Origin of the sequence: Streptomyces umbrinus, assembly GCF_030817415.1 — a bacterium.
Lineage (GTDB): Bacteria > Actinomycetota > Actinomycetes > Streptomycetales > Streptomycetaceae > Streptomyces > Streptomyces umbrinus_A.
The window spans coordinates 8756790-8872132 of the sequence record NZ_JAUSZI010000002.1 but is presented as its reverse complement, the minus strand read 5'-3'; the positions used below and the strand labels follow the sequence as shown (position 1 = coordinate 8872132).

Sequence of the window (115343 nt, the reverse complement as noted above, 5' to 3'; positions counted from 1 at the left end):
CCCGGTTCCGTACGGTGAAGACGTGGGCGTCGTCCGCGGAGGAACCCCCGGTGGTACCTCCGTCGGCGGCGGCCCAGCCGTCGTTCGCGGGCAGGGTGTCGCGGCTGATGTCACGGGTCTCGGCGTTCGCCGGCCCGCCAAGGGCGGCCAACAGCCCGCAGGCGAGGGCGACTTGGAGGACACGGCGCCCTCTTGTCGTGCGCGGCAGGAAGGTGCGTACAGATCTCATCCCTTCACCGCCCCGGCGCTGAAGCCCGTGATCAGCCACTTCTGGATGAAGGCGAAGACGATCACGACGGGCACGGCCGCGATGATGCCGCCGGCCGCGAGCGCGCCGAGGTCGACGCTGTCGGCGCTCATCAGGCTGTTGAGGCCGACGGGGATCGTCTGCTTGTCCTGGTTGCTGAGGAACATCAGGGCGAACAGGAAGTGGTTCCAGGAGTGCACGAAGGCGAAGGAGCCCACCGCGATCAGCCCGGGACGCAGCAGCGGCAGGACGACGACCCGGAAGCCCGTGAAGCGGTTGCAGCCGTCGACCCAGGCGGCCTCTTCCAGCGAGTACGGCACGTTCCGGATGAAGCCGCTGATCAGGATCATCGACAGCGGCAACTGGAAGACGGTCTCGGCGATGATGACGCTGCCCAGCGAGTTGATCATCTGGAGCTCGGCGAAGATCTGGAACAGCGGCACCAGGAGCAGCGCGCCCGGCACGAACTGGGAGCAGAGCAGCGCCAGCATGAAGGCGCGCTTGATCTTGAAGTCGAAGCGGGCGAGGGCGTAGCCGCCGGCCAGTGCGACGAGCGTGGTCATGAAGAGCGTGGCGACGCCGACGTAGACGCTGTTCTCGAAGTACGTGCCGAAGCTGCGCTCGTTCCACACCTTCTCGAAGTGCTCGAAGGTCATGGGCCAGGGCACGAGCGAGGTCGAGCCGGGCTTGCGCAGGGCGAAGAGCAGGATCCAGTAGAAGGGGATGAGCGTGAAGAGCAGGTAGATGCCGAGCGGGACGTAGATCTGCCAGCGCGGGGCCTCGTCCCAGGCGCGCCTGCGCTTCCCCGGGCGCTGCGGCGGCTCGTCGGCCACCGGTGCGGGCGCGGCCGGGGCGACGGTGTCGATGTCCTTGGTGATCACTTGTCCCCGCCTCCGAACTTGCTCAGCCGCAGATAGACCATCGAGAAGAAGAGAAGGATCACGAACGCGACGGTGGTCAGGGCCGAGGCGTAGCCGAAGTTGTGTGCGTCGACGCTGGTGTTGGCGATGTAGAGCGGGAGTGTCGTCGTCTCCCCCGCGGGTCCGCCGCCGGTGAGGGTGTAGAGCAGGTCGACGTTGTTGAACTCCCAGACCGCGCGCAGCAGCGTGGAGAGGATGATGGCGTCCTTGAGGTGCGGCAGCGTGATGTGCACGAACTGCCGGAAGCGGCTGGCTCCGTCGACCTCGGCGGCCTCGTACAGGTCCTTCGAGACGGACTGGAGGTCGGCGAGGATGAGGATCGCGAAGAAGGGAACGCCTCGCCAGAGGTCGGCGACCACCGCCGCCGGGAAGACCGTCGAGGTGTCGGAGAGCCAGCTCGTGCCGTAGTCCCCGATGCCCATGTCGGCGAGGTAACGGGTGATGCCTGTCTGGGAGTTGTAGAGGAGCACCCAGATCGCGGAGGTGAGCACACCGGACACGGCCCAGGGCGAGAAGACCAGGGCGCGGCCCAGCGAGCGGCCCACGAAGGTCTGGTTGACGATCAGCGCGAGCGCGAGACCGAACAGCAGCTGCAGCCCGACCTCGACGACGACCCACTTGGCGCTGAAGACCAGCGTGTCCCAGAACTGCGGGTCCTCGGTGAAGGCGTGCACGAAGTTGTCGAAGCCCGCGAAGCCGTTGCGCCACGGCTTGGTGGGGTTGTAGTTCTGCAGGCTGTAGTAGAAGACGCTGAGCACCGGGTAGGCGATGAAGCCCAGCATCAGCAGTCCCGCCGGGGCGATCAGCAGATACGGGAGCCTGCGGGGCGTCGCTGAGCCACGGCGCCGCCGGGGTGGCGCGGGCTTTTTCGCCACGGCTGCGGCTTGGGCCATGACTGTTCTCCGTTCTCGGGGGTGTGCGGGTGGTGCTGTGCGCTCGTTCTGTTCGTTACTTCGCTTCTGTGGAAGCGCTTGCTATCCGGGCAGTGCTCGGTGAAGCGCTTCGCATGCGCTGTTCGACATCTCGGACAGAAGAGAGCGCCGGTGGGCCGGTCCCTCAGCCCGCGTACGGGTCCTGCACCTTGCCCGGCCGTGCGAGGAACTCGAAGTCGCAGCCGGTGTCGGCCTGGGTGATCTGTTCGTTGTAGAGCGCGCCGTAGCCGCGCTCGTAGCGCTCGGGCGGCGCGGTCCACTCCGCCCGGCGCCGCGCCAACTCCTCGTCGTCCACGTTGAGTTGGAGCGCGCGCGACTCGACGTCGAGCGTGATGGTGTCGCCGGTGCGGACCAGGGCGAGCGGCCCGCCGATGTACGACTCGGGCGCCACGTGCAGCACACAGGCGCCGTAACTCGTGCCGCTCATCCGGGCGTCGGAGATCCGCAGCATGTCCCGTACACCCTGCTTAAGCAGGTGGTCGGGGATCGGCAGCATCCCGTACTCGGGCATGCCCGGGCCGCCCTTGGGTCCGGAGTTGCGCAGCACCAGCACGGTGTCGGCCGTGATGCCCAACTCCGGGTCGTTGATGGTGCGTTGCATGGTCCGGTAGTCGTCGAATACGACCGCGGGACCGGTGTGCTTGAGCAGATGGGGCTCAGCGGCGATGTGCTTGATGACGGCGCCGTCGGGGCAGAGATTGCCGCGCAGGACGGCGACGCCTCCCTCGGCGGCGACGGGGTTCTGACGGGTGCGGATGACGTCGTCGTTGTGCACCTGCGCGGAGGCGAGCTGCTCGCGCAGGCTGTCGTACGAGACGGTCGGCCGGTCGAGATGCAGCAGGTCGGTGATCCGCGACAGGAACCCGGGCAGTCCGCCGGCGAAGTGGAAGTCCTCCATCAGGTACGTCCGGCCGCCGGGCCGTACGTTCGCCAGGACCGGCACCGTACGGGCGATCCGGTCGAAGTCGTCGAGGGTGAGCCGGACTCCGGCGCGCCCGGCCATCGCGATGAGGTGGATCACGGCGTTGGTGGAGCCGCCGAGTCCGAGGACCGTCGTCACCGCGTCCTCGAAGGCGTCCGCCGTGAGGATGTCGGACAACTTCCGGTCCTGGCGGACGAGTTCGACGATCCGCAGACCCGAGGCGGCGGCCATCCGGTCGTGCCCCGAGTCGACGGCGGGGATGCTGGAGGCACCCGGGACCGTGACCCCGAGGGCCTCGGCTGCCGCGGTCAGCGTCGACGCCGTGCCCATGGTCATGCAGTGACCGGGCGAGCGCGCGAGGCCGCTCTCCAGCTCGGTCATCTCGCAGTCGCCGATGAGCCCGGCGCGCTTGTCGTCCCAGTACTTCCACATGTCGGTGCCGGAACCGAGGACCTCGTTGCGCCAGTGGCCCGGCAGCATGGGCCCGGCGGGCACGAAGACGGCCGGCAGGTCGACGGACGCGGCGCCCATGAGCAGCGCGGGTGTCGACTTGTCGCAGCCGCCCATGAGGACGGCCCCGTCCACCGGGTACGACCGCAGCAGTTCCTCGGTCTCCATCGCGAGCATGTTGCGGTAGAGCATCGGGGTCGGCTTCTGGAAGGTCTCGCTCAGCGTCGACACCGGGAATTCGAGCGGGAAGCCGCCGGCCTGCCACACGCCCCGCTTGACCGCCTGGGCGCGGTCGCGGAGGTGGACGTGGCAGGGGTTGATGTCGGACCAGGTGTTGAGGATCGCGATGACCGGCTTGCCGAGGTGCTCCTCGGGGAGGTAGCCGAGCTGGCGGGTGCGGGCGCGGTGGCTGAAGGAGCGCAGACCCTCGGTGCCGTACCACTGATGGCTGCGCAACTGCCTCGGGGCGTCCGGGACTTGGCCCTCGTCCGGGGTGCCGCCGGCGCCCGGTGTCGTCGGTTTGGCGTCGGTCATATGGACCACCCCGCGGCGATGGCGGCGACCTCGGCCCGTTCGGACTCGGGGAGCTGCTTGCTCGGCGGGCGGACCTCGCGGCGGCACAGGCCGAGCGAGGCCAGGGCCTCCTTCACGACCGTCACGTTGTTGGCGGAGTTGTTGGCCGCGCGCAGCTCCTCGAAGCGGCGGATCTGCTCCCAGACCTTCATGGCACCCGCGTAGTCACCGGATCGAAGCGCTTCGATCATGTTCAGCGAAACGGCCGGGGCGACGTTCACGAGTCCGGACGTGAAGCCCGTCGCGCCCGCCGAGAAGTACGAGGGCGCGTACGGTTCCGCGAGCCCGGCCACCCACACGAAGCGTTCGAGTCCGGCGTCCCGCGCGAACGCGGCGAAGCGGGCCGCGTCCGGCACGGCGTACTTCACGCCGATGACGTTCGGGCAGGTGTCGGCGAGTTCGGCGAGCCGGGCGCCGGCGAGCACCGGGTTGCGGATGTACGGGACGACGCCCAGCTCGGGGACCGCTTCTGCGATCGCCCGGTGGTAGTCGACCCAGCCACCCTCCGAGACGTACGGGTGGACGGGCTGATGGACCATCACCATCTGTGCCCCGAGCTCACGGGCGTGCCGGGCGGAGGCGACGGCGGTCGGCACATCGTGCCCGACACCGACCAGGATCGTCGCCCGGCCCCCCGCCTCCTCGATGGTCAACTCCGTTACCGTGCGCCGCTCTTCGGGGCTCAGGGCATAGAACTCACCGGTGTTGCCGTTGGGCGTGAGGATGCGTACGCCGCCGTCGAGCACCCGGCGCAGCAGGACGCGGTGGACCTCCTGGTCGATGGAACCGTCCTCGGCGAACGGGGTCACGGGGATCGCCACCACGTCGGCGAGAGCGGCCCGCCCGGCCTCGAACGCGGTCGTGGTCGCGGTCATTCCTGCTCACCCTTTCCCTGGGCCTCGGGGAAGGCCCGTTGCACGAACGAGGCGATGTGCGAGTGCAGGGCGCGCGCCGCGCCGTCCGAGTCGCCGTCGAGGGCGAGCCGCAGGATCTCCCGGTGCTCGGTTGCCTCCCGCTCCCAGGACGGGTTGGCGGCCCACGCGACCGCGGAGACCAGGGCGGCCTGGTCACGGACCTCGTCGAGCATCCGGCCGAGCAGCGGGTTGCCGCAGCGGACGTAGAGGGAGCGGTGGAACTCGCGGTTGGCGAGGGAGCGTTGGGCGGTGTCGGTGGCGGCGTCGGCGCGTTCGAGCGCCTCGCGCGCCGTGTCGAGGGAGGAGCCGCGCTGGACGGAACGCCGCAGCGCCTCCGGCTCCAGGAGCAGCCGCACGTCGTACACCTCGCGCGCCATGTCCGCGTCCACCATGCGCACCGTGACGCCCTTGTACTGGTTCATCACGACGAGCCCGGTGCCGGCCAGGGTCTTGAGCGCCTCGCGCACCGGGGTCTTGGACACCCCGAACTGTGCGGCGAGCTCGGTCTCGACCAGAGCCTGTCCCGGGGTCAACTGCCCGGTGAGGATGCGGTGTTTGATCCCTTCCAGCACGAACTGCGTGCGGGAGGGGATCGGCGTGGGCACAGAGGTCATGCGCGCCTCTCGGGGTAACGGAGTCCCCAGGACATCGGGGGCTCGCGTATCTGATCTCACGTATCGCGTCTCATATATGACGTACGAAGTACGACGCGATGAAAGTAGGAGCGCGCCTGTGTTTCGTCAACGCTTCTGACAAAAGAAGTTCGAGGCTTCTGACAAAAGGGGTCCGAGTCGACGCCGGGGCCCGATGCCGCGCCGACGTCCTCGGAAGACAGGCGAACCCGTTCGCCCTCGTGACGCCGACGGAGCTGGAGCTTCGCGTACAGCGGGTTCATTCCCGACGTACACGAAGCTCCAGCCCCGTCACGAGCACCGCCACATCCATGTGCCACTGCAATCCGGCGAAGACACCCCGCCGGTGATGCCCTGTCAGCCGGTGGGCGCCCACCCCGGGTCCCGGCCGCTCAATCCGATCACCCGGTCCAGCAGGGGCGCCCCGTCCGGCACGGGCACGACCGGTCCGAAGATGGTCCCCCGCGACGGATCGTCCACCGAGGGCGCGAGCATCGCGTACGCCGCGTTCAGGGCCGCCGCGTCGGGGGCGTACGGCTGACCGGTCGCCCGGGCCAGGTCCCAGCCGTGCACGACGAGTTCATCGGCGGCGACGACACCCGCGACCTCGCCGGGCAGGTCCACACCGCCCGCGCGGGTCTCGCCCGCCCACGCGGCCGGATCGCGCCACGCCTCGGCCAACTCGCCGAGCACCTTGGGCAGTTCGGCGCGCCAGCCCGGCGTCACGTCCGGCAGCCGGGAGGTGGGAGCGGTGTCCGTCGTGGCCCCGAGGTCCTTGCGCCCGGCGTCCCGGAAGGCCGCTGACAGCCCGGCCAGATGCCCGAGCAGATGGCGCACCGCGTACTCCGGACACGGCGTCACGGCGTCGAGCTGCTCCTCGCCCACCTCCTCCGCGAGGCGAGCCACGACCAGGGCCTGCGGCCCCAGGTCAAGGGTGCTCGGAGTCGTACCGTCGTCGCCCATGCCGGGCTCCTCTCGTCAGGGGGTCTTCAGGGGGTAGACCGTCGGCCGTACGAAAACTCATCGCTCCCACTCCCAAGATCGTGCTCAGGAGTCTGGTCAGGCGTTCGAGCCGTCGAGATGCTCGGTGCACACCGGGATACCGGATGTCACCGGGATATCCGGTGCCGGGGACCGTGAAGGGGAGCCACGCCATGAAGGCGATCGTTCAGGATGCCTACGGATCAGCGGACCTCCTGCAACTGCGCGACATCGGCCGTCCCGTGCCCGGCGACGACGAGGTGCTCGTCGAGGTGCGCGCGGCCGGCGTCGGCCCCGAGGTGTGGCACCTCATGACGGGCCGGCCCTATGTGGCGCGTGTCGCCCTGGGGCTCCGTAAGCCCAAGAACCCGGTACGCGGCTGGGACGGCGCCGGACGGGTCGAGGCCGTCGGGGCGAAGGTGACCGAGTTCAAGCCGGGCGACGAGGTCTTCGGCAACTGCGAGGGCTCGTTCGCCCAGTACGCGCGCGCCAAGGCCGCGAAGATCGCCCTCAAACCGGCCAACCTCACCTTCGAGCAGGCCGTGGCCCTCCCCGTGTCCGGCATGACCGCCCTCCAGGCCCTCAGCGGCAAGGGCCGTCCGCAGCCGGGCCAGAAGGTCCTCGTCATCGGCGCCTCCGGCGGCGTCGGCTGCTACGCCGTCCAGCTCGCCGCGATGTACGGCGCCGAGGTCACCGGCGTCTGCGGCCCCACGGGCGCGGACTTCGTACGCTCCCAGGGCGCCTCGCACGTCATCGACTACACCCGCGAGGACATCACCGACGGTCCGCACCGCTACGACGTCATCGTCGACAACGCGGGACTTCGCCCCCTGCCCGTCCTCCGCCGCGCCCTCACTCCGCGCGGCACCCTCGTCATCGTCGGCGGGGAGGGCGGGACCAGCTTTTTCGGCGGCATGAGCCGCGGCCTGCGGGCCGTCACGCTCTCGCCCTTCATCGGCCAGAACCTCCGCAACCTCATCTCCATCGCGCGCCGCGAGGACCTGCTGACCCTCAAGGAACTCGCCGAGCAGGACAGGATCAGCCCGGCCATCGACCGCACCTACCCACTCGCCGAGGCCGCCGACGCCATCCGCCACCTGGAGAAGGGGCACCCCCGGGGCAAGATCGTCCTCACCGTCTGAGCCAGGGGGAGCCAGGGGGGAGCCCTGCTGAAGCACGGCGGGCTCCCGGCGAGGCCTCATCCCGACGGCCCCGCTGCCACTCCGGCGGCGTCCCCGCTAAGGCACCTGCCCGATGCCCGGCCCGGAGCCTTAGCCCCACGATGACCAGGCATGACGACATGGACACAGACATGGGCGGTGACCCGTGTCCTGCGAGACCGCAACGCGGGTCTGTACCTCGGCGGAGTCGTGGTCTCCGGGTTCGGCTCGTCGGCGATGTGGCTGGTGTCCGGGATCTGGGTGAAGGACCTGACCGGCTCGGACGGCCTGGCAGCCCTCTGCGTCTTCGCCCTCTGGGCGCCCACGCTGATCGGCCCGGCCCTGGGCACCCTCGCGGACCGCACCCGCCGCCGGCCCCTGCTGGTGTGGACGAACCTGGGCCTGGCCGCACTCCTGCTGCCCCTGTTCGCCGTCGACTCCCCCGGCACCCTGTGGATCCTCTTCACCGTGCTCCTCGTCTACGGAGCGGCCGGCGTCGTCCACGACGCGGCGGAGTCGGCCCTGGTGGCCACGGCCGTCGACAAACAGCTCCTCGGCGACTTCAACGGCCTGCGCATGACGGCCAACGAGGGCATGAAACTCCTCGCCCCGCTCGCGGGAGCCGGCCTGTACGCGGCGTACGGGGGCGCCCGCGTCGCACTCCTGGACGCGGTCACCTTCGCCCTGGCCGCGGGCCTCTACACGCTCCTGCGCGTCCACGAGCCGAAGCCGCTCACGGCCCCCGCCACGACCGGCTGGCGCGCCCAAACGGCCGAAGGCGCCCGCTACTTGTGGGGCCACCCGGCCCTGCGCCCGCTCGTCCTCGCGGGCGGCACGACCATGCTCTTCTCCGGCCTCAACGGCGCGACGATCTACGCGGTGGCGGAGGGCCTCGGCCACTCCCCCGCGTACGTGGGTGTCCTGTACGTCGCCCAGGGCGTCGGCTCGGTGGCGGTCGGGCTGGCCGCGGGCCCGCTCCTGCGCCGCCTGGGCGAACGCCGGTTCGCCGGATACGGCATCGCGCTCACCGCCGTTGCCGTGACGGCCCGCGCGCTCCCCTACGACGCGGTGGTCCTCGCCTCGGCCGCGGCGGTCGGCGTCGGACTCCCCTGCGTACTGATCGCGGCACTCACCGCAGTCCAGCGCGAGACGCCGGACGCCCTGCTGGGCCGTACGACGGCGACCGCCAACACCCTGCTGTTCGCCCCGACGGCGGTGGGCCTGGCGCTGGGCGCGGGTTTGGTCGAACTCGTGGATCACCGGGTGCTGTTGGCGGGGTTCGGGATCACGCGACTCGTGACGGTCGCGCCCATGCTGCGGGACCGCGCCCCGATAGGGGCGCGGGGAACTGCGCGCCCAGCCCCCACCGGACCCGCAGATTGACTACCGCGCCCCCAGCCGCGCAAGCGCCTCCGTGACGAGCGACAGGTCCGCGTCGGACGCCAACCCCGCGTGATACAGCCGCACTTCGGTGGCTCCCAGCTCGACGGCTCGTGTCACATCCTCGACGAGCGTCGCGGGACGGCCGCCCATCCCGCTGACCACGGTGAAGTTGGCCGCCAGCACGGCGCCGTCAACTCCCTGCTCGGCGAAGGGAATCAGCGGCTCGGGCCCGGCGGCGCACGGCACGACCACTCCGTCGGCGACCGACAGGATGTGCCCGGGGTCCACACCGACGTTCGCACCGACGCGGTAGGAGACCGGGTCCGCGTGCAGCAGGATCTGGAACCCCTCGGGCGCGGCCGCGCGTACGGCGAGGACGGCCTCCGCCTGGAGGGACCGGGCGACCGAGTCACGCCACGCGCGCGTGGCCGTCGCGAGCTCGGCGCCGAGCAGTTTCTCGACGTCCTCCCAGCCCTCGACGGGAGCCTCGCCCCGCCACACGGGCTCCAGGGCGCGCCGGACCGAGGCCGCCAACTCGCCGGGGTCGAGCCCCAGTTGCGTATAGCCTTCCGCGCAGGAGGGGCAGAAGCACAGCGACATCAGGTACGTGCCGGCGTCCCCGAGCGCCACGCCCGCCGTCTTGTCGTGGGCGTGCAGATGCGGGAGCCCGTACCAGCCGAGGGACTCCAGCTCCGTACCCGAGGCGCCGGGACGGATCGCCGCCTCGACGGCCAGATCGACGAGGTACGCGCGCGTGTCGGGCTGCGCGACGCAGGGAGCCCACGAATAGCGGTCCCCATGGGCGTTGACCACCGAGGTGTCCGGAAACTCCACGCCCATACGGGAGTTGTGCGCGAGCACCACCCAGGTGTGCACGTCGAGCCCCGCCCCCGCGAGAGCCGACGCGGCCTCCCCGTACGCGTCCCCGGGCGCCCAGTCCCCGGCGGCGTACGGCCGGAGCCTGCGGCCCTGCCACCGAGTGGCGTCCGTCGGGTAGAGCACGGAGGCGTGCAGCGCGGTGACGATGCGGTGCCGGGGGTGGCGGGGGGTCAGGGCGCGCGTGGAGTGGTACGCGGAGGCGAGGGTCGCCTGGCGCACGCCGAGCCCGGCGATGCGTGCCGCCGCGTCGGGGTCGCCGTTGACGTCCCACGGATAGACGAAGGTCGACGCCTTCACTTGTCCTCCTCCAGAAGCGCGTAGCCCCGCTCGATCAGCTGGGCGAGCTGCTTGACGTGGTCCTCGGACGGCTCGTGCAGCGGCGGCCGCACCTCGCCCACGTCGAGCCCCCGCAGCCGTACGCCCGCCTTGACCAGCGAGACAGCGTACCCGCGGCCCTGTGCGCGCAGTTCGACGAGAGGCCGGTAGAAGCCGTCGAGGAGCCGGTTCACGATGGCGTCGTCGCCGGAGCCCAGGGCCCGGTGGAAGGCGAGGGCGATCTCGGGTGCGAAGCAGAAGATGGCGGAGGAGTACAGCGTGATGCCGATGCCGCGGTAGGCGAGGCCGGTGAGCTCGGCGGTCGGCAGCCCGTTGAAGTAGAGGAAGTCGCCCGGGTACTCGGACCGCACGGCGCTCACGATGCGCTGCATCAGGTCGAGGTCGCCGAGCCCGTCCTTGAAGCCGATGATCCCCTCGGCGCGGGCCAGCGAGACGACGGTCTCGGGCGTGAACACGGCGTTGTCCCGCTGGTACACGATGACGTCGAGCGAGGTTGCGGCGGCCAGTTCCGTGTAGTGCCGCAGCAGCCCCTCCTGCCCGGCGACGACGAGATAGGGCGGCATGGCGAGCAGCCCGTCCGCGCCCGCCTCCTCGGCGAGCCGCGCGTACCGCACGGCGAGCGCGGTGCCGTACCCGGCGCCCGCGACGACGGGGACGCGGCCCGCCGTCTCCTCGACGGCCGCCCGTACGCACTCCTGGAACTCCTCGGGCGTGAGCGCGTGGAACTCCCCGGTCCCGCAGCAGGCGAAGACGGCGGCGGCCCCGGCCTCGACGCCCCGCCGGACGTGCTCGCGGTAGACGTCCAGGTCGACGGCTCCGTCGCGGTCGTACGCGGTGACGGGGAAGAACAGCGGCCCGCTCGGGATACTGAGTCGAGCGGCAAGGGGGGCTGACGTCACGGGCTCTCCCTAGAGCATGAGCATGCACGCACACGCCGGCTCGTGCACGTTTCTGATCCATGTCCATATCCCTGAACGCTTCCACGCTAAGGCGCCCTCTTGGGGGCGGTCAAGCGGGCCAACATGCATTGCGGGGGCAACAAGGGAGCAGAAAGAGCACGGAAGGGGAGCGGATCTCACCACTCCGCGCGACACTTGACGCGGCCCGTCGACGATCCCTAGCGTGTCCACGGATGTGAATGCCGTACACGATGACGGCTGCCGATTCAAGGAGACCCGAGGATGCCCGCTCCCCGCACCGTTCTGCTCACCGGCGCCGCCGGCGGTCTCGGCACCCTGATGCGAGGACTGCTGCCCGCCTACGGCTACGAGCTGCGACTCCTCGATCTGCTCCCGATCGACGGCGAGCCAGGCGCGGTCACCGCGGACCTCGGCGACAAGGAGGCCCTGCGCGAGGCCGTGCGGGGCGTGGACGCGATCATCCACCTCGCGGGCATATCCCTGGAGTCCACCTTCGAGAAGATCCTGAAGGCGAACATCGAGGGCACGTACAACCTGTACGAGGCGGCGCGCGAGGAGGGCGTCCGGCGCATCGTCTTCGCCTCCTCCAACCACGCGGTCGGCTACACCCCGCACCCCGGGGGCGAGGCGCCCCACGCCCCGAAGACGCTCATCCCCATCGACACCCCGCGCCGCCCGGACACCTTCTACGGACTGTCGAAGTCGTTCGGCGAGGACCTGGCTCAGTTCTACTGGGACAAGCACGGCCTGGAGACCGTCTCCGTGCGGATCGGCTCCTGCTTCATGGAGCCGACCAGCGTGCGCATGCTGTCGGTCTGGATGAGCCCCGGCGACGGCGCCCGCCTCTTCCACGCGGCCCTGACCGCCGAGGACGTCGAGCACACCGTCGTCTACGGCTCCTCCGCGAACACCCGCCTGTGGTGGGACCTGACCACCGCCCGGGGGCTCGGCTACGAGCCGCAGGACGACTCCGAGCAGTACGCCGAGAAGCTGATCGCCGAGCAGGGCGAGCTGGACCCGGGCAACCCGGACCACACCCGTCTGGGCGGCCACTTCGTGACCAACCCGCCGGTCTGGCCGTACTGACCCTCGCGTCCGGGCCGGGGATCCCGTTCGGCCGCACAGGCCACCGCCGACACATCCGGCCACCGCGCAAGGACCGCCTCACGGGGCGAGCGGGCACCGAACGGGCCCGCCCGTCCCGCCCTTCGGGCATGCCCGCTGCCCGAATTCCGCTGCACCGCAGGTCCGGCACGGGCAGCCGTCGCTCGTTACGGTCACATACGGGCGCCATCGGGCCCGCAACAGACCTGGTCAGTGGCGCGCACCCGCTGTAGAACTTCCCCCATGGGCCCCACCGGGCCCGAACGGGCAGTGAGCACGGAGAGCGGGTGTCGGGCATGAGCGCGGAAGAACGTCAGCGGGAGATCGTGAAGAGCGCCCGCCGCACCGGCGCCGTCGACGTGAACGAGCTCGCCGCCGAGCTGGGCGTCGCCAAGGAGACCGTACGACGGGATCTGCGCGCCCTGGAGGACCACGGACTGGTCCGCCGCACGCACGGCGGCGCCTATCCGGTGGAGAGCGCCGGCTTCGAGACGACGCTCGCCTTCCGCGCGACCAGCCATGTGCCCGAGAAGCGCCGGATCGCGGCCGCCGCGGCCGAGCTGCTCGGGGACGCCGAGACGGTCTTCGTCGACGAGGGGTTCACCCCGCAGCTCATCGCCGAATCGCTGCCCCGGGACCGGCCGCTGACCGTGGTCACCGCGTCCCTGGCCACCGCGGGAGCGCTCGCCGAGGCCGACAACACGACGGTGCTGCTGCTCGGCGGCCGGGTCAGGCCCGGCACCCTCGCGACCGTCGATCACTGGACGACGAAGATGCTCGCCGGGTTCGTCATCGACCTGGCGTTCATCGGAGCCAACGGCATCTCGCGCGAACACGGCCTCACCACCCCCGACCCGGCCGTCAGCGAGGTCAAGTCACAGGCCATCCGGGCCGCCCGGCGCACGGTGTTCGCGGGGGTGCACACCAAGTTCGGCGCTGTCAGCTTCTGCCGGTTCGCGGAGATCAGCGCGCTGGAGGCGATCGTCACCAGCACCCTCCTCCCCACGTCCGAGGCCCACCGCTACTCGATGCAGGGCCCTCAGGTCATCCGGGTCTGAAACAGAGACCGCACCCCAGTCCCCAACGAGTTCGAAAAACCAACTGACCCACTACAGAGGCACCACACTCCCCGCGTCATCCCATATGTACCGAAAAATCCAGGAGCGATCCATGCGAACCCAGAGCCGACGGAGGCCGCGCGCGACGCTCGTCGCGGCCGCCGCAGGGACGCTGCTCGCCCCGCTGCTCTCCGGTTGCTGGGCCGGAGCGGGCGGAGCGGGCTCCGGTGGCAACTCCATCAACGTCCTCATGGTCAACAACCCGCAGATGGTGGAGCTGCAGAAGCTCACCGCCGCCCACTTCACCAAGGAGACCGGCATCAAGGTGAACTTCACCGTGCTGCCGGAGAACGACGTCCGCGACAAGATCAGCCAGGACTTCGCCAACCAGGCAGGCCAGTACGACGTCGCCACCCTGTCCAACTACGAGATACCGATCTACGCCAAGAACGACTGGCTGCACGAGATGGACTCGTACGTCGCGAAGGACCTGGTGTACGACGAGCAGGACGTCCTCAAGCCCATGCGCCAGTCCCTCACCGCGGACGACGGCAAGCTCTACGGGCAGCCCTTCTACGGCGAGTCGTCCTTCCTGATGTACCGCAAGGACGTGTTCGAGGCGAAGGGCCTCACCATGCCCGAGCGCCCGACGTGGACCCAGGTGGCCGACCTCGCGGCCAAGGCCGACGGCGCCGAGTCGGGCATGAAGGGCATCTGTCTGCGCGGCCTGCCCGGCTGGGGCGAGGTCATGGCCCCGCTCACCACGGTCGTGAACACCTTCGGCGGCACCTGGTTCGACAAGAGCTGGAAGGCGCGGCTCGACTCCCCCGAGTGGGAACGGGCGGTGAAGTTCTACGTGGACCTCGTCCGCGACCACGGCGAGGCAGGCGCACCCCAGGCCGGATTCGCCGAGTGCCTCAACAACATGACCCAGGGCAAGGTCGCCATGTGGTACGACGCCACATCCGCGGCCGGTTCCCTGGAGTCCGCCAAGTCCCCGGTCAAGGGCAAGATCGGCTACGTGCCGGCGCCCGTCGAGAAGACCGAGTCCTCCGGCTGGCTCTACACCTGGGCGTGGGGCATCCAGGACGCGTCCCGGAACCCCGACAAGGCCTGGAAGTTCGTCTCCTGGGCGTCCAGCAAGGAGTACGAGCAGCTGGTCGGCGACGAGATCGGCTGGTCCAACGTCCCGGCAGGCAAGCGTGCCTCCACGTACACCAACGCCGACTACCGCAAGGAGGCCGGTGCCTTCCAGGAGATGACCAAGGAGGCCATCGAGGGCGCCCGGCCCACCGACCCCGGCGTACAGCCGCGGCCCGCGCCCGGCATCCAGTTCGTCGGCATCCCCGAGTTCACCGATCTCGGCACCAAGGTCTCGCAGGAGATCAGCGCGGCCATCGCCGGACGCCAGTCCGTCGAGTCGGCCCTGAACAAGTCCCAGAAGCTGGCCGAGGAGATCGCCGAGGAGTACGAGGGACGATGACCGCCACAACAACGGCTCCCATAGCCGCACCATCCGTACGCACCGAGAAGCGTCCCTCGGGCCGCATGCGCGCCTGGGCGACCCGGGCCCCGCTCCTCCCCGCCCTGATCTTCATGATCGCCGTGACCCAGCTCCCCTTCGTGGCCACGCTGGTGATCTCCTTCTTCGACTGGAACTCCCTCTACCCGGACGCCCGGAGCTTCACCGGCTTCGGCAACTACACCGAGGTCCTCACCGACGCGGCCCTGCGCAAGTCGGTCTGGACGACCATCCTGCTGACGGTCACCGTCGTCCTGGCCAGCCTGATCCTGGGCCTGGGCCTCGCCCTCCTCCTGGACCGGAAGTTCCGGGGCCGCGGTGTGGTCCGTACGCTCCTGATCGCGCCCTTCCTGGTGGTCCCCGTAGCGGCGGCCCTGCTCTGGAAGCATGTGCTCTACAACCCTGAATACGGCCTGCTCAATGGTTTGTTGCACTATGTGGGCGGACCACAGCCGGACTGGATCTCCAACACCCCGCTGCTCGCCGTCGAGATGTCCCTCGTCTGGCAGTGGACGCCGTTCATGATGCTGATCCTGCTGGCGGGCCTGCAGAGCCGCGACCACCAGCAGATCGAGGCCGCGAAGGTGGACGGCGCGAGCGACTGGCAGGTGTTCCGTTACCTGACCCTCCCCCACCTGCGCCGCTATCTCGAACTGGGCGCCCTGCTGGGCTCGATCTACATCGTCCAGAACTTCGACGCGGTCTTCACCATCACGTCCGGCGGCCTGGGCACCGCGAACCTGCCCTACACCGTCTACCAGAGCTTCTACCAGGCCCACGAGAACGGCCTCGCCTCCGCGGCCGGCGTCCTCGTCGTCATCGGCTCGATCATCATCGCGACCTTCGCGCTGCGCGTGGTCTCGTCCCTGTTCCGCGAGGAGGTGGGCCGCGCATGAGCGCCACCGCGATCCGTGTACGTCCCCGTAGTGCCGAGTCCGGCCACCCCGGCCCCCGCCGTCCCAGGGGAAGGGGCCTCGGCCTGGTCGCCTGGCTGGCCGGGATCGTCTTCTTCCTGCCCATCGCCTGGATGGCCCTGACGTCCTTCCACTCCGAGGAGGACGCGGCGACCAACCCGCCGTCCTTCGGGGCCGCGCTCACCCTCGACGGCTACCGCGAGTTCTTCGGCGCGGGCGGCGGCGCGAGCCCCTGGCCGTCACTGATCAACTCGACGGTGGCATCGCTTGTATCAACGCTCCTCGTCCTCCTCCTGGCCCTCCCCGCTGCCTACGCACTCTCCATCCGCCCGGTGAAGAAGTGGACGGACGTCCTGTTCTTCTTCCTCTCCACGAAGATGCTCCCGGTGGTGGCGGGCCTCCTGCCCATCTACCTCTTCGCCAAGAACACCGGAATGCTGGACAACATCTGGCTCCTGGTCATCCTCTACACCTCGATGAACCTGCCGATCGCGGTGTGGATGATGCAGTCGTTCCTCTCCGAGGTCCCGGTGGCGATCATCGAGGCGGCACAGATAGACGGCGCGAAACTGCCCACGATCCTCGCCCGGGTCGTGGCCCCCATCGCCCTGCCGGGCATCGCGGCCACAGCCCTGATCTGCTTCATCTTCAGCTGGAACGAGCTGCTGTTCGCCCGGGTCCTCACGGGCGTGGTGGCGGAGACCGCCCCTGTCTTCCTCACCGGCTTCATCACCAGCCAGGGCCTGTTCCTGGCGAAGGTGTGCGCCGCGTCGCTCGTCATCTCCCTGCCGGTGCTCGCCGCGGGGTTCGCCGCCCAGGACAAACTGGTCCAGGGCCTGTCGTTGGGAGCCGTGAAATGAAGGCCGCAGTCATCGAGTCCGTGGGCCGTGCCGTCGTGGCCGAGGTCCCGGACCCGACGCCGGGCGCCCGCGAGGTCGTCGTCGAGGTCGCCGCCTGCGGCCTGTGCGGCACCGACCTGCACATCCTCCAGGGCGAGTTCGCCCCCAAGCTCCCGATCGTGCCCGGCCACGAGTTCGCGGGCGAGGTGGTCGGGGTGGGCACCCAGGTCACCGAACTCTCACTCGGCGACCAGGTGGCCGTGGACCCCTCCCTCTACTGCTACGAGTGCCGGTTCTGCCGTACGGGCCACAACAACCTCTGCGAGCGCTGGGCGGCCATCGGAGTCACCACGGCAGGCGGCGCGGCCCAGTACGCCGTCGCCCCCGTGGCGAACTGCGTCAAGCTCCCCGAGCACATCCGCACCCAGGACGCGGCCCTGGTCGAGCCCCTCTCCTGCGCGGTCCGCGGCTACGACGTGCTGAACTCCCGACTGGGCGCCCACGTCCTCATCTACGGCTCCGGAACCATGGGCCTGATGATGCTGGAACTCGCGAAGCGGACGGGTGCGGCGAGCGTCGACGTGGTCGACATCAACCCGCAGCGGCTCGAGACGGCCGCGCGGCTCGGCGTCTCGGCGACGGCCACCGGGGCCGACGAACTGGACCGGCCCCAGGGGTGGGACCTGGTCGTGGACGCCACCGGCAACGCGGCGGCGATCCAGGACGGTCTTGAGCGGGTGGCGAAGGCCGGCACGTTCCTTCAGTTCGGCGTGGCGGACTACTCGACCCGGGTCACGATCGACCCGTACCGCATCTACAACCAGGAGATCACCATCACCGGCTCCATGGCCGTCCTCCACAGCTTCGAGCGCGCGGCGGAGCTCTTCGCCACGGGTGTCCTCGACCCGGACATCTTCATCAGCGACCGCCTGCCGCTTGACCAGTACCCGCAGGCCCTGGACCAGTTCGCCTCGGGCGTGGGCCGAAAGATCGTGGTGGTCCCGTAAAGGGATTTCGCCCCCGCCGCCCCTACCCATTCCCGTCCCCTGGGGCTCCGCCCCAGACCCCGTGGGGTGTGTTTTTGGGTGCGGGCCCGGCTGTGGCTGGTCGCGCAGTTCCCCGCGCCCCTTAGGTTTTTAGGGGCGCGGGGAACTGCGCAGTCTTTGGGGGTTCGGGGACGGAGCCCCTGAGTAAGGGACGATGGGGGTCCCCCCGCTCGAGCGAAGCCGAGAGTGGGGGAGGGTAGGGGCGGCGGGGGCGAAAAACCCCTGGGTCGGCCCCACCCCGCCGACCTACCATCCCCCCATGCCCCGCCCAAACGGCTTCGCCTACGCCCACCACCCGGACGACACCGTGACGATCACACACGGCACCCGCCCCGCCACAACCCTCCGCGGCCCCAGGGCCACCCAATTCCTCGCGGAGGTGGAATCCGGTGACCCCCAACTGGTCATGGCCCGCTGGACGGGCAACTACAAGCGCGGCAACGAACGAACGGCCCGCAACCACCCCAGAAACCGCCACTGACGGCCACCGACCACTCCTGACCAGCACAAAGCCGCAGTGACCCAATTGGCGGTCAGGTAAGGGAACGGTAAAGCGGGCCCGGTCGTTCACGGGGCATGACAGCTATGACCCCCGGCTCGAACATCCCTCTCCCCGTCACCCGCGTGACGGTGGACGTCGCCGCCCCGGTGCGGCTCGACGTATCGGGCCTGCTGCTCACCGCCGACGGCAAGGTGCGCTCCGACGACGACTTCATCTTCTACAACCAGCCGACCGGCCAGGGCGTGACGTACCGCTCCGGCGGCGGCACCAGCCCCGACTCGATCACGGTCGACACGACGGCCGTGCCCCCGGGCATCGAGAAGATCGTCGTCACCGCGAGCCCGGACGCCGCGGGCCAGACCTTCCAGGGCGTCGAGCCCACGGCGACGATCCGCAACGCCGACGACAACTCCGTACTGGCCTCCTTCACCCCGCCGCAGCTCGGCACGGAGACGGCCCTGGTGATCGTCGAGGTCTACCTGCGCAACGGCGCATGGAAGGCCCGAGCGGTCGGCCAGGGGTACTCGAACGGCCTGGCGGGCATCGCCACGGACTTCGGTGTGACGGTGGAGGAGCCGGCCCCGGCCCAGGCCGCGCCCCCGGTGGCCCCGCCGACCCCCACGGTCCAGACCCCGGTGACACCCCCGGCCCCGCCCGTCACCACCCCGACGGCACCGCCCGCGCCCCAGGCGGCACCCGCCGTCCCGGCCCCGGGCGCCGGGAAGATCAACCTCGACAAGGGCCGCGTAAGCCTCCAGAAGAACCAGACGGTGTCCCTGGTCAAGGGCGGCCGCCCGTTCCTCTCCCAGGTGAAGATGGGCCTCGGCTGGGAGCCGGCGTACCGGGGCAAGGACATCGACCTCGACGCCTCCGTGATCGCCTACGGCCCGCAGCGCAACCACATCGACAGCTGCTACTTCGGCAAGCTCTCGATCGTGAACGGCGCGATCAAGCACTCCGGCGACAACCTCACGGGCGAGGGCGGCGGTGACGACGAGGTGATCGTCGTGGACCTGGGCCGCCTCCCCCAGGAGGTCACGGGCCTCGTCTTCACGGTGAACTCCTTCTCCGGCCAGAAGTTCACCGAGGTCGCCAAGGCCTACTGCCGCCTCCTCGACGCCTCCACGGGCGAGGAGCTGGTCCGCTTCGACCTCACGACCGCGGAGCCGCAGACCGGCGTGATGATGGCCAAGCTCATCAAGCAGTTCTCCGGCGAGTGGGAGATGACGGCCCTCGGCAACTTCGTCAAGTCCCGCACGGTCCGCGGCATGGTGAAGCCGTCGGCCCAGGCGCTGTAGCCCACCGACGCACCTCACCACGAACGTGCGGGGCGCCCCCACTGGGGGCGCCCCGCACGTTCGTGGCCGGGCCACACCTCCCGTGGCCAGGTCACATCTTCGTGGCCCCCGCGGCAAGGTCCCTGAGAAAGTGCCGTGCCCCGATCAGAAACACCACGATCAGCGGAACGACGCTCATCAACGCACCGGCCATCACCAGGGAGTAGTCGGTGTTGTAGAGGACGTTGAGGTTCGCCAGGGCGACCTGAAGGGTGACCCTGTCGGGGTCGATCATGACGACCAGCGGCCAGATGTAGTCGTTCCAGATGCTGATGAAGGTGAAGATGCCGAGGAACGCCAGCGCGGGCCGGAACAACGGCATCGCGACCTGCCAGTAGAGCCGGAAGAAACCGGCGCCGTCGATCCGCCCGGCGTCCAGCAGTTCGTCGGGCAGCGAGTTCTGCGCGTACTGGCGCATCCAGAAGATACCGAAGGCGTTGGCCGCACCGGGAATGATCAGCGCTGTCAGGGAGCCGGCCCAGCCGAACTCCGCCATGGTGACGAACTGCGGCACCAGCGAGAGCTGCGCGGGAATCATGTACGTGGCCAGCAACGCACCGAACAGGAACCTCTTGCCCGGGAACTCGTACTTGGCGAAGGCGAACGCGGCCAGCGAGTCGAAGAACAGCACCAGCGCGGTCCCGACCACGGCGACGACGACGGTGTTGAACAGCGAGCCGAAGAAGTCGACGGTGTCGAGCACCCGCCCCATGTTGTCCAGGAGATGCGGCCCCGGTACCAGCTTGGGCGGATAGCTGTAGATGTCCTCGGTAGTGCCGGAGGCCATCACCACCAGCCAGTAGAAGGGGAACAGCGAGATCAGCACACCGAGCAGCAGCACGCCCCGGACACAGACCCGGGTGAGCCGACTGCCGGAGCCGATGGCGAGCCCCGCACTACCGGTGGTCCGCTCCCTCTCGTCAACGGCCATTACGGGCGGCCCCCTTGCGTCGCAGCAGTGACCGGATCCCGGCGCGGCCCTCGCGGTCGGAGCCGGAGACCAGCCGCCAGTTGATGAGGGTGAAGACCGCGATGATGGCGAAGAGGAGCCAGCCCATCGCGGCGCCGTAGCCGAACTGGTGGTCCTTGAAGGCCTTCTGCCACAGATAGAGCACGATGGTCATACCTTCCTGGCCCGGTCCGCCGATGGTTCCGACATCGGTCGACTGGAACAGCACCTGGGACTCGGTGAAGATCTGCAGGCCGTTGATGGTGGACGTGACGGCGGCGAAGAGAACCACCGGCCGCAGTTGCGGCAGCACGACCCGGAAAAGGGTCTGCCAGCTGTTGGCGCCGTCCACGCGGGCGGCCTCGAAGTGCTCGGTGGGAATGGCCTGGAGGCCCGCCAGGAAGATCAGGGCGTTGTAGCCGACCCACCGCCAGATGATCATGACGGAGAGGGACACCTTGATGCCCCACTCGGAGGACAGCCAGCCGACGCCGTCCATCCCGACCACCTTCAGCGCCGAGTTGGCGAGGCCCGTCTGGGCGAAGACCGAACCGAAGACGACGGTCATGGCGACCATCGAGGTGACGTTGGGGATGAAGTACGCCACCCGGTACGCGCCGGTGAACCGGACCTGCGAGTGCAGCAGGAACGCGAGCACCAGGGCCAGGAACAGCATCGGCACCGTGGACAGGAACCAGATCTCGAAGGTGTTGAGCACCGAGTGCCAGAACACCGAGTCCTCTAGCAGCCAGCCGTACTGCTTGAGGCCGACGAATCGCATGTCACCGATGCCGTCCCAGTCCTGGAAGGACAGGTACAGCGAAAAAACCACCGGGAAGGCGCCGAAGACGGCGAACAGCACACAGAACGGCGAGATGGCAAGGAGGGGCGGCCCATGACGCCGCCGCCCACCCGGGGCAGTGGCGCGAGAACGGCGGCCTTCCGCCCGCCCTCCGCCATCATCCGCGGGGGCGCCGGCCTCCGCCGGGTCTGCGACTGTGGCCATATCAGCTCACCCCCAGCCGGGACAGCGTGGTCTCGGCGGTGTTCACCGCGTCGCGCCAACACCCCCGAACTCCCCGCAGCCGCCAACGCACGCGGGGCGGGGCCGTGCCGGTATGTCAACGTTCGCGACGTACAGCTCCCGCTGGAAACGCCCACCATGAAACCTAGGGCAGTACGCCCAGCAGTCGCGAACGTGACATACCGGCACGGCCCCGCCCCCACACCCCAGGCGCGAGCGGGCAAACCTCAGAACAACGCGCTGTAGGCATTCAACGCAGGCTGCCCGCCAAGATGGGCGTACAGCACAGTCGAGCCCTGCCCGATCTCCCCCCGAGCCACCAGATCAACCATCCCGGCCATCGACTTCCCCTCGTACACGGGATCGGTGACCATCCCCTCCATCCGAGCAGCAAGCCGCATCGCGTCCAACGTGGCCTCGTCAGGAATCCCATAGGTACCCGCGTGATACCGCTCGTCCAACTCAACGTCATCCTCGGTCAACTCAGCCTCGACCCCAATGAGTTGCCCGGTGCGATGAGCGATCCGCGCAACCTGCTCCCGAGTCCGAGCAGGATCCGCCGACGCATCCACGCCAAGCACCCGCCGCGCCCGCCCGCCCGCCTCCTCCAGCGCACGGAACCCGGCAACCATCCCCGCCTGAGTGGACCCGGTCACCGAGCAAACCACCACGGTGTCGAAGAAAACCCCCAACTCCCTTTCCTGCTCGACAACTTCATAAGCCCACCCGGCAAACCCGAGCCCACCAAGAGGATGATCGGAGGCCCCGGCAGGAATGGCATACGGCTTCCCACCTCCCTCCTCAACCTCCCGCAGAGCCAACTCCCAGCTTTCCTTGAACCCGATCCCGAACCCGGCCCGCACAAGCCGCACATCGGCCCCCGCCAGCCGGCTGATCAAAATATTGCCGACCTTGTCGTACACGGAGTCGGGCCACTCCACCCAACTCTCCTGAACAAGCACACACTTGAGACCAGCCCGCGCGGCACAGGCCGCAACCTGCCGAGTGTGATTGGACTGCACGCCCCCGATCGAGACAAGCGTGTCGCACCCCTGCGCAAGCGCGTCAGCAACCAGATACTCCAGCTTGCGAGTCTTGTTCCCCCCATAAGCAACCCCGGAGTTGCAATCCTCCCGCTTGGCCCACAACGAGGCCCCACCAAGATGCTCGGTCAGCCGCTCCAGCGGATGAACGGGCGACGGCCCGAACAACAGCGGATAACGCTCGTACGAAGCCAGAGACATGAGTCCTCCACGGATCAGGTATCGAGATCGGCCAGGTCTTCGAGGCCACGCCAGATCTCCGCCGTGACACGGACGGCCTCGTCCACATCGCCGACGGCACAGGCGTCGATCAGCTCGTCGTGCAGGCCGGCCGAACGGCAGTTGCCGCCCTCGCCGAACCGGCGCCGCTCCAGGCGCCGGATGAGCGGGGTGTAGCGGGCGACGGTGGCGGCGGCGGCACGATTCCCGCTCACCCGGACCAGCACGTCGTGCAGCTCGTCGTCGGCACGCAGCGCGGCGGACACGTCACCGTCGCGCACGGCCGCGGCAAAACACGTGTTGGCCTCGCGCATGGCACCAATGTGGTCGGCGCGAAGCCGTGGCAGCGCCGCCCGAGTGACCAGCTCGTGCATGGCGCCGACGACGGCCGCGGCGTCCCGCACATCGGCGGCCACCACAGGAGTCACCCGCGTGTAGCTCTGCGGCTTGGACTCCAGCAGGCCTTCGTCGACGAGCCGTGAGAAGGCATCCCGTACGGGCGCCCGCGAAAGCCCGAGCCGCTCGGCCAGCTCGGCGTCCCGCACGACGGCGCCCGGCGCGATGTCGCCGGCCACGATGGCGTCCCGTATCGCCTCGTACGCACGGTCCCTGAGCAGGGTCCGTGGCACGGGCCGTATCGCTTCCACAAACTGAAATGTTAGATGTCAGCCCGACCCCCACACAAGAGTGCGACCCGCACCGAAGTACGGGCCGCACTCACACAGAACAGGGCTCCATCAACAGGCCCAAGGCCACTCCGCGTCCCGAGCCCCCTCAAGCAGCGGAACCATCCGAAAAGCAGCGTCCGACAGCCCCCCGAAGACATGCCGGTTCCCCGCCCCGGACGGCCCGTGCCCAGCCCGGTACCCCGCAAGGTTCCAGGTGTAGACCGGCACATGCGCCGGAACCTGCTCGGTCGGGTCGCCGTAGTGGCTGTACGTGGCCTGCTCGTCCGTGACGATCAGCACACGATCATGCCGCTTGTAGTGCTTGCGCACCGCCTCGGTCGTATCAGTCCCGCCGAGGTCGCCAAAACGCTCCAGCACCTTCAGCACCGACTCGCCACCACGGAACTTCACCCGCTTGCTGCTCGTCCCGAACTCGACGAGATCCGCGTCCGCCGCCCGCAGCGCGAGCGCCGTACCGAAGATCGCCGCCGCGTCGGCCCGGTTGAGCTCCGAGCGGTCGGAAAGCCGCGAGTAGAACATCGACCCGGACCGGTCGACGAGCACGAGCGTCCTGCCACCGAGCGCCGGCACATTGGCCAGCGAGTGACCGAGCGCCTGCTCCAGCGGGTACGCCCAGCGCAGCGAAGGCGCGTGCTGGTAGGCGGCGAGGTACCGGAACGGAAACTGCCGCGAACGCACGACCTCCACGGGGTCACTAATACGGGCGGCCACCTGGGCGGCAACCTCGTCCGAAACCCCGGCCTCGTCGAAGTTACGCAGGTTCCGCACCAGCGCCATCGCACCCATGGACGGGATAACGGCCTCCCAGGCCGCCTTGTCCATCGGGCCCTGCAGCCACCCGGCCAGCGCCTCCCAGGTGATGCCCGCGTCGGCGAGACGCTGCGCGCCGTGCGCACCGGTCACCACCTTGCGCCGCTTGGCGGGCCGCAGTGCCATCAGGTCACGGTGGGCCGCCAGAACGGGCAGCGACCTGGGCACGACCGCGGTGTCCGGGTTGTGCCGCCGGTCCAGCGCGTACTGGAACAGCTCGCCCTGCCACGGCTTGTCCGGGTCGGGTGCCGCGTGCACGAGGTTGAGGATGTCGCCGAAGCGGTAGCCCTTGGACGCCGTGTCGTACTTCAGCAGCGACTTGCCGCTGTAGAGCCGGCGTACGGCGTCGGCGATGCCGCGCTTCACGGGCTTGGGGATGTTGCGGCCGTACAGCGCGGTCCAGTACGCGAGCAGCTCGCCGGGCTCGTCCGGGCGCCGCAGCACGGAGGCGACGACCTGCCGGTTGGCAGGTCCGTCCGTGGCGCCCGCGTCGAGGCGCGCCTTGACGTACTCGGCGGCGCCGACGATGGAGGCGGTCCGCATGTTGCCCTCGCCGCGCAGCCAGGCCAGCATGCTCGCCGTCCACGACGGGTCGCTGACGGCCAGCTCACGGACGAGCGCGGCGAACCGGTCGTCCCGGGCGTCGCCGGTCTCGTAGAAGGTGTTCTGCGAGACGAGGTTGGCGATGGCCAGCAGGAAGAGCTCGGAACGCGCGTCGCGCTCACGGCCGCGGCCGCCCTCGTAGGTGCGCAGTACGCGTCCGGTCGAGGTGACCCGCGAAGTGCCCTGGGCCTTTGCCGCCTTGGTGTTGAATCGCGCCATGATGAATTCCCCCGAATTCAGTGGTGTTCCGGAGGGAAGCACAGCAAATGGAGCGTGCCCGAGGTAAGAGCGGCGGCGGTCTTATCACTTGGCGCGTCTTCCATTCCGCCACATCGCCCGAAGCGATGACGGGATTCGAACCCGCACGGTTTCCCACCAAGTCCCCGAAGTATCCGCTGCCTTCGCACCGGGCACACACCATTTGCTGCGCCTCCCGAGATCAAGTCGGCGGCGGCCTGGATTCTTTGGAAGAGAAGTAGCCGCTGCCATCGCACCGGGAGGTGCATGAAGTTGTCGTGTCCAGAGTTCAAGGCCGGCGGAACCGACGTAGGTGCTCTAACCCCTGAGCTACACCGGCGCGTTGTGCCGGTGACGGGACTCGAACCCGCGGCCGCCCCATTATGAGTGGAAGTAGGTCCTGCCTTCGCACCTGGACGTTCATCACTGTAGGACGGGCACCGCGCGTCGGGCGAACGATTATTCCCGGAGGGGCGTACCCGGACAGATCACCTTCATGCGAGGCCCCTGAGGCGGAGAACACTCAGCCGCCGCAGGCGCCATAGGAACTCCCTATACCACCTGCTGACTTTACGTCTTTGCCCCTCGTTCTTTTCCGAACGTACGGTGAACCGAATCGACGAGGTACTCACCACGACGTATCCGCACAACTGAGAGAGCAGGCGGCATGACCACGATCGAAAACGGATCAGGAACGCAGGAACTCAAGGGAAAGCGAGCCCTGGTCACAGGTGGTTCTCGCGGAATAGGAGCGGCCGTCGTGCGCCAACTCCTGGACGCGGGTGCCGAGGTGCTCACGACCGCCAGGTCGGCGACGGGCACGGTGCCGGAGGGGGCAGCCTTCGTGGCGGCCGACGTACGGACACGGGCCGGCGCGGAGGCGCTCGCCACGGCCGCGCGGGAGGTGCTCGGCGGGGTGGACGTCCTGGTCCACAACGCGGGTGGGGCGCAACCGTACGCGAGCACTTCCGCCATCCCCGACGAGGAGTGGCAGGACCAACTGGACCTGAACTACCTGGCCTCGGTACGGCTGGACTCGCTGCTGGTACCGGGGATGCGGGAACGGCGTTCGGGAGTGATCGTGCACGTCTCCTCGGCCGCGGTCCCCGCCACGCCACCCCCGTTCCTGCACTACACGGCGGCGAAGGCGGCGCTGGAGAACTACAGCCGGGGCCTGGCCCTGGAGCTGGCCCCGTCCGGAATCCGGGTCAACACCGTGACTCCCGGCAGGACCGCCACCCCCGGCGGCGAACTGACGCGGGAGCAGTGGGCGCGCCTGGACCCGACGCAGGGCGAGAGCGGCACCACCGTGCCGCTGGGGCGCGACGGTCAGCCCGACGACATCGCCAACGCGGTGCTGTTCCTCGCGTCCGACCGGGCGAGCTGGGTGACCGGGAGCAATCTCGTGGTGGACGGCGGCGAATTCCCCAGGGGCTGACTCCGTCGGCAGACTGCGGCGCGCCCGCTCCCTTCTCGGCCGTCAGGGCACCGGTGAGAAGGAAGGCGAGAAGGAAGCAGAAGCAGCCTCGGACCAGGTCGACTCGGACCAGGTCTCCTTGCGCAGGAGTTCGAGCAGGGCCGTCTCCGCCGGGCCCGCCCCGTGCCGGAGCACGGCGATGACGGGCTGGGACACGACCGGCAACACCGGGCGCGCAAGGTGCTCGTAACCGTGGGGCACCGCGGAGGCCGGGACGAGTGTCACCCCCAGCCCGTGGGCGGCCCAGCGAACGGCCGTCGCCGTCTGGGACACGCGGGCGACCGGGGTCGGGGTCAGACCGTTGTCCCGCAGCACGTTCAGCAGCACGCCGTCGAGCGCGCTGTCGCGGTCGAACCGCACCCACGGCTCCCCCTCCAGCTCGCGCAGCTCGACCCGGTCCGCGGCGAGCAGCCGGTGCCCGGCGCCCAGCACCACGACGAAGTTCTCGTCGCCGAGGTGGTGGGCGTCGGAGGGGCTCCGCTCGCACGCCGCCATCAGGGCGAGGTTCACCGCGCCCCGGCGGCACAGCCGCTCCAGCTCGGCGGAGCTCGGCTCCTCGAAGACGGTGACCTCAAGCCGCGGGAAGCGGCGACGCAGCGTGCCCAGCGCACCCGGCAGCTGCCGGGTGCCGAAGCCCATCTGCGCCGCTACGACCAGCTCGCCCACCAGCTCGTCGGCACCGGCCCGTGCCGTCGCCCTGGCCCGCCGCGACGCGCTGACCGCGACCTCCGCCTCCCGCAGGAACGCGCGGCCGACCACGGTGGGCACCAGTCCGGTCGGCGTGCGGGCGAACAGCTGCACGCCGAGTTCCCGCTCCAGGCCGCGGATCTGCTGGGACACCGACGGCTGAGCGACGTGCAGCAGCTCCGCCGCCGCCGTCACCGAGCCCTCCTCGGCAACGGCCAGGGCGTACTCGTACTGGCGAAGGCTCATCGACTCCGGTCCCCTCCCACGCTTCCCACGTTGTAATAGGTGTTACAACACGGGAGGCGACGGCTTTACTCCACAGCCAAGGGGACTCTGCGTACGAACCGAAGCTCAGCCGCGCTTCTGACGCCGCCAGGGACCGGTGATCGCCAGCATGATGCCCGGCTCCTGGATGTTGGCGTACAGCGTCTTTCCGTCGGGCGAGAAGGTGACGCCGGTGAACTCGCTGAACTCGGGCTCCTCCTCGGTGCCGATGTTGAGGTCGTTGCGGGCGATGGGGTACGTACGGCCGCTGTCGGTCGCGCCGAAGAGGTGCGAGACGCCCTCGCCGTCCTCGGCGATGACGAGTCCGCCGTACGGGGAGACGGTGATGTTGTCGGGGCCGTCGAAGGCGCCGTCCCTGGACGGGTCGGGGTTCACGCCGAGGAGCACCTTGAGGGTCAGCGTGCGGCGCTTGGGGTCGTAGAACCAGACCTGGCCGTCGTGCTGGACGGGGCTCTCCTCACGGGCGTACGAGGAGACGATGTACGCGCCGCCGTCGCCCCACCACATGCCTTCGAGCTTGCGGGCGCGGGTGACCTCGCCGGGGCCGAACTGCTTGCGCACGTCGACGGTCTTCGCGTCGCGGTCGGGGACGTCGACCCAGTCGACGCCGTACACCGTGCCGATCTTCGTGGCGCGGGAGAGGTCGTCGACCGGTCGGCCGCCGGAGTCGTAGCACTTGGGTGCCTGGAGCACGCCCGCGTCGTCGGCGAGCGTACGGAACCGGCCGGGGCCGTAGTGGAAGCCCTTCGGCGGGGTCCAGCGGTAGAAGAGGCCGTTGGGGCCGGACGCGTCCTCGGTGAGGTAGGCGTGGCCGCGCTTGGGGTCGATGACGACGGCCTCGTGGTCGTACCGGCCGAAGAACTTCAGGGGCTTGGGGCTCCGGTTGGCACGGCGGTCGCAGGGGTCGACCTCGAAGACGTAGCCGTGGTCCTTGGTCATGCCGTTGACGCCGGCGCGGTCGGAGTTCTCCTCGCAGGTGAGCCAGGTGCCCCAGGGGGTGCTGCCGCCCGCGCAGTTGGTGGAGGTGCCCGCGATGCCGACCCACTCGGCGACCGCGCCGCCGGGACGCACCTCGACGACCGTGCAGCCGCCGGACGCGGCCGGGTCGTAGACGAGTCCCTCGGTGAGCGGCACCGGGTACTTCCAGTTGGCGCGGGGGCCCTTCAGCTCGTGGTTGTTGACGAGGAGGGTCGTGCCGCGCGGGCCGTCGAAGGTGGCCGTGCCGTCGTGGTTGGAGGGGGTGAACTCGCCCGACTCCAGTTTGGTCCTCCCGCTGTACGTGATGACGCGGTACCGGAACCCGGCGGGCAGCGCGAGGACGCCCTTGGGGTCGGGCAGCAGCGGGCCGTAGCCGACGGCTCCGCCGTGCCGGTCGGCGTGGTCGGCATCGTCGTCGGCATCGCCCGTGGTCTCGGTGTCCGTGGACGCGAGGGCGCCGGGCGCGGTGGCGAGTGTGCCGACGCTGCCGATCAGGGCGACACCGGCGCCGGTGATCGCGGATCGTCTGGCGAAGTCCCTGCGGGTGAGCGACATGCTGTCTCCTGTGACGGTGGAGTGTGACCGTGGCGAGGCGGTGACGCGTGGAGGGTGGCGGACCCGACTGTCGGCCACACCGTCCCGCCCGTGACTGAACGCCGGTTGAACGCGGGCCGACTTCCCAGGGCTCGCTTGCGTGAATCCGGGCGGATCCGGCCTCTTCCGCCCGTCCGGAGCAATGCCGCCCCGTACGGCCCATCAGTCCTCGCATGCGAACTGTTGGTCGGAATAATCTCCATACCGAGGACCCGTACGACCACCCATGGGAGGCGAGCCGAAGTGGACGCGCGTCAGGCGAGCCACCGCCATGAGGAACGGCTGATGGCGCTGGCCAATGTGACCGGTGTCGGGAGTGGGCGCGACGAGGAGTCCGGCGAGGACGTCATCGTCGTCTTCGTCACCCGAAAGATCCCCCGCGACCGGCTCCGCCCCGAGGACGTGGTCCCCGACGAGCTGGACGGCATCCCGGTCCGGGTACTCGCCATGGGCGAGGAAGAGCCCTGACGACCAGGACTTCTTTCGCCCCCGCCGCCCCTACCCATTCCCGTCACTACTCGGGGGCCGGCCCCCGAACCCCCGCTCCTCAAACGCCGGAGAGGCTAGAGATTTCGCGGCCCGGGCCGACACTTTCAGCCCGTCCGGCGTTTGAGGACGAGCGCGTCAGCGCGATGCGGGGGTCTGGGGGCGGCAGCCCCCAGGGACGGGACGGGTAGGGGCGGCGGGGGCGAAGAAAACCCCCCTACCCCCCTTGCTGCGACCGAGCCTTGAACGCAGCCTTCCGCGCCTCCTTGGCCACCTTCTTGTCCGGGTGCAGCCGCCCCATCGCCTCCAGCACATCCGGCGTGGCAGGGTGATCCACCCGCCAGGCCGCCGCGAAGAACCCCCCGTGCTGCGCCGCAAGCCCCTCGACGAGCGCCTGCAGCTCCACGGAGTTCCCCTCCGCGGCAAGCTGCGCGGCAATCGTGTCGACGGTCAGCCAGAACACCATCCCCTCGGACGGCGGAGGCACGTCCGAGGCCCCCCGCTCGGTGAGCCAGACCCGCGCGAGCCCGCCCAGCTCGGCATCGTCGAGCACCTCACGGAGCGCGGGCGAAGCCTCCGTACCGACCAGCGAAAGGGCCTGCTGGCAGCGCAGCCGCCGCAGCGGCGCCCCCGCGTCGGAACCCTTCGCCGCCGCGAGCAACTCCCGCGCCGCCGCAAGGGGTTCACGCCGGTCGAGCCACTGCTCGGTCTCGGCCTGCGCGGCCGCCGGCGGAAACGCGGAGGTGCTGTCGAGCAGCACGTCCGCCCCCTTGTCCGCGAGGTCGCCCACCGCGGGCGCCGCGAACCCGGCTTCGAGGAGCCGAGCCCGGATCCCGTACACCCCGAGGGGGGTGAGCCGCACCATCCCGTACCGCGAGACGTCCGTGTCGTCGACCGGCGCCGCGGGCTCCTCGTCGGCGTCGGCCATGAGGGCCTCGTCGACGGGCTGGAAGTCGACGAGCCCGATCGGCTCAAGCAGCCGGAACTGGTCGTCGAGCCGCATCATCGCGTCCGAGACCTGCTCCAGGACGTCGTTGGTGGGCTCCCCCATGTCGTCGGGCACGATCATCGACGCGGCGAGCGCGGGCAGGGGCACCGGGCCGTCGCCGGGCCCGTCCTCGCTGGAGGTCAGCAGGTAGAGGTTGCCGAGGACCCCGTCGAGGAACTCCGCCTCGGCCTCCGGATCCCAGTCCAGCTCGGAGAAGTCGATCTCGCCGCCCTCGCCCATGGCCTCCACGAGGTCGTCGAGGTCGGGCACGCTGGCGTCGGCGAGCACGGTCTCAAGGGCGCCGAGCCACAGTCCCAGCACGTCCTGCGGTGCCCCGGAGAGGACGAGCCCCAGGTCGGCGCCCGCGGTGACCGTGCCCTCCTCCTCGTCCACGACCTCGACGAGCCCGGTGTCCACGGCGACCCGCCAGGCCTCGCTCGCGTAGGCGGCGGCGTCCCCGCCGTCGAGACCGAGCTCCGCGGCGGCGGCCGGCAGCTGCTCCTCGACGAGTTCGCCGCCGGCCCCGACCCGGGTGTCCGGACCGGCCCAGCGGGCGAGTCGCACGGCACGCGAGAGAAGCGGCGTGGCGAGGGCGTCCCGCGCGAGCTCCGCTTCGGAGTGCAGACGCACCGGCGGCAGGGGGGAACTGTCTGACATCGGCTGGTTCTCCTAGGACGAACGTTCGGGCGTACATCTCGGACGTACACGAGGCCCGCGGGCCGCCCGGGAAAACGCCTGCCGGCCGCCCCGGACACGCGACCTCAGCCTAGACGGATTTGGACCCATGCCGCCCGGTTCATGAACCTGTCAGAAGTGTTAACTCGGGAAACCTTGACAAGTGCCGTGGCCAGACACGAGATTGACGCGCGTAGAAACTCGCGAGTAGCAGTGCATCGCGGCTTCTACGCGCGTCACGGACCGCCCCACCGGTTACGGCTCCCCCACGCCTCACCCCGCTTCACCCCTGCCTTCGTTCCGCAGCTCCACCGCTCCACCCAGGTACGCGTTCCACAGCTCCACCCACATACGTGTTTGAACAGCTCCACCCACGTCCGTTCACCGCGCCACCCTCGTCCCGGCGCCCACGCACGTCCCCGGAGGGATCCCGTTGCCGAGCAAGTCTTCCGCACGCATAGCCGCGCTCACCGTCGCCGCCGTCTGTTCCACGGTCTCCGCGGTGGTCGTCACCTCGCCCGCCCACGCGGACGCCGTGGCCGTCCACGACATCCAGGGCTCCACCCGTACGTCCCCGCTCGCGGGCCAGCAGGTCACGGACGTGGCCGGCATCGTCACGGGCACGAGAACCTACGGTTCGTCCCGCGGTTTCTGGATCCAGGGTCCGTCCGCGGACGACGACCCGGCCACCAGTGAGGGCATCTTCGTCTTCACCAGCTCCACGCCGAAGGTCGCCGTCGGCGACTCGGTCACCGTCTCGGGCACGGTCACGGAGTTCGTCCCGGGCGGCGCCGCGTCCGGCAACCAGTCGGTCACGGAGATCACCCGGCCGACGGTGACGGTGGTGTCGAGCGGCAACGCGCTGCCCAAGGCCACCGTCATCAACAGCCGTTCCGTACCAGCCGCGTACACGTCCGAGGGCGACGCGGCGGCGAGCGGTTCGGTCAACGGCCTGACGCTGCGGCCGAAGAAGTACGCCCTCGACTTCTACGAGTCGCTGGAGGGCATGAACGTCGCGATCGGCTCGTCGCGCGTGGTCACCGCGACCGACCCGTTCTCCGAGCTCTGGGTGACGGTCAAGCCGCACGAGAACCCGAACCGCCGCGGCGGTACCGTCTATGGCGCGTACTCCTCGCAGAACACCGGCCGGCTGCAGATCCAGTCGCTGATCCCGACCGCCACCGAGCCGTTCCCGACTGCCAACGTCGGTGACACGCTCAAGGGCACCACCGAGGGCCCGCTCGACTACAACCAGTTCGGCGGCTACACGCTGACCGCCCGCACCCTGGGCACGGTCGAGGCCGGCGGCCTGGAGCGCGAGACGACGCGCAAGCAGTCGCGTTCCGAGCTGGCGGTGGCGACGTACAACGTCGAGAACCTCGACCCGACGGACGCCACCTTCGCCGCCCACGCGGCCGCGATCGTGAACCACCTCCAGTCGCCCGACATCCTGTCCCTGGAGGAGATCCAGGACAACAACGGCGCGAAGAACGACGGCACCGTCGCCGCCGACCAGACGATGCAGAAGCTGATCGACGCGATCGTCGCCGCGGGCGGCCCGGCGTACGAGTGGCGCTCCATCGACCCGGTGAACCTCGCGGACGGCGGCGAGCCGGGCGGCAACATCCGCCAGGCGTTCCTCTACAACCCGGAGCGCGTGTCGTTCGTGGACCGCGCGGGCGGCGACGCCACGACGGCCGTCGGCGTCACGAAGGTGCACGGCAAGGCGCAGCTCACGGTCTCGCCGGGCCGTATCGACCCGGCGAACGCCGCATGGACGAACAGCCGCAAGCCGCTCGCGGGCGAGTTCACCTTCCGCGGCAAGTCGGTCTTCGTGATCGCGAACCACTTCGCGTCGAAGGGCGGCGACCAGTCGCTGCACTCGCAGTTCCAGCCACCGGCGCGCAGCTCGGAGACGCAGCGCCACCTCCAGGCGACCGCGGTGAACGCCTTCGTCAAGGACATCCTCGCGAAGCAGAAGAACGCGGACGTCGTGACGCTCGGCGACATCAACGACTTCGAGTTCTCGCAGACGACGACGCTCCTGGAGGACGACGGCGCCCTGTGGTCGGCCGTCAAGTCCCTTCCGAAGAGCGAGCGTTACAGCTATGACTACCAGGGCAACAGCCAGGTCCTCGACCAGATCCTGATCAGCCCGTCGATCCGCAAGGACTGCGACTTCACGTACGACAGCGTGCACATCAACTCGGAGTTCTCCGACCAGATCAGCGACCACGACCCGCAGGTGCTGCGGTTCCGCCCGTAGTCGCCGCGGGAGCACGCCGGTGAGCCCGGCCCCACGTCAGGGGGCCGGGCTCACCGGCGTCTCTGTAGAACGTCAGGCCCCGAAGGCCCGGTTCAGCCAGCCCTGCCAGGCCGCCTCGTTCCCCTTGGCGTCGGCGCCCGGGGCGAAGTCGTGGACGCTCATGCCGACGGGCGCGCCCCAGTGGTTGCGTCCGAAGAAGCGGATGAGGGCGTCGTCGGTGCGCAGCCCGATGAAGTACGGGTTGCGGTAGTCGACGACGGCGTCCAGGACCTGGCCGTCGGGGCCCTGAGCCCGTACGCGCGCTCCCTCGGCGGTGTCGTCCGCGAGGCCGAGTGCCCGGCCGACGGCGGCGAAGGCGTCGGCCGCCTTGGACGCGTCGGGCCCGTCGAACGTGGCGAAGGCGGCCGGCCTGGCCGCGAACCTCGTCAGGTACTCGCGCAGGGTGTGGAGGTAGAAGTCGGTGTGCCTGCTCGCCCCGTCGTACTGGTTGTCCCAGTCGTCGACGAAGATCCCGCTGTGCACGTACCGCACCCAGGCGCGCCGTCCGCCGTCGCGCGGTTCGACGGTGTAGTCGAGCTGATTGAGGGTCTGCGCGGAGTTCTCGTCGACGCCCTCAAGCCGGTTGGTGTACTTGTGCGGCGGGTCCCAGGCGGTGACCGTGGATCCCCAGGGGCCCCGGCCGCCCTCACGCGGCTCGGGGGGCTCCATCGGCCACAGCCAGCCGCCGGTACCGCTGGTGACGGCGTCCCACACCTGGTCGGGTGTGGCGTCGACCTCGAACTCGCGGGCGATCTCGAATTCCTTGGACATGGTGTGCTCCTGTGTGTCGACCAGGCGTGTCAGTCGGTGAGTTCGGGCACCGCTGAGGGCGCCTCGGAAGCCTTGGGACCGTCGGACGTACCGGATGCATCGGCTGCGCCGGCCGCTCCGGACGTCTCGGGCTTGACCGTGGGGTGGACGGCCACGACGATCCGGTGGTCGCGGCCCCCCTCGGCGTCCGGAGAGTCGTACTTGCGGATCAGGGCGCCGACACCGGCCGTCAACTCCTGGATGAACGCGGCCCGGTCGGCGGCCGAGGCGAAACGCACCTCACCGTCCAGCGCGTACGTGGCGAGCCGCTTGCGGGCCTTCGTGGCGCCCGTGATGAGCGTGCCGACGTCCCGCACGAGCCGGGCGCCGAGCGCGAGCAGCCACCGAGCCGAGAGCTGGTCCCGGAACCCATCCGGGTCGGGCTGCACGGCGGCGAGGGCGAGCGGCGAGATGACGTACGACGCCGCCGTCGCCCTCATCAGTCGCTCGGTGACGTTCCCCTTGCGGCGCTCCCCCGCGAGCTCGACCAGGCCGTGCCGCTCCAGCGCCTTCAGGTGGTAGTTCACCTTCTGCCTGGGCAGTCCGACCTTGCCGGCCAGCATGGCGGCCGACGCGGGTCCGGCCGCCAGCTCGGCCAGGAGCCGGCCCCTTATGGGGTCCAGCGAGGCGGCGGCTGCCGCCGGGTCCTCGATCACGGTCACGTCCAACATGACTCCACCGTCTCACCGAAAACTTTTTTTGTCCAGACGGTTCTTCTTGTCGGATGGCGCCCAGGGGATTTCCGTGGCAGCCCGCCCCGTCGTCCACCGCGAGCCGGTGATCACTCGGGGACGAGCCCGAGGGCGTGGGTGTAGCGGTGGACCGTGGACTGCTTCAGCCCGGGGTATGTCTGCACGCGCTCCCACTCGGGCGTACGGGATCCGACACCGCCGCCCGGTGCGGCCAGCGCGTCGATGTGGGCCTGTGCGGTCTCCCACTCGGCGTAGTTGAGGACCTTCGTGCCGTCGGTGCTGAGGTGGAAGTGGGCGGAGATCCCGCCGGGACTGAGGTTCGGCTCGCTCTCCAGGGCTTCGAACACGGCGTCCACCCAGGCGCGTTGCCGGTCGGGGTCCGGTCCCTCGAACTCGATCTCGACGATCACGACGCACCCCGGCACCCGGGTCTCCCCCTCCTGAGCGCCGCTGCGGTAGCGCCGGTAGCGGCCGAGCCCCACGCGCTCGATCCCGGGCACGGCCACGTCCACCTCGTCCACGCGCTCCTGCCGGTGGACCTTCACGAACGCCTCGTAGTCCTGCTCGCTCCGCCACTGCGAGTGGTGCAGCAGGGTCGTGCCGTCCTCCCCCGTGTAGACGTGGTACCCGAGCAGCCCCTCGGCCGGCCACGCCCTGCGCTCCCAGGCGGCGGCGATCGCCTCGACCGTCTCCTTCTGCCGCTCGGGCGTCCCCACCCGCCAGGTGCTGAAGAAGGGCGCTCCCACCTCGGGGCGGGTCATCGCGGGGTGCGCATCGGTACGACGGGTCATCACGAACTCCAGTGATCGCTGATCGGTGTCCACGGCCCCACCCTCGGACCTCAACCGAACTTCAGGTCAAGCACCGGCGTCACGGACGGGGTCCACCCCCGCCGGGCTGCAACTGATGCACGACGAGCGGCGGTGCCGAATGGATCGGCCCCGCCGCTCGCCGTACGGCTCCGGTCACTGACCGGAGCCGGAGGTGTCTATCGGTGTGCGTATCAGTGGTGTCCGTTGTGGCGCCGGCGCAGCAGGCCCGCCGCGACCACCGCTCCGGCCCCGGCGATCAGTACGGGCCCGGGGTGCCGCTTTCCGGCCTGGACGGCGTTGGTCACGGCCGTGCGCACCGGCCGGGGCACGTTGTCCTGGACGGCGTGTCCGACCCGCGTGGCCTTGCTCTGCACCACGTGCCCGGCCTGGACGGCCTTGTCCTGCACCACGTGTCCGGCCTCAACGGCCTTGCCCTGTACGACGTGCCCGGCCTCGGTGGCCTTGTCCTGCACGACATGGCCGGCCTGTGCCGCCTTGTCCTGCACGACGTGGCCGGCCTCGGACGCCTTGCCCTTCAGCTCGGCGCCCCTGGCCCGCGCGCGGCCCTTCACGTCGGCCTTTGCCGCCAACTCCTCGACGGTGTCCCCGAGTTGCCCCCGGGTCTCCTGGATCTGCCGTCGCAGCTCGTCCGGGCCCTTCGCGCCGCCGGCGGCCTTGTCCGCCGCCTTGCCGGCAGCCTTGCCGCGCTCCACGGGATCGTTGCTGTCCTTCATCGATGCGCCCTTTCCTTGATCTCGTCGACGTCGGCCCGGACGCTGTCGAGCGCCTCCTCGGGCATCGGCGGGGCGGCGCGCCCGAGCTGGGCCCGGCCGGTCCTCGCCAGCACGCCCGCGACCAGGAAGAGCACGGCCGTGACGATGAGCGCCGCCGCCCATACGGGCAGCACGAGGGAGAGCGCGGCCGCACCGGTCGCGGCCAGGGCCATCAGCCCCACGTAGGCGACGGCTCCGGCCGCGCCCAGCAGCCCGCCGCCGCGCCCCACGCGCCGGCCCTTCTGCGCCAACTCCTCCTTCGCGAGCCGCACTTCCTGTCGTACGAGCTCGGAGAGCTGTTCGGTGGCCTGTCCGACGAGTTCACCGACCGAGTGCTGCTCGCCCGGCCGCCGGTCCGTGGTTCCGGTCACGGCGTCCCCTCCTTTCGTCCGGGACGCCCGAGTACCCTGCCGGGCCGCCGTCACCCCTGTCCGGCCCCGCGATCGCCGAGTCGAGCCAGCTGGCTCTGGAACCAGTCGAGCCTGGCCTGCAGCAGCGCCGCCTCGGCGACGAGCTCGGAGACCCCGAGCCCCTCGGGCAGACCGTCACCGGCGCCCGGTACGGCACCGCCACCGGCCCGTACCCGCAGCCCTTCCCCGCCCAGCCGGGCGAAGGTCGCGAGCGACACCGCCGTACGGCCGCGCACGCATCCGGCGCAGGAGGCCGCGAAGCCCCGCCAGCCGGGCCTCCCCCATCCCGCGTCGGCCAGCGCCACGGCGACCGCGCCGCACGCGCAGGGGCCGACCGTGGCGGTACGCACCCGCTGCCGCGCGTACCGGAAACCGAGCTCGAAGCGGATGTAGGCGCCGAGGACCGTCACTTCGAGGAGTACGGCGCTGCGGTGCTCGGCGGTGCACAGCATGGCCTCGGCCGCCGTGCGCTCGTGCACGCAGTGGAAGCCGCAGTCGCAGCGGCGGTGCGGTGCCCGGTGCCGCAGGCCGTAGACACAGTGCGCCTCGTCCAGCACTCCGTACGGCAGCGCGCCGCCCAGCGACACACCGGTGAACCCGGCCCGGGTGCCGTCCTGGGACAGCATCGGGTGGGCGATCTTGAATCCGGTCGGCGGCTCCGCCGGACGTTCCTCGGGGAGCCGCACCCTCATCGCGCGACCGGAACCTCTTCGACCGCGGACTCCAACTCCTCGATCTCCTCGGGGAGTCGGAGTTCTTCCTCTTCCAGGCGCGGCTGCTCCTCCGCGACTCCGGTGGCCAGTGCTTTGCCCAGCTTCATGACGCCTCCCGTGACAGACGACCTTCTACCGTCCCCGCCATGGTGACCGAAACGGGGGCGAGTTCCTAGAGCGCCCCTGCCACGCCGAACGCCGCAACCAATAAGAAATGCTTACCCATATCCCGTAGAAGAATTAAGTGGAGCTTCAGGATCGGTGTGCCGAGACTACCTCCATGACCTCACGACGCACCCCGCCCTTCGGCCGTGCCCTCTGCGCGATGATCACTCCCTTCACCGACGAGGGGCTGCTGGACCTGGACGGTGCGCAGCGGCTGGCCGACCGGCTGGTCTCCGAGGGCTGCGACGGGCTGGTGCTGTCCGGGACCACCGGGGAGTCGCCGACCACGACGGACGCCGAGAAGTCGGCGCTGGTGCGGGCGGTGGCGGACGCGGTCGGGGACCGTGCCGCGATCGTCGCGGGCATCGGGACCGCCGACACCCGCCACACCGCCGAACTCGCCCTGGAGGCCGAAAAGGCGGGCGCGGACGGCCTGTTGGTGGTCACGCCGTACTACAGCAGGCCCCCGCAGGACGCCGTCGAGGCACACTTCCGCACGATCGCGGACGCCTCCGGACTGCCGCTCGCGCTGTACGACATCCCGGGCCGCACGGGGACGCGCATCGAGCCGGAGACGATGCTGAGGCTGGCCGGGCATCCGCGGATCGTGGCGGTGAAGGACTGCGCGTACGACCTGCTCGGCACCCAGAAGGTGCTGGCCGCCACGGAGTTGGCGTACTACACGGGCTGCGACGAGTACGTGCTCGCGATGTACGCGATCGGCGGTGCCGGATACATCAGCACAGTGGCGAATGTGACCCCGCGTCACTTCCGTTCGATCCTGGACGCGTTCGACGACGGCGACCCGGACGAGGCGGTCCGGCTGCAGCAACTCACCATCCCGCTCACGGAGTTGATGATGGCCTCCGGCCTGCCCGGCTCGGTGACGGCGAAGGCTCTGCTGGGCGCCCTCGGCCTGCCCTCCGGCCCGGTCCGGGCACCGCTGCGGCCCGCCGGCCGGGATGCGGTCGACGGGCTGCTGACGGCGTACGAGCGGCTGGTGGCCGCCTCGGCCGGCGTGTGATCGGAACGTGCTCAGCGTTCGGCGAAGATCGGCGTCCAGCGCCCGGCCGCACCGTCGTTCCCCTTGCGGAAACCGCTCAGCGGGACCGTCTTGTCGCTGCCGATCGTGACGAGCACGAGCCGGTTGTGGAACTCGTTCGTGCCGGGTGCGATGTCGAAGGCGATGAGCCGCTTGTTGTCGACCCAGGCGAGCAGTTGCTGTCCGGGGATCTTGTGGAGCCGCTTGCCGGTGTAGGGGTCGTTGATCTCGGAGGCGGTGGTCTTGATGCCCCCCGCGAAGTCGCCGGCGGCGAGCTTGCCGTCCGGGGACAGCCTTGCGTCGACGTACCAGTGCAGGTACTTCTCGTTCGCGGGCGTGGCGACCTCCTTGCCCTCGAAGTCGTAGTACTGCACGTTGGGTTCCGTGGTGAGCCCCGAGTACACGAGCTTGGCGTCATTGCTGAAGGCAAAGTCCTGACGGGCGTTGAGGGACCCGGGCATGTCCTCGTCGACGTGCACCGTGACCTTGCTCCAGGACCCCTTGCCGGAGTCGACGTCGAGGACGTAGAAGCCGGTCCGGTACGACTCGCCCCACGGCGGCATCCAGTCGTTCTTCTTGCCGTCCCCGTCACTGTCGTTGGGCGCCAGCTTCTGCTGGTCGGGATTCTCGCTGTACGTCGTCGCGACGAGCTTGCTGCCGTCGGCCGAGAAACTGACGCCCGCGACGGCGCGGTCGACGGTGATCCAGCGCTCGACCTCACCGGTGAGCAGGTCGAGCAGCCCGATCCGCTTGGTGGGCAGCCCCTTCTCCAGGACGGCGGCGGTGCGCATGCCGGGAGCGACGTCGAGGATGGACCACTTGGTGGTCTTCACGTACTTGCCGGTCGCCTGGTCGAGGAGGTGGTAGGTGCGCCGGGTGACGCCCCGGTCCGCGGTCTCCTTGACGGTGCTGGTCGTGTAGTAGGCGGCCAGCGCGGTGTTGCCCGCCGCGATCAGATCGCGCGGCGGCGTCTGGTCCGGGTGGGCGATGATGTCGCTCTCGTTCATCTGGCTGGCGAGCCGGGGCTCGTCCTTGCCACCGTCCAGCATCGGTACCGCCACCCCGACGGCGACGGCGACCGCCGTGGCCACCGCGGCGCCGGCGATCGTACGGGTCCGGCGGCGTCGCCGGACGGCGAGGACGCGGCCCGCGAAGTCGGGCGGCGTGGTCATGGTGTCCGCGGCCTGCTCGTGCAGGGCGTCGCGCACCAGTTGATCCATGTTCACGGACGTACCTCCACCGGTGAGAAGTCGCGGGACGGGCTCTGTTCCGCGTCGGCGGGTCCGAGAGCGGCCAGTTCCGGCGCGAGAGCCCGCAGCCTGGCGAGCGAGCGGTGGGTGGTGGACCGCACGGTCCCCACCGAGCAGCCGAGGATCCGGGCCACGTCGGCCTCCGGCAGGTCCTCGAAGTAACGCAGTACCAGTACGGTCCGCTGCCGGGCGGTCAGCCGCGCCAGCGCTCCGCGCATCACGATCCGCAGGTCGGCCGCGGAGGAGGCGTCCACCGCAGCAGCCGCGGCCGTCCCGCCCGTCCCCTCGGGCGGTTCGGCGACGGTCAGTTCCCGCCGCCGCCACTTCAGCCGCCATCGGCTCACCTGCTGGCGGTACAGGATCTGCCGTACGTACGCCTCCGGCTCGTCGATCCGCTGCCACCGGCCGGCCGCCTTGATCAACGCGCTCTGCAACAGGTCCTCGGCCGCGTGCCTGTCCCCGCCGCTGAGCAGCACGGCGGTCTTCAGCAGCGCCGACGACCGGTTCTCCACGAACTCCCGGAACCGCTCGTGCCCTTGGGCATCCATCGTCACCTTCTCTTCCCCAGCGGGCTTTCCCCGCTCCCACCCGTATCGACGCTCCGGGCGGGCCCCCGCTATGCCTGGCGGCGCGAGAAATTCTTACGGTCCGGTGGTGATGTGCGGGTGGGTGGGGGCAGGAATTCTTGCGGGCCGTTGCGATGTGCGGGTGCGTGGGGGCTGGTCGCGCAGTTCCCCGCGCCCCTGAAAGGCGAAAGACGGGGCTGCGCCCCCGCCTTTCGCCTTTCAGGGGGCGGTAGCCCTTGCCTCTAAGGGGCGCGGGGAACTGCGCGACCAGCCCCCACCGGGCCCGCACCCGACATCCGAACCCCCGAACAACCTGGCGCCCTCCCACAACAAGTGGGAGGGCGCCAGGTTCACAGAACCACCGCGTGACTCAGTTGTGGCTGTGGAGGACCTCATTGAGGCCACCCCACACCGCGTTGTTCGGCCGCGCCTCCACCGTCCCGGTGACAGAGTTCCGCCGGAACAGAATGTTGGACGCACCGGACAGCTCACGCGCCTTGACGATCTGCCCGTCGGGCATGGTGACCCGCGTCCCGGCGGTGACGTACAGACCGGCCTCGACGACACACTCGTCACCGAGGGCGATCCCGACGCCCGCCTCCGCCCCGATCAGGCACCGCTCGCCGATCGTGATGCGGACGTTGCCGCCGCCGGACAGCGTACCCATGGTGGACGCGCCGCCGCCGATGTCCGAGCCGTCGCCGACCACGACGCCGGCGGAGACGCGGCCCTCGATCATGGACGTGCCGAGCGTGCCGGCGTTGAAGTTCACGAAGCCCTCGTGCATGACCGTGGTGCCCTCGGCGAGGTGCGCGCCCAGGCGGACCCGGTCGGCGTCGGCGATGCGGACGCCCTTCGGCGCCACGTAGTCCGTCATGCGCGGGAACTTGTCGATGGACGTCACGGCCAGGTGGAGGCCCTCGGCGCGGGCGTTCAGCCGGACCTTCTCCACGTCGTCCACGGCGACCGGGCCGAGCGAGGTCCAGGCGACGTTGGCGAGGTGGGCGAACAGGCCGTCGAGGCTCTGCCCGTGCGGTTTCACGAGGCGGTGCGAGAGCAGGTGCAGGCGCAGGTACGCGTCGTGCGCGTCGACCGGCTTCTCGTCGAGCGATGCGATGACCGTGCGGACCGCGACCACTTCGACGCCACGCCGGGCGTCCGGGCCGATCGCTTTCACGGCGCCCTCGCCGAGCAGCTCCACCGCGCGCTCGGCGGACAGCCGCTCGGAGCCGGAGGGGCCGGGTTCGGCGGCCAGTTCGGGGGCCGGGAACCAGGTGTCGAGGACAGTTCCGTCGGCGGCGAGCGTGGCAAGCCCGGCGGCGACGGCGCCGGTGGTGCGAGTAGCAGTCGTGTCGGTCATGAGGGAAACCTAACCGGCCGGGGCCCACGGGTGCCAACCAGTGCGCCCGGCGTCTCAGGTGCCGGGCGCACCGGGGCCTGTCCGGCGGGGTCGTGCCGGAGGGACCAGGGCGGTCCAGGTCAGGGCCGCTGGTCCTTCCTGTCGACCACTGCCACGGCCAGTCGCACCCCGCTGATGACGGCGTCCCCCTTCTTCCACTGGCCGCCGGCGCTCCGGGCCACCCACCGATGACCGCTGTAGAGGTAGGTGCCGGGGTCCAGGAGGAGTTCGTCCCGGTTCGCCGTCGGATCCTCGTTCCTGAGGTAGACCGCGACGGCGTCACGTCCCGCCGCGTCCTGGACCTGCGCGGCCCGTACGCCGGGAATCGTGGCCAGGGCCCGGTAGACCTTGGCGAGGTCCTCGGCGTCGTACGCGTACGCCCGGCCGAGGACCGCGGTGAGGGCCCGGTACTCGTGTTCGGTGCGGGTCTCGGTCTTGTCGGTGGCGTAGAAGAACGCGCGTGCCTTCGCCCGTACCTTCTTCGGGTCGTCGGGCAGGGCCTTGAGGAACGCGTACTCCTCCCTCGGCGAGTGGTCGTCGCCCGCCTTCCCGTCCTCCATGGACGGGTCGGCGTACTTCATCCAGGTCTCGCTCGTCCCCGGCCGCGAGTCGTCCGTGAGGTTCACCTCGCCGCTCTTGACGTAGATCCACTGGCCGTCACGGGCGGTGACCGAGGGACCGGCCGCGACCACGTCGGCGGCGTCGTTCAACAGGTCCTTCGCGCTGCCCAGTTCCAGGAAGTACGTCGACCGGGCCCCCGGCAGTGTCTCGTGCCCCTCGCCGCCCAGGACCTGGGTGCCGAGCACCGCCGCCAGTGTGATCGCGGCCGCGGCCGCCACCGCGGCGAGCCGCCAGTCGGTGCGCAGGCCCCGGCTCCGGCGGCCGCGCGCCGCCTCCGCAAGCAGCGCCTCACGCCCCGGGACGAGCCGTCCGCGCGGGGGCAGGGGTGTCTCGGCCCGCAGTTCGCGAACCGCCGTCATCTCGTCCACGTCAGACCACCTCCGGGGTGTCGGGCAGGAACGCGGGGTCCGCGCCCAGCGCCGTACGCACCTTGCGCCGGGCCCTGTTGAGCCGTGAGCGGACCGTCCCGACCGGGATGTCCAGTGCCTCGGCGACCTCCTGGTAGGTGAGGTCGGCCCAGGCGATGAGCAGCAGTACGTGCCGGTCCCCCGCCGGCAGTGCGGCGAGGGCTCCGGCGAGCGGTGCCTGTGCGGCGACCCGGCTGTCGGTCTCCTCGACCCAGGAGGCGGCGACGGGGTCGTGCCCGGTGCGGGCCAGCGCCTTGAGCGCCCGCACCTCGGCGCGGCGCTGTCTGCCGATGAGGTTGCCCGCGATGCCGTACAGCCAGGGGCGGGCGTTGGTGCGCGTCAGGTCGTAGCGGCCGCGGATGCGGAACGCAGTGAGGAATGTGTCCGCCGTGATGTCGTCGGCGGCGCCGTCCCCGAGGCGCCGTGTCACATACCGGTGGATGTCGGGCGCGTGCCGGTCGTAGAGCCGGGCGAACAGCTCCGGTTCCTCCAGCGACTGGGCGACGACCTCCGCGTCGTCGTGCACCCCGGGCTCAGGTGCCGGTGGTCCGGTCACAAGTCCTCCCCCTGCTTCGTCGTGCCGAGCCTTTCACTCCTGTTCCCCGCAGGGCCGCGAAAGGTTCACGCTCGGCAGACAGGAAGCTTCAGGGGATCACCCGCGCCAGCACCTCGCACGTGTACGCCTCGTCGTACTCCGCCCCCGTCACGAGCACCTGCAGACAGATCCCGTCCATCACCGCGACGAGGGCCCGCGCGGTGACCGGGTCCGTGCGGCAGCCGATCCGCTCGGCGAGGTCCTGGCACCACTCGGCGGCGACGGGCCGCAGCACGGGCCGGCGCAGGGCGGCGAGATAGAGCTCGTACTCCAGCTCCACGCTCGCGCGGTCGCCCCCCAGCCACTCGCCCAGGAGACCGGCCAGTTCACCGGCCAGATCGACCCCGGTGTCCTCCAGCGTGCCCCGCGAGGCGACGATCTTCGCGAAGCCCTCGTTCGTCTGGCGCAGCGCGGCGACCATGAGCTCGTCGAGGGTCTTGAAGTGGTACGTCGTCGAGCCGAGCGGCACATCGGCCTCGGCCGCGACCGATCGGTGACTGAGCCCGCCGATGCCCTTGGCGGCCACGACACGGATCGCCGCGTCGATGATCCGCTGCCTCCGCTCGGGGTCGTAGCGCCTGACCATCAGCGGGCTCCCGTCGGACGGCGCGAGCAGACTCGCGTCGGACAGCGCCGCATCAGTGCGCCCCGCCCAGGTTCAGCACCACGACCCCGCCGATGATCAGCACGATCCCGGCGAACTTGGCGGTGTTCATACCCTCGCCCAGGAACATCATCCCGATGCCCGCGACGGCCGCCGTGCCGATCCCCGCCCAGATCGCGTAGGCCGTGCCGACCGCGACGGTCTTCAGCGTCTGCGCGAGCAGCGCGAACGCGACGACGTAGCCGATCGCGGTCACCAGCGAGGGCCACAGCTTGCTGAAGCCCTCGCTGTACTTCATGGCGGTGGTGGCGGCGACCTCTGCGGCGATGGCCCCGGCTAGCAGCGCGTATCCCATGTGTACGAGTGTACACATCGATGCGTACGCCTGTACACAAGCCTGCGAACCTCAGTCGAGAAGCGTCTTCTTCGGCCGCAGCACACAGAATTCGTTGCCCTCGGGATCGGCGAGGACGACCCAGGTGACGTCCTCGCCCTGACCGACGTCCACGCGCCGGGCCCCGAGCGCGAGGAGCCGGTCGACCTCGGCGTCCCGGTCGTCGGGCGTGAGGTCGATGTGCAGCCGGTTCTTGGTCTTCTTGCGCTCGCCGACCGGTACGAAGCAGATGCCGGGCAGGGCGCCGGGGTCGGCCCCGATGACGATCTCGCCCTCGGCCTCGAACAGCACCCGCCAGTCGAGGACCTGACACCAGAAGCGGGCCAGTGACGGCAGATCGTGGGCGTCGACGACGACTTGATACCAGGAGACAGCCATACGCCGCAGTCTCCCTCCGAGCCCCGGAGGTCGCCACCGGGCCACTGTGCGAATGTGCGCGGCGGACCCTGTTCGTTTGCTCATTTTCCTTATGGCACACGGGAGTTACCGATGGTTACTGTTCGGCACCCCGCACCCGCCGTCGTCCCGATGGAGAGACCATGAGCACAGGAGTCCCCCGCCCCCGCGGCCGGTGGCTGCGCGCCCTGACCGCCGGAGCGCTCGGCGCGGCCGCGCTCACCGTGACGTCCTCGGCGGACGGAGCACCGGCCGGCGCCGAGGCCGCCCGCACCGAGACCCCGGTGGCCTCGGCCTCGCCGGTCGCCGGCATCACCGAGACGGTGGTCTCCGTACGGATCCCGCTGCCCGCCTCGGTCGGCAGCCATCCGGCGCGCTGCGACCGGCTGTCGTACCTGCGCTACCGCTCCTCCGAGGGACCGTCGAAGTCCGCCGACGCCGACCGGATCCTGGTCGCCCAGCCCGGCATCCTGGAGGGCGCGGGCGCCTTCGACAGCGTGGCCCGCAACACGGTGAGGGCGGCCGCCGAGAAGGGCGAGCACATCGAGTTCTGGGCCCTGGACCGGCGCTCCAACTGCCTTGAGGACAACGCCGGGATCTCGACGGGCAGCACCGCCAAGGCTGTTGGCTACTACTACGAGGGCGAGAAGGTCGAAGGGCGCTCCTTCGAGGGGTTCCTGACGAGCGATCAGACGGGGTGGCTCGCCGAGGTCGGTCTGGAGCGCACGGTCCGTGACCAGTACGACCTGCTGTCCGCCGAACTGCCCGACCAGAAGCTCCGCAAGGAGAAGGTGATGTGCGGCGGGCACTCGCTCGGCGGCGTCCTCACCGGCGTCTTCGCCACCTGGGACTTCGACGGCAACCCCGCGACGACGGCGGACGCGGGCTTCAACCAGTGCGCGGGCTACTTCGCCCTGGACACGACGATCGCCACCAACCTCGACGACCTGAACGGCAGTTCGGGCACTCTCAACGGCGGCCTGCTGCCCAAGGGCACGGTCCCGGAGACGGGCCTCGGCTACACCGTCGTACAGGCCGGTCTGCGCAGCGGTGTCCTGCCCCGCTTCCTCGCGCTCCCCGCGGTGATCAACCCCGAGATCATGAACGTTCTCGCGATCAGCGGCCTCGCCGCGCGCACCGCCCCCGACGCCAGGTCCACACTCCAGGACGACCTCCCGTCGAACGTCAACATCGAGACGACGTCCCGCACGATGTTCTCCAAGGACGCGGCCGTCTTCCTGTCGGGCAAACCCACGATCCGCGACTTCCGGCTCACCAACTCGGCGGTCCTCGGCGCCTTCATGGACGACAACTCGGCCCCGCTGTCCTTCATCCAGACCAGCGTGGGCCTCTTCGACGGCGGCCGCCTCGTGGACAAGAACTTCCCGGTCTCGAACGACGTCCAGGGCTCACCGGCCCTGTTCGGTACGGAGCTGAAGGCGATCCCGGACCAGCCGGCCGGCCCGCTCTACACCTGGCGGAACTTCGACCGGATCGGCGCGCCTGACGACCCGGTCCACCGCTCGGCCGACGGCACGCCGTTCACGACGGCCGCCAAGGAGGTCTCGGACATCGGGGAGCTGGCCCGCAGCCTCTCCGAGCAGCCGCTGGACTTCACCGAGGACTACTTCCCGACGAAGCTGGTCACCGACCTCTCCCTGGTCGACGACGCGCGGATCGCCCGGAACATGGCGCACCCCGGCGGTCTGACCGCGAACCCCACGATCACCTTCGTCGCGGGCGACGGGATCCTCGCGGACCACATCCCCGCGGACAAGAACCCCGTGGTCCTGCCCGGCTACCAGCACCTGGACGTGCTCACGGCGGCCCCGGTCCAGAACGGCGGAACCCGCGAACGGATCGCCACCCTCCTGTCGGCCTTCGCGACGCGCTAGCACCGCCCTTCGCGGCAGACGTCGGGCACCGCCCCTCGCGGCAGACGTCGGGGCACCGGTCCTCACGGCACACGTCGGGCACCGGTGCTCACGACACGATTGGGCATCGGTCCAGGTGACGTCTCGGGCGCCTTCTTTCATAGCTGTTGGGCCCTGAGAGGAACTTCCGCCTCCGCCGAGAGAGCCGACGACTCGGCGCCCGAACTCCCCGTCCCGGGCGCCGGGATCGCCCCCCTCCGGGCCTCTGATCTCGAATCCTTAAGTCTTGAACTATCTTTCCCCGGCCCCCGGACCCGACGATCACCGCCAACTCTCCGCCGAACCCCCGGCGTTCCTGGCAGAAACCGCTCTCAGAAACGCTACGCCGGGGCCACAAGTTCTACTAATGTTCCCCTCGTCGCGCACGCGGATCCCCCGGCCACAGCCGTCACGCGTGTCCGCGGTCCACGCCTCCTCTTGTGCCACGACCCACCTGACCGATCCGCGTCCGCCTTGGGCGACGCTGGGGGAACCTCGCATGTCTGAAAGAAATCCCGGGTCCGCTCCCGACCCGTCCGCCCGCCCCGCGAAGGTGTGGGAGACCGGCGAAACCCTGGACGAGTCACGCGTACCCGGAACCCGCAGGCTCTGGCTTGCGGGAGCACTCCTCGTGGCGGTTCTCGCCTCCACCGTCACAGCCGTCGTCGTGCTCGACGACGACCTGGACACCTCGGCGAAGGGGAAGACCAAGAACACCACCTCCTCGGCGGACGAGCCGCTCATACCCAGCCCGCCCCCCGCCACGGCGCCCAGCGGGAAGAGCGGCCTCGCCGCCCCCGATTCCTCCAAGGCCGTCGCGGACGGTTCCGCCTCGCCCGAGGCCCAGCAGCAGGGCGGCACGAACCCGGACTCGGACCCGCGGCCGTCCAAGTCCGCCTCCGCCAAGCCCCCCGCGTCCAAGCCCGCCTCCTCGGGGAAGTCCGTCCAGGCGGTCAACTACCCCGACCGCTACTGGCACCTCGACCGCGACTCGGTGCGACTCGACCGGGTGAGCTCCCAGAGCTCGTCGCGGACCAGGGACGAGGCCACCTTCAAGGTCGTCCCCGGGATCGCCGACTCCAGCTGTGTGTCCTTCTCCCTGGGCAACAACCGCTATCTGCGCCACTACCAGTTCCGGCTCCGCGCCGACCGCCACAACGGCTCCGAACTCTTCAAGCAGGACGCCACGTTCTGCCCCCGCCCGACGGGCTTCAACGACGCGGTCATGCTGGAGTCGTACAACTACCGCGGCCGCTTCCTGCGCCACCGCGACTTCCAGGTCCGCCTCGAACCGTTCGACAACAACCACCTCTACCGGGCGGACTCTGCGTTCAGGCTCGTGAAGGGCCTCGGCTGAGCGACTCCCCGGCAGCCGGGGCCGGCCGGCCCCGGCTCTGCCCCGGACGACAGACGAACGCGGCCCCCGGCATCATGCCGGGGGCCGCACACGTACAACTCGGAATCAGACGTTGAAGCCCAGCGCGCGAAGCTGGTCGCGGCCGTCGTCCGTGATCTTGTCGGGGCCCCACGGCGGCATCCACACCCAGTTGATGCGGAGCTCGTTCACGAGGCCGTCCGTGGCGGACTTGGCCTGGTCCTCGATGACGTCGGTGAGCGGACAGGCCGCCGACGTCAGGGTCATGTCGATCGTCGCGATGTTCGCGTCGTCGATGTGAATGCCGTAGATCAGCCCGAGGTTGACGACGTCGATGCCCAGTTCGGGGTCGACGACGTCGTACAGGGCCTCGCGGACTTCTTCCTCGGAGGCCGGTTTCATCTCGATGGTCTCGCTCATGCGGTCTTCCTTTCGGCGTCGGCCTCGCCCAGGGCCTGGGCCGTCGCGTCCTTCCAGGCCATCCAGCTCAGCAACGCGCACTTCACGCGGGCCGGGTACTTGGAGACCCCGGCGAACGCGACCGCGTCCTCGAGGATCTCCTCCATCGCGTCGTCCGGCTCGATACGGCCCTTGGACTGCATCAGCTCCAGGAAGGTCTCCTGGATCTTCTGAGCCGCGGCCAGGTCCTTGCCGACGAGCAGCTCGTTCAGCACGGAGGCCGAGGCCTGGCTGATGGAGCAGCCCTGGCCCTCGTACGAGACGTCGCTGATCTTCGTGCCGTCGTACTTCACGCGCAGCGTGATCTCGTCGCCGCACGTCGGGTTGACGTGGTGCACCTCGGCGTCGCCATCTCGAAGACCGCGCCCGTGCGGGTGCTTGTAGTGGTCCAGGATGACTTCCTGGTACATCGAATCAAGCCTCACGACTCAGCCAGCTCCTCAGCCGAAGAAGTTCCGTACGTGCTCCAGGCCGTCGACCAGAGCGTCGATCTCGGTCGGCGTGGAGTACAGATAGAACGACGCTCGTGTGGTCGCAGGAATTCCGTACCGCAGGCAGACGGGCCGTGCGCAGTGGTGACCCACGCGCACCGCGATGCCCTGCTCGTCGAGAACCTGGCCCACGTCGTGCGGGTGAATGTCACCCAGCGTGAACGAGATCGCCGCGCCGCGGTCCTCGGCCGTCGTCGGGCCGATGATCCGCAGGTCCGGCACCTCGCCGAGCCTCTTCACCGCGTACTCGGTGAGCGCGTGCTCATGGGCGAGGATCTTGTCCATGCCGATGGCGCTCAGGTAGTCGATCGCCGCGCCCAGCCCGACCGCCTGCGCGATCGGCGGGGTGCCCGCCTCGAACTTGTGCGGGGCGGGAGCGTACGTCGACGAGTGCATCGACACCGTCTCGATCATCTCACCGCCGCCGAGGAACGGAGGCAGGTCCTCCAGAAGCTCCTGACGGCCCCAGAGGACGCCGATGCCGGTCGGGCCGCACATCTTGTGGCCGGTGAAGGCCACGAAGTCGGCCTGCAGGGCCTGTACGTCCATCGGCATGTGCGGGGCGGCCTGCGAGGCGTCGATGCAGACCAGCGCGCCGACCTCCTGCGCACGGCGCACTATCGCCTCGACCGGGTTGACCGTGCCCAGGATGTTCGACACCAGCACGAAGGAGACGATCTTCGTCTTCTCGGTGATGATCTCGTCGATGTTGGACAGGTCGAGCCGGCCGTCGTCGGTCAGGCCGAACCACTTCAGCTTCGCGCCCGTGCGCTGCGCCAGCAGCTGCCACGGCACGATGTTGGAGTGGTGCTCCATCTCCGTGATGACGATCTCGGTCTCGTGGTCCACGCGGTAGGGCTCGTCGGCCCAGCCGAGCATGTTGGCCACGAGGTTGAGCGACTCGGAGGCGTTCTTCGTGAAGATCACCTCGTCGCGGCTCGGCGCGTTGATGAACGCGGCGACCTTGTCGCGCGAGCCCTCGTACAGCGCCGTGGCCTCCTCCGCGAGCACATGCACACCGCGGTGGACGTTGGCGTTGTAGCGCTCGTAGTACTCGTTCAGGGCGTCCAGTACCTGGCGCGGCTTCTGCGAGGTCGCCGCGTTGTCCAGGTACACGAGCTTCTGACCGTCGTGGACCGTGCGGTCCAGGATGGGGAAGTCCTTGCGGATCGCCTCGGTGTCGAGGAGGCCCGGCAGCTGCGTCACGCTGATACGCCACCCTTCACGTACTTGTCGTAGCCCTCGGCCTCGAGCTGGTCGGCGAGCTCCGCGCCGCCGGACTCGGCGATGCGGCCGTTCGCGAACACGTGCACGAAGTCGGGCTTGATGTAGCGCAGGATGCGCGTGTAGTGCGTGATCAGCAGGGTGCCGACCTCGCCGGACTCGCGGACCCGGTTCACGCCCTCGGAGACGACACGCAGGGCGTCGACGTCCAGGCCGGAGTCGGTCTCGTCGAGGATCGCGATCCTCGGCTTGAGGAGCTCCAGCTGAAGGATCTCGTGGCGCTTCTTCTCGCCGCCGGAGAAGCCCTCGTTCACGTTGCGCTCGGCGAAGGCCGGGTCCATGTTGAGGCGCTCCATGGCCCCCTTGACCTCCTTCACCCAGGTGCGCAGCTTGGGGGCCTCGCCGCGGATCGCGGTGGCGGAGGTACGGAGGAAGTTGGAGACCGAGACGCCGGGGACCTCGACCGGGTACTGCATCGCGAGGAACAGGCCGGCGCGGGCGCGCTCGTCGACGGACATCTCCAGGACGTCCTCGCCGTCGAGGGTGACGGTGCCGCTGGTGATCGTGTACTTGGGGTGACCCGCGAGCGAGTAGGCGAGCGTCGACTTGCCGGAGCCGTTCGGGCCCATGATGGCGTGCGTCTCGCCCTGCTTCACGGTGAGGTCGACGCCCTTGAGGATCTCCTTCGTGGCGTTGTCGGCCTCGACGGTGACGTGCAGGTCGTGGATTTCAAGCGTTGCCATGGGTTCCTCAGGACTCCTGGGTGAGGGAGACGAGCACGTCGTCCCCTTCGATCTTTACGGGGTATACGGGGACGGGGCGCGTCGCGGGCAGGCCGGACGGTTTGCCGGTGCGGAGGTCGAACGCGGAGCCGTGCAGCCAGCACTCGATCTGACAGTCCTCCACCTCGCCCTCGGAGAGCGAGACGTTCGCGTGCGAGCAGATGTCGTTGATCGCGAACACCTCCCCCTCGGTCTTCACGACCGAGACCGGCGTGCCGTCGAGCTCCACCCTCTTGGGGGTGTCGTCCTCCAGCTCGCCCAGCCCACAGGCGCGTACGAACGTCGACGAGGCAGTCATCAGAGCGACGCCTCCAGCTCCTCGTCGATCCTGGCGAGAAGGCGCTCCTGGATGTCGGCGACGCGGATCTGCTGGACCAGCTCGGCGAAGAAGCCGCGGACCACCAGACGGCGGGCCTCGTCGGCCGGGATGCCGCGGGCCATCAGGTAGAAGAGCTGCTCGTCGTCGAAGCGGCCGGTCGCCGAGGCGTGTCCGGCGCCGACGATCTCGCCGGTCTCGATCTCCAGGTTCGGCACGGAGTCGACACGGGCGCCGTCGGTCAGAACCAGGTTCCGGTTCATCTCGTAGGTGTCCGTGCCCTCGGCCGTGGCCTCGATGAGGACGTCGCCGATCCACACCGCGTGGGCACCGTCGCCCTGGAGCGCTCCCTTGTAGGCGACGTTCGACTTGCAGTGCGGGGCGTTGTGGTCGACCAGGAGGCGGTGCTCCTGGTGCTGGCCGGCGTCCGTGAAGTACAGGCCGAAGAGCTCGGCCTCGCCGCCGGTGCCGGCGTAGGCGACCCGCGGGTGGAGGCGTACGAGGTCGCCGCCGAAGGTGACCACGAAGGACTTGAAGGTGGCGTCCCGGCCGATCAGCGCGTTGTGCTGGCCGACGTGGACGGCCTTGTCGTCCCAGTCCTGGACGGAGACGACGGTCAGCTTGGCGCCGTCACCGAGGACGTAGTCGACGTTGGCGGCGAGCACGGCGTCACCGGTGTGGTCGATGACGACGACGGCCTCGGCGAAGGCTTCGAGCTCCACGACCTGGTGGCCGTAGGCGACGCCGCCCTCGCCGTGCACGGCGATGCGGATCGGCTCGGTGAGGACCGTCTCCTTGGGGACGGTGATCACGCCGGCCTGCTCGAAGGCCGAGTACGCCTGGGCGGCGACGCGGTCCACCGGGGTGCCCGCCCTGCCGAGCCGGGCGTCGTCACGGCCGACGGTCTCGACCGTGACGCCCTCGGGCGCGTCGATGGCGACCTTCACGCCGACGCCGGTCGCGACCGCGGTGCCGTCGTGCAGCCCGCGCAGGCGCTCCAGCGGGGTGAACCGCCACTCCTCCTCGCGGCCGTGGGGGACCGGGAAGTCCGCCACGTCGAAGGACGGGGGCGCGCTCATGCGCGTGGCGACGGTCGACTCGGCGGCCACCGCGATCGATCCGGCGGTGGTGGAGGACCCCACCGTGGAGTTCTGAGCCTCAGCCATGGCTGTCGTAGTGCTCGCTTTCTATTACGATCCTCGGCTCGCCCGGAAGACGCGCCGCCTGCTGCCTGAACGCGGGTGCGTCAGCCGACCGCGCCTTCCATCTGCAGCTCGATCAGCCGGTTGAGCTCAAGGGCGTACTCCATGGGGAGCTCCTTCGCGATGGGCTCGACGAAGCCGCGCACGATCATCGCCATCGCCTCGAACTCGGTCATGCCCCGGCTCATCAGGTAGAAGAGCTGGTCGTCGCTGACCTTGGAGACGGTGGCCTCGTGGCCCATGGACACGTCGTCCTCGCGGACGTCCACGTACGGGTACGTGTCGGAGCGGGAGATGGTGTCGACGAGCAGCGCGTCACAGAGCACGTTCGACTTGGAGCCGTGGGCGCCCTCGCCGATCTCGACGAGACCGCGGTAGGACGTACGGCCGCCACCGCGCGCCACGGACTTCGAGACGATGTTGGAGGAGGTGTTCGGCGCCATGTGGACCATCTTGGAGCCGGCGTCCTGGTGCTGGCCCTCGCCCGCGAAGGCGATGGACAGGGTCTCGCCCTTGGCGTGCTCGCCCATCAGGTAGACGGCCGGGTACTTCATGGTGACCTTGGAGCCGATGTTGCCGTCGACCCACTCCATGGTCGCGCCCTCGTAGGCCACGGCGCGCTTGGTGACCAGGTTGTAGACGTTGTTCGACCAGTTCTGGATGGTCGTGTAGCGGCAGCGGCCGCCCTTCTTCACGATGATCTCGACGACCGCGGAGTGCAGCGAGTCCGACTTGTAGATCGGGGCCGTGCAGCCCTCGACGTAGTGCACGTAGGCACCCTCGTCGACGATGATCAGGGTCCGCTCGAACTGGCCCATGTTCTCCGTGTTGATACGGAAGTAGGCCTGGAGCGGGATCTCGACGTGCACGCCCTTCGGCACGTAGATGAAGGAGCCGCCGGACCACACCGCGGAGTTCAGCGACGCGAACTTGTTGTCGCCGACCGGGATGACGGTGCCGAAGTACTCCTTGAAGAGCTCCGGGTGCTCCTTCAGCGCCGTGTCGGTGTCCATGAAGATGACACCCTGCGCCTCAAGCTCCTCGTTGATCTGGTGGTAGACGACCTCGGACTCGTACTGGGCCGCGACACCGGCGACGAGGCGCTGCTTCTCCGCCTCGGGGATGCCGAGCTTGTCGTACGTGCTCTTGATGTCCTCGGGCAGGTCCTCCCAGGACTGCGCCTGCTTCTCCGTGGAGCGCACGAAGTACTTGATGTTGTCGAAGTCGATGCCCGAGAGGTCGGAGCCCCAGTTCGGCATGGGCTTCTTGTCGAACAGGCGCAGGCCCTTGAGACGGAGCTTGGTCATCCACTCCGGCTCGCTCTTCTTCGCGGAGATGTCCCGGACGACGTCCTCGTTGATGCCGCGCTTGGCAGAGGCACCGGCCACGTCGGAGTCGGCCCAGCCGTATTCGTACGTACCCAGACCCTCGAGCTCGGGGTGGGCAGTCTCCTCAATGGGGAGCGTCATGCGGGGTTCCTCCCGGCGGTACTTGCAGATGCGTCATGGCCGTGAAAATCGTTCTTGGAAATCTTTGGGATGAACGTGGTGCAGACACCGTCGCCGTGGGCGATGGTGGCCAGCCGCTGGACATGTGTGCCGAGCAGCTGGGAGAAGATCTCTGTCTCCGCCTCGCAGAGTTGCGGGAACTGTTCGGCGACATGGGCGACCGGGCAGTGATGCTGGCAGAGCTGCTCGCCGACCGGTGCGCTGCGCGCCGTAGCAGCGTACCCGTCCCCGCTCAGGGCCTTGGCCAGGGCTTCGGCACGCTTTTCGGGGGCGGCGGCCTCGACGGCCTTGCGGTACGTGTCGGCCTGGGCCGCCATCCGGGCGCGGGCGAAGGCCACGACGGCCTCGTCCCCGCCCTCGCGCTCCGCGATCCAGCGCAGGGCGTCGGCGGCGAGCTTGTCGTAGGACTGGTCGAAGGCGTCCCGGCCGCAGTCGGTCAGGGCGAACACCTTGGCGGGCCGCCCGCGCGTACGAGCGCCGTAGACCCGCTGCTCGCGGGCCTCCACGACGTCGTCGGAGACGAGCGCGTCGAGGTGTCGTCGCACGGCGGCCTGGGTGAGGCCCAGCCGCCCCGCGAGGTCGGTCACGGTCGACGGGCCGTGGTCCAGGATGGACCGCGCGACGCGGTTGCGCGTGGAGCGCTCACCGGTCGCGAGTTCCTCCTGCGGGGCCTCGCCAACGTTTTTCACAACGCCATTGTTGCGTAATTCCTCAGAGACTGACAAGCCGCGTCCACGCCACCAGGGGTGCGGTGCGTCACTTAGGTAAACCTAACCTGACCTGCGGGAATGATCTTTGATCGATCAATTCGGTGGCAGGGGGCAGGGTTGTCGGGGAGACTCCCGAACCATGCCGACACCCCCTCCGACCGGCCCTCTCGTCACCCGAGCCACCCTCGCGGCGGACCTGCGCGCGCTCGGTGTACGCCCCGGCGAGACCCTCCTCGCGCACTCGTCGCTCCGCTCCCTCGGATGGGTCAACGGCGGCGCGGTCGCAGTCGTCGAAGCACTGCTCGACGCGCTCGGTCCGGACGGCACACTCGTGGTCCCCACCCAGTCCGGCGGCCTCTCCGACCCGGCCCTGTGGACCAGCCCGCCCGTCCCCGAGGCCTGGTGGGAGACGATCCGCGCCACGATGCCGGGGTACGACCCGCTCATCACGCCCACACGAGGGGTGGGCGTGATCCCGGAGACCGTACGCACCTGGCCGGGCGCCCTGCGCAGCGCGCACCCGCAGACCTCGTTCGCGGCGATCGGACCGCGCGCGGCGAAGATCGTCGAGGATCACGCCCCGGACTGCCGCCTCGGCGAGCACAGCCCGCTGGCCCGCCTGGAGACCATGGACGCCCGCGTCCTGCTGCTCGGCGCGGGCTACGACTCCTGCACCGGCTTCCACCTCGCCGAATACCGGATCCCGTCCCCGCGTGTCGAGGTGGGGAGGCCGGTCCGTACGCCCGAAGGTTCCCGCTGGGAGGTCGTGACGGAGGTCTCGATCAGCTCGGAGCGGTTCGACGAACTGGGCGCCGACTTCGAACGGGACCGTACCGTCGTACGGGGGCTGGTGGGCGCGGCCGACACCCGGCTGTTCCCCGTGGCCGACGCGGTGGCGTACGCGGAGCGGTGGCTGGAGACACACCGTTCGCGCGAGGAGTGGGTCACCGACGACGCGCCCGCCTCACGCCGCTCGTGACTCGACCCGCCCTCTGTGCCCCGCTCGGCCGTCCCTAGACTTGGCGCTCATGCGAAGTGAGGCCGCCCATGCGAAGTGAGACCGTCGTCCAGGTCGACGGCCTGGTGAAGCGGTACGGCAGGAAAACCGCGGTGGACGGCCTGGATCTGGTGGCCCGGGCGGGCATCACCGCCGTCCTCGGGCCCAACGGCGCCGGCAAGACGACCACCGTCGAGACCTGCGAGGGGTACCGCAGGCCGGACTCCGGAACGGTCCGGGTGCTGGGCCTCGACCCGGTGCGCGAGGCCTCCGCGCTGCGCCCCCGCATCGGCGTGATGCTCCAGTCCGGCGGTGTCTACTCCGGCGCCCGCGCCGACGAGATGCTCCGCCACGTGGCCAGGCTGCACGCGCACCCGCTGGACGTGGACGCGCTCATGGAGCGCCTGGGCCTCGGCAGCTGCGGCCGCACGACGTACCGGCGACTCTCCGGCGGCCAGCAGCAGCGCCTCGCGCTCGCCATGGCCGTGGTCGGCCGCCCCGAACTGGTCTTCCTGGACGAGCCGACCGCGGGTCTCGACCCGCAGGCCCGCCGGGCCACCTGGGATCTCGTACGCGATCTGCGCGCCGACGGTGTCTCGGTCATCCTCACCACGCACTACATGGACGAGGCCGAGCAGCTCGCCGACGACGTGGCGATCATCGACGCGGGCCGGGTCATGGCGAAGGGCACCCCCGAGGAGCTGTGCCGCGGCGGCGCCGAGAACACCCTGCGCTTCTCCGGCCGCCCCGGCCTCGACGTGGCCTCCCTCCTCAAGGCCCTCCCGGCGGACTGCACGGCGGCCGAGCTGACGCCGGGCTCGTACCGCGTGGGCGGCAAGGTCGACCCGCAGCTCCTCGCGACCGTCACCACCTGGTGCGCCCAGCACGGGGTGATGCCGGAGAAGATCTCGGTGGAACGGCACACCCTGGAGGACGTCTTCTTGGAGCTCACCGGTAAGGAGCTGCGCGGATGACCGCGGGAACGGACGCCCGGACCACGGGCGAGGGCACGGGCACGTACGCGCCGAGGCCGGGAGCCGCCCCGCTCCCCCGCATGATCGCGACGCAGGCGGCGCTGGAGACGAAGATGCTGCTGCGCAACGGCGAGCAGCTGCTCCTGACGGTGATCATCCCGACACTGCTGCTGGTGCTGTTCAGCGCGGTGGACATCGTCGACACGGGCGAGGGAAAGGCGGTCGACTTCCTCACGCCCGGCATTCTCGCGCTCGCCGTGATGTCGACGGCGTTCACGGGTCAGGCGATCGCCACGGGCTTCGAGCGGCGGTACGGGGTGCTGAAGCGGCTCGCCGCCTCGCCGCTGCCCCGCTGGGGGCTGATGACGGCCAAGACCCTCTCCGTCCTGGTCACCGAGGTCCTCCAGGTGCTCCTCGTGACGGTGATCGCCCTGGCGCTCGGCTGGTCGCCTGAGGGCAACCCGCTCGCCGTGCTGCTCCTCCTGGTCCTGGGCACGGCGGCGTTCTCTGGCCTCGGTCTGCTGATGGCGGGCACGCTGAAGGCGGAGGCCACGCTGGCCGCCGCGAACCTGGTCTTCCTGCTGCTGCTCGTGGGCGGCGGGGTCGTCGTCCCGCTGGACAAGTTCCCGGACACGGCCCAGGACCTGCTCGGACTGCTGCCGATCTCGGCCCTGTCGGAGGGCCTGCGGGACGTGCTCCAGCACGGGGCCGGGATGCCGTGGGGGAACCTCGGGATCCTCGCCGTATGGGCGGTCGTGGGCCTCGCGGCCGCCGGGAAGTTCTTCCGCTGGGCGTGATCGGACGATGACACCGGACCGGCGAGGGGAGGGGGCTCGTGAAAGCGTGCACAAGCGGCCCCCTACGATGGAGCCCGTGCCGAACGTGACCCGAGCCGATGCCGCCCAAGCCGTGCGCAACCCGCTCGCCTTCATCGCCGAACGCTGGACTCCGTCGCCCAGGACGGTCCAGCGCGCCGCCCTCGCCGCGCTCGTCATGGCGGTACTGATCGTGGTGACCGGAGGCGCGGTCCGGCTGACCGGCTCGGGTCTCGGCTGCCCGACCTGGCCCAAGTGCACCGACGACTCGCTCACCACCACGAGCGCGATGGGCGTGCACGGTGTGATCGAGTTCGGCAACCGCATGCTGACGTACGTCCTGTGTGCCGCGGTCGGCTGGGCGATCATCGCCGCGCGCTCGCAGAAGCCCTACCGGCGCAGCCTCACGCGGCTCGGCTGGGCGCAGTTCTGGGTCGTCATGGGCAACGCGGTCCTCGGCGGCGTCGTCGTCCTGGTGGGCCTCAACCCGTACACGGTGGCCGCCCACTTCCTGCTCTCCACCGCCCTGATCGCCGTCGCCACGGTGATGTGGCAGCGCACCCGCGAGGGCGACGACGCCCCGCGCCCGCTGGTCGGCAAGCCGGTGCAGCAGATGGCGTGGATCCTCGTCGCCGTCACCGTCCTGCTGATCGCGGTGGGTACGGTCGTCACCGGCGCGGGCCCGCACGCGGGCGACTCAAGCGAGGTCGAGCGCATCCCGCTGAACTGGGAGAACGTCACCAAGCTGCATGCCGTGCTGGCCTGGATCGTGGTGACGATGACCTTCGCCCTGTGGTTCGTCCTGAGGGCCGTCGACGCGCCCAAGGGGCCCCTGCACCGCACCCGGGACCTCTTCCTGGTGCTCCTCGCCCAGGGCGGCATCGGGTACGTCCAGTACTTCACCGATCTTCCGGAGGTCCTGGTCGGCCTCCACATGTTCGGCTCCTGCCTGGTGTGGATCGCCACGCTCCGCGTCCTGCTGGCGCTGCGGGAACGGCCGGAGGTCGTGGCGGATCTGCCCGCCCAGTCGACGCAGTCGTCCCTCACGCGCGCGTGAGGGACGCGCAGGTCACATGAGTCGCGCGTCACGTGAGGCACGCGCAGGTCATTCGTACGCCGCCACCAGGCTGTCGATCGCCGGGCCGAGGTAGCCGCGGGTCAGCTCCGCCCTGCGGGCCGTCCACTCCTGGAGCGGTGCCCCGGGCTCCTCGTACCGCCGCCGCCTGACGTCCGCGACCAGCTCGGCGGGCGCGCCGAGACCGGGCAGCAGGTCGAGTGCCTCGCGCTTGGTGATCAGCCGCCCGTCCTTCAGCGTGACCGTGGCACGGGCGTAGGTGACGAGCCCCAGATCCACCCAGACGTCCTGCGTCCAGTTGTCGGCCCGGTCCACCTGCCGTCGCCAGAAGTCCCGCTGGTCCCGTACGACGAACTCGGCCAGCTCGTCGTCCGCCACCGGCGGAAGCAGACTCCCGGGCGGCTCCCCCTCCAGGACCAGCCCGAAGGTGTGCAGCTCGCGCCGGGTCACCGGTGTGACCGTCCGTTTGAAGAGCTGCTGGTGCGCCCACGTGAGGTGCTGCCGCTCGGCGCCGTCGACCGTGTCGCGCGTCAGGTAACTGCAGTGCAGCTTGGCCACGAGCGGTTCGGCACGCAGGCGGGCGTGCAGCCGGGCCACCTTCCAGAGCGTCCTCGCCCTGATCGGGCCGTCCAGGACCACGATCAGATCCAGGTCGCTGATGCCCTCCCGGTAGTCGCCCCCGCCGAGCGAGCCGTGCGCCCACACGGCAGCGGGAGCCAGATCGCGCAGTTCGGTGCTGAAACGGTCGAGGAGCCGGTCGGTCGCGTCGCTGCGTGTCATACGCACAGTCTGTACAGCCCGCTCCACCCCGTACACCCGTCTCACTCCACCCCGTACACCCGTCTCACTCCACCCCGTACACCCGTCGTGCGTTCCCCGCCGCGATCAGCCCCGCCACCCGCTGCGCGTCGGACAGCGACCAGGCGCCCTCGGCCACCCAGGTGCCGAGCACCTTGGCGAGCGCCTCGCGGAAGAGACGTGCTCCGACCACATGAAGCTCGGGCAGACCATGTGCGCCGCTGGAGAAGAGGAGCTTGCCGAAGGGGGCGAGCTCCAGGATCTCGGAGAGGACGGCCGACGCGCGGGCCCCGGTACGGACGAGGGCGGCGCCCAGATCGGCGTACACATGCGGGAAGACCCCGGCGAGATGTGCCGCGTGGCGGTGGTACGGGTAGCCGTGCAGCAGGACCAGGTCCGTGCCGAGGCCGGCCGTCGCGCGGGCGAAGTCGGTGAGCAGGACCGGGTCGTTGCGGTCGATGCGCAGGCCGGGCTCACCGAGCCCCGCGTGCAGTTGGAGCGGCAGGCCGGAGGCGACCGCGATCCACAGGAGATGTCTGAGCAGCACCGGATCGCTCAGTTCGCCGCCCACCCGGCGCCCGGCCAGCCACCGCCCCGCCGCACCGCGCACCTCTCCCGGCCCGGGCGGTTCGGGCGCGAGCACCAGCCCGTGGCGTAAGCCCGCCACCGAGGTGAAGGCCACGGCGTTCGCGGCCGCCCCGTGCACCGACTCGGCGAGGTTGGCGAGGAACGACTCGACGGTTCCGGAGGTGTCGGCGACCTGCTCGGCGAGCGGCTCCAGACGGACGATCTCGTGGGCGCGCGCGGCTCCCGTGGAGGCCATCTCACCGGGCCCCGTCAGATCGCCCGGCAGACCGGTGTCGACCAGATAGGTCGTGATCCCGCTCCCCCGCAGCAGCCTGCGCCCCGCCTCCAGGACGCCGAGTTCCCGGCGTCGGGCGAGGTAGCGGGCGGGCGGACAGTGGGGTTCGAGCCCCAGCAGGGGCGGACACCAGCGGCGTACGGCGAAACCGGTCTGCGTGTCGAAGAACGTGGTCCCGGCCGCGGGCGGGCCCTCGCCCCGGGCGAGGTGGGCCTCGAAGGTGCCGAGACCCAGCTCCGTCCGCAGCACGCCGTGGCAGTACTGATCCACCAGCGACGGCGTTTCGATCATCCGGACTCCCCGCGAATGGGCCCTGCCTTTATTAAAGGGCCTAACGGGTGAACCGGGTGTCAGGTGTTGGGCGGCCACACCCCGTGCGAAGCGCTCCGCGGGTTTTGCGGGGTGGGTGGGGTGGGGTGCGGGTCCGTGTGCAGCTGCGGGCCGGATGTGGCTGATCGCGCAGTTCCCCGCGCCCCTGAAGGGGCACGGGCCAGTCGTCGCTGAGGCGCGCCCCTGAAGGCCCGGTCAGTCGTTGCTGGGGCCGCCGAGTTGGATGCCTGCCATGCGGGTCCACTCGTACGGGCCTGTTTTGACCTTGTTCGCGAACTCGCCGTCGAAGTCGTCGTGGGTGGTGATGCCGGACTTCTTCACGGCCTGTTCCGCGATGGCGAAGGTGGGAGCCACGAGGTCGCCCCAGCCGCCGTCCTCGCCGACGAGGACGATCCGGGCGCCCTTCTGGCCGATGTACGCGATCTGTCCCTCGGCGCCGCCGTGGGCCTGCGCGAAGGAAGAGATCTGCTTGGCGAGCTTCGCCGCCCGGCGCTCGGCCTTGGCGTCCTGCTTGGCGCCGGCGCCCTCGTCAACCTGCTGGGTGTCTGCCATGCCCAGGATGCTACCGACGGGTAGATCATTCGGCGACGCCCGGACCGAGTGGCCTTGCCCACGCACCCGGGCCGGCCATGGTGCACCTCAGGGGCGCGGGGAACTGCGCGACCAGCCACGGCCGGCCCGCAGCCGCCTACGCACGCCCACGACCCCCTGTCGGAGCGTCACCTCAAGAACGGGTCCACCGCCACAGCCACGAACAGCAGCGACACGTAAGTGATGGACCAGTGGAAGAGCCGCATCTCCTTCAGCTTGGCGCCTACGGCGCCGTCCTTCGCGCGGGTCTGCAGCCCGTGGGCCTCCCAGAGCCAGAAGCCGCCGGTCACGAGGGCGACGACCGTGTAGAACCAGCCCGTGTAGCCGAGCGGCGTCAGGAGGAGGGAGACGGCGACCATGGCCCAGCTGTAGAGGACGATCTGCCGCGCGACGACCTTGTTGGAGGCGATGACGGGCAGCATCGGAACGCCCACGCGCGCGTAGTCCGCCTTGACCTTCATGGAGAGCGGCCAGTAGTGCGGCGGCGTCCAGAAGAACATGACAAGGAAGAGGATGATCGGCGCCCACGACATGGAGTTCGTGACGGACGACCAGCCGATGAGTACTGGAAGGCAGCCGGCGATACCGCCCCACACGATGTTCTGCGAGGTACGGCGTTTGAGGATCATCGTGTAGACGACGACGTAGAAGAGGAGCGCTCCGAGCGACAGCCAGGCGGACAGCCAGTTGACGGCGAATCCGAACAGCAGCGTCGAGACGATCGCGAGCGTGATGCCGAAGGCGAGGCACTCGCGTGGGCTGACCATGCCGGTGACCAGTGGACGCTGTGCGGTGCGCTCCATGAGCGCGTCGATGTCACGGTCGATGTACATGTTCAGGGCGTTGGCGCCGCCCGCGGAGAGGTAGCCGCCGACGCAAGTGAGGAGCACCAGCTTCAGATCGGGCACGCCCTGCTGCGCGAGGAACATCACCGGAACGGTGGTGATCAGCAGCAGCTCGATGATCCGCGGCTTGGTGAGAGCGACGAACGCCTTGACCCGAGCCCAGAACGGCCGGTGGTTCGTGCCCCGCTTCGCGCCCTGACTCGCCCCGAGCACACCCGCAGGACGGGATTCAACGGCCGTCACGCACACCCCTGACAGAGACATTTCAGCGAGTTCCGGGTGTGAACTCCCGGTAAAGGCTCGCGCGTACCACGCCACTGTAGACGTTGCCCAGACCCCGGCCTTCGCGGGGGTCGGGTCGTGTTGAAAGGCCTCCGCGCAGGACTGATCGGCATTGCGTTGAGCAGTCGGATGAGCGGCTCCGTATTCACTTGCCGAACACGGAACGCGCCGGTCGGGAGGCGGATGAGGGAGAGTCCCGGCAGTCTGGAATGACTCGAAAAAATGCGCGTTCCTACGGGGGTAGGCTCGACAGCGAGCCGGTGGGCGCGACGTGCACCGGCATTCGACATGTGGAACATGTGGAGAGGAGCCCTGACCCAGGGTGAGCACCAAGCCGACCACAACAGACCTCGAGTGGACCGAATTGGACCAGCGGGCCGTCGACACCGCCCGCATCCTGGCCGCCGACGCCGTACAGAAGGTCGGCAACGGCCATCCGGGTACGGCGATGAGCCTGGCGCCCGCCGCCTACACCCTCTTCCAGAAGGTGATGCGGCACGACCCGGCGGACCCCGACTGGACCGGCCGCGACCGCTTCGTACTGTCAGCCGGTCATTCGTCCCTGACCCTCTACACCCAGCTCTACCTGGCCGGCTTCGGTCTGGAGCTGGACGACCTGAAGTCCTTCAGGACGTGGGGCTCCCGCACCCCGGGCCACCCGGAGTACGGACACACCCCCGGCGTGGAGACCACCACCGGCCCCCTCGGCCAGGGTGTCGCCAACGCGGTGGGCATGGCCATGGCCGCCCGCTACGAGCGCGGTCTGTTCGACCCGGAGGCGGCCCCCGGCGCCTCCCCGTTCGACCACTTCATCTACGCGATCGCCGGTGACGGCTGCCTCCAGGAGGGCATCTCTGCGGAGGCGTCCTCCATGGCCGGCCACCAGCAGCTCGGCAACCTGGTCCTGCTGTGGGACGACAACCACATCTCGATCGAGGGCGACACCGAGACGGCGGTCTCCGAGGACACGGTCAAGCGGTACGAGGCGTACGGCTGGCACGTGCAGCGCGTGGCCCCGAAGCCGGACGGCGACCTCGACCCGCACGCCCTCTACGACGCGATCGAGGCCGCGAAGCTGGTGACCGACAAGCCGTCGTTCATCGCGATGCGCTCGATCATCGCCTGGCCGGCTCCGAACGCGCAGAACACCGAGGCCGCGCACGGCTCGGCGCTCGGCGACGACGAGGTCGCGGCCACCAAGCGGGTGCTGGGCTTCGACCCGGAGAAGGCCTTCGAGGTCTCGGACGAGGTCATCACCCACACGCGCGCGCTGGGCGAGCGCGGCCGTCAGGCCAAGGCGGAGTGGGAGAAGTCGTTCCAGGAGTGGCGTAACAGCAACGCCGAGCGTGCCGCCGAGTTCGACCGCATCGCCGCGACCGAGCTGCCCACCGGCTGGGAGGAGAAGCTCCCGGTCTTCGAGGCGGGCAAGAGCGTCGCCACACGTGCGGCCTCCGGCAAGGTGCTCCAGGCGCTCGGCGCGGTCATCCCCGAGCTGTGGGGCGGCTCGGCCGACCTGGCGGGCTCCAACAACACGACGATCGACAAGACCTCGTCGTTCCTCCCTGCGGACAACCCGCTGCCGGAGGCGAACCCGTACGGTCGCACGATCCACTTCGGTATCCGCGAGCACTCGATGGCCGCGGAGATGAACGGCATCGCGCTGCACGGCAACACCCGTATCTACGGCGGCACCTTCCTGGTGTTCTCCGACTACATGCGCAACGCGGTGCGCCTGTCCGCGCTGATGCACCTGCCGGTGACGTACGTGTGGACCCACGACTCCATCGGTCTCGGCGAGGACGGTCCGACGCACCAGCCGGTCGAGCACCTCGCCTCCCTGCGCGCCATTCCGGGCCTCAACGTCGTCCGTCCGGCGGACGCCAACGAGACCGCGATCGCCTGGCGCGAGATCCTCAGGCGTTACACCAAGGTCTTCGGCAAGGGCGCCCCGCACGGCCTCGCGCTGACCCGTCAGGGCGTACCGACGTACGAGGCCAACGAGGATGCGGCGAAGGGTGGTTACGTGCTCTTCGAGGCGTCCACCGGGACCCCGGAGGTCGTTCTCGTCGCGACCGGTTCCGAGGTGCACGTGGCCGTCGACGCACGTGAGCAGCTGGAGGCCGCGGGCACCCCGACCAGGGTCGTGTCCATGCCCTCCGTGGAGTGGTTCGAGGAGCAGGACCAGGGGTACCGGGACAGCGTCCTGCCGCCGAGCGTGAAGGCACGGGTCGCGGTCGAGGCCGGTATCGGTCTCACCTGGCACAAGTACGTGGGGGATGCCGGCCGCATCGTTTCCCTGGAGCACTTCGGTGCTTCGGCCGACGGCAAGGTGCTCTTCCAGGAGTTCGGGTTCACTGCCGAGAACGTCGCGAACGTCGCCCGGGAATCGATCGCCGCAGCCCAGCGCTGACGCTGACATACGACACGTAGGAGATGCATTTTCCATGACAGACGCACTGAAGCGCCTCTCCGAGGAAGGCGTCGCGATCTGGCTGGACGACCTGTCGCGCAAGCGGATCACGTCCGGCAACCTCGCCGAGCTGATCGACCAGCAGCACGTCGTGGGCGTCACCACCAACCCGTCGATCTTCCAGAAGGCGATCAGCGGCGGTGACGGTTACGAGCAGCAGCTCAGTGACCTCGCCGCCCGCAAGGTCACCGTCGAAGAGGCCATCCGCATGATCACGACGGCGGACGTCCGTGACGCCGCCGACATCCTGCGCCCGGTCTACGACTCCACGCAGGGCCAGGACGGCCGGGTCTCCATCGAGGTCGACCCGCGCCTCGCGCACAACACCAAGGCGACCGTCGCCGAGGCCAAGCAGCTCGCCTGGCTCGTCGACCGCCCCAACACCCTCATCAAGATCCCGGCGACCAAGGCGGGCCTGCCCGCGATCACCGAGACGATCGGCCGGGGCATCAGCGTCAACGTCACGCTGATCTTCTCGCTGGAGCGCTACCGCGAGGTCATGGACGCCTACCTCGCGGGCCTGGAGAAGGCCAAGGCCGCCGGGATCGACCTGTCCGGCATCCACTCCGTGGCGTCGTTCTTCGTGTCCCGCGTGGACACCGAGATCGACAAGCGGCTCGACGCCCTCGGCACCCCCGAGGCGAAGGCCGCCCGCGGCAAGGCGGGTCTCGCCAACGCGCGACTGGCCTACGAGGCGTACGAGGAGGTCTTCTCCTCCGACCGCTGGGCCGCCCTCGACAAGGCGCAGGCCAACAAGCAGCGTCCGCTGTGGGCCTCGACCGGCGTCAAGGACAAGGCCTACAAGGACACCCTGTACGTCGACGACCTGGTCGCGCCGAACACGGTGAACACCATGCCGGAGGCGACCCTGGCCGCCGCCGAGGACCACGGCAAGATCACCGGCAACACCATCGCCGGTATGTACGAGCAGTCCCGTGCCGAGCTCGACGCGGTCGAGAAGCTCGGGATCTCGTACGACGACGTGGTCCAGCTCCTGGAGGACGAGGGCGTCGAGAAGTTCGAGGCGTCCTGGAACGACCTGCTCAAGTCGACCGAGGCAGAGCTCGCGCGCCTCGCCCCCTCGGAGGGCTGAAATCTTGTCAAGCAGCAATCCGCTGCGTGACCCGGCGGACCGACGGCTCCCGCGTATCGCGGGGCCGTCGGGCCTCGTCATCTTCGGGGTCACGGGCGATTTGTCCCGTAAAAAGCTCATGCCTGCTGTTTATGACCTTGCCAACCGCGGTCTGCTGCCCCCGGGCTTCTCGCTCGTCGGCTTCGCCCGCCGTGAATGGCAGAACGAGGACTTCGCCCAGGAGGTCCACGACGCCGTCAAGGAGCACGCCCGTACGCCGTTCCGTGAGGAGGTCTGGCAGCAGCTCATCCAGGGGATGCGCTTCGTCCAGGGCACCTTCGACGACGACGACGCGTTCGAGCGGCTGCGCGAGACGATCGGCGAGCTAGACAAGGCACAGGGGACGGGCGGCAACTTCGCCTTCTATCTCTCCGTGCCGCCGGGCGCCTTCCCGGTGGTCATCCGGCAGCTGAAGAAGCACGGTCTCGCGGACCAGTCGAGCGGTTCCTGGCGGCGCGCGGTCATCGAGAAGCCCTTCGGCCACGACCTCAAGTCGGCCGAGGAGCTCAACACGACCGTCGAGGAGGTCTTCGCCCCCGATCAGGTCTTCCGTATCGACCACTATCTGGGCAAGGAGACCGTCCAGAACATCCTGGCGCTGCGCTTCGCCAACCAGATGTTCGAGCCGATCTGGAACCGGTCCTTCGTGGACCACGTACAGATCACGATGGCCGAGGACATCGGCATCGGCGGCCGCGCCGGCTACTACGACGGCATCGGCGCAGCCCGTGACGTCATCCAGAACCACCTCCTCCAGCTGATGGCCCTCACCGCCATGGAGGAGCCCGCCTCCTTCGACGCGGACGCGCTCGCCGCCGAGAAGACCAAGGTCCTCGGCGCGGTGAAACTGCCGAAGGACCTGGGCACCAGCACCGTCCGCGGTCAGTACGCGGAAGGCTGGCAGGGCGGCGAGAAGGCCGTCGGCTACCTCCAGGAAGACGGCATCGACCCCAAGTCGAAGACCGACACCTACGCGGCGATCAAGGTGGAGGTGGACAACCGCCGCTGGGCGGGCGTCCCGTTCTACCTCCGTACGGGCAAGCGCCTGGGCCGTCGCGTCACCGAGATCGCGGTCGTGTTCCAGCGTGCACCGCACTCCCCCTTCGACCACACGGCGACCGAGGAGCTGGGCCAGAACGCGATCGTCATCCGCGTCCAGCCCGACGAGGGCATCACGGTCCGCTTCGGCTCCAAGGTCCCCGGCACCTCCATGGAGATCCGGGACGTGTCGATGGACTTCGCGTACGGCGAGTCCTTCACGGAGTCGAGCCCGGAGGCGTACGAGCGTCTGATCCTGGACGTCCTCCTGGGCGACTCGAACCTCTTCCCGCGCACCGAGGAGGTCGAGCTGTCCTGGAAGATCCTCGACCCGATCGAGGAGTACTGGGACAAGCACGGCAAGCCCGCGCAGTACCCGTCCGGAACGTGGGGCCCCGTCGAGGCGGACGAAATGCTCAAGCGAGACGGACGGAGCTGGCGTCGCCCATGAAGATAGATCTCACGGACACCACGGCCAGCAAGATCAACAAGGCGCTGGTGAAGGGCCGCCGGGCCATCGGCACCCCCGCCGTCGGCATGGTCCTCACCCTCGTCATCGTCACCGACGAGGAGAACGCGTACGACGCCCTGCGCGCCGCCAACGACGCCTCGCGCGAGCACCCCTCGCGCACGCTCGTGGTGATCAAGCGCGTCTCGCGTTCGCCGCGCGACCGCACGAAGTCGCGTCTGGACGCCGAGGTGCGGGTCGGCGCGGACGCGGGCACCGGCGAGACGGTCGTCCTGCGGCTGTACGGCGAGGTCTCCGACCACGCCCAGTCCGTCGTCCTGCCGCTGCTGCTGCCGGACGCGCCGGTGGTGGTCTGGTGGTCGGTGGACGCCCCGCGCGATCCGGCGGGCGACCCGCTGGGCGCCCTGGGCCAGCGCCGGGTCACCGACAGCTACGCGGCCGAGAAGCCCGTCCACGAGCTGCGGTCGCGGGCCGAGAGCTACGAGCCGGGCGACACCGACCTTGCCTGGGCCCGGATCACCCCGTGGCGCTCGATGCTGGCCGCCGCCCTCGACCAGATCGACTGCGAGGTCGTCTCCGTCGAGGTGGCGGGCGAGGAGTCCAACCCGAGCGTCGAACTGCTCGCCATGTGGCTCGCCGACCGACTCCACGTGCACGTCCGGCGGGCCGTCTCCGCGGGTCCCGGCCTGACCCAGGTACGGCTGGAGACGACCGGCGGCCCCATCACGCTGCACCGGTCGGACGGGGCGATGGCCACGCTGGCCCTGCCCGGCCAGCCGGACCGCGCGGTGGCGCTCAAGCGGCGTGAGACGTCCGAGCTGCTCGCGGAGGAGCTGCGCAGGCTCGACCCGGACGACACGTACGCGTCCGCGCTGCGGTTCGGGGTGGACCGCCTGGGCGGGATCCCGTCGGCCACGCAGCGGGCCGAGGCGTCCGCTCGCGGCCCGGAGTCCCTGCCGGTCCGGCAGAAGGCGCCGGACCCGGACCCGGCGCCGTCGGCCAAGACGTCCGAGGCGGCTCTGCCCGCCTCCCCGGCGGGTGACAGCGACACCGGCCGTCCGACTCCGGCCCAGATGCCCCCGGTCAAGAAGGCGGACTCGCCATGACTACTCCCCAGCTGGTGGTTCACCGGGACAAGGAACTGATGGCCCAGGCCGCCGCGGCCCGGCTCATCACGAAGGTCGTGGACGCCCAGGCCTCGCGCGGTTACGCCTCGGTCGTGCTGACCGGTGGCCGCAACGGCAACGGGCTCCTCGCGGCGCTCGCGGCCGCACCTGCCCGGGACGCCATCGACTGGGGCCGGCTCGAACTGTGGTGGGGCGACGAGCGGTTCCTCCCCGAGGGTGACCCGGAGCGCAATGTCACCCAGGCCCGTGAGGCGCTGCTCGACTCGGTGCCGCTGGATCCGAAGCGTGTGCATGCCATGCCCGCGTCGGACGGGCCCTACGGCAAGGACGCGGACGCGGCGGCGGAGGCCTACGCGGCCGAACTCGCCGAGGCCGCCGGGCCGGAGAACCACGGTCCGGTTCCGTCCTTCGACGTGCTGATGCTCGGCGTCGGTCCGGACACGCATGTGGCGTCGCTCTTCCCCGAGCTGCCTGCGGTGCGTGAGACGGAGCGGACGGTGGTGGGGGTGCACGGTGCCCCCAAGCCGCCGCCGACCCGGGTCACGCTCACGCTGCCCGCGATCCGGGCTGCGCGGGAGGTGTGGTTGCTGGCGGCGGGTTCGGACAAGGCAGAGGCTGCGGCGATCGCGCTGTCCGGCGCGGGTGAGATCCAGGCCCCGGCGGCCGGGGCCCGTGGCCGGTCGCGCACCCTGTGGCTGCTGGACTCGGCCGCGGCGTCCCAGCTACCGCGCTCGCTGTATCCGCCGGCTTCACCCTGACGGGTGGGTGGTAGGGGCGGCGGGGGCCTTTTTTCGCCCCCGCCGCCCCTACCCATTCCCGTCCCTTACTCAGGGGCTCCGCCCCCGAACCCCCGCTCCTCAAACGCCGGAGGGGCTGAGGGGAGGGTGCTGCTGGGGGTGGGTCGTGGCTGATTGCGCAGTTCCCCCGCGCCCCTAGGTTTTTAGGGGCGCGGGGGAACTGCGCGACCAGCCACAGCACACCCTCACCTGCACAGCCGCCCCCACACCGGCACCCGCACCGGGCCGTCCTCGGATCGGTCAACTCCTCGCATCACCGACCCGTGCAGCCCTTGGCACGTCACGAGGCGCCGTCAGCCCGAGCGGCGTAGGACTTCAAGACCAGCTCCTCCACGAGGGTGCTCTTCGCCACCGAGCAGGCCGCCCTGCCCTCGCTATCGGCGCGGAACTGCTGCGCCAGGGCCACTTTCAACGCGCTGCAGCACTGGACTCCCGCCCCCGAATCCCCAGATCGCCTACGTGTCGGTGGCCCTGCCCGGTGAGCCGCGAAATCAGCTCGTCGGCTCCGGAGTTGCCGGGCCGCCGGGCGCCCGCGTGCCCGACCGCACCCGAACCGTCAGTGGAGACGTGGAGCTTGGGGCGAGAACCGAAACGGCGAGGTCAGTTGATGTTCACTCAGTAACAGCATGTATGGACTCCGGTCACAACTCTTGACGTGTGGTTCACGTGGATGAAGCATTCTTCGGCGAGAGAGCGCTCCCAGACCCCCCCACCGTTCATTTCATGAACCAGGAGTGTCGCTCCCATGACCCCTTCCCCCACAGATTCCTCGTCCTCCGGCAGAACTCCCCTCGCCCGCCGGTCGGTTCTCGGCGCCGTGGCCGCGGCGGCAGCCGCGCCAGGGCTGCTCGCCCTGTCGTCGTCGGCATCAGCCGCTCCCGACCGCGCCCGGGCCCTGCCGGGAGGTGGCGATCTCGGCCCGAACGTCATCGTCTTCGACCCGTCCACCTCCGGTATCCAGGCCAAGCTGGACCAGATATTCGCCCAGCAGGAGACGGCGCAGTTCGGCACGGGCCGCTATCAGCTGCTGTTCAAGCCGGGCACGTACAGCGGGCTCAATGCCCAACTCGGCTTCTACACCTCCATCGCCGGGCTCGGCCTGTCTCCCGACGACACCTCGATCAACGGGGACGTGACCGTTGACGCGGGCTGGTTCAACGGCAACGCCACCCAGAACTTCTGGCGTTCGGCGGAGAACCTCGCTCTCACTCCCGTCAACGGCACGAACCGGTGGGCCGTCGCACAGGCCGCCCCCTTCCGGCGGATGCACGTCAGGGGCGGTCTCAACCTCTCCCCCAACGGCTACGGCTGGGCCAGCGGCGGCTACATCGCCGACAGCCGCATCGACGGCACGGTCGGTCCGTACTCGCAGCAGCAGTGGTACACCCGCGACAGCTTTGTGGGCGGCTGGCTCAACGCCGTCTGGAACATGGTGTTCTCGGGCGTCGAGGGCGCCCCGGCGCAGACCTTCCCGAACCCGCCGTACACCACGCTCACCACCACGCCGATCTCCCGCGAGAAGCCGTTCCTCTACCTCAACGGCACGGAATATCGCGTCTTCCTGCCGGAGAAGCGCGTCAACGCGCGCGGCACCACCTGGGGAGCCGGCACGCCTCGCGGTACGTCACTGGCGCTGACGCAGTTCTACGTGGCGAAGCCCGGCGTCACGGCCGCCACCCTCAACGAGGCACTGACGCAAGGCCTCCATCTGCTGCTGACGCCGGGGATCTACCACCTCGACCAGCCGATCCAGGTCAACCGTGCCAACACCGTGGTCCTCGGCCTCGGTTACGCCACCCTGATCCCGGACAACGGTGTCACCGCGCTCAAGGTGGCCGATGTCGACGGCGTCCGCCTCGCGGGCTTCCTCATCGACGCCGGGCCCGTCAACTCCGCCACGCTGCTCGAGGTCGGCCCCACCGGCGCTTCGGCCGACCACTCCGTCAACCCGACCACGGTGCAGGACGTCTTCATCCGCATCGGCGGCGCGGGCGCCGGCAAGGCCACCACCAGCATGGTGATCAACAGCCGCCACACGATCATCGACCACACCTGGGTCTGGCGCGCCGACCACGGCGCCGGAGTCGGCTGGGAGACCAACCGGGCCGACTACGGCGTCCGCGTCAACGGCAACGACGTGCTGGCCACGGGGTTGTTCGTCGAGCACTTCAACAAGTACGACGTCCAGTGGTACGGCCAGGGCGGCCGCACGATCTTCTTCCAGAACGAGAAGGCGTACGACGCCCCGAACCAGGCCGCCATCCAGAACGGCACGATCAAGGGGTATGCGGCCTACAAGGTCGCCGACACCGTGACCACGCACGAGGCATGGGGCATGGGCAGCTACTGCTACTACAACGTCAATCCGGCGATCCTCCAGCACCACGGATTCGCGACGCCGGTCAATCCGAACGTGAAGTTCCACAACATCATGGTCATCTCACTGGGCGGTCAGGGTCAGTACGAGCGCGTCATCAACGACACGGGCTCGCCGACCTCGGGATCGGACACGGTGCCGTCCGTGGTGACCTCGTACCCGTGACCGGACCACCGTGAGGGACCGGTAGGGGGCGGGAGGCAGGAAATCCACCCCGCCTCCCGCCTCCCGCCTCCCGCCTCCCGAGGGACGTCACTTCACCGACCCCGCCATAACCCCCTGCACAAAGTGCTTCTGGAAGGCGAAGAAGACCACCACCGGCACCACCAGGGACAGGAACGCCCCGGGCGCGAGCACATCGATGTTGCTGCCGAACTGCCGGATCTGCGACTGGAGTTCAACAGTCAACGGCTGCGAGGAACTGTCGGCGAAGAGCAACGCGACCAGCATGTCGTTCCAGACCCACAGAAACTGGAAGATGGCGAGAGAGGCAATGGCCGGACGCCCGACCGGCAGCACGAGCCGCGTGAAGATCCGCCACTCCCCACCCCCGTCCATCCGCGCCGCCTCCAGCATCTCCTTCGGCATCTCGGCGAAGTAGTTCCGCAACAGGAAGATCGCGAACGGCAGCCCGTAGGAGACGTGGAACAGCACGACTCCGGGAATCGTGCCGAACAGCCCCAGCTCCCCGAAGAGTTTGGCCACCGGCAGCAGCCCGATCTGCACGGGCACCACCAACAGCGCGACCACCAGCAGGAAGAGGGGGTCACGGCCGGGGAAGTCCAGCCAGGCGAAGGCGTACCCGGCGAGCGCGGCAATCACGACGACGAGGAATGTCGTCGGCACCGAGATCAGCACCGTGTTCCAGAACGCCTGCGTCATCCCCGAATTGCCCAGCAGCGCCGAGTAGTTGTCGAAGGACAGCTGCCCGGGAGAGGCCAGGGAGGTCCACCAGCCACCCGTCGCGGTCTCCTGGGCGGACCGCAGCGAGGAGAGGAACAGCCCGGCGAGCGGAGTGAGCCAGACCAGGCCGATCACCACCAGGAACGCCTGCACGAGGCTGCTCGCGAGCCCCCGCCTGATCGCGTTCATCGCTGACTCCCTCGGAAACGGCGGACGTTGAAGACCATGGCGGGGATCACCAGAAGCAAGAGCAGCACACCCAGCGCACTGCCCAGTCCCTGGTTGTTGCCGCCGCCGAAGGACACCAGCCACATCTGGGTGGCCAGCACGGTGGCGTCCTCCTGCACCGGGCCCGGCGCGATGATGTAGACGAGGTCGAAGACCTTCATCACATTGATCACCAGGGTCACGAAGACCACGGTGAGGACGGGCGCGAGCAGCGGCACGGTGATCCGGCGGAAGATCTGCCACTCGTTGGCGCCGTCCATCCGGGCTGCCTCCAGCGCGTCGCGCGGCAGGGCGGCGAGCCCGGCCCCGATCAGCACCATGGCGAAGCCGGTCCAGATCCACAGGTACGCGCCGATGATGGCGGGCGTCACGAGCGCGGGACCGAGCCAGGAGACGCCCTCGTACGGCGGGGCGAAGTTGGAGGCGGGCAGCCGCACGGTGTACGAGCCCGGATCGAGGCCCTGGAAGCGGAAGGAGCCGTCGGCCGCGGTGGTGCCGCTCGCGACCGCCGCACCGTCGCGCACGGCCTCGACCCTCATCTCCGGCAGCCCGCTCTCCGTCCTGTCGACCTTGCCCTGCTCCCCTCCCCCACCCCGTGTGAAGTCCAGGTAGACGACACCACGCAGTTCGTCGGCCGACGCCTTCCCGGTCGCCGCCGGATACGCGGGTCGCGCGCTCCCCGGCAGGTCCTCGGCGCGTACGCCGACCAGACCGAGGCCGACGGTGTCGCCGGGGGACGCGGTGGCCCTCGTACCGTACGAGCCGTCGGCGGCCTTGGTCAGGCCCTGGCCGTCGCGGGCCCGGGCGGTCGGATACGACGACGCCTCCTTGAACGTGTCGTGCACGGAGACGGCGGCGGCGTTCAGGACGCCCTTCTCAGGGTCCTCGTCGTACGCGAGCCGGAAGATGATGCCCGCGGCGAGGAAGGAGACGGCCATCGGCATGAAGAGCAGGAGCTTGAACGCCGTTGCCCAGCGCACCTTTTCGACCAGGACGGCCAGGACGAGGCCGAGCCCGGTGAGCAGGGTGGGCGCGATGACGACCCAGATGGCTGTGTTCCGGACGGCCTTGAGCGTGGCGGGGTCGCGGAACATCTCGGTGTAGTTGCCGCCGCCCACGAACCGGTCGCCGGAGGCGTCGAAGAAGCTGCGGCCCACGGAGAACAGCACGGGGTAGACGACGAGCGCGCCGAGCAGGAGCAGGGCGGGGAAGACGAACGCGAGGGCGATGACCCGGGCCCGGCGCCGGGCACGGCGTTTACGGTCGTGGTCGGCCGGGGCGGCGGGCGGCGGACTCGCCTCTTTGAGGAGCGTGGCGGTCACGGCGATCAGCCCTTGTACGCCTTGGCCGCCGCCTGCTCCAGCGCGGCAGCGGTCTTCTTCGGGTCGGACGGGTCCCGCAGGAAGTCCTGGAGGAGCTTCCACTCGCCGGCGCCCTTGGTGCCGCCGAACGCGGCCGGGGCCTGGTCCGACATGTCGAAGCGGACCGAATCTCCGGCGTCCACCAGGGACTTGGCGGTCTCGCGGGTGATGTCGTCGCCGTAGGAGGCGAGGTCGAGCTTCTTGTTCGGGGAGAGGAAGCCGCCGACCTCGGCCCAGACCGCGGAGGCCTCGGGGGTCGCGAGGTACTCCAGGAACTCCATGGCGGCCTTCTGGCTCTTGCCGTCCTTGAGGACGACGGCCGCGTCGCCGCCGCTGACCACGGGTGCCTGGCCGTCGCCGACCGCGGGGAAGGGGAAGAAGTCCGCGTCCTCGCCGATCTTCCTGCCGAACTGGTCCTTGGCGACACCGGCCACGAAGTCGCCCTCGTAGACCATGCCCGCCGTGGGCTCGGGCCCGAAGACCTTCTCGACGGAGCCGGGGAAGTCGGTGTTGAGCGCGCCCTTCTGGCCGCCGGCTATCAGCTCCTTGTCCTTGAAGAGCTTGCCGAGGGTGGCGAGGGCCTCGACCACGGTCGGGTCGGTCCACTTGATCTTGTGGGCGGCCAGGGCGTCGTACTTCTCGGGGCCGGCCTGCGAGAGGTAGACGTTCTCGAACCAGTCGGTGAGGGTCCAGCCGTCCTGTCCGGCGACGGAGAAGGCGGCGAGGCCCGACTCCGAGACGGTCTGCCCGGCCTTCAGCATTGCGTCGTACGTCGTCGGCGTCTTGACGCCCGCCTCGTCGAGGGCGTCGGGGCTGTACCAGACGGTCGACTTGTGGGCGGCCTTGAAGTACAGGCCGTACAGCGTGCCGTCGACGCTGCCGTAGTTCTTCCACACGCTCGCGTAGTTGCCGTCGACGGACTGCTGGGCGGTCTTGGAGAGCGGCTTGAGCCAGCCCTCCTTCGCGAACTGCTGGAGCACGCCGACCTGCGGGACCATCACCACGTCGGGGGCGTTGCCGCCCTCGATCTTGCTGCCGACGACCGTCGAGACGTTGTCACCGGTGGAGGTGAACTGGGTCTTGGCGCCGGTCTTCTCGGTGAACGCGTCCAGGACCTTCTGGAAGTTCTTCTGCTCGCTGCCGGACCAGACACCGGCCACGTTGATCGTCTGGCCGCTGAGCGGCTTGTCGCCACCGCCCGCGGAGACATCGCCGCCTCCGCAGGCGGTGGCGCCGAGGGAGAGCGCGAGGGCTATGCAGCTCGTGAGCAGGGTCGTACGTCGTCGCATCATCGTTGATGTTCCTTCGAGGGCAGGGAAATTGACGGGCAGTCAGCAGATCTGGGTGGTGCGGGAGTCGGTGGCTCAGGGGTTGGTGGCTCAGGGGTTGGTGCAGTCGCTGATCCACCAGGCGGCCGTCGAGCCGGGCAGGACGCCGGGCGCGCAGGGGCCGCTGGACAACAGGGGGGTGCCGGAGACCGGCGCGGGCGTCGGCGCCGTACCGAAGTTGACGGCGCACACCAGGCCGTCGCCCCGGACGAAGGCGAGGACGCCGGGCTGGGTGTCCAGCCAGCGCAGCGCGCCCTCGCCCAACTGGGGCAGTCCTGCCCGCAGTTGGAGTCCGTCGCGGTAGAGGTGCCAGAAGGAGTGGGTGTCGGCGAGGGCGCGGTCGGTGGCGTACTCGGCGAAGTAGGCGGGCTGCGGCAGCCACGGCTTGGCGCTCTCGGCGCCCGAGGTGAAGCCGAACGGCGAGGCGTGCCCCGACCACGGCAGCGGCACCCGGCAGCCGTCGCGGATCCGGGCGCGGCTGCCGGTGCGGCGGAAGATCGGGTCGGTGAGCACGTCGTCGGGCAGATCGACGACCTCGGGCAGCCCGAGCTCCTCGCCCTGGTAAATGTACGCGGCTCCGGGCAGCGCCAGCATCAGCAGCGCGGCGGCGCGGGCGCGGGCGGCGCCCAGACCGCTGCCCTCTGTGCCCAGTTCGCCGTAGCGGGTGACCGTGCGGACCTGGTCGTGGTTGTTGAGGACCCAGGTGACCGTCGAGCCGGTGCCCGCGATGTCCTGCATGGCGTGGGAGATGACCTTGCGGAAGGCGTCCGCGTTCCAGGGCGCGCTGAGCAGGTCGAAGAAGAAGGCCTGGTGCAGCTCGTCGTGGCGTACGTACAGGGCGTGTTCGCGGGCGGTCGGCACGGAGACCTCGCCGACGAGCAGCCGCTCCTGGCCGTCGCGGGCGGTGTACTCCTCGCACACCGACCGCCAGTGCCGCCAGACGTCGTGCACCTCGGGCTGGTTCCAGGCGAGCGGGTTGACCGAGTCGCGGGTGCGGGCGTCGGCCTCGGGGTCGGGCGAGTCGGGCAGGTCGGGGTGCTTGTAGAGGCCGGCGGCGACGTCGATGCGGAAGCCGTCGACGCCCCGGTCGAGCCAGAAGCGCAGGGCGTGGTCGAAGTGGGCGCCGACCTCGGGGTTGCGCCAGTTCAGGTCGGGCTGCTCGGTCGTGAACATGTGCAGGTACCACTGGCCGGGGGTGCCGTCCTGCTCGGTGACCCGGCTCCAGGCGGGGCCGCCGAACATGGAGTGCCAGTTGTTGGGCGGTTCGGACCCGTCCGGGCCCCGGCCGTCGGCGAAGTGGAAGCGGGCGCGGGCCTCGCTGCCCGGTGCCGCGGCCAGCGCCTCCCGGAACCACGGGTGCTCCTCCGAGCAGTGATTCGGGACGATGTCCAGGAGCACCTTGATGCCGAGCCGCCGGGCGTCCGTCATCAGCAGGTCGAACTCGCCGAGGTCGCCGAAGACCGGGTCGACGTCGCAGTAGTCGGCCACGTCGTAGCCGTGGTCGTGCTGCGGCGAGGGGTAGAAGGGGCTCAGCCAGACGCCGTCGACGCCCAGCTTCTTCAGATACGGCAGTCCGGCCCTGACTCCGGCGAGATCGCCGATGCCGTCCCCGGTGCTGTCCAGGAAGCTCCGGACGTAGACCTGGTAGATCACTGCGTCGCGCCACCAGCGGTGCATGTCGATCGTCACCCGTTGACCTGTCTGTGCGTGCCTCCGGTTATGCATGCATGTTAAGTAGCTGTGTCGCGCAGGTGTCAACGAGTAGGCGGAGAGTCCTCAGAAACTGGGGTTTGATAACAGGATATTTCTATCCAATGAGACCGAAGACGAGACGCGCGCGTTACCTAACACGTAACTAGGATCCGTCGAGTGTGCCGGAAAGAGGGCTCAGCCCCGGCGGGAGATGTCCGCCAGCTCGCGCGCGAGACGTCGCACCGCGGCCTCGGGCGTCTGGCGCCCCGTCATCGCGTCGTGCACCACGGCCTGCACGGCCAGGCTGACCTGGTCGTAGCGCGGACTCTTGGGACGCGGCGCGGCCGCCTCGACGCTCGTGCGGAGCGTCGGCAGATACGGGAACCGCCGGATCAGTTCCGGGTCCCGGTAGAGGGCGGCCCGCACGGGCGGCAGCGCGCCCTTGGTGAGGACCTGCCGCTGTACGCGCTCACTCGTCAGGTAGGCGATGAGGCGCGCGGCGGAGTCCGGGTGGCGGGCATGCGCGCTGACCGCGAGGTTGGAGCCGCCGAGCACACTCGCGCCCGGCCCGTCGGGCCCGGGCAGCGGCACCGCGCCGATCTTCCCGGCGACCGCCGAGCCCTTGGCGGAGGCGCCGACATAGGCGTACGGCCAGTTGCGCAGGAAGAGGAGGCGGCCGTCCTGGAAGGCCTGCTTGGACTCCTCCTCCTTGTAGGTCAGCGCCTTCTTCGGGATCCAGCCGTCACGGACGCCGCGGGCGAGGAAGCCGATGCCCTCGCGGGCCGCCGCCGAGTCCACGGTGACGCGCTCGCCCTCGTCGCCGAGGATCGTGCCGCCCGCCGAGTAGACCGCCTCGGCGGCGTTCACCGTGAGCCCCTCGTAGGGCAGGAACTGGCCCGCGTAGCCGTCGAGTCCGTACTTCGGCGCGATGGCCTTCGCCTGTTTCTCCAGCTCGGCCCAGGTGCGCGGGGGCTCGACGCCCTCCTTGTCGAGGATGTCCTTGCGGTAGAGGAGCAGCCCCGCGTTGGTGACGTACGGGACCGCGTACAGCCGTCCGTCGTACGTCGCCGTGTCCTCGACCTGCGGCAGGAAGCCGTCGAGCGGGAAGCGGTCCCGGGACAGCGGGGAGATCCAGCCGGCGGCGGCGAACTCCGAGGTCCAGGCGACGTCGATGTTGAGGATGTCGAAGCGGCTCGGGTCGTCGCCGCGCAGGTCGGTGGTCATCTGCGCATGGGTCTCGTCGGCGGAGTCCGGCAGTTCGACGAGGGTGACCTTCTCGCCGGGGTGGGTACGGTTCCAGCCGTCCAGCAGCGGTCCCAGATAGCTGGTGAGATCGCCTGCGGTGGCCAGCGTGAGCGGACCCCGGCCACCGCCGCGCGCTCCGTCGGCCTGCGCGCCCGAGGCGACGTAACCGGTCAGAACCACCGCCGCGACCAGGAGTCCCCTACCCGCGGCATGTATCCACCGCATAGGTTCCTCCTTGGTACTCCGGCTGCCGGGCACCTTCGCCCGGAGTCAGAGGCCATGTATACCTGTTAGGTATGGGCGATACTAGGGCCTGCGGCACATCGGCCCCTCAACACCGGCTGGAGCGCCCCGAAGGCGAACCGAGAGAAAAGGCGGAGGAGAGCACTGGTGCGGCTGCCCCTCCTGGCCCTGCTGGCGCGCGGCCCGGCCCACGGATACGAGCTCAAGCAGGACCTTGAGCAACTGCTGGGCTCCGCGTACCCTCAGCCGAACGTCGGCCAGATCTATGTGACGCTCGGCCGCCTCGAGAAGTCGGGACTGATCGAGGGCGAGGAAGTCGAGCAGTCGAGCCGGCCCAACAAGAAGATCTACCACCTCACCGAAGCCGGGCGTGAGGCGCTGCGCGCCTGGTACGAGGAGACGGCGGACGAGCCGCGCGTGCGGGACGAGTTCTTCATGAAGCTCGCGCTCGCGCCGCAGACCGGACTCGCCGACCAGATCACCCTGATCAACAAACAGCGGCGCGAGTACCTGAACACCATGCGCAGCCTGTCGAAACTCGCCGCCACCGAGAGCCGGGACAACCGCATCTCCCAGCTGCTCATAGAGGGCGCCATGCTGCATCTGCAGGCCGACCTCGACTGGCTGGAACGCTGCCAGGAGGAATTGGAGGAGCTGGAGTGAGCCGCACCGCTCCTTCGCCGCGCGCCGAGGGCACCCCCCTGCTGCGTGCCGAGGGCCTGGTCAAGACCCACTACGGCGAGGGCGCCCCCGCGCATGCCGTGCGGGGCGTGGACCTCGCCGTACGGCAGGGTGAGTTCGTCGCCGTCACGGGTCCCTCGGGCGCCGGGAAGTCGACGCTGCTGCATCTGCTCGGCGGGCTCCAGCGACCGGACTCCGGCAGCATCTGGCTGGACGGCGCGTGCACGGACGCGTACAGCGAGGCCCGCTGGGCGGTCGAGCGCCGGCGTCGCATCGGCATCGTCTTCCAGTTCTTCAACCTGGTCTCGAACCTGTCGGTCGCCGACAACGTCGAGCTGCCCGCCCTGCTCGCCGGCCTCTCCCCCAGGCAGGCGCGCGCCGAGCGTGAGCGGCTCCTCGCCGAGCTGGGCCTGGAGGGCAAGGAGCGCAGCATGCCGGGCGAGCTGTCCGGCGGCGAGCAGCAGCGGGTCGCGCTGGCCCGCGCCCTGGTCAACCACCCGCCCCTGCTGCTGGCCGACGAGCCCGCGGGCAGCCTCGACAGCAAGGGCACCCGCGAGGTGACCCGGCTGCTGTCCCGCTTCCACCAGCGCGGCCAGACCATCGTGCTGGTCACCCATGACGCGCGGCTCGCGAGCGCCGCGGACCGGGTGATCAGCTTCTTCGACGGCCGTGTCGCCGACGACGCGGAGCTGGACACCGCGCCCGCGCGCCGCGGCACGGGGATATCCGGCGTGCTGGAACTGAGGGACTGAGCGGCGTGCGCGAATCTCTGTCGAAGACCGTCTGCCAGAACCTCTCCGCCGTGCACGGGCCGCGGAGCCAGCCCCTCGCGCGCGGGCCGCTGAGCCGGCCCTTCGTGCGCGAGCCGAGGGGCTGAGCCGCCGTGCGGGCCACCCTGCGCTGGGCGCACGCCGATCTGCGCACGCATCGCGGCGAGGCGCTGTTCATCGTGCTCGCCACCACCGGGATCGTCGCCTCGCTACTGCTGGCCACGGCACTCTTCGGGTACGCCACCAACCCCTGGCAGCGGGTCTTCACCCAGTCGCAGGGCGCGCACGTGTGGATCCACACCGGCCCGTCGGCCGACGCGCGCGAACTCGCCGAGGTGGACGGAGTCACGTCCGTCGCGGGCCCGTACCCCACGGCCGCGGCCACCGTCGAGTCGCGCGGCACCCGTGCCTCCGTCGAGTTGCGCGGCATCGTCGGCCGGCCCGCGACCGGCCGTCCGCTGCTCACCTCCGGCCGCTGGCTCGACCCCGCCGCGCCGGACGGTGTGGTGCTGGAGAGCAGCCTGGCCCGGGCGCTGTGGGCCGAGCCCGGGGACACCCTCACCGTGCCCGGCACCGCCCGGACCCTGACCGTCCTGGGCGTCGCCGACAGCGCCGAGCCCCGCTACAGCCCCGGCGAGCGGTCGGGCCTCGTGTGGGCCCTCCCCTCCGCCGTGCGGGACACCGACGGGCGCGGCGGCCAGGTGACCGGCCTGCGCCTGACCGATCCCGGCGACACGGACTACGCCGTCCAGCGTGCCGTCACCCTGCTCGGCGCCGGAGCGGTCACCGATGTCTCGCACTGGCAGCAGGCGCGGTCGGAGGCCCAGGGCGGCAACCGGCTGCTGGGCCAAGTTCTTGGCCTGTTCGGTCTTGGCGCCCTTGTCGCCGCCGCGCTCGCCGTGCACGGTGCGATCGGCACGCGTATCCGGGGCCATCTGCGGGACATCTCGGTCCTGAAGGCAATCGGCTTCACCCCCGGCCAGGTGGTGCGGATCTTCCTGCTCCAGCATGTGGCGTTCGCGCTCCTCGGCGCCGTGCTCGCCACCGTCAGCATCCAGGCCCTGGGCAGCCGGGTCCCGGGCCGTCTCGGCGACGCGGTCGGCGTGTGGCAGGGGCTGCCGGGGCACACGGCGGCGCTGCTCGCCGTGCCCGTCGCCGCGGTGCTGTTCATCGCCGCGACGACCGGGCTCGCCGCCTGGCGTGCCGGACAGGTGCCTCCGGTGCCGGGGCTGCGGGCCGCGGCACCGCTCGGCGGCCGGCTGTCGGGCCTGGCGCGCGGGGCGCTCGGGCTGCGGCTGCCGTCCGCGCTGGTCCTGGGCTGGCACAAGGCGTTCTCGCGCCGCCCCCGCTCGCTGGCCACACTCGCCCGGCTGGCGCTGCCGCTGCTGCTGATCGTCGTGGCGATGAGCGCCTGGACCACCATCGACCGCTTCCAGACCAGGCCCGACCAGATCGGCCTCGCGGCCGCGCTCACCGTACGGGCCGACGAGACCCTGACCGATCCGGACGTACGCGCCCTGCTCGCCCGGAACCCGCAGGTCGACGCCGTCCACCCGGGCGTCGAGGTGGCCGCCCTGGTCCCCGGCCAGACGGGCACGATCGCCCTGCGCGGACTCGGCACGCACGAGGATCCGTACCCGTTCTCGCTGGCGGAGGGGCGCCCCGCGCACGGCCTGGACGAGGCCGTGGCCGGTCAGGGGCTGCTCGATCTGCTGGACGTGCGCGTCGGGGACTGGGTGCGGATGACGGTGGGCGCGCAGCCGCAGATCCTGCACATCGTCGGGCGCAGCATCGAGCCGGAGAACGGCGGCCGGGTCATCTCCACCTCGCTCGACACCCTCCGGGAGAACGACCCGGAGCTCGGACCGGCCCTCTACCAGCTCCAGCTTCGCCCCGGCGCCGACCCGCAGCGGGTGGCCGCGGACCTGACCGAGGCCGCGCACGGAGACATCAGCGTGCACGCCGTGCCGAACCCGGCCGACGGGCTCTCACCCCTGCGCGGAGTCGTCGTGGGACTGATCGCCGTGCTGGCCCTGATCGGCCTCATCGAGCTGCTCACGGCGATCGGCGGCACGGTGCGCGAGGGCGAGCGGGACCTGCTGGCGCTCAAGGCGATCGGGCTGACCCCGCGGCAGATCACCGCCGTCACGGTGACGGCCACGGGGTGTACGGCACTGGCCGCGGTCCTCGTCGCCGCGGCGCTGGGGGTACCGCTCGCCCACTGGCTGATCGACGCACAGGGCAGGTCGAGCGGTATCGGCGCCGGGATCGCACTGGGGCCCTCCCCCGGGCTGCTGCTGCTCCTGGGCGCGGCCGCGGTGCTCGGTGCCGCCGCGCTCGCCGCCCTGCCCGCGGCCCGGTCGGCCCGCCGACGGCTCGCGGACACACTGAGCGCGGTGGCCTGAGCCGCCGGGTCGGGCCGGGGCAGTCGAGCCGGGCAGGGTCAGGACCGGTACGGCGGCTGGGGAGGTCCGTACGGGTTGCCCTGGACATACGGCGGATACGGCACACCGTTGCCGGGCGGGTACGGCTGGCCCGAAGGTGCGTACGGCTGGCCCGGAGGCATGTACGGCTGACCGGGAGGCGCGTACGGCTGGCCCGGCGGCGGGTACATGTTCCCCTGGGGCGGCACGAACCCGTTGTTCGGTGCGTACGGGCGCGGAGGCGGGAGCGTCGACGGATGCGCGCTCAGCCGGATGCCGTGGTGGCGTCGGAGACGGTGCAGCTCCAGGGCGGCGATGCCCGTGACCGTCAGCGGGGCGCCCAGGATGAAGACGATCCCCAGCTTGAAGCTGAGCCCGTGCAGATCACCGGTGACCAGGTCCGGAAGAGCCATCAGCCACGTCGTCACGGTGGCGAGCAGCGCCGGCAGGGCGCGGTGCACGGCGGCGGAACCGAAGAAGTTCCCGGACAGCTGCACGGCCCCGTACATCAGCATGCCGGTGATCCACATCGCCGGCAGGCCGAGCACCACCGTCCAGATGGTTCCGAGCTGGATCGACAGCTGCCACAGCAGCACCGTCCCGACGACCATGACGATGAAGAGGAGCAGCAGCTTGAGCGAGTTGAACAGGGACCCGCGCAGCTCGCGGATCCTGCCGGTGCGCCGCCAGACGAAGAGCATCACACCCACGGTCAGCGGGGTGATGAACAGCAGCACGAGGGCCGCCACCACGATGTTCTCGAGTACCTCGTTGAAGTCGAACTTGCCCTCGACGAACGTGTACACGCCGAACGCCGCCACGGCTCCGGCAATGACACGTACACGCTTGAGGCGCTCCACCGACGGATCGACCGCCGGCGGGATCCACGCCGGGTGGAACACCGCCTGTGCCACGGCCTTGGGCTGCAGAATCGACGCCACCGACAGATTGCGGCTGAGCCATCTTCCGCGCGAACCAGCCATGTTCAGCTCCCCCGAGCCCTCGACGTCATGATCGCCCGAAATTCTAAGGGAGGCGGACGGTCGTTCCACCGTCCGCCTCCCGACCCACACGACTACTCCACGACTACTTCCGGCCCCGCAGTTCCCGGTACTTGGCCACGAGCGCGGTCGTGGACTCGTCGAGGCCCGGCACGTCCGCACCCTCCGTCAGCGCGGGCTCCACGCGCTTGGCGAGGACCTTGCCGAGCTCGACGCCCCACTGGTCGAAGGAGTCGATGTTCCAGATCGCGCCCTGCACGAACACCTTGTGCTCGTAGAGGGCGATGAGCTGGCCGAGCACCGACGGGGTGAGCTCGCGGGCGAGGATGGTGGTCGTGGGGTGGTTGCCCTTGAACGTCTTGTGCGGCACCAGTTCCTCGGGCACGCCCTCCGCCCGCACCTCGTCCGGCGTCTTGCCGAAGGCCAGCGCCTGCGTCTGCGCGAAGAAGTTGGCCATCAGCAGGTCGTGCTGGGCGACCAGACCCGGCAGCAGATCGGCGACCGGCTCGGCGAAGCCGATGAAGTCGGCCGGGATCAGCTTCGTGCCCTGGTGGATGAGCTGGTAGTACGCGTGCTGTCCGTTGGTGCCCGGCGTGCCCCACACGACGGGGCCCGTCTCCCACTCCACGGGACGCCCGCCGCGGTCCACGGACTTGCCGTTGGACTCCATGTCGAGCTGCTGGAGGTACGCGGTGAACTTGGACAGGTAGTGCGAGTACGGCAGCACCACGTGCGACTGGGCGTCGTGGAAGTTGCCGTACCAGACACCCAACAGGCCGAGGAGCAGCGGCACGTTGGACTCGGCGGGCGCGGTCCTGAAGTGCTCGTCGACGAGATGGAAGCCGTCGAGCATCTCCCGGAAGCGGTCCGGGCCGATCGCGATCATCAGCGACAGACCGATCGCCGAGTCGAACGAGTAGCGGCCGCCGACCCAGTCCCAGAACTCGAACATGTTGGCCGTGTCGATGCCGAAGTCCGAAACCTTCTCGGCGTTCGTCGACAGCGCCACGAAGTGCTTGGCGACGGCCTCCTGACCGGCCTTCAGCTCGGTGAGCAGCCAGTTCCGGGCGGAGGTCGCGTTGGTGATCGTCTCGATGGTGGTGAAGGTCTTCGAGGCGATGACGAACAGCGTCTCGGCCGGGTCCAGGTCGCGGACGGCCTCGTGCAGGTCGGCCCCGTCCACGTTCGACACGAAGCGGACCGTCAGACCGCGGTCGGTGAAGGACCGCAGGACCTCGTAGGCCATCGCCGGGCCGAGGTCGGAGCCGCCGATGCCGATGTTCACCACGTTCTTGATGCGGCTGCCGGTGTGCCCGGTCCACTCGCCCGAACGGACGCGCTCGGCGAAGCCGGCCATCTTGTCGAGGACGGCGTGCACGGCCGGTACGACGTTCTCGCCGTCGACCTCGACGACCGCGTCGCGCGGGGCGCGCAGCGCGGTGTGCAGGACCGCGCGGTCCTCGGTCGTGTTGATCTTCTCGCCGCGGAACATGGCGTCCCGCAGTCCGAACACGTCCGTGGCTGCGGCCAGCGCGCGCAGCAGCCGCAGCGTCTCGTCGGTGATCAGGTGCTTGGAGTAGTCGACGTGCAGATCGCCGACCTGAAGCGTGTATCCGGTGCCGCGTCCGGGGTTGTGGTCGAACAACTCACGGAGCTGCGCCTCGCCGAGTTCCTCCCGGTGCCCGGCCAGAGCGGTCCACTCGGGTGTCTGGTCGAGCCTGGTACGGCTGTCTGCGTTCATGTGGGACTTCCGCCTCTTTCCTGCCTGTGCTGCGTACCTTGCCCCGCTGCCGGTCCCAACCTAATTGATCAGGGCGGGACGTGAGCTGTCGTCCCGCCGTCGTCCGGCTCAACAACAGATACGTCCGGCTTGAGCAGGGGTATCAGCGCGGTGAAGGACAGAATGCGGAAGACCGGCCGCTACGCCCGCGCAGGGCGAGGCCGTCGGACGGGCGTCGTACTGCCCGGCCCTCTTTCGGGGCATGGCCCCGTAGGCGTCCCAAACGAGTCCGGCCGGACACCCGTGGGTGTCCGGCCGGACCTCAACTCCTAGATCTCGCCCCGCAGTTTGGCGAGCGCCTCGGCGAGGATGGCCTCGCCGTCCGCGTCGCTGCGCCGTTCCCGTACGTACGCGAGGTGCGTCTTGTACGGTTCGGTGCGCGGCGGGTCCGGCGGGTTGTCCCGGTCCTGTCCGGCGGGGAAGCCGCAGCGCGGACAGTCCCAGGTATCGGGGACCTGCGCGTCGCTGGCGAAGCTGGGCTGCGTCTCGTGCCCGTTCGAGCACCAGAAGGAGATGCGCAGCCGCGGCGCGGACTCGCCACGCTCGGCCTCGCCCATCGGCCCCGCCCCGACCCGGCTTCCTCGGATCGCGTTGCCACTTGCCACGGTCGTAACTCCCTGCGTAATGGTGCCGCAAAGCGAGTCGGCGTTTCGCTTCGCTGCGAGCGCCTCAGTCTACGTAAGGCCCAACGCGCGTCTAGTAGATGGAGTTACACCCCGCCCAAAGACGCAAGCCCCATGATAGGCCGCGCTTGCGGGCGCGTACCGTACATGGGGCCTTACGTGCGGAATGTGCTTGCGTAATGTGCGTTTGTGCTGGCGTTCCGATGTTGTGCGGTGATCAGTTGTTGACCTTCATCAGAAGACCCAGCACCACAATGGACGCGAACCACAGCAAACCGACCACCACGGTGATGCGGTCGAGGTTGCGCTCGGCGACCGAGGAGCCGCCGACGGAGGACTGCATGCCGCCACCGAACATGTCGGACAGGCCGCCGCCCTTCCCCTTGTGCATCAGCACCAGCATCATCAGCAACAGGCTGAAGACGATCAGGGCGATCGAGAACCCCATAACCACGGCTGGACCAACTTCCTCGGACTTGGAACGGACGACGGGGGCCGGTGCTTCGGGTACGAAGCCGCCCGGCCCCCGCAAGGGTACGACGTAACGCCGCTACGGCCTACACGCAGGTCGCCGGATCACTACGGAACGCGGCTCACTGGTCGCGGAAGCGGACGATCTTGACGAACTCCTCGGAGTCCAGGGACGCGCCGCCGACCAGTGCGCCGTCGATGTCCGGCTTCGCCATGATCTCGGCGACGTTGCCGGCCTTGACGGAGCCGCCGTACTGAATACGGACGGCGTCGGCCAGTTCCTGCGTGTACAGCTCGGCGAGCTTGCCGCGGATCGCCGCGCAGACCTCCTGGGCGTCGTCGGAGCCGCAGACCTTGCCAGTGCCGATGGCCCACACGGGCTCGTACGCGATCACGATCGTCTCGGCCTGCTCGGCCGGGAGGTCCTTGAGACCGCCCTCGACCTGCGCGAGCGTGTGCGTGACGTGGTTGCCCGCCTCGCGGACGTCCAGCTCCTCGCCGACGCACAGGATCGGGGTGAGGCCGTGCTTGTAGGCGGCCCTGACCTTGGCGTTCACGACCTCGTCGGTCTCGTTGTGGTACTGGCGGCGCTCGGAGTGGCCGATCGCCACGTAGGTGCACTTGAGCTTGGCCAGCATCGAGCCGGAGATCTCGCCGGTGTAGGCACCGGAGTCGTGCGCCGAGATGTCCTGGGCGCCGTACTTGATCTTGAGCTTGTCCCCGTCGACCAGGGTCTGCACCGAGCGCAGGTCGGTGAAGGGCGGCAGGACCGCGACCTCACAGGCCTCGTAGTCCTTGTCGGCCAGGGCGAAGGCGAGCTTCTGGACGTGGGCGATGGCCTCGAGGTGGTTGAGGTTCATCTTCCAGTTGCCCGCCATCAGCGGCGTACGAGTGGTCATACGGGGTCAGTCCTCCAGTGCGGCGAGGCCGGGGAGCGTCTTGCCCTCTAGGTATTCGAGGGAGGCGCCGCCGCCGGTCGAGATGTGGCCGAATGCAGTCTCGTCGAAGCCCAGGATGCGGACGGCCGCGGCGGAGTCGCCACCGCCGACGACCGTGAAGGCCGGGGAGTCGAGAAGGGCCTGGGCGACCGCCTTGGTGCCCTCGGCGTAGTCGGGGTGCTCGAAGACGCCCATCGGACCGTTCCAGAAGACCGTGGCGGCGTCGGTGAGCTTCGATGCGTACAGCTTGCGGGACTCCGGACCGATGTCCAGGCCCATCTGGTCGGCCGGGACGGCGTCCGCGGCGACGGTGGTGGGGTTGGCCGGAGCCTTGGTCTTCAGGTCCGGGAACTCGGAGGCGACCAGTACGTCCACGGGGAGGACCAGCTCGACGCCGTTCTTCTCGGCCCGCTCGATGTACTCCTGGACCGCCGGGATCTGGTCCTCCTGGAGGAGGGACTTGCCGATCTCGTGGCCCTTGGCCTTGAGGAAGGTGTACGCCATGCCGCCGCCGATCAGCAGCCGGTCGGCCTTGCCGAGCAGCTGGTCGATCACGGCGAGCTTGTCGGACACCTTGGCGCCGCCGAGCGCGACCACATAGGGGCGCTTGACGTCCTCGGTGAGCTTCTTCAGGACGCCGACCTCGGTGGCGATGAGGTAGCCCGCGTAGTGCGGCAGCCGCGCCGGGAGGTCGAAGACCGAGGCGTGCTTGCGGTGCACGGCACCGAAACCGTCGCCCACGTAGACATCGGCAAGGGCGGCGAGCCGGTCGGCGAACTCGCCGCGCTCGGTGTCGTCCTTGGACGTCTCGCCGGCGTTGAAGCGGAGGTTCTCGATCACCGCGACCTGGCCGGGCTGCAGCCCGTTCACGGCGTCGTGCGCGGCGGGGCCGACCGTGTCCTGGGCGAAGGCCACGGGGGCGCCCAGCAGCTCGCCGAGGCGCTCCGCGGCGGCGAGCAGCGAGAAGGCGGGGTCCGGGGCGCCCTTGGGGCGGCCCAGGTGCGAGGCGACGACCACCTTGGCGCCCGCCTCGGCGAGCGCCTTGACGGTGGGCAGGACGGCGCGGATGCGGCCGTCGTCGGTGATGCGGCCTTCGGCCAGCGGCACGTTCAGGTCGGCGCGGACGAAGACCCGCTTGCCGTCCACGCCTTCGGCGAGAAGTTCGTCGATCGTCTTCATGAGGGGGCTCCTAAAGAAGGCTCAAGTGGTCCGAGAGGGCTGATCGATCAGCACGCGGCACAGGGCTCGGGCAGCGCGGCGGTGCGCTGCCCGAGCCCTGTGCTCACATCGAAGTGCCTGCTCTGGGACTTAGAGCTGGCCGCCGACGAAGACCGTGAGGTCCACCAGGCGGTTGGAGTAGCCCCACTCGTTGTCGTACCAGCCGAGGATCTTCACCGTGTTGCCCTCCTGGACCATGGTCAGGGAGGAGTCGAAGGTGCAGGAGGCCGGGTCGCTGACGATGTCCGAGGAGACGATCGGGTCCTCGGTGTACGCCAGGTACCCCTTGAGGTCGCCGTCGTCGGAGGCCTTCTTGAACGCGGCGTTGACCTCGTCCTTGGTGACCTCGCGCTGCAGCGTCACGACCAGGTCGGTGGCCGAGCCGGTCGGGACCGGGACGCGCATCGCGATGCCGTCCAGCTTGCCCTTGAGCTGCGGGAGGACCAGGGCGGTGGCCTTCGCGGCACCCGTGGTGGTCGGGATGATGTTCTCGGCGGCGGCGCGGGCGCGGCGCAGGTCCGAGTGCGGGAAGTCCAGGATGCGCTGGTCGTTCGTGTACGCGTGGACCGTCGTCATCAGACCCTTGACGATGCCGAAGTTCTCGTCGAGGACCTTGGCCATCGGCGCCACACAGTTGGTGGTGCAGGAGGCGTTCGAGATGACGTGGTGGTTCGCCGGGTCGTACTTGTCCTGGTTGACGCCCATCACGATGGTGATGTCCTCGTCCTTGGCCGGAGCCGAGATGAGGACCTTCTTGGCGCCACCGGTGATGTGCTTCTCGGCGTCGGCCTTCTTGGTGAAGATGCCGGTCGACTCGATGACGATGTCGACGCCCAGCTCGCCCCACGGGATGTCGGCGGGGTTGCGCTCGGAGAGAACCTTGATCGTCTTGCCGTCGACGGTGATCGTGTCGGCGGTGTGCGACACCTCGGCCTTGAGTCGGCCCAGGATGGTGTCGTACTTCAGCAGGTGAGCGGTGGTCGCGGTGTCACCCAGGTCGTTGACAGCCACGATCTCGATGTCTGCACCCTGCTCCAGCAGCGCGCGGAAGTAGTTACGACCGATGCGGCCAAAGCCGTTGATGCCTACGCGGATCGTCACGAACCGATCTCCTCGTTAGGAACGCCGGCTTTGGACGCCGGCGAGTTTGTATGGGATGTCCCCGACCGCCTACGACCCTACCTCCCTGACGCTCCCGGAGTGACATCGAGTGCCCCATACACGGCAGGGCGGTCCGTACCCACCAGTAGGGGTACGGACCGCCCGGGCTCGAGGCCCTTGTTCGCCCTTGTCAGCTGCGCAGAGCCGCCAGGGCCTTGCCGAGCAGGGCCGTTCGGTCGGCGGCCGCGGTGACGTGCTCAAGGCCGAAGCCGAGCAGCACGGTGTCACGCGTGGTGACCGCTCCGTACGTCTTGAAGAGTTCGCCGGACAGGCCCCAGTCGTTCACGACCGCGGGGCTGCCCGCGGGCGGCCCGGGGACGCTCCAGGCGCCGAGCGACGTCTCGAAGCCGTCGGTCTGGCCGGCCGTGCCGCCGACGACGACGGAGGCGTTGTCGGCGAGCACACCGTGACCGCCCGATCCCGGGTCGGTGATGTAGCTCAGCGACACCTCCACCGCCTTTCCGGCGTACGCGGAGAGATCGAAGTTGACCTCCTGCCAGCCGTCGGAGGCCCCGGTGAAGCTGTTCCAGGAACCGCTCGTGCCGGTCGCGGTGCAGCCGGCGGAGCCCGGGGTCAGATAGCGCTTGAGGGCGGGGTGCGCCTGGATGAAGTACCCGGCCTCGCACTCCACGGGAACCGCGGTGCTGGTGGCGCCACCCTTCTCGGGGAGCGTGGTCCAGTCGTCGGCCCCGGCCGTGTGCGCTTCGAGCGCCGCGTGGTCGTAGCCGGCCTCGGTGTCCCACAGGAGCTGCGTGCGCAGAGTGGGTGCCTGGGCCGCGGTGACCCCGGTGAGGTCGATGGTGCGGGTGAGACGGTTCCAGGCGTAGTCGGAGTGCGTGACGGCCGCCATGGATGCGCCCTCGAAGGGACCGTAGGGGTTGACGGTCCCCGGGTACGCTCCCGCTCCCGCGCTCGCGAACTGCGGGAACGTCTCGACGGGCAGCGTGTCCGAGGTGACGCTGTAGGCGCCCGCCGCGTTCAGCGGGTTGCCGGGTGCGCCGCCGAGCGGTCCGGTGGCTCCGGCGAGCTTGCCCGAGCCGGTGAAGGACGTGACGCCCGGCGTCGTCGTACGGGAGTAGGCGCCGAGGTAGTACTGGCTGAAGTCGTTCGTCAGGGCGCCCGGCAGTGCGACGTTGCCGCCCGCCTGCTCGCCCGCCTCGATCAGCTTGCCGCCCTCGTTGAGGTAGGCGCGCAGTTGCAGCTGGGTGGCGTATCCGGGGCGGTCTGCGCCGGTGTAGTGGACGACGTTCTTGAAGTGGCCGAGGACGCCGAGCGCGTCCGGCACGCCCTGGGTGGCGACGTCCCAGACGAGGGGCTTGCGGCCGTTGGCCTTCAGGGCGTCGACGTAGGTCTGTGCCTGCGTCGCTGCGGCGCCACCCTCCTCGGCGACCACCAGCGTGTCGGCGCGCGGCCGCTGGGCCACGGTGTAGGTGAAGCGCTCACTGGAGGTGGGCTTCCCGCTCTTCGTCTCGCCGGTGAACCAGACCTCGACCTTGTCGCCCGGGTCACCGTCCGCCACGAAGGCGCGGTACTCGTCGAAGTAGAGGTTGTCCTCGCCGCCGAAGGTCTCGCCGCCCTTCCAGGGCTTGAGCGCCATGTCCTCCGTACGGCCGCCGTTGACGCGGTACCTGAGCTCCTTGTCGCGTACGGACCTGCGCGCGACGACCGTGATCTCCTGGTCGGCGCCGCGGGAGTACGACGTGGTGAAGGGGGCCGGGGTGAAGTCGGGGGCGTCGATGCCGACCGAGGACTTCGGCTGGTCGGGCTTGGCGGCGCTCTCGGCGACGGAGAGCGCGAAGGGGATGTTCTTGGTGAACTCCTGCTGGATCAGCTTCTCGTCGTCCGGGAAGGTGAAGATCGACTCACAGTCCACCGCGTTCCAGGCGTCGTTCGGGTCGACGTTCGACGCGGTCTGGCAGGTCGACATCTCGGGGGTGAACATCGCCGTGCCGTTGACGTTGGACGCGTGGCCGTCGGCCTCGCCGTTGGTCGTGTAGAGCTCGGAGGAGACCTGCGGGCGGTAGCCGGGGATCGCCGGGTTCTCGGGAGTTCCGGCGAGCGACTTGTAGAGCACGTCGTCCGGGCTCGGCGTCGCCACCTGCCAGCCGACTCCGTAGAGGATCAGTTCGGCGGCGGAGTGGTAGTTGATGCCGTAGTCGAAGCCGATGCGCTTCTCGAAGGCGTCGAGCGCCTTGGTCTCGGGCTCGGAGCCGGGGCTCGCGCCGCGGTAGGTCTGGCTGGTCGGGTACGGGGACGAGCCCTCGTCGTCGTAGCCCCACTTGTAGGAGAAGTTGCGGTTGAGGTCGACGCCGTCACCGGTGGTCCAGGCGCCGTCGCCGTTGACGTCGCGCATGTTCTTGCGCCACTGGCGGTCGCCCTCGGCCTTGAACGTCCAGTCGTAGCCGTCCGGGTTGGCGGACAGGACGAACCACAGCTCGGTGGAGTTCACGAGCTTGGTGACCCGCTGGTCCTTGCCGTAGTTGTCCAGGTAGTAGTGCATCAGACGCCGGGTCATCTCGGGCGTGATCCACTCACGGGCGTGCTGGTTGGACATGTACAGCATGGACGGCTTGGCGCCGTCCTTGGTCGTCTTGGCGCCCTTGCTGAGCTTGAGCGCCAGGATGTCCTGCCCCTGGAGGGTCTTGCCGATGGAGACGACCTTCGTCAGGGACGGGTTCTGCTGCCCGGTCCTGAGGATCTCCTCCTGGAGGTTGCCCTTGCCGCTGTAGGGCCGGTAGACGCCGTCCCCCGCGGCGGCCACGCGCGCGCGTGCCTTGGCCGAGAGCTTGTGCTCGGCGAGGTCGACGCCCTTGTTCTCCAACTGGTCGGCCTGCTTGTCGGTGAGGTAGACCTCGACCGTGGCCGTGCCCTTGTCCGGGACCTGTTCGCCCAGTTCGTGACTGTCCTGGCCCGCCGCGAGGAGCAGGGGTACCTGTTCCTTCGTGACGTCCGCGCGGAACACCTTGACCTCGTCCGCGCCCGGGGCGGTCGTCGCGCCGGGTTCTGCCTGTGCCATGGGTGCGATGGCCACTCCGCCGAGCAGGAGCGCGCCGGCAGCGAGGATCGATCTCGCTCTTCGTCTCATGAGCCCCCCTTGCAGTTGTCCGCCACAGCAGCGAACAGATGCCAGGCTCATGACACTTCATGGTCAAGTCAAGAGCGCCTCGACGACAGCAAAACGCCGGTGCGGTTGCCCCAAATGGGCGCACGCACCGGCGTGTTGAGGATCGGGGCCGACTTCCCCGGCATCGGCGGAACACCACCGGCGGGTCCGCGGACCGGCCAGGGGAGCCGCGGCGCGCCACGGCCACGGCAATTTCCGTGGCCCGGCCCGCGACGATCTCCGTGGTTCAGCCCGCGAGGTTGTCGGCCATCTCCTCGGTGAGCGTGGACTCCGTCCCCGGGATGCCGAGGTCCTGGGCCCGCTTGTCGGCCATGGCGAGCAGCCGGCGGATACGGCCCGCGACGGCGTCCTTGGTCAGCGGCGGGTCGGCGAGCGCGCCCAGCTCCTCCAGGGATGCCTGCTTGTGCTCCATGCGCAGCCGTCCGGCGGCCGCGAGGTGCTCCGGGACCTCCTCGCCGAGGATCTCCAGGGCGCGCCCGACGCGGGCCCCGGCGGCGACGGCCGCACGGGCCGAGCGGCGCAGGTTGGCGTCGTCGAAGTTGGCGAGCCGGTTGGCTGTGGCGCGGACCTCGCGGCGCATCCGCCGCTCCTCCCAGGCCAGCACGGACTCGTGGGCGCCGAGGCGGGTGAGGAGGGCGCCGATCGCGTCCCCGTCCCGGACGACGACCCGGTCCACGCCCCGTACCTCGCGGGCCTTCGCGGCGATCGAGAGGCGGCGGGCGGCGCCGACCAGCGCGAGCGCGGCCTCCGGGCCCGGGCAGGTCACCTCCAGGGAGGACGAGCGGCCGGGCTCGGTGAGCGAGCCGTGGGCCAGGAAGGCCCCGCGCCAGGCGGCCTCGGCGTCGCAGGTGGCCCCCGAGACCACCTGCGGCGGCAGACCCCGGATCGGGCGTCCCCGGCCGTCCACGAGCCCCGTCTGGCGGGCCAGCTGGTCACCGCCCGCTACCACCCGTACGACGTAACGGGAGCCGCGGCGCAGACCGCCCGGAGCCATCACGATCAGCTCGGAGCTGTGGCCGAAGATCTCCAGGATGTCCCGCTTCAGCCGGCGCGCCGCCATCGCCGTGTCCAGCTCCGCCTCGATCACGATGCGGCCGCTCACCAGGTGAAGGCCGCCCGCGAACCGCAGGATGGCGGAGACCTCCGCCTTTCTGCAGCAGGTCCGGGTGACGGGAAGCCGGGAGATCTCGTCCTTCACCGCTGCCGTCATCGCCATGGGCCGATCCTTCCATGCATCCGAAAAATACGGTCGTACGCGGCGGCCAACAGCTCCGGATCGTGCCTCGGAGACTCATCGGTCCGGGCCACGGGCGCCAGCTCGACCGCGGCGCCGAACCGCTTGGCGGCATCGGTCAGTAAATCGCGGTCGGGCACGGCGGCCTCGTCGGCCAGCACCACGTCCAGGGCGAGTTTAGGGGCGTGTCGTCCCAAAACCTCCAAATGACGCTGCGGGGAGAAGCCATCGGTTTCTCCGGGCTGCGGAGCGAGATTCAGGGAGAGGACCCGGCGGGCCTTCGTCTCGGTGAGCGCGTCGAGCAGCTCGGGCACCAGCAGGTGCGGGATCACCGAGGAGAACCAGGAGCCGGGGCCGAGGACCACCCAGTCCGCGTCGAGGACCGCCGCGACGGCCTCGGGGACGGCCGGCGGGTCGTGCGGCACGACGTGCACGGACTGCACCTCGCCGGGTGTGAGCGCCACGGTCGCCTGTCCGCGGACGGTGTCGATGTCCTCGGGCCGCTCCGGGTCGTGGCCCTTGACCAGCGCCTGGAGCTCCAGGGGCACGGCGGACATGGGCAGCACCCTGCCGTGCGCGCCCAGCAGCCTGCCGACCAGGTCGAGGGCCTGGACGTGGTCGCCGAGCTGCTCCCAGAGGGCGACGATCAGCAGATTGCCGACCGCGTGCTCGTGCAGCTCGCCCTTGGACTGGAAGCGGTGCTGGATGACACGCGCCCAGGTCTGGCCCCAGTCGTCGTCGCCGCACAGCGCGGCCAGGGCCTTGCGCAGGTCGCCGGGCGGGAGCACGCCCAGCTCGTCGCGCAGCCGGCCGCTGGAGCCGCCGTCGTCGGCGACCGTGACGACCGCCGTGAGGTCTCCGGTGATGCGGCGCAGCGCTGTCAGCGAGGCGGACAGGCCCATGCCGCCGCCGAGCGCGACGACCTTGGGCTGGGCGCCGCGGCGGCGCGGCTTGGCGCCACGGCCCTCGACCGGCTTGCCCCCGCGGGCCTCGGGGGCCATCCGCCGCAGTCTGCTCAGCCGCGGACTACGTCCCGTCATTCTCGGCCCATGTCCCGGTGGACGACGACCGTCTCCACTCCCTCGGACACCAGACGGGCAGCGAGCTTCTCCGACATGGCGACGGAGCGGTGCTTGCCGCCGGTGCAGCCGACCGCGATGGTCACGTATCGCTTGCCCTCGCGGCGGTAGCCGGTCTGGATGAGCCGGAGCAGCTCGGCGTACCGGTCGAGGAACTCCTTGGCGCCGGGCTGGTTGAAGACGTACGCGGCCACCTCCTCGTTGAGGCCGGTGTACTGGCGCAGCTCCGGGACCCAGTGCGGGTTGGGCAGGAACCGCATGTCCACGACCAGGTCGGCGTCGACCGGCAGGCCGTACTTGAAGCCGAAGGACATGACGGTGGCCCGCAGCTCGGGCTCCTCCTCGCCCGCGAACTGGGCGTCCATCTTGGCGCGCAGCTCGTGCACGTTCAGGCTGGAGGTGTCGATCACCAGGTCCGCGTCGCCGCGCAGCTCGCGCAACAGCTCGCGCTCGGCGGCGATGCCGTCGACGATGCGGCCGTCGCCCTGGAGGGGGTGCGGGCGCCGCACTCCCTCGAAGCGGCGCACCAGGGCGTCGTCCGAGGACTCCAGGAAGACGATGCGCCGGGTGACGTGCTTGGTCTCCAGGTCCGCGAGGGACTCGCGCAGGTTGTCGAAGAATCGCCGTCCGCGGACGTCGACGACGACCGCGATCCGCGCCACGTTCCCCTGCGAGCGGGCGCCGAGCTCCACCATGGTGGGGATCAGCGCGGGCGGCAGGTTGTCGACGACGAACCAGCCGAGGTCCTCCAGACACTTGGCGGCGGTGGACCGGCCCGCGCCCGACATCCCGGAGATGATCACCAGCTCCGGAATGGCCGCCTCGGGGACGCCGGCCGTCTCGTTGGTGGTGCCCGTGTTCACTTCCGCTCCGTCTTCCTTCGCCGCTTCACCGGCTTCTTGGCCGGCTGTCCCGCCGGCCGCTTCTCGTTGCGTTCGATCCTCGCGTGCTTCGCTGTGCGATGCCTCTGTTTCAGCCGTGCGCGGTTCCCCGGTTCCGGCCGCGGGCGGTTGGGATTCCGCCGTGCGTCCTGCCGAGGGTTCTTCCTGCTCGTGCTCGGTCATCTCTCCTGCCCCCGTCGTTCGTCCGGGGAGCCCGCGGACACGGGCTCCCCCGCGGAACCCGCCGTCGTTTCGGATTCCGCGTCTGTCGCGTCTGTCGTGTCTGTCGTGTCTGTTGCGTATTCCATGATCTCTCCAGTCGCGGTGTTCACGGCGGGTGCCGCCGGGGCCGCCTGGGCGAGGGCCACGGCGATCGACTCGGCCGTCTTGCGGCCTATGCCCGGAACCTCGCAGATCTGGTCGATTGTCGCGGACCGCAGCTTCTTCACCGAGCCGAAATGCTTGATCAACGCCTGTTTGCGCGTCTCACCGAGGCCCGGCACGTCGTCCAGTGGGCTCGCTTTGAACCGCCGGGCCCGCTTGGTGCGCTGGTAGGTGATCGCGAAGCGGTGCGCCTCGTCGCGCACACGCTGAAGAAGATAGAGCCCCTCACTGGTACGTGGCAGCACCACCGGATCGTCCTCGCCGGGCACCCAGACCTCTTCGAGGCGCTTGGCCAGGCCGCACACGGCGATGTCGTCGATGCCGAGCTCGTCCAGCGCGCGCTGGGCGGCGGCGACCTGCGGCTGTCCGCCGTCGACGACGACCAGCTGCGGGGGGTACGCGAACCGCTTGGGCCGCCCGTCCTCCTCGGTGAGCCCGTTCTCGCCGTCGGCCCACTCGCCGGTCTTCTCCTTGTCGGCGAGGTACCGCTTGAAGCGGCGGGTGATCACCTCGTGCATGGACCGGGCGTCGTCCTGGCCCTCGAAGCCCTTGATCTGGAAGCGGCGGTACTCGCCCTTGCGCTGCAGCCCGTCCTCGAAGACGACCATGGACGCCACGACGTCGTCGCCCTGGAGGTGCGAGATGTCGTAGCACTCGATCCGCAGCGGCGCGCTGTCCAGGTCGAGGGCCTCGGCGATCTCCTCCAGGGCCCGGGAGCGGGTGGTGAGGTCGGAGGCCCGCTTGGTCTTGTGCAGGCCGAGCGCCTGGTGCGCGTTGCGCTGGACCGTCTCCATGAGGGCCTTCTTGTCGCCGCGCTGCGGGATCCGCAACGAGACGTTCGACCCGCGGCGCTCGGCGAGCCACTCCTGGACGGGCTCCACGAGCTCGGGCAGCGCCGGGACGAGCACCTCCTTCGGTACGGAGTCGCCGGTCTCCTCTCCGTAGAGCTGCTGGAGCGCGTGCTCGACCAGGTCACCCGTGGTGACGGCCTCGACCTTGTCGGTGACCCAGCCGCGCTGGCCGCGGACCCGGCCGCCGCGCACGTGGAAGATCTGCACGGCTGCTTCCAGCTCGTCCTCGGCGAGCGCGATCAGGTCGGCGTCCGTCGCGTCGGCGAGCACGACGGCGCTCTTCTCCATGGCCTTCTTGAGGGCCTCGATGTCGTCGCGCAGGCGCGCGGCCCGCTCGTACTCCATCTCCTCCGCCGCGTCCGTCATCCGGCCCTCCAGGCGGCGGATGTACGTCCCCGTGCGGCCGGCCATGAAGTCGCAGAACTCCTCGGCGAGTTCGCGGTGCTCCTCGGGGGAGACCCGCTCCACGCAGGGGGCGGAGCACTTGCCGATGTAGCCGAGCAGACAGGGGCGGCCGGTGCGCGCGGCGTTCTTGAACACGCCCGCGGAGCACGTCCGTACGGGGAAGACACGCAGGAGGAGGTCCACGGTGTCGCGGATCGCCCACGCGTGTCCGTAGGGACCGAAGTAGCGCACGCCCTTCTTCTTCTGGCCGCGCATCACCTGCACGCGCGGGAACTGTTCGTTCATGGTGACCGCGAGATACGGATAGCTCTTGTCGTCGCGGTACTTGACGTTGAACCGGGGGTCGAACTCCTTGATCCAGGAGTACTCCAGCTGCAGCGCCTCGACCTCCGTGGACACCACCGTCCACTCCACGGACGCGGCCGTGGTGACCATCGTGCGCGTCCGCGGGTGGAGGCCGGAGAGGTCCTGGAAGTAGCTCGCCAGGCGCTGGCGCAGGCTCTTCGCCTTCCCGACGTAGATCACCCGGCGGTGCTCGTCGCGGAATTTGTAGACCCCCGGCGAGTCGGGGATCTGTCCCGGCTTGGGGCGGTAGCTGGAGGGGTCGGCCATGTCTCACACCCTACTGGCGGGGTGTGACACCGCGGATGCCGTGCCAGGCACCCCGCGCCCCTTACGGGCCCCGTAAGGGGCGCGGGGCTGTGACATATGCGGCTCCGCCGCGTGGGCGCGACAAGCCACGAACGACCCGCAGCTTCAATCCGGCCGACCCAGCGGAGCGCCCCCGCGGAGCGCTCAGCGTGACTCCAGGAACGTGAGCACCGCCAGCACCCGCCGGTGGTCGTCCGCGGCCTCCGGCAGACGCAGCTTGCCGAGAATGCTGCGGACATGCTTCTCGACCGTGCCCTCGGTCACCCACAGACGCCGCCCGATCCCGGCGTTCGAGCGGCCCTCGGCCATGAGCTCCAGAACCTCCCGCTCCCGGGTGCTGAGGAAGGACAGCGGATCGTCGCGGCGCTGGGCCGAGACGAGTTCCCGCACCAGGGAGGGGTCGACGACCGAGCCGCCCTTGCGGATGCGGTCCAGCGCCTCGATGAACTCGTCCACGACCGTGACCCGGCTCTTCAGCAGATAGCCGATCCGCCGCCCACTCGCGAGCAGCTCCAGGGCGTCCTCGACCTCCACGAAGGCGGACAGCACGAGGATGCCGAGGTCGGGATACCGCTCGCGGATGCCGCGGGCCGCCTTCAGCCCTTCCGTGGAGTGGGTGGGCGGCATCCTGATGTCGACGATCACCAGGTCCGGCACGTGCTCGGCGACCAGTTCCAGGAGCGCGTTCGCGTCGCCGGCCTGGCCCGCCACCTCGTAGCCGAGGCGCTCGCAGAGACTGGCCAGACCCTCTCTGAGCAGGACGTCGTCGTCGGCCAGGACGACCGTCCCGCGCGCGGGCGGCTGTGCTGCGTCCATGGTGCTCCCCGTCCGCTCTGCCGACCGGTGCGGTGCGCGTCTGCGGTACGCCTCCAACAGCCTGCCGGACATGGCCGGTTACGGCTAGCCGCAGGTGGGCAATGGTGGAGAACCGGAAGCCGTTTCGGGGGCTGGCCGTGACGACACGAAGACAGTCCGAGGGAATGCTCGTAGCAGTGCAGATGCAGGTGGGCCGCCGCCCCGCGAGGGGCGGCGGGCCGATGACCGAAAGGCTGCGGAAGATGCGACAGACACGGATCGAAAAGCGCCGGCGGTCGGTCCGTGTGCGGCCGTACGAGGACGAGTTCTCCCCGTACGGGGACGAGGAGCGGTACGCGGACGGCCTGCGCTCCGGCCTCGACCCCCGCGACCCCGACGTCGTGCGCGCCAAGCGCCTGCGGTCGGCACCGAACGGCGGGACATCCCGCCCCTGAAGCAGGACGGCTGCCGCACCGTCCGTGCGGACCGCCCGGAGCGCACGCGCGTCACCGAGTCCAGGACTCCCCCTCACTGGACCTCCAACGCTGCGTACGTTCCGGGCAGTCACGTGTCCGGGGACGACCGCCGTCAGTCCGGAGACGACCGCCGGTCACGCCGGAGACGACTGCCGATCGGTCGGGAGATGACCGCCGGTCGGTCCCGGGAGGGCCGCCGGTCGGTCCCGGGAAGACCGCCGGTCACTCCGCGGCGGACCGCGGCACGGGCAGCCGTGCGATCAGCGTGGTCCCTCCGCCCGGCGGGCTTCTGACGGTCAGCCTGCCGCCGATCGCCTCGACCCGGTCGGTGAGCCCGATCAGCCCTGAGCCGCCGCCCGGTTCGGCTCCCCCGACCCCGTCGTCGGCGATGACGACCTCCAGTACGTCCTCGTACACCCTCGCCCGGACCTCGACCACCGTCGCGCGCGCGTGCTTGGCGGCGTTGGTTAGGCACTCGGAGGTCACGTAGTAGACGGCCACCTCGATCTGTTCCGGGAGGCGGGCCCCCGGCAGCTCCAGATCGAGTTCCACGGGCACGGCGGAGCGTCTGGCCAGGGCGCGCAGGGCGGGGCCGAGGCCGCCCTTGGAGAGGATCGCCGGATGGATGCCCCGGGAGATCTGCAGCAGGTCCTCGAAGGCGTCGTCCAGGCCCTTGCCGATGTGTGCCAGCTGCTCGACGAGCTCGGCCGGCTGGTCCTCCGCCATGGACTCGGCCGTGCGCAGGTCCAGCTGGAGCGAGACGAGACGCTGCTGGACGCCGTCGTGCAGATCGCGTTCGATGCGCCGCCGGGACGCGTCGCCGGCGGCCACCACGCGCGCGCGGGAGGCGGCCAGTTGGGCGCGACTGTCGGCATTGGCGATGGCGGTGGCGAGGAGTTCCGTGAAGTCGGCGAGGCGCGACTCGGTTCCCCTGGGCAGCGGTTCGGGGCGCGGGGCGGACACGACGACGGCCCCCCACAGGCGGTCGTCGACGACGATCGGCGCCCCGACGGAACGGCCGACGCGGGCCGCGCGCCCGGTGGCGGCCACCGCCCGGGCCGCCTCCTGGCCCTCCGTCGCGCCCGTGCGGGCGGAGCCGAGGACGGTGGCGGCGCCGTCGGCCCCGTACCGCAGGACGGCCGCGGAATCCGTGCTCAGCAGCAGTCCCACCTCGTGCGCGACGGCCGTGAGCACCTCGTGCGGCGGAACGCCGCGGGCCACCAGGGTGGCGACGCTGCGCAGCGCGGCCTGTTCGCGGGCGGCGCGGCGGCTCTCGGTGACGTCGCGCGCGGCGGCGTAGATGAGGCCCTCCTCGATGACGGGACGGCAGCTCCACTGGAGCCAGCACTCGGTGCCGTCGCCTCGTACGTAGCGGTTCTCGAACTCGACGACCTCGGCGCCGGTCGCCAGCCGGTCGAGGATGGCCTGGACGCGGTCCCGGTCCTCCTCGTGCACGAAGTCGAGGTACGGCCGGGACAGCAGGGTGCTGCCGGGGTAGCCGAGTGTTCTCTCGAAGGCCGGGTTCACGCGCTTGAAGTAGCCGTCGAGGCCGCTGATGCACAGCAGGTCCAGGGAGAGGTTGAAGATGCTCTCCAGCTCCTGTTCGGCCTTGTCGCGCCGTCCGTGGGCGGCGGCGAACGACGCCATGGTGGCGTTCATGCCGCGCAGCAGCTGCGCCCAGGTCCCGCCGAAGGCCGCGACGTCGGCCCGGTGTCCGAGGCGGTTGTCGTCGATCGCCGTGTTCATGGTGCGGATCTCGGCGGCGAACCGCTCGCTGGTCACGTGGAGTTCGCGAAAGGTGTCGGCCACGTCGCCGATCTCGTCGCGTCCCGTGTAGCGGATGTCGTACGACAGGTCGCCGTCGGCGAGTGCCTTGGCGCCCTCGGAGACCTCGGTGAGGGGTCGGTTGATCGAGCGGCGCAGGGCCAGCGCGAGGACGGTGACGGCGAGAAGGACCACTACGGAGAGGCCCAGTTCGCGTTCGCCGCGGTCCTTCACGGCCCGCAGATCACGGTCGGCGGCGGTCGCCAGCTCGTCCTCGGCGGCGTCCGCGATCGCGCGCAGGGCGGTGAGGCGGCCGGTGGAGGCGGCCAACCAGCGGTCCAGGGAGGGCAGTTTCGCGGTGTCTCCCGCGGCGAGGGCTTCGCGCGTGGCCCGGACCGTACGGCCCGCGGGCTGGAGCAGCACGCCCGACAGCCGCACCTTGAGCCGTCCCGAGACGTTCTGCCGGAAGGTGTCGAGCTGGGCGGCCTCCAGTGCCTGCCAGGGGTTGCCTGCGGCACCGGGGGCGTTCCCTGGTCCCTTCGCGAACAGAACGGCCAGGTCGGCGCGTTCGCGTTCGGCGGCCTCGATGGCCTCCAGTGCGGCCAGACAGCCGTCGGCGGCACGGCCGGAGGCCCGTGAGGGGCGGCCCGAGTCGAGATGGTGGACGGTGTTGAGCAGGTCGTTCGTGAGGCTCGCGTATGTCTGCTCGGTCTCCGTCGCGGTGAACGAGCCGCTGCCCGCCTCCAGTCTGGTCGCGAAGAGCTGCCGGCCCTTCGCGTCGAGCTGTCCGAGGACGTCCGGCTGCCCGGTGCCGTCCGCGGCGCCGGCCCGCGCGGCGGTCAGCGCGGCGGTCAGCGCGGCGGTCAGCGCGGCGGTCAGCGCCCGGTCCGTGGCGCTCCGGGCCGCGTCCCGTTCGGCCGTCACGCCCCACCGGTCCGGGGCCACCGCCACGAGGACCTCGGCGAGGCGTTCGCGGGCCAGGGACTCGGTGAGCGCGGTCAGGGCGAAGGAGACGCGCGTGGCGGTCCTGAAGTCCCGCAGGGTGCGCGCCTCGCGCCAGTCGGTCACGGCCGAGAAGACCGTGAAGGCGAGGAGCCCGGAGACCGGCAGCAGCACCAGCAGCATGAGCTTGGTGCCGACGCGCAGCCGGGCGAGCAGCGAGGTCCCGGCGCGCGGGCGCCCGGGCCGTGCGGACCGTCCAGGCGGCCCAGGCCGTCCGGACGGGCCAGGAAGTCCGGGCCGTCCGCCCCGGCCGGGCCTCCGCAGGCGGAGAGGGCCGCCTGCGCCGACGGATCTCCGTACGATGCCCGGCTGCCTTCGTTCGGCGTCCGCGGGCCCGCGTATACCGCCCGGGGTACGCCGTCCGCCGGGTCTCATGGCCCGGCCGACGGGTAACCCTGGTGGTCGGCCAGGTCCTTGTCGATCCGGCGGACCGCCTTGTCCAGGGCGGCCTTCACCGGGGCACGGTCGAGCATGATCTCCGCGAAGGCCCGCGAGAAGGCACCGCTGACCGCCGGATAGGCCGGGGTCTGCGACCGCGGCCGCGCCACACCGCTCTTCAGCTGCTCGATGAACAGGCGCTCGGCACCGCCCTCGGCGAACCTCGGCGAGAGCTCGATGGCGCTGTCCGTCGCCGGGATCGCCCCGTTGGCCCGGCTCATGCGCAGGACCTCCCGGGGCTTCAGGAGGTGGGCGAGGAACCGCCAGACCGCGTCCCCGTCGACGGCGGCCGCGGTGACGCCCCACTGCCAGGATCCCATCCCGGTGACGGTTCCCTTGCCGAAGTCGGGCAGCGGAACGATCTTCACGTCGTCCGGGAACGCCTTGCTGAACTCGGGGTACGTCCAGTGCCCCACCCAGGAGACGGGGCTGCGCCCGCTGGTGAAGGCCTTGTCGTCCTTGTTCGGGTCGACCAGCCCCTCCTTGACCCAGTTCTGGAGGGTGGTCATCGCCCCGACCGCCCCGGGCCCGTTGAGGAAACCTTCCGCCGTCCGCAGGTCCCGGGGGTCGATGAGGTCTCCGCCGGCCGACCAGACGGCGGGCGCGAACCCGTACGTGTTCCACTCCTGGCCCGAGAGCGCGTAGTTGAGGCGCAGGTCGAGGGGCCTTTCGTAGCCCTCCTTGCGCAGCTTCCGCAGGATGCCGGTCAGTTCGGTGGCCGTCCAGGCGTCGTCCGGGCCGCTCGGGACGCGGATTCCGGCCTGCTTCAGGACGGAGGGGCGTACGTAGAGGCCGAGCCCGGAGTCGAAGGTGCCGACGCCCCACAACCGGCCCTCATAGGTGCCCTGTTTGCGGATCGAGGGCAGGAGATCGGCCTTCACCGCCTCGGGCACACAGGAGTCGATCGGCTTGAGCTTGCCCGACCAGGCGTAGTTGTAGAGGTTCGGGCCGTCGAAGTCGAGCAGGTCGGGCAGTTCGCCGCTGGCGGCCGCGGAGACGACCAGTTCGTCGTACGGACGCGCTTCGGGGAGCGTGATCAACTCGACCCGTACGTCCTTCTGTCCGGCGTTGAAGTCCTTGACCTGGCCGCGCAGTGTGTCGAGCTCTCCGCTCGGTCCCGCGTGGAACCACACGGTGATGTCGGTGGTGCCTTCGAGCCTGCCGTCACACGTGGTGTCGCCGCGCTTCGCAGAGCGTTCACTGCCGTCCCCGCCCCCGTCGCAGCCGACGACGACCAGGGCCCCGGACAGCACTCCCGCGAGGACCACGCGGCGCGTCCGGTGCGTACCGGCTTTCCTGTTGAGCTTTCTCATCGCGCATCCCCACCAGACCGACAGGACACGGTCACCCCAGGGCAGCGACATGCTACCGCGCGTCACCCTGCACTGCGCTCCGTAGGCGCGAACGAAGTTATCCGGCATGGGACTTCAGCACTTTCCGGCTAGCCGGAAAGCCAACCCGGCAGCCCGTTGGGAAGCTGTCCGCATGTCCATGCGCTGTCTCATCGTCGATGACAGCGCCCGGTTCCTGGAGGCCGCGCGCGCCCTGCTGGAGCGCGGCGGGGTCCGGGTCGTCGGCGTCGCCTCGACGGGCGCGGAGGCGCTCACGCGCGCGCGGGACCTCGCCCCGGACGTCGCCCTCGTCGATCTCGACCTGGACGGCGAGAACGGCCTCGACGTGGCAGGAGCGCTCGCGGACACCGTGCCCGCCGTGATCCTCATCTCGACGCACTCCCTGGAGGACTTCCAGGAGTTGGTGGCGGACAGCCCCGCCCGCGGCTTCCTGCCCAAGTCGGCGCTGTCGGCACGGACGATCCGGGACCTGCTGGAGCCGTGAGGCGGGCTCCCTGACCGAGATGGCCGGACGTCCTGACCGAGGTGGCGGGGAGCGCGTACGGACAGCGAGGTTGCGCATCAGGTGTTGTCCGGGCCTGATCAACACGCTTCAATGCGGGGTGACTTGGGGCGGGCACCACCGCACAGGGACGCGAGCGTCCCCCGCACGCCGACCGTGTGCCCCTCCGACCAGCGCGAACGGCCCGACCAGTCGTTGCGAGCACTCACAGAAAGGCCCCTGAATGCGGGACGGCACACAACACGCGGGCGATGCCACGGCGGAGCTGGAGACGGCCCTGCGGGGCGGCCCCTTCCATGTCGCCCTGCGCGCCGCGATCGCCACCCGTGGACTGCCGCTGCAGCGCGTCCAGCACCATCTGACGCGGTACGGGGTCAAGGTCGGCGTGACGAGCCTGAGTTACTGGCAGCAGGGCGCCCGGCGTCCACAGCGCCCCGAGTCGCTGCGGGCCGTGCGAGCCCTTGAGGAGATACTCCAACTGCCGGACGAGTCCCTGATCCGGCTGCTCGCGAAGGCCGACGAGCGCCCCGAGGCGGAGCGCGCCGCGGCCCGCTCGTACCGCTCCCTGGTGGAGGCCTCCGGCGCCCTGGAGAAGCTGCTGGCCGAGCTGGACTCACCGCTCGACGGCGGACTGCACACCATCGGCCACCACGAGCGTGTACGGATCGGCACCCGGCGCGAGCTGCTGGGACGCGACTCCCAGCACATCGTGCGCGCCCACAAGGAGGGCATCGACCGCTTCGTCGCCATCCACCACGGCGACCCGGGATGCGACCCGGAGCGCATGGCGGTGCACGCCCTGGAGAACTGCCGCACGGGACGCGTCCTCTGGCACCACGACACCGGTGTCCTCGTCGCCGAGTTGCTCTTCGACACACGGCTGCGCGCGGGCGACACCTTCCTGTTCCGCTACGGCGTCGAGGACGGCACGGCCGACGTGTGCGGTGAGTACGTCCGCGGGTTCGGCTTCTCCGGCGGGCAGTACGCCCTCCAGGTGCGCTTCGCCGAGGACACGCTGCCCGTGCGCTGCCACCGGTTCACCCAGCACTCGGCCGCGGCACCCCGGAGCGGCCGCCAGGAGCTGACACTGAGCGACCCCCACCGGTCGGTCCACGTGGTGGAGCAGCGGGTGCGGTCGGGGATCGTGGGGATCGGGTGGGACTGGGAGTGAGGGGCCGCCCCCGGAGCTCTTGACGTAAACGCTTACGTAAGCGTTTACGTGTCCCGCGGCATCGGGTACGGTCCGATCCGGGACGGCGCCCGACGCGGGCGTCGGCGAGGGCGAGGGGGGCTCACCCATGGCGACCATGGTCGATGTGGCCCGGAGCGCGGGCGTGTCCGTCGCGACGGTCTCACACGTACTCAACGACACCCGCCCGGTGCGGCCGGCCACCCGCCAGGCCGTGCTCGACGCCATCGACGAGCTCGGCTACACGCCCAACACCCTGGCCAGATCCCTCGTCACCTCGCGCACCCGGTCGATCGGGCTCGCGGTGTCGGCGATCAGCAACCCGTACTTCACGGAGATCCTTCAGGGTGTGGAGGCCGGTGCCCTGGAGCACGGCTACAGCCTGCTGATCGCGGACCCGCACGATGATCCGGTGCATGAGCGCAAGGTGGTCCAACTGCTGCACGAGCGGCGGGTGGACGGCATGCTCGTCGCACCGTCCGCGCATCCGGAGGAGCTGCTCGGCTATCTCGGGCGGCACGACGTCCCGACGGTGTTCCTGGACCGGCTGGTCGACGGCGGCCGGACGGCACCGGGTTTCGCCTTCGACCAGGTCTGCGCGGAGAACGCCGAGCCCGTCACGCTCCTGGTCAGGCATCTCGCCGAGCTGGGTCACAAGAGGATCGGCCTGGTCGCGGGCCTGCCGGGGCTCAGCACGACGAGTGAGCGGATCTCCGGCTACCGGCATGGCCTGGCGTACGCGGGGCTCCCGTACGACGAGCGGCTCGTGGTCCCCGGCAACTCCGAGGCGGCGGGCGCCGAGCGCGCGACCGACGCCCTGCTGTCCCTCCCGGCGCCGCCGACGGCACTGGTCACCGCCAACAACGCGATGACCATCGGCGCGCTGCGGGCCGTGCGCGAGAGGGGTCTGTCCGTGCCCGGCGACCTGGCCCTGTGCTGCTTCGACGACTTCTCCTGGGCGGACCTCTTCTCGCCCCGGCTCACCGCGATCTCCCAGCCCAGCAAGGAGATCGGTGCCCAGGCCGTACGGCTGCTGCTCGACCGGCTGGACTCCCCCGGCCGCGAGGCCCGTACGGTCCGGCTGCCCTCCGCGTTCGTGCACCGCACCTCGTGCGGCTGCCCCGAGAAAGGATCCGACTCGTGATCGTCGTCGCCGGTGAGGCCCTGATCGATCTGGTGCCGCGTGAGGCGGGCGCGCTCGCGGGGCTCGACCCGCGGCGCGGCGGCGGCCCCTACAACACGGCGGTGGCGCTGGGCCGGCTCGGCTCTCCCGCGGCCTTCTGTTCGCGGATCTCCGAGGACGCCTTCGGCGAGGCCCTGGTCGGCGGACTGCGCGAGGCGGGCGTCGACGTGTCGTCCGTACAGCGGGGCGCCGAGCCGACGACCCTCGCCGTCGCGTCGATCGGCGCGGGCGGTTCGGCCCGCTACTCCTTCTACGTCGAGGGCACCGCGGACCGGCTGTTCTCGGCGCCCTCCCAACTCCCGGACGGGACAAGGGCGGTGTCGTTCGGCACCTGCTCGCTCGTGCTGGAGCCGGGCGCGACGGCGTACGAGGAGCTGATGCGGATCGCGTCCGCGCAGGGTGTGTTCACCGCGCTCGACCCCAATATCCGCTCGGTGCTGATCCCGGACGCGGACGCCTACCGGGCCCGGTTCAAGAGCTGGCTGCCGTCGGTGTCGCTGCTCAAGCTGTCCGAGGAGGACGCGGAATGGCTCGGCGGTACTCCGCGCGAGTGGCTGGCCTCAGGCCCCTCCGCCGTGGTCGTCACGCGGGGCGCCGACGGGCTGACCGCCTTCACCCGTGACGGCGCGGAGTACGCCGTGCCGGGCGAACCCGTCGACGTGGTGGACACCATCGGCGCGGGCGACACGGTGAACGCGGCGCTGCTGCACGGCCTCGCCGCCCGCGACGCGCTCTCCGGGCCGGCGCTCGCGGGTCTGGGCGCCGACGGCTGGGCCGAGTTGCTGCGGTTCGCCGCCCGGGCCGCGGCGATCACCTGCTCACGGGCGGGCGCGGAGCCGCCGTACGCGCATGAGGTGGGCGTTTTCTGACGGGCATGAGTTGAGCTGCTGATTGTGCAACGCGCCGCGTCCCACGGGAACTTGAGTTTCCCGTGGGACGCGGCGCGTTGTGCGTGGCGTATGTACGCGTACATACGTACGCGTACGAACGAATCGGCTCAGGCCTTGCGGGCCCTCGTCGTCTTCTTCGCCGGGGTCGTCTTCTTCGTGACCGCGGCTGCCTTCTTGGTCGCCGCGTTGTTGGCGGCCTTTTCGGTGGTGGCCTTGGTGGTGGTCCTGGCGGTCGTGGTCTTGGCCGTCGCCGTCTTCTTCGCCGTCGACCTGGCGGCCACCGCCTTCTTGGCGGCCGTCCTGCGCGGGGCCTTCACCTCCGAGGCGTCGCTGACGCGCTCGGCGCCCAGGACCTCTCGCAGGAACTTGCCCGTGTGGCTGGCCGGAACCCCGGCGATCTCCTCGGGTGTGCCCTCCGCGATGACGAGGCCACCGCCGCCTCCGCCCTCGGGGCCCATGTCGACGACCCAGTCGGCCGTCTTGATGACGTCGAGGTTGTGCTCGATGACGATGACCGTGTTGCCCTTGTCGACCAGGCCGGACAGCACGGTGAGCAGCTTGCTGATGTCCTCGAAGTGCAGACCGGTGGTCGGCTCGTCGAGGACGTACACCGTGCGTCCGGTCGAGCGCTTCTGGAGCTCGCTGGCGAGCTTGACGCGCTGGGCCTCACCACCGGACAGGGTGGTCGCGGACTGGCCGAGCCGGACATAGCCGAGGCCGACGTCGTTCAGCGTCTTGAGGTGGCGGGAGATCGCCGGGACCGCCTCGAAGAAGTGCATGCCTTCCTCGATCGGCATGTTCAGGATGTCGGCGATGGACTTGCCCTTGTAGTGGACGTCCAGGGTCTCCCGGTTGTAGCGGGCACCGTGGCAGACCTCGCACGGGACGTACACGTCCGGGAGGAAGTTCATTTCGATCTTGATCGTGCCGTCGCCCGAGCAGTTCTCGCAGCGGCCGCCCTTGACGTTGAAGGAGAAGCGGCCGGGCAGGTAGCCGCGGACCTTCGCCTCGGTCGTCTCGGCGAACAGCTTGCGGACGTGGTCGAAGACCCCGGTGTACGTAGCCGGGTTCGACCGGGGGGTGCGGCCGATGGGCGACTGGTCGACGTGCACGACCTTGTCGACGAGGTCGTCGCCGTCCACGCGCGTGTGCCGCCCGGGAACGCTTCTGGCGCCGTTCAGCTCGCGGGCCAGGTGCGTGTACAGGATGTCGTTGACCAGCGTGGACTTGCCGGATCCGGAGACTCCCGTGACGGCCGTGAGGACGCCCAGCGGGAACGACACGTCGATGTCCTGCAGGTTGTTCTCGCGGGCGCCGTGCACCGTGAGCTGCCGGGACGGGTCGTGGGGGCGCCGGATGTCGGGCAGCGGGATGGCCTTCTTGCCGGACAGGTACTGACCGGTCATCGACTCGTCGTTGGCGAGCAGCTCCTTCAGGGAGCCGCTGTGCACGACCTTGCCGCCGTGCTCGCCCGCACCGGGGCCGATGTCGACGATCCAGTCGGCGACCTTGATGGTGTCCTCGTCGTGCTCGACGACGATGAGCGTGTTGCCCATGTCGCGCAGCCGGACCAGGGTCTCGATGAGCCGGTGGTTGTCACGCTGGTGCAGGCCGATGGAGGGCTCGTCCAGCACGTACAGTACGCCGACCAGGCCCGAGCCGATCTGGGTCGCGAGGCGGATGCGCTGGGCCTCGCCGCCGGACAGGGTGCCCGCGGCGCGGTTGAGCGACAGATAGTCCAGGCCTACGTCGACCAGGAACCGCAGTCGTTCGTTGACCTCCTTCAGGACGCGCTCGGCGATCTTCTTGTCGCGGGCGTCGAGCTTCAGCTCGCCCAGGAAGTCCGCGCAGTCGCTGATGGACATCGCGGAGACCTCGGCGATCGACTTCTCCATGACCGTGACCGCGAGGACGACCGGCTTGAGGCGCGTGCCCTGACAGGTGGGGCAGGGCACCTCGCGCATGTAGCCCTCGAAGCGCTCGCGGCTCGCGTCGCTCTCGGCCTCGCTGTGCCGGCGCTTCACGAAGGGGACGGCCCCTTCGAAGGGCGTGGTGTAGACACGCTCTCTGCCGTACCGGTTGCGGTAGCGGACCTCGATCTGCGTCTTGTGTCCGTGGATCAGTGCCTTCTTGGCGCGCTGCGGAAGACCGGCGAAGGGGATGTCGGTCCGGAATCCCAACGCGTCCGCGAGGGCTCCGATGAGGCGTCCGAAGTAGTCCTTGGTGTGGCCGTGCGACCAGGGGTGGATGGCGCCCTCGTCGAGGGACTTGTCCTCGTCCGGGACGATCAGCTCCGGGTCGACCTCCATGCGCGTGCCGATACCCGTGCAGTCCGGGCAGGCGCCGAAGGGGGAGTTGAAGGAGAAGGAGCGGGGCTCCAGCTCCTCGAAGGACAGGTCGTCGTACGCGCAGTACAGGTGCTCCGAGTACATGCGCTCGCGCTCGGGGTCGTCGGCGGGGAGGTCGACGAAGTCCAGCACCACCATGCCTCCGGAGAGACCGAGGGCGGTCTCCACGGAGTCGGTCAGCCGGCGCTTGGCGCCCTCCTTGACCGTGAGGCGGTCGATGACCACCTCGATGGTGTGCTTCTCCTGCTTCTTCAGCGTGGGCGGCTCGGTGAGCTGGATCGTCTCGCCGTCCACCCGGGCGCGGCTGTACCCCTTGGTCTGGAGATCGGAGAAGAGGTCGACGAACTCGCCCTTGCGCTCGCGCACCAGCGGCGACAGGACCTGGAAGCGGCTTCCCTCCGGCAGCTCCAGGACCTTGTCGACGATGGCCTGCGGCGACTGGCGTGTGATGGGGCGGCCGCACTCGGGGCAGTGCGGCTTGCCGATGCGCGCGAAGAGCAGACGCAGATAGTCGTAGACCTCGGTGATGGTGCCGACCGTCGAGCGCGGGTTGCGCGAGGTCGACTTCTGGTCGATGGAGACCGCCGGGGAGAGACCTTCGATGAAGTCGACATCCGGCTTGTCCATCTGGCCGAGGAACTGCCGGGCGTACGAGGAGAGCGACTCCACATAGCGCCGCTGGCCCTCGGCGAAGATCGTGTCGAAGGCCAGCGAGGACTTGCCCGACCCCGACAGGCCCGTGAAGACGATGAGCGAGTCGCGCGGGAGGTCGAGCGAGACATTCTTCAGATTGTGCTCGCGCGCTCCACGGACGATGAGACGGTCGGCCACGCCGGTCCGCACCTTTCTTGAGAGAAGTGACAGGGGCGAGGCCCCCGGCTTTTCAGACGACGGGGCCCCGTCTTTTTCAGACTAGAGGGAGCCACTGACAGCGCCGGTCTGGTTTCCCTCGTTCACAACAATCCCGGGCCCTCCAGCATGCCCGACGCCGCACCCGACCATATAGCACGTGCATTCGATTTACGGCGGCCGCCCGCAACCTTCACCCAAACGTGTGGCGGGACTATCGTCGGGCCCATGAACGATCATGTGCGCGACCTGGCGTCTGTACGTGACGCGACCGAGCGGCTCCTCACCGCAGTCGGCAAACTGGACAACGCCTCCGTGGCCGAGCCGTCACGGCTGCCCGGCTGGAGCCGCGGCCACGTCCTGGCCCACCTGGCCCGAAACGCGGACGCTCTCGTGAACGTCCTCGAAGGCCGACCGATGTATGTCTCCGGGGAGGCCCGGGACGCCGACATCGGGCGGGACGCCCCGCGCCCCCTGGAGACACAGCTCACCGATCTCCGCGAGAGCGCGGCCCGCTTCCAGGAGGCGGGGGCCGCGCCCGCGGACTGGTCCCGCACGGTGGAGCTGCGCAACGGAGTCACCGACTCGGCGTCCGGGGTGCCGTTCCGGCGCTGGATCGAGGTCGAGCTGCACCACGTCGATCTGGGGATCGGGTACGACCTGGAGGACCTCCCGGAGGAGTTCGTGGAGCGGGAGATCGTCTTCCTCACGGACCGCTTCGCCGGGCACCCCGAGGTGCCGCACACGCGTGTCACCGACGGCACGCGCGCGTGGAGCACGGGACGCGTCTCCGGAGACGGCGACCTGGAGCGGGCCGTGGGCACCGAGGGCGGCGCAGAACTGACTGTGACCGGCTCCGCGCCCGCTCTCCTCGGCTGGCTCGCGGGCCGCCGCGACGGGTCCGCGCTGAGCGTCGAAGGCGGTCCGCTGCCCGCACTCCCCCCGCTATAGGCTGAGCGCCATGACGTACAGCGGAGCGGTGACGGTCGGCGGCCCTGCAGATGTGCACGAGTTGCGGGACCTGATGATCTCCAAGGTCGCGGTCGGCCCGATGAACAACAACGCCTATCTGCTGCGCTGCCGGGCCACGGACGAGCAGCTGCTGATCGATGCGGCCAACGACGCCGCGACTCTCCTCACGCTGATCGGTGACGACGGCATCGCGTCCGTCGTCACCACGCATCAGCACGGCGACCACTGGCAGGCACTCGCGGAGGTCGTGACAGCCACGGGCGCGCGCACGTACGCGGGACGGGACGACGCCGAAGGCATCCCCGTACCGACGGACGTGCCCGTCCAGGACGGCGACACGATCCGGGTGGGCCGCGTGGAGCTGACCGCACGCCATCTGGTGGGGCACACGCCCGGCTCGATCGCCCTGGTCTACGACGACCCGCACGGGCACCCGCATGTGTTCACGGGGGACTGTCTCTTCCCGGGTGGTGTGGGCAACACGCGTAAGGACGCGAAGGCGTTCGCCAGTCTGATCCACGACGTCGAGACGAAGATCTTCGACGCGCTGCCGGACGAGACCTGGGTCTACCCGGGACACGGCGACGACACGACGCTGGGCGCCGAACGTCCGCACCTGCCGGAGTGGCACGCACGGGGCTGGTGAACCACACCCGACCGAAGGCTAATCGCCCATCGCCGGGCCGGAGTTGGTGAGGCGTCCGATGTCGGGTGTGCGGTCCCCGGCCGTGCGCGCCGGTGCGCGCCCCGTGTGAACAGAGCGCACACTCCGGTGCCCCGCACGCGCTCCCGGCGCACGGGGAGCGCGCGGTCCACTGGTAGCTGGTCCCGCACAGGATGACGGCTCCTGCGCGGACGGGTCGCCGGCCTTTCGATCCCCGCCCTCGGCCGGCGGCCCCGCCCTGGCGGCGGTGGCCGACGTCCGGCGGCCACCGCCCAGGACGTCGTGACGCCCTTGCGCCCACGAGTTCACAACATTGCAACACCAGTTCCCATCATGCGGACAGTTGCCCCTGTGACCTCGACAGACGGGCCTGCCCACTGCCACTCTCCCGCCATGCATCTTGCCCAACGCGCCTTGCGCCGCGCCGCGTCCACCGCCACCGTCGCTCTGCTCGCCGTCGCCGTCGGCTGCGCCCCGCAGCCCGAGGAGAAGGCCTCCGACAAGCCCTCCGGTTCCGGCGCCCAGGCGTGCGCCAAGGGTGAACTGGACACGGAAGTCTCCGGGAAGCTGACCATCGCGACCGACGAACCCGCGTACGAGCCGTGGTTCAAGGACGGCAAGCCGCTCAACGGCAAGGGCTTCGAGTCGGCCGTCGCGTACGCCGTGGCGAAGCAGCTCGGCTACGACAAGGGCGATGTCGTCTGGCAGAGCGTGCCCTTCAACAAGGCCTTCGCGCCCGGCGAGAAGACCTTCGACTTCGACATCAACCAGGTGTCGATCAGCGACGAGCGCAAGAAGGCCGTCGACTTCTCGTCCGGCTACTACGACGTGCGCCAGGCTGTCATCGCGCTGAAGGACTCCAAGGCCGCCAAGGCGAAGAGCATCGCCGACCTCAAGGGCGTGAAGCTGGGCGCCCAGGTCGGCACCACCAGCCTGGACTACATCAACGACGTGGTGAAGCCGACAGAGCAGCCGGCCGCGTACGCGAAGAACGACCAGGCCAAGTCCGCACTGAAGAACGGTCAGGTGGACGCCATCGTCGTCGACCTGCCGACCGCGTTCTACATCACCGCGGCCGAGGTGACGGACGCGAGGATCGTCGGACAGTTCGAGAACCAGGGCGGTACACCCGAGCAGTTCGGACTCGTCCTGGACAAGGGCAGCGCGCTCACCTCATGCGTGACGGACGCCGTGGACGCCCTGCGCGAGGACGGCACCCTCGCCGCCGTCGAGAAGCAGTGGCTGTCCGACGCCGTCGACGCGCCGGTCCTCAAGTGACGCTCGTGAAGGAGGAGTCGGGCGGAGAGCCGGAAGGAGACTCCGGCGAGGAAGAGGCGCACGAGGCGTACGTACCGTCGCGGCGGCGGATCGAGCGAGAGCGGTACAAGCGCTCCCGTGCCCGCCGCGCGACGGCGATCGCCGCGCTGTCCACCCTCGTGACCGGCATCGTCCTCTACCTCGTCGTCGTCAACGCGCCCGGCTGGCCGCGCACCAAGGAGACGTTCTTCAGCGCGCAGTACGCGCGCGAGGCGTTCCCCAAGGTCCTGGAAGGGCTGTGGCTGAACGTCCGGCTCCTGCTGGTGTGCGGCGCGGCGGTCCTCGTCCTCGGCATGCTGATCGCCGTCGCCCGCACCCTGCGCGGCCCGGTGTTCTTCCCGCTGAGGGCGCTGGCAGCCGCGTACACCGACTTCTTCCGCGGGCTGCCGCTGATCATCAACCTGATGATCGTGGTCCTGGGCGTGCCTGCGCTGCGGCTTCAGGGCATCACGGTCGATCCGGTGCTGCTCGGCGGGACGGCGCTCACCCTGACCTACTCGGCATACGTCGCCGAGGTGTTCCGCGCCGGCATCGAGTCGGTCCACCCCTCCCAGCGCGCCGCGGCCCGCTCGCTGGGGCTGAGCAACCGGCAGGCACTGCGGTACGTGGTGCTCCCCCAGGCCGTACGCCGTCAGGTGCCGCCGCTGCTCAACGACCTGGTCTCGCTGCAGAAGGACACCGGACTCGTCTCGATCGGCG

Annotated in this window: 103 protein-coding genes and 1 tRNA gene (2 of these 104 cut by a window edge); 38 read left to right on the top strand and 66 right to left on the bottom strand. The window is 70.0% G+C overall.

The window, feature by feature from the left end; genetic code table 11:
* The 7 genes from QF035_RS39190 to QF035_RS39160 all read right to left on the bottom strand — a co-directional run.
* Nucleotides 1-229: the start of a pectate lyase family protein gene (locus QF035_RS39190; protein WP_307525856.1), read on the bottom strand. Its footprint begins 1130 nt before the window's first position; 229 of the gene's 1359 nt are visible here — the first part of the coding sequence; its start codon is at nt 227-229; its stop codon lies beyond the left edge, outside the window.
* Entirely contained in the window at nt 226-1128 is a 903-nt protein-coding gene (locus QF035_RS39185) for a carbohydrate ABC transporter permease (RefSeq protein WP_307525854.1), read from the bottom strand. The genes QF035_RS39190 and QF035_RS39185 overlap by 4 nt, the downstream gene beginning before the upstream one ends.
* Complete coding sequence (locus QF035_RS39180; protein ID WP_055616478.1) at nt 1125-2060, bottom strand: carbohydrate ABC transporter permease; 936 nt, start codon at nt 2058-2060, stop codon at nt 1125-1127. Before QF035_RS39180 ends, QF035_RS39185 begins: the two co-directional genes overlap by 4 nt.
* A 163-nt stretch (nt 2061-2223) precedes the next feature.
* Nucleotides 2224-4005: an L-arabinonate dehydratase gene (araD, locus tag QF035_RS39175; RefSeq protein ID WP_307525851.1), complete on the bottom strand. Its 1782-nt coding sequence runs from the start codon at nt 4003-4005 to the stop codon at nt 2224-2226.
* A complete protein-coding gene (locus tag QF035_RS39170; RefSeq protein ID WP_307525849.1) occupies nt 4002-4919 on the bottom strand; it encodes a dihydrodipicolinate synthase family protein in 918 nt (305 codons plus the stop codon). Before QF035_RS39170 ends, araD begins: the two co-directional genes overlap by 4 nt.
* Nucleotides 4916-5572 (bottom strand): GntR family transcriptional regulator, encoded by a 657-nt coding sequence (locus tag QF035_RS39165; protein WP_143637249.1) that lies wholly within the window; start codon nt 5570-5572, stop codon nt 4916-4918. The genes QF035_RS39170 and QF035_RS39165 overlap by 4 nt, the downstream gene beginning before the upstream one ends.
* A 375-nt stretch (nt 5573-5947) precedes the next feature.
* Nucleotides 5948-6553: a TIGR03086 family metal-binding protein gene (locus QF035_RS39160; protein WP_307525847.1), complete on the bottom strand. Its 606-nt coding sequence runs from the start codon at nt 6551-6553 to the stop codon at nt 5948-5950.
* A gap of 191 nt (nt 6554-6744) precedes the next feature.
* On the opposite strand from QF035_RS39160, the gene QF035_RS39155 reads away from it, so the two are divergent.
* Both QF035_RS39155 and QF035_RS39150 read left to right on the top strand, forming a co-directional pair.
* Nucleotides 6745-7713, top strand: a complete 969-nt coding sequence (locus tag QF035_RS39155) for an NAD(P)-dependent alcohol dehydrogenase (RefSeq protein WP_307525845.1) — start codon at nt 6745-6747, stop codon at nt 7711-7713.
* A 150-nt stretch (nt 7714-7863) separates the two neighbouring features.
* Nucleotides 7864-9114 (top strand): MFS transporter, encoded by a 1251-nt coding sequence (locus QF035_RS39150; RefSeq protein ID WP_307525843.1) that lies wholly within the window; start codon nt 7864-7866, stop codon nt 9112-9114.
* Here QF035_RS39150 and QF035_RS39145 read toward each other — a convergent pair whose 3' ends face one another.
* On the bottom strand, nt 9115-10290 hold the full coding sequence (locus QF035_RS39145; RefSeq protein ID WP_307525841.1) for a hypothetical protein: 1176 nt from the start codon (nt 10288-10290) through the stop codon (nt 9115-9117).
* Complete coding sequence (locus QF035_RS39140; protein ID WP_307525839.1) at nt 10287-11228, bottom strand: 5-dehydro-4-deoxyglucarate dehydratase; 942 nt, start codon at nt 11226-11228, stop codon at nt 10287-10289. Before QF035_RS39140 ends, QF035_RS39145 begins: the two co-directional genes overlap by 4 nt.
* 282 nt (nt 11229-11510) lie before the next feature.
* Between QF035_RS39140 and QF035_RS39135 the strand changes: the two genes are divergently transcribed.
* The 8 genes from QF035_RS39135 (at nt 11511) to QF035_RS39100 (ending at nt 19532) form a co-directional block, all read left to right on the top strand.
* A complete protein-coding gene (locus tag QF035_RS39135; RefSeq protein WP_307525837.1) occupies nt 11511-12335 on the top strand; it encodes an NAD-dependent epimerase/dehydratase family protein in 825 nt (274 codons plus the stop codon).
* Between the two features lie 305 nt (nt 12336-12640).
* A complete protein-coding gene (locus QF035_RS39130; protein ID WP_143637268.1) occupies nt 12641-13411 on the top strand; it encodes a DeoR/GlpR family DNA-binding transcription regulator in 771 nt (256 codons plus the stop codon).
* 112 nt (nt 13412-13523) lie between these two features.
* The gene (locus tag QF035_RS39125) at nt 13524-14894 is read left to right on the top strand and encodes an ABC transporter substrate-binding protein (protein ID WP_307525835.1); all 1371 of its coding nucleotides are present in this window, start codon (nt 13524-13526) and stop codon (nt 14892-14894) included.
* On the top strand, nt 14891-15829 hold the full coding sequence (locus QF035_RS39120) for a carbohydrate ABC transporter permease (RefSeq protein WP_307525834.1): 939 nt from the start codon (nt 14891-14893) through the stop codon (nt 15827-15829). Before QF035_RS39125 ends, QF035_RS39120 begins: the two co-directional genes overlap by 4 nt.
* Complete coding sequence (locus tag QF035_RS39115; RefSeq protein WP_307525832.1) at nt 15826-16707, top strand: carbohydrate ABC transporter permease; 882 nt, start codon at nt 15826-15828, stop codon at nt 16705-16707. Before QF035_RS39120 ends, QF035_RS39115 begins: the two co-directional genes overlap by 4 nt.
* A complete protein-coding gene (locus QF035_RS39110) occupies nt 16704-17693 on the top strand; it encodes a zinc-dependent alcohol dehydrogenase family protein (protein ID WP_307525831.1) in 990 nt (329 codons plus the stop codon). The genes QF035_RS39115 and QF035_RS39110 overlap by 4 nt, the downstream gene beginning before the upstream one ends.
* A gap of 298 nt (nt 17694-17991) precedes the next feature.
* Complete coding sequence (locus QF035_RS39105) at nt 17992-18213, top strand: hypothetical protein (protein ID WP_307525828.1); 222 nt, start codon at nt 17992-17994, stop codon at nt 18211-18213.
* 104 nt (nt 18214-18317) lie between these two features.
* Entirely contained in the window at nt 18318-19532 is a 1215-nt protein-coding gene (locus QF035_RS39100) for a TerD family protein (RefSeq protein WP_307531752.1), read from the top strand.
* Between the two features lie 91 nt (nt 19533-19623).
* Here the strand turns inward: QF035_RS39100 and QF035_RS39095 are convergent, their stop codons facing one another.
* The 6 genes from QF035_RS39095 to QF035_RS39070 form a co-directional block, all read right to left on the bottom strand.
* Entirely contained in the window at nt 19624-20502 is an 879-nt protein-coding gene (locus QF035_RS39095; RefSeq protein WP_307525826.1) for a carbohydrate ABC transporter permease, read from the bottom strand.
* Nucleotides 20492-21526: a carbohydrate ABC transporter permease gene (locus tag QF035_RS39090; RefSeq protein WP_307525824.1), complete on the bottom strand. Its 1035-nt coding sequence runs from the start codon at nt 21524-21526 to the stop codon at nt 20492-20494. Before QF035_RS39090 ends, QF035_RS39095 begins: the two co-directional genes overlap by 11 nt.
* Nucleotides 21527-21771: 245 nt before the next feature.
* A complete protein-coding gene (locus tag QF035_RS39085) occupies nt 21772-22788 on the bottom strand; it encodes a 1-aminocyclopropane-1-carboxylate deaminase (protein ID WP_307525822.1) in 1017 nt (338 codons plus the stop codon).
* A 14-nt stretch (nt 22789-22802) separates the two neighbouring features.
* The gene (locus QF035_RS39080) at nt 22803-23453 is read right to left on the bottom strand and encodes a GntR family transcriptional regulator (protein WP_307525820.1); all 651 of its coding nucleotides are present in this window, start codon (nt 23451-23453) and stop codon (nt 22803-22805) included.
* Between the two features lie 90 nt (nt 23454-23543).
* Entirely contained in the window at nt 23544-25127 is a 1584-nt protein-coding gene (locus QF035_RS39075) for a TROVE domain-containing protein (protein ID WP_307525818.1), read from the bottom strand.
* A 367-nt stretch (nt 25128-25494) separates the two neighbouring features.
* Nucleotides 25495-25564 (bottom strand) — tRNA-Met (locus tag QF035_RS39070).
* A 248-nt stretch (nt 25565-25812) separates the two neighbouring features.
* Here QF035_RS39070 and QF035_RS39065 point away from each other — a divergent pair.
* Entirely contained in the window at nt 25813-26583 is a 771-nt protein-coding gene (locus tag QF035_RS39065) for an SDR family oxidoreductase (protein WP_307525816.1), read from the top strand.
* 42 nt (nt 26584-26625) lie between these two features.
* On the opposite strand, the gene QF035_RS39060 is transcribed toward QF035_RS39065, so the two are convergent.
* The gene (locus tag QF035_RS39060) at nt 26626-27555 is read right to left on the bottom strand and encodes a LysR family transcriptional regulator (protein WP_307525814.1); all 930 of its coding nucleotides are present in this window, start codon (nt 27553-27555) and stop codon (nt 26626-26628) included.
* 105 nt (nt 27556-27660) lie between these two features.
* On the bottom strand, nt 27661-29127 hold the full coding sequence (locus QF035_RS39055; protein ID WP_307525813.1) for an alkaline phosphatase PhoX: 1467 nt from the start codon (nt 29125-29127) through the stop codon (nt 27661-27663).
* A gap of 282 nt (nt 29128-29409) precedes the next feature.
* Between QF035_RS39055 and QF035_RS39050 the strand changes: the two genes are divergently transcribed.
* Nucleotides 29410-29634: a hypothetical protein gene (locus QF035_RS39050; RefSeq protein WP_307525812.1), complete on the top strand. Its 225-nt coding sequence runs from the start codon at nt 29410-29412 to the stop codon at nt 29632-29634.
* Between the two features lie 235 nt (nt 29635-29869).
* Here QF035_RS39050 and QF035_RS39045 read toward each other — a convergent pair whose 3' ends face one another.
* Complete coding sequence (locus QF035_RS39045; protein WP_307525811.1) at nt 29870-31297, bottom strand: hypothetical protein; 1428 nt, start codon at nt 31295-31297, stop codon at nt 29870-29872.
* Between the two features lie 451 nt (nt 31298-31748).
* On the opposite strand from QF035_RS39045, the gene QF035_RS39040 reads away from it, so the two are divergent.
* Nucleotides 31749-33581 (top strand): endonuclease/exonuclease/phosphatase family protein, encoded by a 1833-nt coding sequence (locus QF035_RS39040; RefSeq protein ID WP_307525810.1) that lies wholly within the window; start codon nt 31749-31751, stop codon nt 33579-33581.
* A gap of 72 nt (nt 33582-33653) precedes the next feature.
* Here the strand turns inward: QF035_RS39040 and QF035_RS39035 are convergent, their stop codons facing one another.
* From QF035_RS39035 to QF035_RS39005, 7 genes are all read right to left on the bottom strand, one after another.
* Entirely contained in the window at nt 33654-34391 is a 738-nt protein-coding gene (locus tag QF035_RS39035; RefSeq protein WP_307525808.1) for an SRPBCC family protein, read from the bottom strand.
* A gap of 29 nt (nt 34392-34420) precedes the next feature.
* On the bottom strand, nt 34421-35101 hold the full coding sequence (locus QF035_RS39030) for an ArsR/SmtB family transcription factor (protein ID WP_307525806.1): 681 nt from the start codon (nt 35099-35101) through the stop codon (nt 34421-34423).
* 110 nt (nt 35102-35211) lie between these two features.
* Nucleotides 35212-35913: an antibiotic biosynthesis monooxygenase gene (locus QF035_RS39025; protein ID WP_307531749.1), complete on the bottom strand. Its 702-nt coding sequence runs from the start codon at nt 35911-35913 to the stop codon at nt 35212-35214.
* Between the two features lie 212 nt (nt 35914-36125).
* Complete coding sequence (locus QF035_RS39020; RefSeq protein WP_307525804.1) at nt 36126-36668, bottom strand: DUF3618 domain-containing protein; 543 nt, start codon at nt 36666-36668, stop codon at nt 36126-36128.
* Nucleotides 36665-37078, bottom strand: coding sequence for a phage holin family protein (locus QF035_RS39015; RefSeq protein WP_307525802.1), 414 nt, complete (start codon nt 37076-37078; stop codon nt 36665-36667). The genes QF035_RS39020 and QF035_RS39015 overlap by 4 nt, the downstream gene beginning before the upstream one ends.
* A 50-nt stretch (nt 37079-37128) precedes the next feature.
* Nucleotides 37129-37809 carry a hypothetical protein gene (locus QF035_RS39010; RefSeq protein ID WP_306940627.1) on the bottom strand — a complete coding sequence of 227 codons (681 nt, stop codon included), beginning with the start codon at nt 37807-37809 and terminating at the stop codon, nt 37129-37131.
* Complete coding sequence (locus QF035_RS39005; RefSeq protein WP_307525800.1) at nt 37806-37937, bottom strand: hypothetical protein; 132 nt, start codon at nt 37935-37937, stop codon at nt 37806-37808. Before QF035_RS39005 ends, QF035_RS39010 begins: the two co-directional genes overlap by 4 nt.
* Before the next feature lie 173 nt (nt 37938-38110).
* On the opposite strand from QF035_RS39005, the gene dapA reads away from it, so the two are divergent.
* A complete protein-coding gene (gene dapA, locus QF035_RS39000) occupies nt 38111-39019 on the top strand; it encodes a 4-hydroxy-tetrahydrodipicolinate synthase (RefSeq protein ID WP_307525798.1) in 909 nt (302 codons plus the stop codon).
* A gap of 11 nt (nt 39020-39030) precedes the next feature.
* Here dapA and QF035_RS38995 read toward each other — a convergent pair whose 3' ends face one another.
* The 8 genes from QF035_RS38995 to QF035_RS38960 all read right to left on the bottom strand — a co-directional run bounded on the left by QF035_RS38995 (nt 39031) and on the right by QF035_RS38960 (nt 45251).
* Nucleotides 39031-40263 (bottom strand): WD40 repeat domain-containing protein, encoded by a 1233-nt coding sequence (locus QF035_RS38995; RefSeq protein WP_307525796.1) that lies wholly within the window; start codon nt 40261-40263, stop codon nt 39031-39033.
* Nucleotides 40260-40835, bottom strand: a complete 576-nt coding sequence (locus QF035_RS38990) for a SigE family RNA polymerase sigma factor (protein ID WP_307525794.1) — start codon at nt 40833-40835, stop codon at nt 40260-40262. Before QF035_RS38990 ends, QF035_RS38995 begins: the two co-directional genes overlap by 4 nt.
* A 388-nt stretch (nt 40836-41223) precedes the next feature.
* Entirely contained in the window at nt 41224-42213 is a 990-nt protein-coding gene (gene dapD, locus QF035_RS38985) for a 2,3,4,5-tetrahydropyridine-2,6-dicarboxylate N-succinyltransferase (protein WP_307525792.1), read from the bottom strand.
* A 119-nt stretch (nt 42214-42332) separates the two neighbouring features.
* Nucleotides 42333-43232 (bottom strand): CU044_5270 family protein, encoded by a 900-nt coding sequence (locus QF035_RS38980; RefSeq protein ID WP_307531747.1) that lies wholly within the window; start codon nt 43230-43232, stop codon nt 42333-42335.
* Between the two features lie 10 nt (nt 43233-43242).
* The gene (locus QF035_RS38975) at nt 43243-43836 is read right to left on the bottom strand and encodes an RNA polymerase sigma factor (protein ID WP_307525790.1); all 594 of its coding nucleotides are present in this window, start codon (nt 43834-43836) and stop codon (nt 43243-43245) included.
* Nucleotides 43837-43924: 88 nt separating this feature from the next.
* Nucleotides 43925-44461, bottom strand: a complete 537-nt coding sequence (locus tag QF035_RS38970) for a TetR/AcrR family transcriptional regulator (RefSeq protein WP_307525788.1) — start codon at nt 44459-44461, stop codon at nt 43925-43927.
* A gap of 52 nt (nt 44462-44513) precedes the next feature.
* Nucleotides 44514-44834, bottom strand: coding sequence for a DMT family transporter (locus QF035_RS38965; RefSeq protein ID WP_307525786.1), 321 nt, complete (start codon nt 44832-44834; stop codon nt 44514-44516).
* A 51-nt stretch (nt 44835-44885) separates the two neighbouring features.
* Nucleotides 44886-45251, bottom strand: a complete 366-nt coding sequence (locus tag QF035_RS38960; protein ID WP_307525784.1) for a VOC family protein — start codon at nt 45249-45251, stop codon at nt 44886-44888.
* Between the two features lie 161 nt (nt 45252-45412).
* Here QF035_RS38960 and QF035_RS38955 point away from each other — a divergent pair, with 161 nt between their 5' ends.
* The gene (locus QF035_RS38955) at nt 45413-47164 is read left to right on the top strand and encodes a hypothetical protein (protein WP_307525782.1); all 1752 of its coding nucleotides are present in this window, start codon (nt 45413-45415) and stop codon (nt 47162-47164) included.
* A gap of 517 nt (nt 47165-47681) precedes the next feature.
* A complete protein-coding gene (locus QF035_RS38950; RefSeq protein WP_307525781.1) occupies nt 47682-48539 on the top strand; it encodes an AbfB domain-containing protein in 858 nt (285 codons plus the stop codon).
* Between the two features lie 105 nt (nt 48540-48644).
* Here the strand turns inward: QF035_RS38950 and QF035_RS38945 are convergent, their stop codons facing one another.
* The 8 genes from QF035_RS38945 to QF035_RS38910 all read right to left on the bottom strand — a co-directional run bounded on the left by QF035_RS38945 (nt 48645) and on the right by QF035_RS38910 (nt 55228).
* Nucleotides 48645-48977 carry a metal-sulfur cluster assembly factor gene (locus QF035_RS38945; RefSeq protein WP_055610947.1) on the bottom strand — a complete coding sequence of 111 codons (333 nt, stop codon included), beginning with the start codon at nt 48975-48977 and terminating at the stop codon, nt 48645-48647.
* The gene (gene sufU, locus QF035_RS38940; protein WP_055610946.1) at nt 48974-49441 is read right to left on the bottom strand and encodes a Fe-S cluster assembly sulfur transfer protein SufU; all 468 of its coding nucleotides are present in this window, start codon (nt 49439-49441) and stop codon (nt 48974-48976) included. The genes QF035_RS38945 and sufU overlap by 4 nt, the downstream gene beginning before the upstream one ends.
* A gap of 15 nt (nt 49442-49456) precedes the next feature.
* Nucleotides 49457-50713 (bottom strand): cysteine desulfurase, encoded by a 1257-nt coding sequence (locus QF035_RS38935; protein WP_055610945.1) that lies wholly within the window; start codon nt 50711-50713, stop codon nt 49457-49459.
* Entirely contained in the window at nt 50710-51474 is a 765-nt protein-coding gene (gene sufC, locus QF035_RS38930) for a Fe-S cluster assembly ATPase SufC (RefSeq protein WP_307525779.1), read from the bottom strand. Before sufC ends, QF035_RS38935 begins: the two co-directional genes overlap by 4 nt.
* Nucleotides 51475-51481: 7 nt before the next feature.
* Complete coding sequence (locus tag QF035_RS38925) at nt 51482-51811, bottom strand: non-heme iron oxygenase ferredoxin subunit (protein WP_055610943.1); 330 nt, start codon at nt 51809-51811, stop codon at nt 51482-51484.
* The gene (gene sufD / locus QF035_RS38920; RefSeq protein ID WP_307525777.1) at nt 51811-52995 is read right to left on the bottom strand and encodes a Fe-S cluster assembly protein SufD; all 1185 of its coding nucleotides are present in this window, start codon (nt 52993-52995) and stop codon (nt 51811-51813) included. The genes QF035_RS38925 and sufD overlap by 1 nt, the downstream gene beginning before the upstream one ends.
* Nucleotides 52996-53075: 80 nt before the next feature.
* Nucleotides 53076-54500, bottom strand: a complete 1425-nt coding sequence (gene sufB / locus QF035_RS38915) for a Fe-S cluster assembly protein SufB (protein ID WP_055610941.1) — start codon at nt 54498-54500, stop codon at nt 53076-53078.
* The gene (locus QF035_RS38910) at nt 54497-55228 is read right to left on the bottom strand and encodes a helix-turn-helix transcriptional regulator (protein ID WP_307525775.1); all 732 of its coding nucleotides are present in this window, start codon (nt 55226-55228) and stop codon (nt 54497-54499) included. Before QF035_RS38910 ends, sufB begins: the two co-directional genes overlap by 4 nt.
* A gap of 160 nt (nt 55229-55388) precedes the next feature.
* Here QF035_RS38910 and QF035_RS38905 point away from each other — a divergent pair, with 160 nt between their 5' ends.
* From QF035_RS38905 to QF035_RS38890, 4 genes are all read left to right on the top strand, one after another.
* The gene (locus QF035_RS38905) at nt 55389-56228 is read left to right on the top strand and encodes an aminoglycoside N(3)-acetyltransferase (protein ID WP_307525774.1); all 840 of its coding nucleotides are present in this window, start codon (nt 55389-55391) and stop codon (nt 56226-56228) included.
* Between the two features lie 68 nt (nt 56229-56296).
* On the top strand, nt 56297-57220 hold the full coding sequence (locus QF035_RS38900; protein ID WP_307525772.1) for an ABC transporter ATP-binding protein: 924 nt from the start codon (nt 56297-56299) through the stop codon (nt 57218-57220).
* Nucleotides 57217-58017, top strand: coding sequence for an ABC transporter permease (locus QF035_RS38895; protein ID WP_307525770.1), 801 nt, complete (start codon nt 57217-57219; stop codon nt 58015-58017). The genes QF035_RS38900 and QF035_RS38895 overlap by 4 nt, the downstream gene beginning before the upstream one ends.
* A gap of 67 nt (nt 58018-58084) precedes the next feature.
* Nucleotides 58085-59092 (top strand): COX15/CtaA family protein, encoded by a 1008-nt coding sequence (locus QF035_RS38890; protein WP_055610936.1) that lies wholly within the window; start codon nt 58085-58087, stop codon nt 59090-59092.
* 48 nt (nt 59093-59140) lie between these two features.
* Here the strand turns inward: QF035_RS38890 and QF035_RS38885 are convergent, their stop codons facing one another.
* The 4 genes from QF035_RS38885 to QF035_RS38870 form a co-directional block, all read right to left on the bottom strand.
* On the bottom strand, nt 59141-59890 hold the full coding sequence (locus QF035_RS38885; protein WP_307525767.1) for a nucleotidyltransferase domain-containing protein: 750 nt from the start codon (nt 59888-59890) through the stop codon (nt 59141-59143).
* Between the two features lie 64 nt (nt 59891-59954).
* On the bottom strand, nt 59955-61061 hold the full coding sequence (locus tag QF035_RS38880; protein WP_307525765.1) for an amidohydrolase family protein: 1107 nt from the start codon (nt 61059-61061) through the stop codon (nt 59955-59957).
* Nucleotides 61062-61295: 234 nt separating this feature from the next.
* Entirely contained in the window at nt 61296-61652 is a 357-nt protein-coding gene (locus tag QF035_RS38875; protein WP_307525763.1) for a hypothetical protein, read from the bottom strand.
* Nucleotides 61653-61819: 167 nt separating this feature from the next.
* Nucleotides 61820-62785 carry a heme o synthase gene (locus QF035_RS38870; RefSeq protein ID WP_307531746.1) on the bottom strand — a complete coding sequence of 322 codons (966 nt, stop codon included), beginning with the start codon at nt 62783-62785 and terminating at the stop codon, nt 61820-61822.
* A 355-nt stretch (nt 62786-63140) separates the two neighbouring features.
* Here QF035_RS38870 and tkt point away from each other — a divergent pair, with 355 nt between their 5' ends.
* From tkt to QF035_RS38840, 6 genes are all read left to right on the top strand, one after another.
* The gene (gene tkt / locus QF035_RS38865) at nt 63141-65228 is read left to right on the top strand and encodes a transketolase (protein ID WP_307525762.1); all 2088 of its coding nucleotides are present in this window, start codon (nt 63141-63143) and stop codon (nt 65226-65228) included.
* 34 nt (nt 65229-65262) lie between these two features.
* Nucleotides 65263-66381, top strand: coding sequence for a transaldolase (gene tal, locus QF035_RS38860; protein ID WP_307525760.1), 1119 nt, complete (start codon nt 65263-65265; stop codon nt 66379-66381).
* 4 nt (nt 66382-66385) lie between these two features.
* Nucleotides 66386-67909 (top strand): glucose-6-phosphate dehydrogenase, encoded by a 1524-nt coding sequence (zwf, locus tag QF035_RS38855; RefSeq protein WP_307525758.1) that lies wholly within the window; start codon nt 66386-66388, stop codon nt 67907-67909.
* On the top strand, nt 67906-69033 hold the full coding sequence (gene opcA / locus QF035_RS38850; protein WP_307525756.1) for a glucose-6-phosphate dehydrogenase assembly protein OpcA: 1128 nt from the start codon (nt 67906-67908) through the stop codon (nt 69031-69033). The genes zwf and opcA overlap by 4 nt, the downstream gene beginning before the upstream one ends.
* Nucleotides 69030-69812: a 6-phosphogluconolactonase gene (gene pgl, locus QF035_RS38845; RefSeq protein WP_307525754.1), complete on the top strand. Its 783-nt coding sequence runs from the start codon at nt 69030-69032 to the stop codon at nt 69810-69812. The genes opcA and pgl overlap by 4 nt, the downstream gene beginning before the upstream one ends.
* Nucleotides 69813-70596: 784 nt before the next feature.
* Nucleotides 70597-72393 carry a coagulation factor 5/8 type domain-containing protein gene (locus QF035_RS38840; protein ID WP_307525753.1) on the top strand — a complete coding sequence of 599 codons (1797 nt, stop codon included), beginning with the start codon at nt 70597-70599 and terminating at the stop codon, nt 72391-72393.
* Nucleotides 72394-72480: 87 nt separating this feature from the next.
* Here QF035_RS38840 and QF035_RS38835 read toward each other — a convergent pair whose 3' ends face one another.
* The 5 genes from QF035_RS38835 to QF035_RS38815 all read right to left on the bottom strand — a co-directional run bounded on the left by QF035_RS38835 (nt 72481) and on the right by QF035_RS38815 (nt 79210).
* Complete coding sequence (locus QF035_RS38835) at nt 72481-73320, bottom strand: carbohydrate ABC transporter permease (RefSeq protein ID WP_307525752.1); 840 nt, start codon at nt 73318-73320, stop codon at nt 72481-72483.
* Complete coding sequence (locus tag QF035_RS38830) at nt 73317-74681, bottom strand: ABC transporter permease subunit (RefSeq protein WP_307525751.1); 1365 nt, start codon at nt 74679-74681, stop codon at nt 73317-73319. Before QF035_RS38830 ends, QF035_RS38835 begins: the two co-directional genes overlap by 4 nt.
* A gap of 5 nt (nt 74682-74686) precedes the next feature.
* Nucleotides 74687-76012 carry an ABC transporter substrate-binding protein gene (locus QF035_RS38825; RefSeq protein WP_307525750.1) on the bottom strand — a complete coding sequence of 442 codons (1326 nt, stop codon included), beginning with the start codon at nt 76010-76012 and terminating at the stop codon, nt 74687-74689.
* A gap of 87 nt (nt 76013-76099) precedes the next feature.
* Nucleotides 76100-77773 carry a glycoside hydrolase family 13 protein gene (locus QF035_RS38820; protein ID WP_189840476.1) on the bottom strand — a complete coding sequence of 558 codons (1674 nt, stop codon included), beginning with the start codon at nt 77771-77773 and terminating at the stop codon, nt 76100-76102.
* 162 nt (nt 77774-77935) lie between these two features.
* Complete coding sequence (locus QF035_RS38815) at nt 77936-79210, bottom strand: ABC transporter substrate-binding protein (protein ID WP_307525749.1); 1275 nt, start codon at nt 79208-79210, stop codon at nt 77936-77938.
* A gap of 165 nt (nt 79211-79375) precedes the next feature.
* Between QF035_RS38815 and QF035_RS38810 the strand changes: the two genes are divergently transcribed.
* The 3 genes from QF035_RS38810 (at nt 79376) to QF035_RS38800 (ending at nt 83084) form a co-directional block, all read left to right on the top strand.
* Nucleotides 79376-79891, top strand: coding sequence for a PadR family transcriptional regulator (locus QF035_RS38810; RefSeq protein WP_055615073.1), 516 nt, complete (start codon nt 79376-79378; stop codon nt 79889-79891).
* Nucleotides 79888-80661 (top strand): ABC transporter ATP-binding protein, encoded by a 774-nt coding sequence (locus QF035_RS38805; protein ID WP_307525748.1) that lies wholly within the window; start codon nt 79888-79890, stop codon nt 80659-80661. The genes QF035_RS38810 and QF035_RS38805 overlap by 4 nt, the downstream gene beginning before the upstream one ends.
* A 131-nt stretch (nt 80662-80792) precedes the next feature.
* Nucleotides 80793-83084: an ABC transporter permease gene (locus tag QF035_RS38800; RefSeq protein WP_307525745.1), complete on the top strand. Its 2292-nt coding sequence runs from the start codon at nt 80793-80795 to the stop codon at nt 83082-83084.
* 38 nt (nt 83085-83122) lie between these two features.
* Here QF035_RS38800 and QF035_RS38795 read toward each other — a convergent pair whose 3' ends face one another.
* The 13 genes from QF035_RS38795 to QF035_RS38735 form a co-directional block, all read right to left on the bottom strand.
* Nucleotides 83123-84085 carry a hypothetical protein gene (locus tag QF035_RS38795; protein WP_307525743.1) on the bottom strand — a complete coding sequence of 321 codons (963 nt, stop codon included), beginning with the start codon at nt 84083-84085 and terminating at the stop codon, nt 83123-83125.
* 103 nt (nt 84086-84188) lie between these two features.
* A complete protein-coding gene (gene pgi, locus QF035_RS38790; protein ID WP_307525741.1) occupies nt 84189-85844 on the bottom strand; it encodes a glucose-6-phosphate isomerase in 1656 nt (551 codons plus the stop codon).
* Between the two features lie 308 nt (nt 85845-86152).
* Complete coding sequence (locus tag QF035_RS38785) at nt 86153-86488, bottom strand: RNA polymerase-binding protein RbpA (RefSeq protein ID WP_003957010.1); 336 nt, start codon at nt 86486-86488, stop codon at nt 86153-86155.
* A gap of 235 nt (nt 86489-86723) precedes the next feature.
* The gene (gene secG / locus QF035_RS38780) at nt 86724-86954 is read right to left on the bottom strand and encodes a preprotein translocase subunit SecG (RefSeq protein WP_055615078.1); all 231 of its coding nucleotides are present in this window, start codon (nt 86952-86954) and stop codon (nt 86724-86726) included.
* Nucleotides 86955-87099: 145 nt separating this feature from the next.
* On the bottom strand, nt 87100-87876 hold the full coding sequence (tpiA, locus tag QF035_RS38775; RefSeq protein ID WP_307525738.1) for a triose-phosphate isomerase: 777 nt from the start codon (nt 87874-87876) through the stop codon (nt 87100-87102).
* Between the two features lie 6 nt (nt 87877-87882).
* Entirely contained in the window at nt 87883-89094 is a 1212-nt protein-coding gene (locus tag QF035_RS38770; protein ID WP_307525736.1) for a phosphoglycerate kinase, read from the bottom strand.
* A gap of 129 nt (nt 89095-89223) precedes the next feature.
* Nucleotides 89224-90234: a type I glyceraldehyde-3-phosphate dehydrogenase gene (gene gap, locus QF035_RS38765; protein WP_055615081.1), complete on the bottom strand. Its 1011-nt coding sequence runs from the start codon at nt 90232-90234 to the stop codon at nt 89224-89226.
* 190 nt (nt 90235-90424) lie between these two features.
* Complete coding sequence (locus QF035_RS38760; RefSeq protein ID WP_307525734.1) at nt 90425-93379, bottom strand: M14 family metallopeptidase; 2955 nt, start codon at nt 93377-93379, stop codon at nt 90425-90427.
* Nucleotides 93380-93644: 265 nt separating this feature from the next.
* Nucleotides 93645-94634, bottom strand: coding sequence for a DNA-binding protein WhiA (gene whiA / locus QF035_RS38755; protein WP_055615083.1), 990 nt, complete (start codon nt 94632-94634; stop codon nt 93645-93647).
* Nucleotides 94625-95692 (bottom strand): gluconeogenesis factor YvcK family protein, encoded by a 1068-nt coding sequence (locus QF035_RS38750; protein ID WP_307525731.1) that lies wholly within the window; start codon nt 95690-95692, stop codon nt 94625-94627. Before QF035_RS38750 ends, whiA begins: the two co-directional genes overlap by 10 nt.
* Nucleotides 95689-96795, bottom strand: coding sequence for an RNase adapter RapZ (gene rapZ, locus QF035_RS38745; RefSeq protein ID WP_307525729.1), 1107 nt, complete (start codon nt 96793-96795; stop codon nt 95689-95691). Before rapZ ends, QF035_RS38750 begins: the two co-directional genes overlap by 4 nt.
* Entirely contained in the window at nt 96792-98864 is a 2073-nt protein-coding gene (gene uvrC / locus QF035_RS38740) for an excinuclease ABC subunit UvrC (protein ID WP_307525727.1), read from the bottom strand. The genes rapZ and uvrC overlap by 4 nt, the downstream gene beginning before the upstream one ends.
* A 183-nt stretch (nt 98865-99047) precedes the next feature.
* Nucleotides 99048-99719, bottom strand: coding sequence for a response regulator (locus QF035_RS38735; protein WP_307525726.1), 672 nt, complete (start codon nt 99717-99719; stop codon nt 99048-99050).
* A 242-nt stretch (nt 99720-99961) separates the two neighbouring features.
* Here QF035_RS38735 and QF035_RS38730 point away from each other — a divergent pair, with 242 nt between their 5' ends.
* On the top strand, nt 99962-100153 hold the full coding sequence (locus QF035_RS38730) for a hypothetical protein (protein ID WP_307525725.1): 192 nt from the start codon (nt 99962-99964) through the stop codon (nt 100151-100153).
* 243 nt (nt 100154-100396) lie between these two features.
* Here the strand turns inward: QF035_RS38730 and QF035_RS38725 are convergent, their stop codons facing one another.
* Complete coding sequence (locus tag QF035_RS38725; protein ID WP_307525724.1) at nt 100397-103063, bottom strand: PAS domain S-box protein; 2667 nt, start codon at nt 103061-103063, stop codon at nt 100397-100399.
* Nucleotides 103064-103311: 248 nt separating this feature from the next.
* Nucleotides 103312-104691 carry an ABC transporter substrate-binding protein gene (locus QF035_RS38720; RefSeq protein WP_307525722.1) on the bottom strand — a complete coding sequence of 460 codons (1380 nt, stop codon included), beginning with the start codon at nt 104689-104691 and terminating at the stop codon, nt 103312-103314.
* A 172-nt stretch (nt 104692-104863) separates the two neighbouring features.
* Here QF035_RS38720 and QF035_RS38715 point away from each other — a divergent pair, with 172 nt between their 5' ends.
* The 4 genes from QF035_RS38715 (at nt 104864) to QF035_RS38700 (ending at nt 108473) form a co-directional block, all read left to right on the top strand.
* Complete coding sequence (locus tag QF035_RS38715; protein ID WP_307525720.1) at nt 104864-105214, top strand: response regulator; 351 nt, start codon at nt 104864-104866, stop codon at nt 105212-105214.
* Nucleotides 105215-105455: 241 nt separating this feature from the next.
* Complete coding sequence (locus tag QF035_RS38710) at nt 105456-106403, top strand: hypothetical protein (protein WP_307525718.1); 948 nt, start codon at nt 105456-105458, stop codon at nt 106401-106403.
* 127 nt (nt 106404-106530) lie between these two features.
* Entirely contained in the window at nt 106531-107565 is a 1035-nt protein-coding gene (locus QF035_RS38705) for a LacI family DNA-binding transcriptional regulator (RefSeq protein ID WP_307525716.1), read from the top strand.
* Nucleotides 107562-108473, top strand: a complete 912-nt coding sequence (locus tag QF035_RS38700; protein WP_307525715.1) for a carbohydrate kinase family protein — start codon at nt 107562-107564, stop codon at nt 108471-108473. The genes QF035_RS38705 and QF035_RS38700 overlap by 4 nt, the downstream gene beginning before the upstream one ends.
* Nucleotides 108474-108601: 128 nt before the next feature.
* Here QF035_RS38700 and uvrA read toward each other — a convergent pair whose 3' ends face one another.
* Nucleotides 108602-111673, bottom strand: a complete 3072-nt coding sequence (gene uvrA / locus QF035_RS38695) for an excinuclease ABC subunit UvrA (RefSeq protein ID WP_307525713.1) — start codon at nt 111671-111673, stop codon at nt 108602-108604.
* A gap of 246 nt (nt 111674-111919) precedes the next feature.
* Between uvrA and QF035_RS38690 the strand changes: the two genes are divergently transcribed.
* The 4 genes from QF035_RS38690 to QF035_RS38675 all read left to right on the top strand — a co-directional run.
* On the top strand, nt 111920-112642 hold the full coding sequence (locus tag QF035_RS38690; protein ID WP_307525712.1) for a maleylpyruvate isomerase family mycothiol-dependent enzyme: 723 nt from the start codon (nt 111920-111922) through the stop codon (nt 112640-112642).
* A 10-nt stretch (nt 112643-112652) separates the two neighbouring features.
* Nucleotides 112653-113309, top strand: a complete 657-nt coding sequence (locus QF035_RS38685; RefSeq protein ID WP_307525711.1) for an MBL fold metallo-hydrolase — start codon at nt 112653-112655, stop codon at nt 113307-113309.
* A 411-nt stretch (nt 113310-113720) separates the two neighbouring features.
* Nucleotides 113721-114605, top strand: a complete 885-nt coding sequence (locus QF035_RS38680; protein ID WP_307525710.1) for an ABC transporter substrate-binding protein — start codon at nt 113721-113723, stop codon at nt 114603-114605.
* A protein-coding gene (locus QF035_RS38675; protein WP_307525709.1) for an amino acid ABC transporter permease crosses the window boundary here: on the top strand, nt 114602-115343 show its 5' portion. 173 nt of this gene lie beyond the right edge of the window; the window shows 742 of its 915 coding nt (coding positions 1-742); its start codon is at nt 114602-114604; its stop codon lies beyond the right edge, outside the window. The genes QF035_RS38680 and QF035_RS38675 overlap by 4 nt, the downstream gene beginning before the upstream one ends.

Excerpts from the sequence above, each read along its gene's own strand:
- QF035_RS38685 (WP_307525711.1), top strand. The coding sequence starts at position 112,653 with ATGACGTACAGCGGAGCGGTGACGGTCGGCGGCCCTGCAGATGTGCAC.
- QF035_RS38680 (WP_307525710.1), top strand. The coding sequence starts at position 113,721 with ATGCATCTTGCCCAACGCGCCTTGCGCCGCGCCGCGTCCACCGCCACC.
- QF035_RS38970 (WP_307525788.1), bottom strand. The coding sequence starts at position 44,461 with ATGGTCAGGCGCTACGACCCCGAGCGGAGGCAGCGGATCATCGACGCG.
- QF035_RS38900 (WP_307525772.1), top strand. The coding sequence starts at position 56,297 with ATGCGAAGTGAGACCGTCGTCCAGGTCGACGGCCTGGTGAAGCGGTAC.
- QF035_RS39150 (WP_307525843.1), top strand. The coding sequence starts at position 7,864 with ATGACGACATGGACACAGACATGGGCGGTGACCCGTGTCCTGCGAGAC.
- sufB (WP_055610941.1), bottom strand. The coding sequence starts at position 54,500 with ATGACGCTCCCCATTGAGGAGACTGCCCACCCCGAGCTCGAGGGTCTG.
- QF035_RS38880 (WP_307525765.1), bottom strand. The coding sequence starts at position 61,061 with ATGATCGAAACGCCGTCGCTGGTGGATCAGTACTGCCACGGCGTGCTG.
- QF035_RS38950 (WP_307525781.1), top strand. The coding sequence starts at position 47,682 with ATGTCTGAAAGAAATCCCGGGTCCGCTCCCGACCCGTCCGCCCGCCCC.
- QF035_RS39120 (WP_307525834.1), top strand. The coding sequence starts at position 14,891 with ATGACCGCCACAACAACGGCTCCCATAGCCGCACCATCCGTACGCACC.
- QF035_RS38725 (WP_307525724.1), bottom strand. The coding sequence starts at position 103,063 with ATGCTGCTGGTGCTGCTGCCGGTCTCCGGGCTCCTCGCCTTCACGGTC.
- QF035_RS38885 (WP_307525767.1), bottom strand. The coding sequence starts at position 59,890 with ATGACACGCAGCGACGCGACCGACCGGCTCCTCGACCGTTTCAGCACC.
- QF035_RS39060 (WP_307525814.1), bottom strand. The coding sequence starts at position 27,555 with ATGAGCCTTCGCCAGTACGAGTACGCCCTGGCCGTTGCCGAGGAGGGC.
- QF035_RS38960 (WP_307525784.1), bottom strand. The coding sequence starts at position 45,251 with ATGGCTGTCTCCTGGTATCAAGTCGTCGTCGACGCCCACGATCTGCCG.
- QF035_RS39135 (WP_307525837.1), top strand. The coding sequence starts at position 11,511 with ATGCCCGCTCCCCGCACCGTTCTGCTCACCGGCGCCGCCGGCGGTCTC.
- QF035_RS38690 (WP_307525712.1), top strand. The coding sequence starts at position 111,920 with ATGAACGATCATGTGCGCGACCTGGCGTCTGTACGTGACGCGACCGAG.
- QF035_RS39170 (WP_307525849.1), bottom strand. The coding sequence starts at position 4,919 with ATGACCGCGACCACGACCGCGTTCGAGGCCGGGCGGGCCGCTCTCGCC.
- QF035_RS39085 (WP_307525822.1), bottom strand. The coding sequence starts at position 22,788 with ATGTCTCTGGCTTCGTACGAGCGTTATCCGCTGTTGTTCGGGCCGTCG.
- QF035_RS38735 (WP_307525726.1), bottom strand. The coding sequence starts at position 99,719 with ATGGACGCAGCACAGCCGCCCGCGCGCGGGACGGTCGTCCTGGCCGAC.
- QF035_RS38815 (WP_307525749.1), bottom strand. The coding sequence starts at position 79,210 with ATGCGGTGGATACATGCCGCGGGTAGGGGACTCCTGGTCGCGGCGGTG.
- dapA (WP_307525798.1), top strand. The coding sequence starts at position 38,111 with ATGACCTCACGACGCACCCCGCCCTTCGGCCGTGCCCTCTGCGCGATG.
- QF035_RS39095 (WP_307525826.1), bottom strand. The coding sequence starts at position 20,502 with ATGGCCGTTGACGAGAGGGAGCGGACCACCGGTAGTGCGGGGCTCGCC.
- QF035_RS39180 (WP_055616478.1), bottom strand. The coding sequence starts at position 2,060 with ATGGCCCAAGCCGCAGCCGTGGCGAAAAAGCCCGCGCCACCCCGGCGG.
- QF035_RS38705 (WP_307525716.1), top strand. The coding sequence starts at position 106,531 with ATGGCGACCATGGTCGATGTGGCCCGGAGCGCGGGCGTGTCCGTCGCG.
- QF035_RS38980 (WP_307531747.1), bottom strand. The coding sequence starts at position 43,232 with ATGACGGCGGTTCGCGAACTGCGGGCCGAGACACCCCTGCCCCCGCGC.
- QF035_RS38770 (WP_307525736.1), bottom strand. The coding sequence starts at position 89,094 with ATGAAGACGATCGACGAACTTCTCGCCGAAGGCGTGGACGGCAAGCGG.
- QF035_RS39075 (WP_307525818.1), bottom strand. The coding sequence starts at position 25,127 with ATGGCGCGATTCAACACCAAGGCGGCAAAGGCCCAGGGCACTTCGCGG.
- QF035_RS38835 (WP_307525752.1), bottom strand. The coding sequence starts at position 73,320 with ATGAACGCGATCAGGCGGGGGCTCGCGAGCAGCCTCGTGCAGGCGTTC.
- opcA (WP_307525756.1), top strand. The coding sequence starts at position 67,906 with ATGAAGATAGATCTCACGGACACCACGGCCAGCAAGATCAACAAGGCG.
- QF035_RS38795 (WP_307525743.1), bottom strand. The coding sequence starts at position 84,085 with ATGGCTGGTTCGCGCGGAAGATGGCTCAGCCGCAATCTGTCGGTGGCG.
- QF035_RS38720 (WP_307525722.1), bottom strand. The coding sequence starts at position 104,691 with ATGAGAAAGCTCAACAGGAAAGCCGGTACGCACCGGACGCGCCGCGTG.
- QF035_RS39125 (WP_307525835.1), top strand. The coding sequence starts at position 13,524 with ATGCGAACCCAGAGCCGACGGAGGCCGCGCGCGACGCTCGTCGCGGCC.
- QF035_RS39035 (WP_307525808.1), bottom strand. The coding sequence starts at position 34,391 with ATGTCCAAGGAATTCGAGATCGCCCGCGAGTTCGAGGTCGACGCCACA.
- QF035_RS39010 (WP_306940627.1), bottom strand. The coding sequence starts at position 37,809 with ATGAGGGTGCGGCTCCCCGAGGAACGTCCGGCGGAGCCGCCGACCGGA.
- QF035_RS39055 (WP_307525813.1), bottom strand. The coding sequence starts at position 29,127 with ATGTCGCTCACCCGCAGGGACTTCGCCAGACGATCCGCGATCACCGGC.
- rapZ (WP_307525729.1), bottom strand. The coding sequence starts at position 96,795 with ATGACCGAGCACGAGCAGGAAGAACCCTCGGCAGGACGCACGGCGGAA.
- QF035_RS39105 (WP_307525828.1), top strand. The coding sequence starts at position 17,992 with ATGCCCCGCCCAAACGGCTTCGCCTACGCCCACCACCCGGACGACACC.
- secG (WP_055615078.1), bottom strand. The coding sequence starts at position 86,954 with ATGGGGTTCTCGATCGCCCTGATCGTCTTCAGCCTGTTGCTGATGATG.
- QF035_RS39160 (WP_307525847.1), bottom strand. The coding sequence starts at position 6,553 with ATGGGCGACGACGGTACGACTCCGAGCACCCTTGACCTGGGGCCGCAG.
- QF035_RS38820 (WP_189840476.1), bottom strand. The coding sequence starts at position 77,773 with ATGCATAACCGGAGGCACGCACAGACAGGTCAACGGGTGACGATCGAC.
- QF035_RS39065 (WP_307525816.1), top strand. The coding sequence starts at position 25,813 with ATGACCACGATCGAAAACGGATCAGGAACGCAGGAACTCAAGGGAAAG.
- QF035_RS38945 (WP_055610947.1), bottom strand. The coding sequence starts at position 48,977 with ATGAGCGAGACCATCGAGATGAAACCGGCCTCCGAGGAAGAAGTCCGC.
- uvrC (WP_307525727.1), bottom strand. The coding sequence starts at position 98,864 with ATGGCCGACCCCTCCAGCTACCGCCCCAAGCCGGGACAGATCCCCGAC.
- QF035_RS39025 (WP_307531749.1), bottom strand. The coding sequence starts at position 35,913 with ATGACCCGTCGTACCGATGCGCACCCCGCGATGACCCGCCCCGAGGTG.
- QF035_RS38840 (WP_307525753.1), top strand. The coding sequence starts at position 70,597 with ATGACCCCTTCCCCCACAGATTCCTCGTCCTCCGGCAGAACTCCCCTC.
- QF035_RS39030 (WP_307525806.1), bottom strand. The coding sequence starts at position 35,101 with ATGTTGGACGTGACCGTGATCGAGGACCCGGCGGCAGCCGCCGCCTCG.
- QF035_RS38730 (WP_307525725.1), top strand. The coding sequence starts at position 99,962 with ATGCGACAGACACGGATCGAAAAGCGCCGGCGGTCGGTCCGTGTGCGG.
- QF035_RS38710 (WP_307525718.1), top strand. The coding sequence starts at position 105,456 with ATGCGGGACGGCACACAACACGCGGGCGATGCCACGGCGGAGCTGGAG.
- QF035_RS39020 (WP_307525804.1), bottom strand. The coding sequence starts at position 36,668 with ATGAAGGACAGCAACGATCCCGTGGAGCGCGGCAAGGCTGCCGGCAAG.
- QF035_RS38925 (WP_055610943.1), bottom strand. The coding sequence starts at position 51,811 with ATGACTGCCTCGTCGACGTTCGTACGCGCCTGTGGGCTGGGCGAGCTG.
- QF035_RS38715 (WP_307525720.1), top strand. The coding sequence starts at position 104,864 with ATGTCCATGCGCTGTCTCATCGTCGATGACAGCGCCCGGTTCCTGGAG.
- QF035_RS38890 (WP_055610936.1), top strand. The coding sequence starts at position 58,085 with ATGGAGCCCGTGCCGAACGTGACCCGAGCCGATGCCGCCCAAGCCGTG.
- QF035_RS38990 (WP_307525794.1), bottom strand. The coding sequence starts at position 40,835 with ATGGATGCCCAAGGGCACGAGCGGTTCCGGGAGTTCGTGGAGAACCGG.
- QF035_RS39110 (WP_307525831.1), top strand. The coding sequence starts at position 16,704 with ATGAAGGCCGCAGTCATCGAGTCCGTGGGCCGTGCCGTCGTGGCCGAG.
- QF035_RS39045 (WP_307525811.1), bottom strand. The coding sequence starts at position 31,297 with ATGTCAGACAGTTCCCCCCTGCCGCCGGTGCGTCTGCACTCCGAAGCG.
- QF035_RS38825 (WP_307525750.1), bottom strand. The coding sequence starts at position 76,012 with ATGATGCGACGACGTACGACCCTGCTCACGAGCTGCATAGCCCTCGCG.
- tal (WP_307525760.1), top strand. The coding sequence starts at position 65,263 with ATGACAGACGCACTGAAGCGCCTCTCCGAGGAAGGCGTCGCGATCTGG.
- whiA (WP_055615083.1), bottom strand. The coding sequence starts at position 94,634 with ATGGCGATGACGGCAGCGGTGAAGGACGAGATCTCCCGGCTTCCCGTC.
- QF035_RS38750 (WP_307525731.1), bottom strand. The coding sequence starts at position 95,692 with ATGACGGGACGTAGTCCGCGGCTGAGCAGACTGCGGCGGATGGCCCCC.
- QF035_RS38895 (WP_307525770.1), top strand. The coding sequence starts at position 57,217 with ATGACCGCGGGAACGGACGCCCGGACCACGGGCGAGGGCACGGGCACG.
- araD (WP_307525851.1), bottom strand. The coding sequence starts at position 4,005 with ATGACCGACGCCAAACCGACGACACCGGGCGCCGGCGGCACCCCGGAC.
- tpiA (WP_307525738.1), bottom strand. The coding sequence starts at position 87,876 with ATGACCACTCGTACGCCGCTGATGGCGGGCAACTGGAAGATGAACCTC.
- QF035_RS38905 (WP_307525774.1), top strand. The coding sequence starts at position 55,389 with ATGCCGACACCCCCTCCGACCGGCCCTCTCGTCACCCGAGCCACCCTC.
- sufD (WP_307525777.1), bottom strand. The coding sequence starts at position 52,995 with ATGGCTGAGGCTCAGAACTCCACGGTGGGGTCCTCCACCACCGCCGGA.
- QF035_RS39100 (WP_307531752.1), top strand. The coding sequence starts at position 18,318 with ATGACCCCCGGCTCGAACATCCCTCTCCCCGTCACCCGCGTGACGGTG.
- QF035_RS38965 (WP_307525786.1), bottom strand. The coding sequence starts at position 44,834 with ATGGGATACGCGCTGCTAGCCGGGGCCATCGCCGCAGAGGTCGCCGCC.
- QF035_RS39155 (WP_307525845.1), top strand. The coding sequence starts at position 6,745 with ATGAAGGCGATCGTTCAGGATGCCTACGGATCAGCGGACCTCCTGCAA.
- QF035_RS38760 (WP_307525734.1), bottom strand. The coding sequence starts at position 93,379 with ATGAGACGAAGAGCGAGATCGATCCTCGCTGCCGGCGCGCTCCTGCTC.
- sufC (WP_307525779.1), bottom strand. The coding sequence starts at position 51,474 with ATGGCAACGCTTGAAATCCACGACCTGCACGTCACCGTCGAGGCCGAC.
- QF035_RS39090 (WP_307525824.1), bottom strand. The coding sequence starts at position 21,526 with ATGGCCACAGTCGCAGACCCGGCGGAGGCCGGCGCCCCCGCGGATGAT.
- QF035_RS39165 (WP_143637249.1), bottom strand. The coding sequence starts at position 5,572 with ATGACCTCTGTGCCCACGCCGATCCCCTCCCGCACGCAGTTCGTGCTG.
- pgl (WP_307525754.1), top strand. The coding sequence starts at position 69,030 with ATGACTACTCCCCAGCTGGTGGTTCACCGGGACAAGGAACTGATGGCC.
- QF035_RS39005 (WP_307525800.1), bottom strand. The coding sequence starts at position 37,937 with ATGAAGCTGGGCAAAGCACTGGCCACCGGAGTCGCGGAGGAGCAGCCG.
- QF035_RS38955 (WP_307525782.1), top strand. The coding sequence starts at position 45,413 with ATGAGCACAGGAGTCCCCCGCCCCCGCGGCCGGTGGCTGCGCGCCCTG.
- QF035_RS38875 (WP_307525763.1), bottom strand. The coding sequence starts at position 61,652 with ATGGCAGACACCCAGCAGGTTGACGAGGGCGCCGGCGCCAAGCAGGAC.
- pgi (WP_307525741.1), bottom strand. The coding sequence starts at position 85,844 with ATGAACGCAGACAGCCGTACCAGGCTCGACCAGACACCCGAGTGGACC.
- QF035_RS39115 (WP_307525832.1), top strand. The coding sequence starts at position 15,826 with ATGAGCGCCACCGCGATCCGTGTACGTCCCCGTAGTGCCGAGTCCGGC.
- dapD (WP_307525792.1), bottom strand. The coding sequence starts at position 42,213 with ATGACCGACACGACTGCTACTCGCACCACCGGCGCCGTCGCCGCCGGG.